The following is a 115,343-nucleotide window of genomic DNA, read 5'->3' on the forward strand; positions in this document are numbered from 1 at the left end:
TTTGCGCGCCCGCGCCATATCCATGCTACTTGTGTGACTATCATCACCAAACTGTTACCTCTATCACGCCTAAATGTTTTTGTTTGGTTAAGTCTTGGCTTGCTTGTTGGTTTTTGATTACAATCATGAGCGAAAACGAACATGAAAGAGCTATTTCGAACATCTGGAGGAAGATGACGTGGAAACCAAAGACTTGATCGTTATCGGTGGCGGCATCAACGGTGCCGGCATCGCGGCGGATGCTGCCGGGCGCGGGCTGTCGGTACTGCTACTGGAAGCGCAAGACTTGGCCTGTGCTACGTCTTCCGCCAGTTCCAAACTGATCCACGGTGGCCTGCGCTACCTGGAACACTACGAATTCCGGCTGGTGAGCGAAGCGCTGGCCGAACGTGAAGTGCTGCTGAAACTGGCGCCGCACATCGCGTTCCCGATGCGTTTCCGCCTGCCGCACCAGCCGCATCTGCGTCCGGCCTGGATGATCCGTATCGGCCTGTTCCTGTACGATCACCTGGGCAAACGCACCAGCCTGCCGGGCAGCAAGGGGTTGCGCTTTGGACCAGAATCGGTGCTGAAACCTGAACTGAAGCGCGGTTTCGAATATTCCGACTGCTGGGTCGACGATGCTCGCCTGGTAGTGCTGAACGCGCAGGAAGTGGAAAAACGCGGCGGCGAAGTGCGCACCCGCACCAAAGTGACCCGCGCATGGCGCGAAAACGGCCTGTGGATGGTGGAAGCGGTCGATATCGACAGCGGCAAAACCTTCACCTGGCGCGCCAAAGGCCTGGTGAACGCCACCGGCCCATGGGTGAAAAACTTCTTCGACGACGGCCTGAAGCTGAAATCGCCTTACGGCATCCGTCTGATCAAAGGCAGCCACATCGTGGTGCCGCGCGTGCACGATCAGCCGCAGTCTTACATTCTGCAGAACGAAGACCACCGCATCGTGTTCGTGATCCCGTGGAATGACGAGTTCTCCATCATCGGCACCACCGACGTGGAGTACAAAGGCGATCCGAAAGACGTGAAGATCGACGAGAGTGAAATCGCTTATCTGCTGAAAGTGTACAACGATCACTTCAAGAAGCAGTTGGGCCGCGACGACATCGTCTGGACTTACTCCGGCGTGCGTCCGCTGTGCGACGACGAATCCGATTCACCGCAGGCGATCACCCGCGATTACACGCTGGACGTGCACGACGAGCAAGGCAAAGCGCCGCTGCTGTCGGTCTTCGGTGGCAAGCTGACCACCTATCGCAAGCTGGCCGAACATGCGATGGAAAAACTGGCCCACTACTACCCAGGCTGCGGCCCGGCGTGGACCAAAAACGCCACGCTGCCGGGCGGTGACATCGACGGCGACCGCGACGGTTACGCGGCCAAACTGCGCCGTGCGCACGGCTGGCTGCCGGAAGCCCTGGCGCGCCGCTATGCCCGCACCTACGGCAGCCAGAGCGAGCTGATCCTGGCCGGCGCCAACGGCCTCGCCGATCTGGGCGAAGATTTCGGCCACGGTCTGTATGAAGCCGAACTGCGCTACCTGACCGAGAAAGAGTGGGTCGTGGAGCTGGACGACGCTATCTGGCGCCGCACCAAGCTGGGCATGTGGCTGGACGAAGCGCAGCAGGCGCGCGTGAAAGCCTGGCTGGCGGAACACGCGAAAACGAAAGCGCTGTCGCTGGCTTCCTGAGCCGCAGCGTAACGAAAAAGGGCCGGTTATCCGGCCCTTTGCTTTTTTCCTGTCCCGCTTTACAGCTTCACCGGCTTAATGTGCCAAATTTCATCCGCATATTCCTGAATAGTGCGATCGGATGAGAAGTAACCCATATTGGCGATATTCAGCACCGCGCGCCGCGTCCACTCGTCCTGATTGAGATACACCTCGTCCACCTTGTCCTGCGTGTCCACATAGCTGCGGTAATCCGCCAACAGCTGATAGTGGTCGCCGAGGTTCACCAGCGAGTCGAACAAATTGCCATAGCGCTTCGGCTCCTCAGGGCTGAACATGCCGGTGGCGATCTGCGTCAGCGCCTGATGCAGTTCTGGGTCTTGCTCGTAGTACTGGCGCGGGTTGTAACCGTTGCGGCGCAGTTCCTCGACCTGCTCGGCGGTATTGCCGAAAATAAAGATGTTCTCCTCCCCCACGTGCTCGCGCATCTCGACGTTGGCGCCGTCCAGCGTGCCGATGGTCAGCGCGCCGTTCAGCGCGAACTTCATATTACTGGTACCCGAGGCTTCGGTGCCCGCCAGCGAGATCTGTTCCGACAGATCCGCCGCCGGGATGATGATCTGCGCCAGGCTGACGCCGTAGTTCGGAATGAACACCACCTTCAACTGGGTATGCACGCGCGGATCGTTGTTGATCACTTTGGCCACGTCGTTGATCAGGCGGATGATCTGCTTGGCGGCATAGTAGGCCGAGGCCGCCTTGCCGGCGAAGATCACCACCCGCGGCACGCGCTCGATATCAGGGTCGGCCAGTAAACGGTTATACAGCGTGATGACGTGCAACACGTTGAGCAACTGCCGTTTGTACTCGTGGATGCGTTTGATCTGCACGTCGAACAGCGCATCCGGGTTAACCACCACGTTGAGCGTTTTGGCGATGTACAGCGCCAGCCGCTCCTTGTTCTGCCGCTTGGCGCGCTGCACCGCCTGCAGGAAGCTCGGGTAATCGATGTTGGCCTTGATCTCGCTCAGCTGGCTGAGATCGGTGCGCCAGGTTTGGCCGATGCAGTCGTCCAGCACCGCCGCCAACGGCGGGTTGGCCAGCGCCAGCCAACGACGCGGCGTCACCCCGTTGGTTTTGTTGCAGAAACGAGTCGGGAACAGCCGGGCGAAGTCGGCGAACAGCGACTGCACCATCAGTTCGGAATGCAGGGCGGAAACGCCGTTGACCTTGTGGCTGGCCACCACCGCCAGCCACGCCATGCGCACCCGACGGCCGTTGGTTTCGTCGATGATCGAGACCCGCGCCAGCAGATCGTTGTCGCCCGGCGCCACCTCCTGCACCATTTTGAGGAAGTGATCGTTGATCTCGAAAATCAGCTGCAGATGGCGCGGCAAGATGCGGCCAAGCATGTCCACCGGCCAGGTCTCCAGCGCCTCACTCATCAGCGTGTGGTTAGTGTAGGAGAATACCTGCTCCACCACTTCCCAGGCGTCGAGCCACTTGAACTTGTGCTCGTCGATCAGCCGGTGCATCAGCTCCGGAATCGACAACACCGGGTGAGTGTCGTTGAGGTGAATGGCGATCTTGTCCGCCAGGTTGTCGAAGGTTTTGTGCATCAGCCAATGGCGATTGAGAATATCCTGCACCGTGGCCGACACCAGGAAATACTCTTGTCGCAAGCGCAATTCACGCCCGGAGGAGGTCGAATCGTCCGGATAGAGCACGCGCGACACGTTCTCCGAATGGTTTTTATCTTCCACCGCCGCGAAGTAATCGCCCTGATTGAACTTGCCGAGGTTGATCTCGTTACTGGCCTGCGCGCCCCACAACCGCAGCGTGTTGGTGGCGTCGGTGTCGAAACCGGGGATCACCTGATCGTAGGCGATGGCCACGATTTCTTCGGTCTCCAGCCAGCGGGCCTTGGCCCCCTCCTGCTGCACGCGGCCGCCGAAGCGCACCTTGTAGCGGGTGTTATGGCGCGGAAACTCCCACGGATTGCCGTACTCCAGCCAGTAGTCCGGCGATTCCATCTGTTGGCCGTTGACGATGTTCTGCTTGAACATGCCGTACTCATAGCGAATGCCGTAGCCGCGCCCCGGCAGCGCCAGCGTCGCCAGCGAGTCGAGGAAGCAGGCCGCCAGCCGGCCCAGACCGCCGTTGCCGAGCCCGGGGTCGTTCTCTTCCTCCAGCAGCTCCGCCAGGTTCAGCCCCATCTCGTTCAACGCGTTGTTGATGTCCTGATAAATGCCCATCGACAGCAGCGCGTTCGACAACGTGCGGCCGATCAGAAACTCCATCGACAGGTAATACACCTGCCGCACGTCTTGAGACAGCTGGGCGCGGTTGGAGCGCAGCCAGCGCTCCACCATGCGATCGCGCACCGCGAACAGGACGGCGTTGAGCCAGTCGTGGCGGTTGGCGATCGCCGGATCCTTGCCGACGATAAACATCAGCTTATAGGCAATGGAATGTTTCAGCGCTTCCACACTGACCGTAGGTGAGGTGTAACTAAACGGTGAAGTCATGGCTTTTAATCCCTAATGGGGAGCCCAGCCATCCGCCGCGGAATAGCTGGCCCCGCTGAACATGGGCGCGGTACGCTGCGCCCCGACAATCTACCCTTACGGTTGCCCGCCGCGCGTCAACCCGCGACGCGAATCGCGGGCTACAAGCGTTGATAAAGCGATAAATACTCTTTCGCCGCCACCGGCCAGCCGAAGTCCACGCTCATGGCGTGGCGCTGAACGTGGCGCCAGTGTTTCGGCCGGCTCCACAGCACCATGGCGCGGCGGATGGCGTTGCCCAGCGCGACGGCGTCGCAATCGTCGAACACGAATCCGCTGGCGGTGCCGTCGGCCAGGTTCTCCAGCGCGCAGTCCACGACCGTGTCCGCCAGTCCGCCGGTGCGGCGCACCAGCGGCAGAGTGCCGTATTTCAGGCCGTAGAGCTGCGTCAGGCCGCAGGGCTCGAAGCGGCTCGGCACCAGAATGACGTCGGCGCCGCCGATGATGCGGTGGGAGAAGGATTCGTGATAACCGATCTGCACGCCGACCTGCTCAGGGTAGTCGGCGGCGGCGGCCAGAAACGCCTGCTGCAGCACCGCGTCGCCGGCGCCCAGCAGCGCCAACTGCCCGCCCTGCGCCAGCAATTCGGGCAGCGCCTGCAGCACCAGATCGAGGCCTTTCTGGCTAGTCAATCGGCTCACCACCGCGAACACCGGCAGCGATTCGTCCACCTTCAGCCCCATGGCCTTTTGCAGATGCAGCTTGTTTTTGACCTTGCTTTTCAGATCGTCGGCGTCGTAGCGGGCGCTCAGCCGCGGGTCGTGGGCCGGATCCCAAATCTTGTCGTCCACGCCGTTGAGGATGCCGCTCAACCTGCCTTGCCGCTGCCGCTCCTGCAGCAGCCCCTCCATGCCGTAGCCAAACTCCGGCCGGGTGATCTCGCGCGCATAGGTCGGGCTGACGGCGGTTACGTGGTCGGCATAAAACAGCCCGGCCTTGAGGAACGACATCTGGCCGTAGAACTCCAGGCCATAGACATCGTAAAACGACGCCGGCAGCCACAGCTCGGTCACATGATGGGCGGAGAACAGGCCCTGATAGGCCAGGTTGTGCACGGTGAACACCGAACGCGCCGGGTGGCCGTTGGCGGCCAGATAGGCGCAGCTCAGGCCGGCATGCCAGTCGTGGGCGTGCACCAGCTGCGGACGCCAGTAGCGATCCAGCCCCTTGGCCAGCTCGCAGGCCATCCAGCCCAGCAGCGCAAAGCGCCGGTGGTTGTCGGGGTAGGCGTACATGGACTGATCGTGGTATGGGCTGCCCGGCCGGTCATACAGCCAGGGCGCATCGATCAGGTAAATGCCCACGCCATGGTAGGTGCCGTAACGCAGGCCGACACGGCCGGCGAACGAGTCTATCTCCGCCACCAGCACGGTGTCGGGTATGCCGTTGCGTACGTCAGGGAAAGCGGGCAATAGCACCCGAACATCGGCGCCTTCGGCGATTTGCGCCGCCGGCAGCGCGCCAACCACGTCTGCGAGTCCGCCCGTTTTCAGCAGGGGGAACATTTCAGAACATACGTGTAAGACCTGCATTATCACTCCTGAAAGTCGGCCGAAGGCCTCTGGATAAGAAATAAAGCAGGCTTGCCGCTGTTATGTGTGCCGCGTTGCGCAAGCCATCGAACCGTTCATCGGGCGGCAGGCTATCGTTCTGCCCCCCACGTTAACTCACAATTTTGACAACATTTCGCGCGTCACCAGCACGATGCCGCCTTCCGAGCGATAGAAACGCTTGCTGTCCTCATCGGCGTTTTCCCCGATCACCATGCCCTCCGGAATATGGCAGGCGCGGTCGATGATGCAGCGCCGCAAGCGGCAGGAACGGCCGACGTTCACGTCCGGCAACAATACGGTAGAGTCGATGGTGCAAAACGAGTTCACTCGCACGCGCGGGAACAGCACCGAATGCACCACCACCGAGCCCGAGACGATGCAACCGCCGGACACCAGCGAATTCATGGTCATGCCATGGCTACCGGAGCGATCCTGCACGAACTTGGCCGGCGGCAGCGGTTCCATGTGGGTGCGGATCGGCCAGGCGCGGTCGTACATGTCCAGCTCCGGCGTCACCGACGCCAGATCGAGATTGGCGCGCCAGTAAGCGTCCAGCGTGCCCACGTCGCGCCAGTAAGGCGGCAAGTCGGGGTTGGACGTCACGCAGGACAAGGTAAACGGATGCGCCCACGCCGCCTGCTGCGCGGTGATTTTCGGGATCAGATCCTTGCCGAAATCGTGGCTGGAGCCGGGGGTCGACATATCCTCTTCCAGCAGTTGGAACAGGTAGGCGGCATTAAAAATATAGATGCCCATGCTGGCCAGCGACATATCCGGGTTGCCCGGCATCGCCGGCGGATCGGCGGGCTTTTCCAGAAACTCGATGATGCGGTCGCTTTCATCCACCTTCATCACGCCGAATTCGCCGGCTTCGCTGCGCGGCACCGGCAGGCAAGCCACAGTGCACTGAGCGCCCTTCTCGACGTGGTCGATCAGCATGCGCGAATAATCCATCTTGTAGATGTGATCGCCCGCCAGGATCACCACGTATTCGGCCTCGTAGCGACGGATGATATCCAGGTTCTGGTACACCGCGTCGGCGGTGCCCTTGTACCAATGCTCGGTGCTGAGGCGCTGCTGGGCCGGCAGCAGATCGACGAACTCATTCATCTCCTCGTTGAGGAACGACCAGCCGCGCTGAATGTGCTGCACCAGCGTGTGCGACTGGTATTGGGTGATCACGCCGATGCGGCGGATGCCGGAGTTCAGGCAGTTCGACAAGGCGAAGTCGATGATGCGGAATTTGCCGCCAAAGTGGACAGCGGGCTTGGCGCGGGTGGAGGTCAAATCTTTCAGACGTGAACCGCGGCCGCCGGCCAGGATCAGCGCTACGGATTTAATCGGCAGCTGGCGCGCCAACATCAGGGGGTCTTTATTTTCAAACCTAACCATAGCGGACTCCTTTTATTATTTCCGTACCAGTACGCAAAGCGAGCGCGCGGCCTGGTGCCAGGCGGGCAATACCGCCCGTGAGTCTTCCTGAGTGAACGGGGCGACAACCTGCCAATCGCCTTCCGGCAACCTCATCTCCGTCGTTTGCGGCGTGGCGTTGATCAGCAGCAGCCAGCGCTGCGACAGCAGGATCTGCATGAGCGGCTCGCCCTGCTCCCACTGCTGCGCGTCGAGCGCCTGCCCTTGCGCGTTCAGCCACTGCACGCTGCCGTCGTCCTGCTGCCACCAGCGGTCCTGCTGCAGCGCGGGGATCTGGCGGCGCAGCGCGATCAGCGCCGCGACGTAATCGGTCAGCGCGTCGTCCGCCGTGGCCCAATCGAGCCAGGTGGTGGCGTTGTCCTGACAATAGGCATTGTTGTTCCCCTGCTGGCTGTGTTCCTGTTCATCGCCGGCCAGCAGCATCGGCGTTCCCTGGGACAGCAACAGCGTGGCGAGCATCGCCCGCTGGCTGGCCCTGCGGCGTTGCACAATGGCGTAGTCGGCGACCAGGCCTTCGACGCCGTGGTTGTTGCTGAAATTGCGATCGCTGCCGTCGCGGTTGCCCTCGCCGTTGGGCTGATTGTGTTTCTCATTGAAGCTGACCACGTCCTGCAGGGTAAAACCGTCATGGGCGGTCAGCATATTGACGGTGGCGTAAGGCGCTCGCCCGCGCTGGTTATACAGATCGCTGGAAGCGGCAAAACGCCGGGCGAACTGGCCGAGCGATACGCCGCTCTGCAGCCAGAAACGACGCATGTCATCGCGGTAATGATCGTTCCATTCGGCGAAGCGGCCGGGAAACGCCCCTACCTGATAGCCGCCAGGGCCAATGTCCCAGGGTTCGGCGATCAGCTTGCAGCGCGACAGCACATCGTCCGCCAGCATCGCCTGGAACAGCGGAGCATCGCGATCGAACCCCGGCGTGCGGCCGAGCACGCTGCCCAGATCGAAACGGAAGCCGTCGACGTGGCACTCCCGCACCCAAAAACGCAGGCAATCCATCACCCAGGCCACGCCCTGCGGCTGATCCAACCGCAGCGTGTTGCCGCAGCCGGTGTCGTTGACATAGTCCCCTTCGGGCGTCAGCCAGTAGTAGCTCAGGTTATCGATGCCGCTCAGCGACAGCATCGGCCCGTCCATATCCAGCTCGGCGCTGTGGTTGAACACCACGTCGAGGATCACCTCGATGCCGGCTTTGTGCAGCGCCTTGACCGCATCGCGGAATTCGTTCAGCGGCGTGGCACCGGTGCTCAGGCTGGCGTAGCGGTTGTCCGGCGCATAGGGCGCCAGCACGTTATAGCCCCAATAGTTGATCAGCCCCAGCCGCTGCAGGCGCGGTTCGGAGGTATGTTGCTGCACCGGCAGCAGTTCCAGCGCGGTGATGCCGAGGCGTTTGAAGTGGGCGATCATCGCCGGGTGCCCCAATGCGGCGAAGCTGCCGCGCAGCGCCGGCGGGATCTGCGGGTGCAGCAGCGTCAGGCCGCGCACGTGCGCTTCGTAAATCACCGTCTGTCCCCAGGGCGTGGCAGGCGGGCGATCGTCCTGCCAGTCATACTGTTCGTCCACCACCACGCACTTCGGCATCAGCTCCGCGCTGTCGTGCGGGTCCGGCTGCTCGTAACCGCCGTGCAGGTGCGGGTGATCCGCCACCGGCCCTTCCACCGCGCGCGCGGCCGGATCGAGCGCCAGTTTGTTGGGGTTAAAACGCTGTCCGTTCGCCGGGTCAAACGGGCCGTAGACCCGGTAACCGTAACGTTGCCCCGGCCTGCCGCCCGGTAAGTAGCCATGCCAGATATCGCCGCTGCGCGCCGGCAACGGCAGGCGCACTTCGCGCTGCTGGCCGTCGAACAGGCACAGCTCCACCCGCTCGGCGTGCGCCGAGTACAGGGTAAAGTTGATGCCTTCGCCGTCGTAATGCGCGCCCAGCGGCGCGGCGAGGCCGGCCGTCAGCTCCGTCATGGCGCCTCCCGCAGCAGATAAATGGTCGCCAGCGGCGGCAGCGTTACGCAGATGGAGAAGTCGCGGCCGTGGCTGCCGACCGCTTCGGAAGAGACCCGCCCCTGATTGCCGGCGTTGCTGCCGTGATAGTGGTGCGAATCGGTATTGAGGATCTCGCGGTAGTCACCCGCGCGAGAGAGGCCGATGCGGTAGCGGTAGCGCGGCACCGGGGTAAAGTTGCTGATGGCGATCAGCTCATTGCCCTGCGAATCGTAGCGCGCGAACGCGAACACCGAGTTGTCGTGATCGTCGACCACCAGCCACTCGAAGCCGTCCGGCCGGTAGTCACGCTCGTACAGCGGCGCCTGCTGCCGGTAGCAGTGGTTCAGATCGCGCACCAGCCGCTGCACGCCGTTGTGCCAGTTATCCAACCCTTCCAATAAATGCCAATCGAGGCTGGTATCGAAATTCCACTCGCGCCCCTGCGCAAACTCGCAGCCCATAAACAGCAGCTTTTTACCCGGATGCGCCCACATAAAGCCGTAGTAGGCGCGCAGGTTGGCGAATTTCTGCCAGGCGTCGCCCGGCATACGGTCGAGGACCGATTTTTTGCCGTGCACCACTTCATCGTGCGAGATAGGTAACACGAAGTTCTCGGTATAGGCGTACAGCATGCCGAAGGTCATCTGGTTGTGGTGATACTTGCGGTGCACCGGATCGCACTTCATGTAATTGAGCGTGTCGTGCATCCAGCCGAGGTTCCATTTGTAGTGGAACCCAAGGCCGTTGGCATCCGGCGGCAGGGTGACGCCGGGATAGTCGGTGGATTCCTCCGCCAGCGTCACCGCGCCCGGCTGCGCCTGGCCGATAGTCTGGTTGGTATAACGCAGGAAGGCGATGGCCTCCAGATTCTCGTTGCCGCCGTAGTAATTCGGCACCCACTCGCCGTCGGCGCGGCTGTAGTCGCGATAGATCATCGACGCCACCGCATCCACCCGCAGCGCGTCGATGCCGAAGCGCTCCAGCCAATACAGCGCGTTGCCCGCCAGGTAGTTGCGCACCTCGTGGCGACCGTAGTTGTAAATCAGCGTATTCCAGTCCTGATGGTAGCCCTCGCGCGGATCGGCGTATTCGTACAGCGCAGTGCCATCGAAATTCGCCAGGCCGTAGGCGTCGCTGGGGAAGTGCCCCGGCACCCAGTCGAGGATCACGTTGATGCCCGCCTCATGCGCCGCCGCCACAAACGCCCTGAAGTCGGCCGGCGTGCCGAAGCGCCGGGTCGGCGCATACAGCCCCAGCGGCTGGTAGCCCCAGCTGCCGTCGAACGGGTGCTCGTTGACCGGCAGCAGCTCGATATGGGTGAATCCCATGTCCTTCACATAGTCGATCAGCTGCACCGCCAGTTCACCGTAGCTGAGCCAAAAGTGGTTATCGGTGTGGCGGCGCCATGAGCCGAGATGCACCTCGTAAATGGCGATCGGCTGGTCAAAATCGTTGGCGCGGCGGCGCGCCGGCGTCGGCGGCACCACCTCCGGCAGCGGCGCCACCAGCGAGGCGGTATCCGGGCGCATCTGCGCCTCAAAGGCGTAAGGATCGGCTTTCAGTTGGGTATTGCCATAGCAATCGACGATTTCATATTTGTACAGCTGCCCGGCCCGCACGCCGGGCAAGAACAGCTCCCAGATGCCGTTCTCACGCCGCAGACGCATCGGGTGGCGGCGGCCGTCCCAGAAGTTGAATTCCCCCACCACCGAGACGCGCTGCGCGTTGGGCGCCCAGACCGCAAAGCTGACGCCGTCGACGCCATCCAGCGTGACGAGGTGAGCGCCCAGCCGTTCATAGGGGCGCAGGTGCGTACCTTCGGCCAATAACCAGCTGTCGATATCCTGCAGCAGCGGGCCGAACCGGTAGGGATCGTCGACGATCTGTTGATGATCGCGCCAGCTGACCTGCAGCTGATAGCGGAAAGGATTTTTTCGCCGCGGCACCACGGCGCTGAAGAAACCGCGCGGATCGTCGCAGTTCAGCTGCACCAGTCGCCGGCCGGTTTGCTGTTCCACCAGCCAGACTGCGCCGGCGTCCGGCAGCAGCGCGCGCACTTGCAGACCGTTATCGGTCGCATGCATGCCAAGCAGAGCAAAGGGATCGGCGTAATGGCCGGAGATGATCTGATCAATCACGTCACGATCGGGAAGTACAGGCATAGTCTTCTTCCTTAGATTAACAGCATGATCTAAGCACGGCTTGTTGGTTATTCCTTGGCCGTTTTGGTCATCATGCAATGCATTCGGACTCTAAAGCGTGATTGCGGTCGGTTATTGACCAATCTTTACTCTGCCGACCTGAATTTCGCTCTTTATGCTTATTTTTTGAAATATTTCAGTCATGGTGAAAAAGTGTTCACCCCTGCGTTAAGCATAGCCAATGTCTGTTAAAAACTGCTCGGCATTGGTGAGGAAAATTCTTCATTAAGAAAACTGCCAGCCTGACGGCATCTGCATGCGGCGGCCGACGAGAAGAGATGCGGGGTACAGCCCAATGAAACGAGACTTGCGATAACGCTGCCCGACGCGGCGCGCAGCGAACAAAAAAGCGGAAAATAAGGCGTTAGGGGGCTGAAAGCGCTCAGCCCCCAGGAAGTATGGGTTTACAGCAGGATGCGCAGCATGCGGCGCAGCGGCTCGGCCGCGCCCCACAGCAGTTGGTCGCCCACGGTGAACGCCGACAGGTACTCCGGCCCCATATTCAGCTTGCGCAGACGGCCGACCGGCGTATTCAGCGTGCCGGTCACCGCCGCTGGCGTCAGTTCGCGCATGGTCAGCTCGCGGTCGTTCGGGATCACGCGCACCCAGTCGTTGTGCGTCACCAGCATCTGCTCGATTTCCGGCAGCGACACGTCTTTTTTCAGCTTCAGGGTGAACGCCTGGCTGTGGCAGCGCAGCGCGCCGACGCGCACGCACAGGCCATCGACCGGGATCACGCTGCCGGTGTTGAGGATCTTGTTGGTCTCCGCCTGGCCTTTCCACTCTTCACGGCTCTGGCCGTTGTCGAGCTGCTTGTCGATCCACGGGATCAGGCTGCCGGCCAGCGGCACGCCGAAGTTGTCGGTCGGCAGTTTGCCGCTGCGGGTCGCCTCGGTCACCTTGCGTTCGATATCCAGAATGGCGGAGGCCGGATCCTGCAGCTCTTTCGCCACATCGGCGTGCAGCATGCCCATTTGGGTCAGCAGTTCGCGCATGTGGCGCGCGCCGCCGCCGGAGGCCGCCTGGTAGGTGGCAACCGACGCCCACTCCACCAGATCGTTGGCGAACAGGCCGCCGAGGGACATCAGCATCAGGCTGACGGTGCAGTTGCCGCCGACGAAGGTTTTGATGCCTTTGTCCAGGCCCTGCTGGATCACCGCGTGGTTGACCGGATCCAGAATGATGATGGCGTCATCCTGCATGCGCAGCGACGAGGCCGCGTCGATCCAGTAACCCTGCCAACCGCTGGCGCGCAGCTTAGGATAAACTTCGTTGGTATAATCGCCGCCCTGACAGGTAATAATGATATCGAGCGCGCTCAGGGCGTCGATGTCATAGGCATCCTGCAGCGTGCCCTGCTGGCCGCCGAAGGCCGGCGCGGCAGAACCGTGCTGCGAGGTGGAGAAAAAGACCGGGCGAATGGCGTCGAAATCGCGCTCTTCCGTCATGCGTTGCATGAGAACCGAGCCGACCATTCCGCGCCAACCGATGAAACCAACGTTTTTCATGATATCTGTGTCCCGCCCGGATAAGGGCTTATTAGGTGATAACGAGTTGTGTGCAATATCTCCTCACCTTACAAAATGTCGGCGCGGGCGCAAAGTGAATTTATTCGATGGCTGGGGATTTCTCAGCAATCCTTCTTATATAGCCGTCGTCTTTCAAACTGCAGCGTTGTTACCTGCACGTAGTTACGTGGCCCATCCGTGGGCCACGCCCCAAGGGGCCGCTGCGAGCAGCGTTCAAATCTGCTCCCGGCAGATTTGTCATACCCCAGTCACTTACTTGAGTAAGCTCCTGGGGATGCGATCGCTGGGCGCCTAGCTGCAATTTGAAATCCATAGGGTACAGGCAAGGACGCGGCCGAAAAGGCCGAGGCGTTTTCCCAATCACGAGGGCACCATGACAGAGATGATTTCCGCTACGGTATTGCTGTTTTTAATTATGGATCCGCTGGGCAACCTGCCGATTTTCATGTCGGTGCTCAAACACCTGGAACCGCGCCGCCGCCGCGTGGTGTTGATTCGCGAGCTGCTGATCGCCCTGCTGCTGATGCTGATCTTCCTGTTCGCCGGCGAGAAAATTCTGGCGTTCCTCAACCTGCGCACCGAAACCGTCTCCATTTCCGGCGGCATCATCCTGTTTCTGATCGCCATCAAGATGATTTTCCCCTCGCAGGAAGGAAACAGCTCCGGGCTGTCCGCCGGCGAGGAGCCGTTCCTGGTGCCGCTGGCGATCCCGCTGGTGGCCGGGCCGTCGATTCTGGCTGCATTGATGCTGCTGTCGCACCAGTATCCACATCAGCTGCCCCATCTGGTGGCGGCGCTGTTGATCGCCTGGGGCCTCTCTGCGGCCATTTTGCTGATGTCGAACCTGTTCCTGCGCCTGCTGGGCAGCAAAGGCGTCAGCGCGCTGGAGCGGTTGATGGGGCTGATTCTGGTGATGCTGTCGACCCAGATGTTCCTGGACGGCGTGCGGGCTTACATGAAGCTGTAGGCGCCTGGCGGCGCCGACAACGGCCCGCGCTCAGCGGGCGGTAACGCGGCGAATATAGGCGAGCGTATCGGCGACCACGCCGTCCAGCGGCTGGTTGATGTCGATCGCTTGCACATCCGGCTCCTGCTCGCCCGGCTCTTCCAACGTGGCGAACTGCGAAACCAGCATCTGCGGTTTGAAGAAATGACCTTTGCGCAGCTTCAGGCGCTCCTCGATCACCGCCTTGTCGCCTTTCAGGTAGAGGAAATGCAGGTTGCTATTCCCTTCGCGCAGGCGGTCGCGATAGCTTTTCTTCAGCGCCGAGCAGACCAGCAGCGACACGGGATTGGTGCGTTGCATGGCGAAGATGGCGTCGTTCAAGGCCGCCAGCCACGGGGCGCGATCGTTGTCGTCCAGCGCATGCCCGGCAGCCATCTTGTTGATGTTGGCGCGCGGATGCAGGTAATCGCCGTCCAGCATGGCGGCATCGGCCTCGCGGGCGACGGCGCTGGCTACGGCGGATTTGCCGCTGCCGGACACGCCCATCAGGATAAATACGTGATTCTGCGGATTGCTCATTGTGTCATGCCCTTATGGGAACTGGCGCGAGCGCCAAATGCGTCCCGACTGATAAAGATACTTTGGAACGCCGACGCCCCGCAGGGCGCCGGATAAAGATTATACGACCGTCGCCAGCAGCAGGCAGCCCACCAGGCCGCACACCGAGATGATGGTTTCCAGCACTGACCAGGATTTGATGGTTTCCATGATGCTCAGGTTAAAGTACTCCTTGAACAGCCAGAAACCCGGATCGTTGACGTGCGAGAAAATGACGCTGCCGGAACCGACCGCAATCACCATCAGCTCAGGGCTGACGCCGGTAGTGGCGATCAGCGGCGCCACGATGCCGCCGGCGGTGATTGCCGCCACGGTGGCGGAACCCAGCGCCAGACGCAGCGCGGCGGCGATCGACCAGGCCATCAGGATCGGCGAAACGTTGCTGCCTTCCATCAGACCGGCGATGTACTTCTCGACGCCGCTGTCCACCAGCACCTGCTTGAAGGCGCCGCCGCCGCCGATGATCAACAGCATCATGGCGATGATTTTAATCGAATCGGTGATGGTGCCCATCACTTCATCCATGGTGCGGCCGCGGTTCAGGCCGAAGGTGAAGATAGCGATCAGCACGGCGATCAGGGTCGCCATCACCGGGTCGCCGAAGAACTCGGCGAAGCGCAGCAGGCTGTGACCCTTCGGCAGCACCATTTCAGCGACCGCGCGCAGCGCCATCAGGATCACCGGCACCAGCGACGTGGCGACGCTGACGCCAAAGCTCGGCATCTCCGCGTCGGTAAAGGTTTTCGGGTTGTACAGGCCTTCCGGCACCGGCTTGTCGATGCCTTTCAGGAAGCGGGCATAGACCGGGCCGGCCAGGATCACCGTCGGGATCGCCAGCAGCGTGCCGTACAACAGGGTTTTACCCATGTCGGCATGGAAGATGGTGGCGATGGCGGTCGGGCCCGGGTGTGGCGGCAGGAAGCCGTGAGTCACCGACAGCGCGGCGGCCATCGGCACGCCGACGTACAGCAGCGGAATGCGCGCGGAGGCGGCGATGGTGAACACCAGCGGCAGCAACAGCACGAAGCCCACTTCGTAGAACAGCGCGAAGCCGACGGTGAAACCGGTCAGCACCACCGCCCATTGAATGTGTTTTCTGCCGAACTTGTCGATCAGCGTGGTGGCGATGCGCTGTGCGCCGCCGCAGTCCGCCAGCAGCTTGCCGAGCATGGCGCCGAAGCCCATGATCAGCGCCAGGCTGCCCAGCGTGCCGCCCACGCCGGCCTTGATGGAGCCGATGACCTTATCGACCGGCATCCCCTGTGCAATCCCGACCGCCAGAGCAACCAGAACCAGAGAGATAAAGCCGTTCAGCTTGAAGCGGATCATCAGCAGCAGCAGCAGCGCTACGCCGCCTGCAACAATCACTAATGGCATAGTTTTTCTCCAACCTTTTATCGCGACTCTCTTTACGATAGGCGTAAAGCGTGCGGTTGTTTTATTTTTAGGCTCTTTCCCGGTGTTTAAGAAGAGCTGTAGGTGTTGTTGATTCAGAGGTTCAGTCTTGCAGCAAGATGACCGCCCACTCGTTGTTACCGGTATCATGATACCGGTAACAACATAAGCCTCGGAACCGGGTAAGCGGCTAAAATTCGCGTTCTGGGACAGAGATCAAACTTATGTCGGCAACGAGCGGCGGGCTTACAGGCGGGATAACCAGCGCGCCTCAGGGCGCGCTGCAAAAAGAAAGGGTGTTAAAACAGAACGTTAAAATGGCTCAGATGCTGCCGCCGGGGATCACGGTGAAACCGACGTCCACCATGCGCGGGCACACCGTTTCGCCGCGCAGCCGGGCCAGCAGGCGCTCGGCGCCGATCTGCCCCATGCGCTCGCGCGGGGTCAGCACGCTGGCCAGCTTCGGCACCATCACCTGACCGATGTCATGGCCGTGGAAACCGGCGATCGCCATGTCCTGCGGGATCGACAGCCCCTGTCGCTGGCACTCGAAGGCCGCGCCGATCGCCAGGTCATCGTTGGTGCAGAAGATACTGTCGATCTGCGGATAATCGCGCTGCGCCTGGCGCAGCAGCTCGCCGCCGGCGGAATAGGAGGAAGAACGCGCGGTCATGATGCTGTACGGCTCCAGGCCGGATTCACGCATCGCCTGCTCATACCCCTGTTGTTTGATGATAGTTCGTTCATCCTGACGGGCGCCGAAGTAGACCACGTGACGGTGGCCGTGCGCGATGATTTGCTGCGTCATCTGGCGCGCCGCCTCGAAGTTGTTGAAGCCCACCGCCAGATCGATGCACGGCGAGACGCAGTCCATCAGCTCTACCACCGGAATGCCCGCCACCTCGATCATCTTCAGGGTGCGCGGCGTGTGGTGGCGCTCGGACAGGATCAAACCGTCGATATTGTAAGACAGCAGCGAGGTCAGACGCTCTTCTTCGCGCTCCGGCAGATAGCCGTAGTGCGCCAGCATGGTCTGGTAGTTGTGCGCGTCGGTCACGCTTTCGATGCCGCGCAGCACTTCGGCGAACACCTGGTTGGTCAGCGACGGCAACAGCACGCCAATCGCCCGGCTGGTGGCGTTGGAGAGAATGTCCGGCGCGCGGTTGGGGATGTAGCCCAGCTCATCCAGCGCGACGGCGATTTTTTGCTGCAGGGCGGCGGAAACCTGGTCGGGATTGCGCAGATAACGGCTCACCGTCATCTTGGTCACGCCCACCTTGTCCGCCACATCCTGGAGTACCGGCCGTTTTTTCTTCATTATCAATGAACTGACTAACCGTGAATGGGCAGTCATTTTAGCAAAAAAAACGGCGCGCCGATATTGTCGGTTATGCGACGGCCAACGCAAAAAGGGCTCACACCGTGAGCCCTTCATACGCAGACAAAGGGGGAAAAAGCGTGGTTTCTCCCCCTTTGTGACGAGCAGCCGAAAATCAATAAATTGATTTTTCTTGTTTTTATATGTTTTGCCGGCGTTAAGTCAGGCAACGTCGGCAGGCGAATCACTCACTTCAAGGGCTCACACCGTGAGCCCTTGATATTTACCGCTTAATCACACCGGCGGCAGATCGAACAGCAGGATTTCGCTCTCTTCGTCGGCCTGAATCGTCAGCGCCGATTCATCCCACACCGCAAACGCGTCGCTGATGCCGGCGGCCTGGCCATTGACCGAGACCTTGCCGCGCACCACCTGGATCCAAATGCGGCGTCCGGCGTCGATCGCGTATTCCGCCTGCTCACCTTTATTCAGCGCCCAACGCGACAGCGTCATGTCCTGGAACACCTTCAGCGAGCCGTCACGCGCATCCGGCGACAGCACCAGCTGACGGCCCTGCGGCGCGTCGAACATGCGCTGTTCGTAGCGCGGCTCCAGCCCGACCTGATCCGGGATGATCCAAATCTGGTACAGGTGCAACGGACGATCCTGATTGGCGTTGTACTCGGAGTGACGCACGCCGGTGCCCGCACTCATGATCTGGAATTCGCCGGCCTGGATCTGCTCCTTGTTGCCCATGCTGTCCTGGTGTTCCACCGTGCCGCTCAGCACGTAGGTCAGGATTTCCATGTCTTTATGCGGGTGGGTACCGAAACCCTGCCCTGCGTCGATCACATCTTCGTTGATCACCCGCAGCGCCGAGAACCCCATAAAGTTCGGATCGTAGTAATCGGCAAATGAGAAGGTGTGCCAGCTATCCAGCCAGCCATGATTGGCGTGGCCGCGGTCTTCCGCTTTACGTACATAAATCATATTCAACTCTCCTCAATGTTTTTTTACAGTCTAGTCCTGCCAGCAGAATAAGAAAGCGTAAAAAACTCATGCCTCTGTTCAAAAATTTCGATGAAATGAAACGGCGGATGGGCAGCGGATTTGTTGAAAGCGGGAACGACTGAAAAATGGCAAAAAAAAAAGCCAGCACCCGAGCTGGCTAAGTAAACACTGGAAGCAATGTGAGCAATGTCGTGCCTTCGCAGCGAGAGTATCAAGGGTTGATGCCCTCCCCGGAACGCATCGCAATAATAATCATTATCATTCGCACCTGTAAAGCGTTTTTTTTGACCCGTTTAAATAATATTGACTCAAGGCAGTAAACGGATAAATTCAGAGGTTATTCAACCGGTAAGCGACAGGAGCAGCGAGATGAGCGAGATCGTGATACGCCACGTGGAAACAACGGATGCGCAGGCCCTGCATCATCTTTATTCTCAGACGCCCGTCTACCGCGATACGCTGCAGCTCCCGCTACCGTCCGTCGAGTCCTGGCAGAAGCGCCTCGCCAATCCCGAACCGGGCACGCATAACCTGGCCGCCATCATCGACGGGCAGCTTGCCGGCCAGTTGGTTGTGATGCTGAATCAGCGCGTTCGCCGCCGCCACGTCGCCACCTTCGGCATCGGCGTCGATCCGCGCTACCACGGTAAAGGCGTCGGCAGCCGCCTGATGCAGGCGATGCTCGACCTGTGCGACAACTGGGCGGCCATCGAGCGCATCGAACTGACGGTGTTCACCGATAACCCGGCGGCCATCGCGCTGTACCGCAAATTCGGCTTTGAGATAGAGGGCACCAGCCGCGCCTATGCCATGCGCGACGGCGTGCTGGTCGATGCCTACCATATGGCGCGTCTGCGCTCCGGGCAGCCACGCGCAGATGCGTGATCTCATCCCCCCGCAGGGGCCGCTGCGCCGGCCCCTTAACATCAACCGCCGAACTTTTTTACAAGCGCTGGCCGGCCTGACCGCCGCCGCCGGCATGTTCTCTCCCCTCACCCCATTAGGTGCCGCTATGCCAACTTCCGCCACCGGGCGCCCTGGCGCCCGCAACCTGATTACCGATGTGCCGGCCTGAAGGTCGGCGTGGCGCAGGACAGCCGGGTGCGCACCGGCGCGACGGTGATCCTGCCGGACAGCCCGGCGATGGCCGCCGTGGACGTGCGCGGCGGCGGCCCCGCCACCCGGGAAACCGACGCCTTGGGCGAAGACAATCTGGTGCAAACCATCGATGCGCTGACGTTCAGCGGCGGTTCAGTTTACGGCCTGGCGGCGGCGGACGGCGTCGCGGCCTGGCTGGGGCAACAGGGCCGAGGCTACGCGCTGCGCCCAGCGCCCGGCGTGCCGGTCTCCCCGATCGTGCCCACCGCCTGCCTGTACGATCTGGCCAACGGCGGTGACAAAAACTGGCAGCTCACGCCGCCGTATCGCCAGTTGGGCATCGACGCGGTCGGCAAGGCTGGATTGGACTTTCCGCTGGGCACCGTCGGCGCCGGCTACGGCGCCATGACCGGCATGGGCAAGCTGAAAGGCGGCCTCGGTTCGGCGTCTATCGTCGCCGCCAACGGCGCTACCGTCGGCGCGCTGGTGGCGGTCAACAGCCTGGGTGCGGTGGTAGCGCCCGGCACCCGCGCCTTCTGGGCGACGCCCTATGAAATTGACGGTGAATTCGGCAACGGCGGCGCGGCGGCGCTGGCGCAACTGCACGCTCAGGGCGAAGACTGGATGGTGCAAGAGCCGCAGGGCGGCAGAAAGAACACCACCCTGGCCTGCATCGCCACCGATCTGGCGCTGACGCGCGTGGAGTTGAAACGGGTGGCCATCATGGCGCAAGACGGCATGGCGCGCGCTATTCGCCCGCTGCACAGCCCGTTTGACGGCGACGTGGTGTTCGCCCTGTCCACCGGGCGGCGCGAGGTACAGGGCAGCCGCGAACTGGCGGTGCTGCAGATCGGCGCGCTGGCGGCGGACACCCTGGCTCGGGCGATCGCCCGGGGCGTGTATGCCGCCACGCCGTGGCCGGGCAGCCAGGTTGCCACCTGGCGAACGCTCGGCGGCTAACGCGCCGCCATCAAAAAGGGGCGCTGGCGGCGCCCCTCGAGTTTTATTGCCCCTTACCGCTTAAATGCCGGCGGTTTCCCGAATATAGCGGCGCGCTTTCACCGCATACTCGAACGGGTTGGCCAGCGCCGGATCCTGCTCGGCCTCCACCACCATCCATCCCTTGTAACCGCGCTCGTCCAGCAGCTTGAACACCGGCCTGAAGTCGATCACGCCATCACCCGGCACGGTAAAGGTGCCCTTCTTCACGCCGTCGAGGAAGCTCAGCTTGTTGGCCTTCACTTCCGCCACCACCTCATCGCGCACGTCCTTCAGATGGACGTGGTTGATGCGCGGCAGATACTTCTCCAGGATCGCCATCATCGCCTGCTGGCTGCCTTCCGAATAGTAGGCGTGGCCGGTATCGAACAGCAGGTAGACGTCGTCGTTGACCATGCTCATGTAGCGATCGATTTCGGCGGTGGTCTGAATGCCGGTGCCCATGTGGTGGTGCAGACACACCTGCATGCCTTTGCCGGCGGCGATCTTCGCCAGCTCGTTGTAACCGTCGGCCACCCGCCGCCACTCTTCATCGCTGAAGTACGGCTTCTCTTCGAACACCCCTTTGGTGGTGCCCTGAATGCTCTTGCTCTGTTCGGAACAGCCGATCACCCTGGCGCCCATGGCATGCAGGAAATTCATGTGGTTGATAAATTCATCGATGGTTTTGTCTTTCTGACCATCGGCGAAAAAGGTGCTGAACCAGGCGTTGCAGATCTGGATGCCGCGAATATCCAGCATCGGCTTCAGCACCGCCGGATCGCGCGGATATTTGCTGCCCACTTCGCTGCCGGTGAAGCCGGCCAGCGCCATTTCGCTGACGCACTGCTGAAAGGTGTTTTCCTTGCCCAGATCGGGCATGTCGTCGTTGGTCCAGCCGATCGGCGCAATGGCCAATTTCACGTTGTCTTTATTCATGGTCTGCCTCGGTCCTTGGAGGGCCGCCGGTACAAACGCCGCCGGCGAGCCGAATAAGATTAGTTGCCCAACAGCTCTCTTTCGATGCGCTCTCTGGTCGCCACCGCCTGGCTCGGCATCTTTTCCGGATAGCCGAACAGCGAGGTGCAGATGATCGATTCGCCGCCGACCTTGAAGCTGCGGTTGGCGAATTCCATGTCGCGCAGCGTCTGGAACAGGGCATCGAAATTCACCTCGCCTTCGCCGATGCCGACATGCTGGTGCACCGCGGCGTCAACGCCCGGCGGGTTGACGATATAGCGGCAGTGCTTGGTGTGATTCATGGTGTCGGCGATCAGCACGTGGGAAAGATCGTCCCCGGCGTACTTCAGCATGCCGGCCACGTCGCCCTGACCCTTGTCGTAGTAGAAGGTGTGCGGCACGCTGTAGAGGTATTTGACGTGGTCGCTGCGCAGCGATTTCACCAGATCGGCGGTTTCGTTGCTCAGCTCACAGAAGTCCCACGGATGCGACTGGATCTCCATACGGATGCCCTCACGCTCGACGATCGGCAGCAGCTCCTCCATCGAGCGATACCACAGCTCCTCGCAGATCTCCGGCTCGTTGGGGTTACCGGCCAACTCGGTGTTGATCACCTGCACGCCCATCTCCACCGCGATTTCGATCATCCGTCGCCAGTTTTTGACCGCCGCCTGGCGGCGATCTTCCCCCGGCCCGGACCAGCGATACACCACGATAAATGAGGATATTTCCACGCCGGTCGCTTTCAGGGCGTTTTTATACTCCGCCATGATTTCGCGGCTGGCCTTCGGATGCTTGTAAAACGGGTTGATCTGCGGGTGCGGCGACTGCTCGATGTACTTATAGCCCCAGTCCGCCACCTGCTGAACCATTTTGGTCACGCCCAAATCCCGGATAACGTCGACATCAAAAGCGATCTTCATGGTCACTCCTCTGCAATCGTGGGTACGGGGTTCAAGCCGATGGCTTGTTGTAAAACGCCGGGCGCGCCGGCAGGGTCACCGGTACGATCTCGCCGCTGAGCTGGGCCGCCACGCAGGCGTCGGCGGTCACGGCGGCGGCGTAGCCGTCCCAGGCGGAAGGCCCGGTCAGTTGGCCCGCGGCCACGTCGTTGATGAACCCCTGCAGCTCGACGTCATAGGCGTCGATAAAGCGATCCTTCCAGTCGGTCAGGATTTCGGTCGACAGGCGGGCGCCGCTGCGCAGCTGCACCGAGGACGGCTCCGGCAGTTTGGCGATGCCGGTTTCCCCCACCACTTCACACTGAATGTCGTAGCCGTACTGGCAGTTGACGAAAATCTCGACGTCGATGCGGGTGCCTTTGGCGGTTTCGAACAGCACAATCTGCGGATCTTTCAGATGCGGGAACGCCTTCGGGCTCTTGCGCGGGAACACCACCTGTACCGACACATAGTCGTCGTCGAGCAGCCAGCGCAGCACGTCGATTTCGTGGATCAGGGTGTCGGTGATCGCCATATCGGTGGTGTAAGCCTCGCCGACCGTCGGGTTGCGGTGCGCGCAGTGCAACATCAGCGGTTCGCCGATCTGGCCGCTGGTCAGCACCTGTTTCAGCGCGCGATAGCCCTGGTCATAGGGGCGCATAAAGCCGACCTGCACCAGCCGCTTGCCGTGCTTCGCTTCGGCATCGACGATGTTTTTGCAGCCCTGCGCGGTCACCGCCAGCGGTTTCTCGCAGAACACCGGTTTGCCGGCGGCGATGGCCGCCAGCACGAATTCTTCGTGACTCGGCCCCCAGGAGGTGACCAGCACCGCCTGCACGTCGGCGGCTTTGATCAGATCGTGGCCGCTGTCATACACCCGCGCATCCAGCTGCAGATCGTTCACCGCCTTGGCGGCGTTGTCGCGATTGATGTCGTTCACCGCCACGACGCGGGCGCCCTGCAAAACTTTGCTGCAGCGACGGATATGATCGCGGCCGATGGCGCCGGTGCCGATAACCCCAATGTTCAAAGTCATTTTCGCTACCCTCTGGAAAGTGTGTTGTGTTCGAAAACGAATCAGTAATCGCGCGCCTTATCGATGTTTTCCTGCAGTTTGCGCGCCACTGCGACGATTTTCTCGCTGTCGGCCACCTGAGCGCCGCCCACGCGCCACCAACTGAGGTACTTGTGCACCATGGTCTTCGGCAGCACTTTGATGTCGAGCAGCGTGGACACGGTTTGCCTGCGGGCGTCGGCCAGCGCGTCGAGCAGCTGCTGCTCGGTGGTGACGCGATAGGTTTTGCAGCCGTAAGCCGCCGCCAGCATGGCGAAATCGACCGGCACCAGTTTGCCGTCGAGCTTGCCGCCCTCTGGATTGCGGAAGCGGAATTCGGTGGTGTAACTGTCCATGCCGTGTTCCATCTGCAGGTTGTTGATGCAGCCGTTGGTCATGTTGTCAAACAGCACCACGTTGATCTTGCAGCCTTCCTGAATCGAAGTGACCAGCTCGGAATGGAGCATCATGAAGGCGCCGTCGCCCACCATCGCGTACACCTCGCGCTGCGGCTCGGCCAGCTTGACCCCCAATGCGGCGTTCACCTCGTACCCCATGCAGGAGTAGCCGTATTCCACGTGGTAACCGTGCTCGCCATGGTTGTGCCACACCCGCTGCAGGTCGCCCGGCAGGCTGCCGGCGGCGGCCACGATCACGCTGTCCGGCGGCAGCTCGCGGTTCAGCACCCCCAGCACCCGGCTTTGCGTCATCGCCGAGTCGGTCTGCGCGATAAATTCGGCGAACACCCGTTCGCGATCGAGGTGATCGTCTATTTCCGGCACAAAGCCTGCGCCGCTGTATTCCACCGCGTAAACCCGCTCGGTCTCTTCACGCTGGGCGCCGCGCGCCGCGGCGATGGCGTCGCCCCAGCCGGCGCGATAATCAGCCTGCGCCAGCAGCGCGCTCAGTTCGCTCAGGCCCTCGCGGGCGTCCGCCAGCACCTGCACGCCGTCGAGCTTGCCGGCGTCAAAGGCGCTGACGTTGATATTGAGGAAGCTGACGTCCGGATGTTGAAACAGCCATTTGGACGAGGTGGTGAAATCGGTGTAACGGGTGCCGACGCCAATCACTAGATCGGCCTGTCGAGCCAGCGTGTTGGCCGCCAGGCAGCCGGTTTCGCCGATGCCGCCGAGGTTGAATTCATGATCGCTCGGCACCGCGCCTTTGCCGGCCTGGGTCTCGGCGAACGGAATGCCGAAGCGCTCGGCGAATTCGCGCAGCGCCCGCCCGGCCTGCGAGTACTTCACGCCGCCGCCGCACACCAGCAGCGGTTTGCGTTTGGCTGCCAGCAGCGCCAAGGCGTCCGCCAACATGCCATCGGTCGCCGGGCGGCGATCGAGCCGGTGCACGCGTTTTTGGAAGAAATAGTCGGGGTAGTCGTAGGCTTCCCCCTGCACGTCCTGCGGCAGACACAGCGTCACCGCGCCGGTTTCCGCCGGATCGGTCAGCACGCGCATCGCGTTGATGCAGGCGCTCATCAGCTGCTCCGGCCGCACGATGCGGTCCCAGTACTTGCTCACCGCGCGGAACGCGTCGTTGGTGCTGATGCTGAGATCGTAAGACTGTTCGATTTGCTGCAGCACCGGATCCGGCTGGCGGGAAGCGTAAACGTCGCCCGGCAGCAGCAATAAAAGGGATGCGGTTGGCGGTGGCGGTAGCCGCGGCGGTGATCATATTGGCGGCGCCGGGGCCGACCGAGGAGGTGCAGGCGTAAATCTGCCGGCGCAATTTCTGCTTGGCGAAGCCGATCGCCGCGTGGGCCATCCCCTGTTCGTTGCGGCCCTGGTGCACCCGCAGATCGCCACTATCCTGTTCCAGCGCTTGCCCCAGCCCCAGTACGTTGCCGTGGCCGAAAATCGCGAAAATGCCCGCAACGAATTTGGTTTCCACCCCGTCGGCCAGCAGATACTGGTTATCGAGAAATCTGACGAGCGCCTGCGCCATGGTTAGCCTGATCTTGCCCATTTACTCACCCTTTAGATTGAGGGCCGCCCCGGAAAGGGCTCGCGCCGAGCCGACAATCCCGTGTTTGTGTTACGCGGCGGCAGCTATTATCTTGAGCAGGCGATGCCCGCTGCTCACGAAGTCGACAACCTGAAACGTGAAGCGATTATAAACAAATATATTTTTCATAAAATCACATTACAGAAGAAACATTTCATTTTGCGATAAAGATCGCATATTAGATGAAAAGCCCGTTTCATCTCGTGGTTTGGCCTTTACCGGCTTAGCGCCGCGCACCGGCCGGGGAACCCCATCAGCACGCAGGGCGACCGTCTTTCATCCTGCCCCGGCGCCTCTTTGCCGCACGCCCTCCGCCACCCTCTCATGGCGACTTAATCCGCTTTTTCCGCTCCTCCGTCGATGTTTTAAACGCATCACATTTTTGGGGTGTAAATTTCATTCCATATTGAAATTGAAATTTTCATTCCCCATACTGTTCCCATGCTTCCTGCAAGGCGCCACGCTTGGGCCGCCGCCGGAGTTTTGCTTAAACAGAAGGAAACGGGTATGGCTACACAAGAAAAACAGCTTGATGTCATTTGTCTCGGGCGCATCGCCGTCGATTTCTATGCTCAGCAGATCGGCGCGCGTCTGGAAGACGCCGGCACATTCGCCAAATACCTCGGCGGCTCTTCCGGCAACGTGGCCTACGGCACCGCCATTCAGGGGTTGAAATCCGGCATGCTGGCCCGCGTCGGCGATGAACACATGGGCCGTTTTCTGCGTGAAGAGCTGCAGCGCGTCGGGGCCGATACCCGCTGTCTGATCACCGACAAACACCGGTTAACCGGCCTGGTGATCCTCGGCATCAAGGATCAGGAAACCTTCCCGCTAATCTTCTACCGCGAAAACTGCGCGGACATGGCGCTGACGCCGGACGACATCGACGAAACCTACATCGCCAGCGCGCGCGCGCTGGCCATCACCGGCACGCACCTGTCGCACCCGAACACCCGCGCCGCCGTGTTGAAGGCGCTGGAATACGCGCGCCGCCACGGTTTGCGCACCGCGCTCGACATCGATTATCGCCCGGTGCTGTGGGGGCTGACGTCGCTGGGCGACGGCGAAACCCGCTTTGTGGAATCGGCACAGGTGACCCGCGAGCTGCAGGAAGTGCTGCACCATTTCGATCTGATCGTCGGCACCGAAGAGGAATTTCATATCGCCGGCGGCAGCACCGATACGCTGACGGCGCTGAAAAACGTGCGCCGGACGACCGCGGCCACGCTGGTGTGCAAGCGCGGCGCGCAGGGCTGCTCGGTGTTCGAAGATGACATCGCCGACGACTGGGCGCAGGTGAAGCTGCACGCCGGCGTGCGGGTGGAGGTGCTGAACGTGCTGGGGGCCGGCGACGCCTTTATGTCCGGTCTGCTGCGCGGCTATCTGAACGATGAGGGTTGGGATCAGGCCTGCCGCTACGCCAACGCCTGCGGCGCATTGGTGGTCTCGCGCCACGGCTGCGCGCCGGCCATGCCGACCAAACGGGAGCTGGACGACTACCTGCAGCGTGAACAACAGGTCACGCGCCCGGACCGCGACGCGCGCCTGAACCACCTGCACCGGGTCACCACCCGCAAGCAACAGTGGCCGGAACTGTGCGTGTTCGCCTTCGATCACCGCAAGCAGCTGGCGGACATGGCGCGCGAAGCCGGCGTCGGCGAGGAACGCATCCCGCGTCTGAAGACCCTGCTGCTCACCGCGGCGCAACAAGCTGCCGCGCAGGCCGGGCTCAACGGCAACAGCGGCATTCTGGCCGACACCACCTACGGGCAGGCGGCGCTGAACGAAATCACCGGCCAGGGATGGTGGATCGGCCGGCCGGTGGAGCTGCCCAGCTCGCGCCCGCTGCGCCTGGAGCACGGCAATATCGGCTCGCAATTGATCGACTGGCCGCAGGAGCACGTGGTGAAGTGCCTGGTGTTTTATCACCCGCACGACGCGGCGGAACTGCGCCGCGAACAGGATGCGCTGATCGCCGACGTCTACCGCGGCTGCTGCAAATCCGGTCACGAACTGCTGCTGGAGGTGATCCTGCCGGACAGCAACGCCGACAAGGACGAGCGCTATTACCTGGAGATGATTGAACACTTCTACCAGTTGGGCATTCAGCCGGACTGGTGGAAACTGCCGCCGCTGAGCGCGGAAAACTGGCAGCGGGTCGGCGCGCTGATCGACGCCTGCGATCCCGACTGCCGCGGCGTGCTGATCCTGGGGCTCGACTCCCCGGAGGCGGTGCTGAAGGCGGGCTTTGCCGCCGCCGCAGATGCGCGCTGGGTGAAAGGTTTCGCCGTCGGCCGCACCATTTTCGGCCAACCTTCGCGCCGCTGGCTACAGGGGGAAATCGACGACGCGGCCCTGATCGAGCAGGTGAAACAAAAATACCTGACGCTGATCGGTTTCTGGCGCCAGTACCGTCCGCAGGCGGGCGGCGCGCACTGACAGCAACAGCAGGTTCACGTCCCCTTAAGGCCATTTCGCCGCTTTAAGGGGATTTTTTTGCCCATTTTCTGTGAAGTCGCGCAATGTGCGATCGAATAAATCGCTTTTTGAGGAAATGAAATTTCCGCTCCGTCTGTTAAAATACCCTGTCAATATTTCAGGCGTCAGGCCAATGCGCCTTCACCCCACTGCGAGCCGAATGGATGAACAACCCAACTCAACTTTCGCTGTTACAGGACGAGATCCGCCACCGTTATGAAACGCTGAGCAAGCGTTTGAAGCAGGTGGCGCGCTACATTTTGGATAACAGTAACAGCATCGCTTTCGATACCGTTGCCTCCATCGCCGCACAGGCCAGCGTGCCGCCCTCCACGCTGATCCGTTTCGCCAACGCCTTCGGCTTCAGCGGCTTCAACGAAATGAAGCAGGTGTTCCGTCAGCATCTGATGGAAGAGACGGTGAACTATACCGAGCGCGCGCGCCTGTTCCGCCAAACCTCCACCGACGACAACGTCGCGCCGGAGAAACCGGCGGAGATTCTCAACGTATTCACCATGGTCAACGCGCAGGCGCTGCAGCAGCTGGCGATGCAAATCGCCCCCGAGCAGCTGGATCGCGCCGTCGAGCTGCTCAACAACGCCGAAAACATCTACGTGATCGGCCTGCGCCGCTCGTTCAGCGTCGCTTCCTACCTCACCTATGCGCTGCGCCATCTGGAGCGCCGCGCGTTTCTGATCGACGGCCTGGGCGGGATGTTCACCGAACAGCTGAGCATGGTGAAACCGAAGGACGTGGTGATCGCCATCAGCTATTCGCCGTACGCCCGCGAGGCGGTGGAACTGGTGGAATTGGGCGCCAAGCGCGGCGCGCAGCAGATCGCCATCACCGACAGCCAGGTCAGCCCGCTGGCCGCCTTCAGCGACGTCTGTTTCGTGGTGCGCGAAGCGCAGGTGGACGGGTTCCGCTCGCAGGTGGCTTCGATGTGCCTGGCGCAGACGCTGGCGGTCTCGCTGGCGCTGAATAACGCCCGGGACGAGTAAAGCTGACAAAAAAGCCCGGCAAGCCGGGCCTCAAGCGCCTATTGCGCGGCGGGATAGCCGTCGCCGTTAATCCAGGCGTGGTCTTTTTCCCAGGTGAACTTCCACTGCCGCACCGGCCCGGCCATCACGTTGAGGTAATAGTTGTCGTAACCCGCCAGGGTCGCCACCGGGTGATAACCGCGCGGCACTTTCACCACGTCGCGATTGTAGACCGGCATGCACTCGTCGAGCGTGCGGTCGTCGGTATAGACGCGCTGCATGCAGAACCCTTGCTCCGGCTGAATGCGGTGATAGTACGTCTCTTCCAGATAGGTTTCGTCCGGCGAGTCTTCTTGATCGTGCTTGTGGCTCGGGTAGGAGCTGGTGTTGCCCTCGTCGGTGTAAACCTCCACCACCAGCAGACTGTCGGCCGGCTCGCTGTCCGGCAGAATGTTGTGCACCAGCCGCTGGTTGCGCCCCTTGCCGCGCCGCTCCACGCCGATTTCCGCCGGCGTGATCAGCCGTGAAGGCAGGTGGCCGCTGCCGGGCGCGCTGCACACCGCCAACTCCAGATCGGTTTCTGCCCGCACGTCGATGCGATCGTGGTGCGGCACGTACACCGCGTAAGGCGGCGTGCGCTCGAACGGGCTCATGCGTTTGCCGATATGCGGGTATTCGGCGCGCAGCGTGGCGACGGAGGCGATACCGGCCACCAGCACCAGACACAGTTCCCTGCCACCGCATTCCAACTGCAGCGACTGCCCGGCGGCCAGGCGGTAAACGTCAAAGCCGACATAGCCCCAACCGGCATTTTCCGGCGTCACGTGCTGGATACGCCCCTCGGCGTTCGGCGCCTGACATTTGGCAAGCAGTGAAGACATTTCGATTCTCCTGTTAACTCCCCGTGCAAAGGCCGCTGCCCCAAAGGAGCAACGGTCCGCTCATACTCTGCGATCGCTTAGCCCAGCGTCGGCATGCTGAATTCGGACACCGTCTGCTGCCCGGCCGGCCAGCGTGCGGTGGCGGTCTTCATGCGCGTGTAGAAGCGCACGCCGTCGGTGCCGTGCACGTTCAACGCGCCGAACACCGAGCGCTTCCAGCCGCCGAAGCTGTGGAACGCCATCGGCACCGGCACCGGCACGTTGACGCCGACCATTCCGGCCTGCACGTCTTGCACGAACTGGCGCGCATAGTGGCCGCTGCCGGTGAAGATGGCGCTGCCGTTGCCGAATTCGTGGCCGTTCACCGTGTCTATGGCGGTGCGGTAGTCCGGCACCCGTACGATGCCCAGCACCGGCCCGAAAATCTCTTCGCGGTAGATGCGCATGTTCGGCGTCACATGGTCGAACAGCGTGCCGCCGACGTAGTAGCCTTCAGGATAGCCCGGCACCTGATAGTTGCGGCCGTCGGCCACCAGGGTGGCGCCTTCTTCCACGCCCAAATCGATGTAGCCCAGCACCTTTTTCTGGTGGGCGGACGACACCAGCGGCCCCATTTCATTCTCTTCGCCGCCCTGCTGCAAGCCCGGCCCGACGCGCAGCTGCGCGATCAGCGGCTTCAGTTTGGCGATCAGTTTATCGGCAGTGTCGTCACCGACCACCACGGCGATCGGCAACGCCATGCAGCGCTCGCCGGCAGAGCCGAACGCGCCGCCCATCAGCGCGTTGACCGTGGAGTCCAGATCGGCGTCCGGCATGACGATCGCCTGGTTCTTCGCCGCGCCGAAGGCCTGCACCCGCTTGCCGTGCGCGCTGGCGGTGGTATAGATATGTTCCGCCACGGTGGAGGAGCCGACGAAGCTCACCGCCTGAATGCGCGGATCGGTACACAGCTGCGCCGCATCTTCATTGGCGCAGTGCACCACGTTGAACACGCCGTCCGGCAAACCGGCTTCCTTCAACAGTTCCGCCAGGCGCACCGAGGCCGAAGGCACCAGCGCCGGCGGCTTGAGGACGAAGGTGTTGCCGCAGGCCAGCGCGATGGGGAACATCCACATCGGCACCATCGCCGGGAAGTTGAACGGAGTAATGCCCGCCACCACGCCCAGCGGCTGCATCAGCGAGAAGCTGTCGACGCCGCTGCCGACGTCCGGCGAGTACTCGCCTTTGATCAGATGCGGGATGCCGCAGGCGAATTCGACCACTTCCATGCCGCGCGTCAGTTCGCCCAGCGCATCCGAATACACTTTGCCGTGCTCGCTGACGATAAGCTCGGCCAACTCGTCGCGGTGCTGTTCCAGCAGCGCCTTGAAATTGAACATGATGCGCGCGCGGCGCAGCGGCGTGGTGCGCGACCAGTCGGCGAACGCCCGATGGGCCACGTCGATGGCCTGTTTGACTTCGGCAGCAGTGCTCTGCGTGACGCGCCGCTCAACCTGCCCGCTGGCCGGGTTGTGCACGTCGACGGTTTGATTGCTGCTGCTCAGGCACACCTGCCCGTCAATAAAGTTACCCACGGTTTTCATGTCACGCCCTCTTTTCAAGTCCGCTGTCGCCTGGCCACACGCAGGCGGCGCGGCGTTAATCGTCCCGCTCGCCAAACCCCGTCGGCAAGCCGGCTACATCCTGACCGGATGCAGCAAACTCTATTTCATTGAAAAAAAAGTTTCAAATAAATTGTTTTGAAAAATTTATTTTTAGTGCGTGAGGTCGCAATTTTGCGGTGTCGATCGGGTTGGCGCTTTCATTACCGCGCCAATCAAGGCGCGGTTTCGCAGGAGAGTCCATCGCTAATGCATACTGACTTTGCTACAGAAAATCCGCACTGCGCCTGACCTGCGGCCGTTACCGCCTCCCTCCGAGCGCCCAAGGCGCCCGGATCGCTCGCGACGGTTTTTTTTGAACTGGATCTAAAAATCAATATTCCATTATTCACTAATTATGAAATAAATGTTCTTGTTTGTTCCAGCATTTATCAACGACATCGCCTTGATGACAGGCACGGTTCACACCCTTCCGCTCGCCCTCTTCCCGATACCCCAACCGTGCGGACGGAAGCCAGGATAAAAATCGGAGCAACACATGTCATATCAGCGTAAGCACAATACCGGTTACATATTGCGAATTTGCGGCATCGCCGCCCTGGGCGGCATTCTGTTCGGCTACGACACCGCCGTGATCTCCGGCGCGATCGAAGCGTTGAAAACCTATTTCAATCTCAGCCCGGCCGAAACCGGCTGGGCCGTCTCCAACGTGGTGATCGGCTGCGTGATCGGCGCCTTCGCCGCCGGGCCGCTGGCGGCGCGCTGGGGCCGTAAAAAGGCGCTGATGCTGGCGGCGCTGCTGTTCACCGTGTCCGCCGTCGGCGCCGCATTGGCCCCGACCTTCACCTGGTTCGTCATTTACCGCATCATCGGCGGGCTGGCGGTCGGCATCGCCGCCACCGTGTCGCCGATGTACATGTCGGAAGTGTCGCCGAAAGACATGCGCGGGCGGGCGCTCAGCATGCAGCAGTTCGCCATCGTCTTCGGTCAGATCGTGATTTTCTACGTCAACTTCAAAATCGCCAGCCTCGCCAGCGAAGCCTGGCTGGTGGAAATGGGCTGGCGCTGGATGTTCGCCTCGGGCGTGATCCCCTGCATTCTGTTCTGCATCCTGGTGTTCGTCATTCCTGAATCGCCGCGCTGGAACGTGATGATGGGCCGCGACGATCAGGCGCTGGCGATGTTGACCAAAGTCTCCAACGCCGCCCACGCGCAGAATCTGCTGAAAGAAATCAAAGACTCGCTGCAGCAGGATCAACAGCAGCAGCACCGGAAGCTGAACTACGGCGATGTGCGGGTGCGTTTCATCCTGTTCGTCGGCTGTATGATCGCCATGCTGCAGCAGGTCACCGGCGTCAACGTGATGATGTACTACGCGCCGGTGGTGCTGAAAACCGTCACCGAAAACGCGCAGGAAGCGCTGTTCCAGACCATCTGGATCGGCGTGCTGCAGCTGGTCGGTTCGGTCATCGGCGCCATGCTGATGGATCGCATGGGCCGCATTCCGTTGATGCGTTACGGCACGCTGGGCGCCATCGCCGGCCTGCTGCTCACCTCGTACGCGCTCTACACCCAGGCCACCGGCTATTTCGCGCTGTTCGGCATGCTGTTCTTCATGGTGTTTTATGCGCTCTCCTGGGGCGTCGGCGCCTGGGTGCTGGTGTCGGAAATCTTCCCGAACCGCATGCGCGCGCAGGGGATGAGCATCGCCGTCGGCTGCATGTGGGTCACCAACTTCGCGGTGTCGCAGTCGTTCCCGATGATCAACGATCACCCTTACCTGTTCTCGCATTTCCACGGCGCCTTCCCGATGTGGATCTTCGCCGCCTGCTGTCTGTTCAGCTACTGGTTCATCGGCCGCTATATTCCGGAAACCAAAGGCGTCTCGCTGGAAAAAATGGAGCAGGTGGTGTTGGCCAAACGCCACCGCCAATCCCAGACCGACGGCAAGCCGCTGCCGCTGGAAAACGGCAAATCCTGATCTCTCAACCCTGACCGCTGGAGTCATGCCCATGAACATTGCGCTGGACCGCTTCTGCATTAACCGCAAGATCGCACCGAATCTCGATCTGGACCGTTTTTTCCGCCTGGTGAAACGCTGCGGGCTCAGCAAAGTCGAGCTGCGCAACGACATGCCCGGCGGCAAGGTGACCGACGATCTGAGCGACGCGCAGCTCAACGCGCTCGCCGCGCAATACGGCATCGAGATCGTCACGATCAACGCCCTCGGCAGGTTCAATCTGATGGATGACACGGCGGCGCTGCAACAGCGCGCCGAAACGATGCTGGCGCAGGCGCAGGCCATCCGCAGCCGGGCGCTGGTGCTATGCCCGCACTGCAGCGCCGACGACACGCGCAGCGAGCAGCAAAAACGGGACGACACCCTCGCGGCGTTGCGGCTGCTGGCACCGTTGTTTGCCCGCTATGGCGTACAGGGATACGTCGAACCGCTGGGCTTCGGCATCAGCTCGCTGCGATCGTCGCTGCTGACCCAGGCGCTCATCCGCGACTCGGGCGCGCCGTACCGCATCGTGCTCGATACGTTCCACCACTATCTGAGCGGCGTGACGCAGGCCGACTTTGACGCGCAGATCCAGGTGGCGCAGATCGGCCTGGTGCATCTGTCCGGCGTGGAGGACGGGCGGGATAAAAGCGCGCTGAGCGACGAAGAGCGCATCATGCTGAGCGAGAGCGATCGGCTGGAGAGCCGCCGCCAGGTGCAGAACCTGGAACGCCTGGGCTACACCGGCGTCTATGCCTTCGAACCGTTCTCTTCACAGCTGGACCGCTGGAGCGAGGCGGATATCGAACGGGAAATCCGCCAGAGCATCGCCCTGCTGCAAGGGTAAACAAAACGGCCTCCGCGGAGGCCGTTTTTCATGGCGTTACTTCAGGTTGCCGACCACCAGCTGATGGCGCTCATTGTAAAACTTACGGTAGGCCAGATAGCAGGCGATGATGGTCGACAGGCTGGCGGTGGAAAGCAGCATGAAGGTCACCATAATCTGATATTTGATCGCTTTCACCGGATCGATGCCGGCGAAGATCAGCCCGGACATCATGCCCGGCAGGCTGACCAGCCCAACGGTTTTCGCCGAGTCGACGGTCGGGATCAGCGAAGCGCGGATGCTGTCGCGGATCAGCGCCGCCGACGCGAACTTGGGCGTCGCCCCCAGGCTGAGCATTTCCTGAATCTTCTGCTGCTCGCTTTTGAAACGCTGGCCGAGGTTGGTATAGCACAGCCCCACCGCCACCATGGCGTTACCGGCGATCATCCCGGAGATGGGGATCACCTGCATCGGCGTAAATTCGATGGAGCCGGTCAACACCAGTACCGCCAGCGTCAGCACCGCGCCGGTGGTGATGGCGATAAACGACGTCACGAACGCGTGTTCGACGTACTTGCTGCGTTTCTTGGCGTTGTAGGCCGCGTTAAAGCAGATGAACAGCACCATCAACACGGTGAGAACGGCGTTATCCAGGTCGAAAATATACTTCAGCACGTAGCCGACGATGATCAGCTGCACCACCGCGCGGCAGATGCTCCAGATGATGTCCTTTTCCAACGCCAGCTTTTCCCGGTGGCTGATCAGGATGGCGACCACCACCAGCACCATCGACAAGCCCAAGGATTCGTTGGTGATATTATGCTGATTCATGCTGTTGCTCCTGTTGCTCGGCGCCGTGCGCGCGCAGGGTGATCACCTCGTCCGCATGCGCTATCTCTTCGGTATCGTGCGTCACCCACAGCACCGCCAGCCGGTGTTCCGCCACCAGCTGATGCACGATTTCGTTGACGTTGCGCTTATTTTCCTCGTCCAACGCGCTGGTGATCTCATCGAGCAACAGCACCCGCGGCATAAACTGCAGGTTGCGGATCAGGGACACGCGCTGCTTCTCCCCGCCGGACAGTTCATTGATGCTTTTCGTCAGCATCGCCTCCGGCAGGCCGAAACGCGCCAGATCGGCCTTCATTTTTCGCTCGGCCGGCGGTTCCTGGCGGATCTGATACGGCAGCGCCAGATTGTCGTAAACCGTATTGCCGAACAGCGCCGGCGTCTGGAAGCAATAAGAGACCTGCTTGCGATACGCCTCCGGCGACATCTCGTCGATCGCCTGGCCGTCGAAATAGAGGCTTCCGCTGGTCGGATTCATTAAGGAAGAGATGATTTTCAGCAGCGTGCTTTTTCCGCAGCCGGAAGGCCCGGTGATCAGTTTGAACTCGCCCTCACCCAACGTGAAAGAGACGGAGTCCAGGATCACCTGGCGGTCTATTTGATAATGAATATCATCCAATCTCAGTATGTCTTTCTTTTCCTTCATTACGATGCCAGCTCCCTACACCTGTTCCCGTCTGAGCGATAAGTATATGGTCGCAAAAAACATCTTAGCAATGCCTGCGCGGAGGGCGGAAAGCGGAGAGGAGGATTGGCGGAGCGAAACGCCCCGCCAAATAATAAGATTAATTAATGTTTAGCTGTAAGATAGTCAAAAGCGACCGTCAGGGTCGAATCACTCTTTTTTTATCGCTGCCTGTTCGTCGCAGCTGTACCAGCGTAGAGAATTGTTGATGCTGCGGTGGGTGCAGCGGACCTTGCCCTCCTTTTCCAGCGCCAGCAGCAGGGTGCGGGTGGTATAAATGTTTTCACCGCATTTATCAGCCAGCTCGCGGGTCTTCGGCCACTGCTCCGGCGGGGGATGATGGCCGCCGGAGCCTTCCACACGATCCCTGCACAATCCTTGCAACACATTCAGCATCAGCGATTTTCTGCTTTCAAACGTTTTCGGCGCCTTGGCCATAGCATTCCTCCTGAGTGGTTACTGCTGAGCTCCCCGCTCACGACTGCACGTCAGCGATGCGCAGGGTATAAATCATGGTGGCGTCCGGAGGGATCGCCGGCGGGCTGCCCTGCTTGCCGTACGCCAGCGCCGGCGGCACCACCAGCGTGATCGAGCCGTGGCGCTGCAGCTTCTCGATAGCCGCGCGAAACAGCGGCGGATAGCGCGTCAATGGCTGCGAGATCACCGTTCCCGCCAGCTCCATGTCTTTGATCACCCGGCCGTCGGTCAGGCTTTCGCGCACCACGATATCCACCCGATCGTCGGCGCCGATCGCACCGCTGCCGGCATAGTCCACCCGGTAGTAGAAACCGAGCGCATCTTGCTTGACTCCCTCCTGGCGGGCGAAATCGGCCAGATAGGCCTTGCCGTCCGGAGGGGGAGCCTGTGTCTGTTGCGTCTGCTGCAAACGTTGCTGCGCCGTGCGCAGCGCGCTGTCGATGGCGGCCTCATCCAGCCGCAACCGCCCGGCCAGGGTATCGGCGATGCCCGCCAGCAAAAGCCGCCGATCCGCCTCCAGTCCCGCACGCCGGTTCTCCTGTTGCAGATGCAAAATATCGCGCCCCAGCGATACGCCGGCGGCATACGCCTGCTTGTCCGCCTCGCTGGCCAGCACCGGGGCCTCAGCCGCCTGCCGCCGCTCAGCCAGCAAGGTGTCTACCCGCTGTCGTTGCTGTGCCAACTGCGCCGTCAAGCTTGCGCTGCGCTGTTCGGCCCGCGTGAGCGAAGCGGCCAGCGCGGTGACCTCAGGCAACGGCGCAACGGCCTGCCGCAACGCCTTCAGGGCATCGGCTAGCGGCCGAATATCGACATCGGTCCGCTCGCTTTTCGGCGCCGCGGCGGCCTGAGCCGCCGCCAACTGGCGCTCCAGCTGACGGATTTTCTCCGCCTGCTGTTGTACAGAGTGCTTCAGAGAAGTTAAACGAGCGCCGTCTGCCCCCGCGACGGCGGCCGGTTTGGCGGCCGGTGCGGGCGCCGGTTTACGCGCGGTTTCCTCCTTGAGCGCGGCCGGCGGAGCCTGCCGCTGTTCGGCAAACTTCAACAGGGCGGGAATGCCGTCGTCAGCGGCGCAAACGGCACCGCTCAGCGCCAACAGCCAAAGCCCCATCGCCCATCTTTGCGCGCATCGCTTCATGGCTACAGATTCTCGACCCGGTTGGACAGATCGGACATCAGCTCATGTTCAACGTCGGCGCAGAATTTCTCGGTTTTATATTGATAAAGAGCATCAATCGCTTTACGGGTGCTTTCATCCACATTGCCGCGCACGCCGGCATATCCGGAAGCGTTGGAAAGCAGACCGTTAAAATAGGCAATGCGTTTTTGGTAACTCTGCGGATTAATATTTTTAATGAGTTAACCCGTTGCTGGCAAAGCGCGATACGTTGTTCATCGGATTTATCATTAGGATTGTTCTGTGAAAGTTTTTTCACGGAATTCAGGTTTGTCTTGCTACCGCCCACGCAGCCTGACAGCGACATGACAGACAGTAAAAATATAGCAGAAACTACCGTGCGGCGGCCGCCGCAAGCATTAATCATCGTTATCATTCCGTTTATAATCCTTTAATTGTCACTTAGGTCATCATTATGTGGCGAACGGCAACAGCACATGCCTTAATTTGATTAATCAAAATGGGTTAGGCAGTGAAAAATCCCTATACCGCAGTGCGATAGAATAATTCACTACCGATGACATTGTTATTTAATTGTTAATGAATTAGACCTAAACGCGGGCTAAACACGAATAAAAAAGCCAATCCCTTAGGGGAAGAAAACCACGAAACAACAATAAAAACAATAGATTATGTTTTATATTTTGTTTCTAAAGGGAAATTCATCATCTGCTGCCTCAGGACGATATTAGCAAAACAATATGGCGAATTGTAGGTATCAGCCTATTTCCCCCGATCTAATATCTCGCATATCGTTATTTATATAGTGATTTATACTGGATAATATTTGTATACGATCTATTGGTTTTAAAGCAAATATATTTCTTTTTCCTTTTGGTTTTATATTCTGAATTTGACTTAATTTAATAAAATCTATTTCCAAGCAATACTATTATTTGCAAGAATATTCCCAGCAACACGCCACACGTAAAACTCGTATTTTATTTACCAGAAAATCCATTGTCGATTTTCCCAATCTCGTTATTTCTCATAAATAACGGATGTTGGCGTATTGCCCAGAGCAAAAGGATCTGGCTCCAACCGTACGGCCGGCGACATGACGTTGCCACCGCTGCGGGGGATTTAGATGTGCTGTTCTTTTTATTTAAAAACTCTCTACAGGAACCTGAGAAATGAAACTGAATAAATTAATGCTGGCAACCGTGATTGCTTTCGCTTCTGCATCTGTTGCTCACGCCGCATCTAATCAGGGCAGCGGTAAAGTCACCTTTACCGGCGAAATTATCGATGCGCCATGCAGCGTCGCGCCGGAATCCGTTGACCAAACCGTACCAATGGGCCAAATCAGCAGCCGCATCCTGGCTAACCAGGGCAAATCCAGCATGCAACCTTTCAACATCGAACTGAAAGATTGCTCCATCTCCACCATGAAAAACGTCAAGGTGACCTTTACCGGCACGCCTGATCCGGTCAACAACAAACTGCTGGCCCTGAGCGGCACAGCAACCGGCGCCGGCATCGTGATCTACGACAACCTGCACTCCAAGGAAGTGGAACTGGGCACGGCAACCGACGGTCAGGGCCTGAACGACGGCGACAACTCGCTGAAATTCGCCGCTTACCTGCAGGGCAGCAGCGCCTCCGCCGCCGTGGTGCCGGGCGACTTCACCAGCGTGGCCAACTTCACCCTGGCTTACCTGTAATACCCCACAGGGGATGTCTCAGGGCATCCCCCGCTTGATTGCATGCCGACGAGAGCGGCAAGGGAACAGGGCAAGACAGGGAGACGCCAGCATGACTATCCGCCTTTGCGGCCTGTTGCTCATCGCGCTCAGCGTAGGCAGCGCGGCGGCGGCAGTGAAAAATCAGGGCCACGGCAAAGTCAGCCTGGGCGGCACCATCGTTGAAACGCCGTGCGGCATCGCCAGCGACAGCCTGGATCAAACCGTCGATTTCGGTCTGATCTCCATGACCGATGCCTCGCAGGACGGGCAATCGGTGCTGATCGGCAGCCGCCGTCATTTCACGATCAAACTGGTGAACTGCGAACTGGCCAGCCAGGTGAAGCCTGACTTCATCTATCGCGCGGCCAACGTCACCTTCGACGGCACCGCCGACAGCCGGGATCCTTCCCTGCTGGGCGTTTACGGCGAGGCGCAGGGCGTGGCTATCGAGCTGTTGACCGATGCCGGCACCCCGATCCCGCTCGGCAGCACGACGGCGGATTACCAGATCGTCGCCGGCGACAACACGCTGCGTTTTGGCGCGCAGTTGCGCCTGCATCCCGATAAGGCGCGGGCGGGCGGCTTCAGCTCTCTGGCCAAATTCACCCTGTCTTATCTCTAGCGCCGGCGGGCGCTGCACAGCATTACGTATTCAGGTCGCACGGATGACCTGCTATTGGGCGCGGACTTGCCATGAGTGATTATGCTATGACGTCATTACTGACACGGAAACACCTACCTCTTCTCGTCATTCTATCTTTCCTCTGGGTGCGTCCGGCATTTTCCGCCACGGAATTCAATACCGACGTCCTGGATATCGGCGAGCGCAGCAAAGTGGATCTTTCGCGTTTCTCCGATGCCGACTACGTCATGCCCGGCGCTTATTTGCTGGACATCAAGATCAACCAGAAAACGCTGCCCCAGCGCAGCATTCAGTATTTCCCGTCGCCGGATAACAAGAGCGGCAGCCAGGTGTGCCTGCCGCCTGATCTGGTGGAAAAAATGGCGCTGAAAGAAGAAGCGGCCAAAAAAGTCACCCTGTGGCACGACAACCAGTGCGCCGACATTCGCGGCATCAAAGGCGCGACCGTCTCCGATCGCATCGGCGGCGGCGTGCTGGCGATCACCATCCCGCAGGCGTGGATGAAATACTCCGATCCCGACTGGACGCCGCCCGAGCAGTGGGACGACGGCATTCCCGGCCTGCTGCTGGACTACAACCTGAGCGGCCAGTTAGGCAAGCAGAATCACAACAACAACACCGCCCAGAACCTGAGCAGCTACGGCACGCTGGGCGCCAACCTGGGCCCCTGGCGCCTGCGCGCGGACTACCAGGCCAATTACAATCAGCAGGCCGGCGATCGCAGCACCGGCTTCGACTGGAACCAGATCTACGCCTACCGCGCGCTGCCGATGCAGGCCGCCAAGCTGACGCTGGGTGAGATTTATCTCGACTCCGGGGTGTTCGACGCCTATCGCTTCACCGGCCTCAATCTGGCCAGCGACGAGCGCATGCTGCCGCCGAACCTGCAGGGCTACGCGCCGGAAGTACGCGGCATCGCCAAGAGCAACGCCAAGATCACCGTCTCGCAGGAAGGCCGCACGCTGTACGAAACCACCGTGCCCGCCGGGCCGTTCGCCATTCAGGATCTCAACAGCTCGGTGCGCGGCAAGCTGGACGTCAAGGTGGAAGAGCAGGACGGCACCGTCTCGACCTTCCAGGTGGATACCGCCACCATTCCGTACCTGACCCGCCCGGGCTACGTGCGCTACAACGTGGCGCTCGGCAAAACCTCGGCCTACGACCACCGCACCCAGGGCCCGCTGTTTTCCGCCAGCGACTTCTCCTGGGGGCTGAGCAACGCCTGGTCGCTGTATGGCGGGGCGCTGCTCGGCGGCGACTATAACGCCTGGGCGCTCGGCCTCGGCCGCGATCTGAACGTGTTCGGCGCCATGTCGTTGGACGTCACCCAGTCGATCGCCCGTCTGCCCGGCGAGCCGACCGCCAGCGGCATGTCGTTCAAGCTCAACTACGCCAAACGGTTCGATGAGCTGAACAGCCAGATCACCTTCGCCGGCTACCGCTTCTCGCAGCGCAAGTTCATGAACATGTCGCAGTACCTGCAGGAGCGTTACGGCGATTACGACAAGAATTACAACGGCCGCCAGAAAGAGCTGTACACCATCACCGCCAGCAAAACCTTTATGGCGGAAGACAGCGCCAAGGCGATCACCGCCTACCTGACCTACTCGCACCAGACCTATTGGGATGCGCGAACCCAGGACCGTTACGGGCTGTCGGCCAGCAAGCTGTTCAGCGTCGGCGATATCAGCAACATCACCGCCTCGCTGTCGGCTTACCGCACCTATTACCAGGGCCGCACCGACGACAGCGTGATGCTCAACTTCACCGTGCCGATCGGCGACCGTCGGCGCGTCGGTTATGCGCTGCAAACCAACAACGGCGATGTCACGCAGACCGCGTCGTACAACGACTACAGCGATCCGGACAATACCTGGCAGGTCAGCGGCGGCTTTAATCAGTCCGGCAAATCGCTGGCGCGCGGGTACTACACCCACAACGCCTCGTTTGGCTCGCTGAACGCCAGCGCCTCTTACCAGCAGGACAGCTACTCGTCGATCGGCGGCTCGTTCCGCGGCGGCCTCACCGCCACCCGGCACGGCATCGCGGCGCATCAGAACTCGAGCAACGGCGGCAGCCGCATGATGCTCGACACCGACGGCATCGCCGGCGTGCCGATCAACAACGGCCGCGCCTACAGCAACCGTTTCGGGCTGGCGGTGATTTCCGACATCACCAGCTACTACAACACCGACACCCGCATCGACGTCAACAAGCTGGCGGACGACGTCGAGGCCACTCGCGCCGTGGTGCAAGGCACGCTGACCGAAGGCGCCATCGGCTACCGCCACTTCGAGGTGGTGAAAGGCAGCAAGCTGTTGGCCACCATTCGCCTCGCGGACGGCAGCGAACCGCCGTTCGGCGCCGCGGTGCTGAGCGAGAAAGGCCGCGAGGTCGCGGTGGTCAACGACGGCGGCTCGGTTTACCTGACCGGCGTGCAGCCGGAGGAAAAATTGGACGTCGCCTGGGAAGGCCAACGCCGCTGCCGCATCGTGATCCCGGGCGCCGCCAAGCCGCTGGACCAGCTGCTGCTGCCGTGCGCCACCCTGTAATCCGTAACGCTGAGAAATAATGACATGAACAAACACCCGATAACGCTACTGACCGCCGCCGGCCTGGCCCTGAGCGCCGTACTGCCCACCGCCGACGCGGCGATATCGCTGGATCGCACGCGCGCCGTTTATGTGAGCGACGCCAAATCGATCAGCCTGAATATCGTCAACGAAAACAAAGAGCTGCCCTTCCTGGCGCAATCCTGGCTGGAGAACGAGCAGCACCAGAAAATCACCTCGCCGCTGGTGGTGCTGCCGCCGCTGCAGCGCGTGGAACCAAGCGAGCGCAGCGTGGTGCGCATCACCAAGACGCCGGAGGCGGATCGCCTGCCACAGGATCGCGAGTCGGTGTTCTACTTCAACCTGCGCGAAATTCCGCCGAAAAGCACCAAAACCAACGTGATGCAGCTGGCGCTGCAAACGCAGATCAAACTGTTCTATCGGCCGAAAGCCATCGTCGCGCCCAAGGGCCAGGTGTGGCAGGAACAGCTGGTGTTCCGTAAAAGCGGCGGCGCCATCACCGTCGACAACCCGACGCCGTTTTACATCACCCTGACCGGCATGACGCGGCAGACGCAAAAACAGGGCGGCGGCGCGATCGGCGGTTTTCAGCCGCTGATGCTGAAGCCGAAATCCAGCGAAAGCCTCAAGCTGCAAGAGACCGGCATGAACAGCTTCGTCATCACCTACATCAACGACTACGGCGGCCATCCGGAGCTGCGCTTCGTCTGCAATGGCGGCGTTTGCACCGCCGTGCCCGAGAAAAAATAAGGAGGTCCAGCATGGCTGAATTCACCGATCGACTGCGCCCGCTGCTGCTCGGCGCACTGCTGTGCGGCGGCGGCGCGATGGCGGCAACGCCGCTGGGCGTGATCGAAGGCACCACCGGCACCGTCAGCTTTCACGGCGGCCTGCTCAGCTCCCCCTGCAGCCTGACGCCGGACAGCCGGGATCAATCCGTCGATCTGGGCGACGTCAGCGCACGCGACTTCCGCAACGCCGGCGATCGCAGCGCGCCGGTGCGTTTTCGCCTCTCGTTCCGCAACTGCCTGCTGGGCGCGCGCGCGCTGGCGGATAACCCGGCCGGCCCGCGCAACGGCGACGCCGGCCGCCTCTACCTGCAGGGAGAGCAGGCCGCCACGCTGGTGTTTCTCGGCGAAAGCGATGTCGACAACCCATCGCTGCTGAAGCTGAACGGCGGCGTGCAGGGCATCGGTCTGCGGCTGCAAGACCAACAAGGCCAGGCGCTGGAGCTGAATCAACGCAGCCGCCCTTACATTCTGCAACCCGGTAGCAACACCCTGTGGTTCAGCGCCAGCGTGGAATCCACCCAGCGGGCGGTGATGGCGGCCGGGTTCGCCGCCGTGGCGCACATTCAGGTGATTTACCTGTGAGGCTCGAGAACGCGATGAAAACACAACTGACCAAACTCTGCCTGCCGCTGGCGATCGCGCTGGCGGCCCCCGCCGCCTGGGCCAACGGCTACGTCACGCCGGACGGCGGCCCCAAACAGTTCTATATCGATCTGAATCAAAGCAACATCACCAACCAGGTGGGGTTCACCAAACAGTTTCCCTATTCATTAGGCGGTACCTATACCGGCAAGGCCTACTGCGATACGCCGATCCCCCGAAGCCCGCACTTTTACAAGTCGGATTCGGCGCTGCCCCCCTCTGACTACGGCAACGGCTTCTTGCAGTTGAACGACTTCCTGGATTTAAAAGCCGAAGTGTGGATTGCAGGTAATAAGAAGGCCTATGTCACGGTGCCTTTTTACAACGAATCCAACGAGTATCCCAATCACAGTTGCTCACCGCCCTATGTGCAGGTCAACAACTATGAAAGCGGTTCAAAAGGCCGCATCACCTTCCGGGTGCGCAAAAAGATCATCAACGGCGTCGAGATTAACGATCGGCAGATCATCGAGATGTTCGGCCGCCTCGGCTCAACCGACGGCGGTTTCGGCCCCAATCCGATGGCGCAGGTGTTTATCCAGTCCGCGATCCTTTACGTGCCGGATAAATGCGTGGTGAACGAAGGCCAGCTGATCAACGTGGAGTTCGGCGAAATCGGCGGCAGCGATCTCAACGGTTCGAACTACCCGCAAAGCATTCCGGTGCGTTTCCAGTGCGAGGGCGGCAGCTTCGAGGACGGCACGCTGAACATCAAGCTGGCGGTCTCGGGCACGGCCGCTTCCTTCAGCAATGAGGTGTTCAAAACCGACAAGAACGATCTCGGCATCCGGCTAACGCACAACGGCCAGCTGGTCATTCCGAACGAGTTTTACCCGGTGCCGAACATCGGCAACGGCGGCTCCTGGAACCTGGTGGCGGCGCCGTTCGCCAACGGCGGCGCGGAGATCGGCGAAGGGGAATTCAACGCGTCGGCCACCATCGTGGCGGCATTCCAGTAACCGAGGGAGGAACGGAAAATGCGTCTACGCGCTTTAGCGCTGCTCAGCTGCGCGTCCTGGTGGTTTGCCGCCATGCCGGCGGCGGCGAACACCGAGCTTATCGGCGCGCCCGTGCAGTTCCACGGTACCGTGGTGAGCCGGCCGTGCAATATCGAACCGCAGTCCGCCGATCAGCTGGTGGAGATGGGCACGGTGATCGTCAAAACCCTGTACCGCTACGGCCATACCACGCCGGTGCCGTTCAGCATCAAGCTGACCGACTGCAAGACCACGGTGTTCAAATCCGTCAGCGTGACCTTCAGCGGCACCGAAGACGGAGAGATGCCGGGCAAGCTGGCGATCAACAACGGCGCGAACGGCGCCGCCATCGCCCTGTTCGATCATCAGGGCGCAGACATCGATTTGAATAAGGCCACCAGCGCCGTCGCGCTGCAAAACGGCCCCAACAGCCTGAACTTCACCGCCTATGTGCAAGGGCGGCCCAGCGCGATTCAAAACCAAAGCATTACCGAAGGCGAATTCACGTCCATCGCCAATTTTGTGCTGGCGTACCAATAAGCCCCGCACCGTCCCAGGGAAATCAGGAAAACGACCGGCGCGCGAACGCCGGCGATGGGCCGTCACCGTTTGCTCCGGCGCGGCGCCACGGCTTTTTAAGGAGTCACCCATGCCAGATATTCGCTTCACGCTGTTCGACAGCGATAACTTCTACCAGCAGGGGCTGCGTCTGCTGCTGCAGGACTATCTGCACTCCCTGAACGAATGCCACCGCCGGTACCCGCAGTTCTCGCCGCTGGCGCTGCAGGCGTTGGATAACATCGAAATCGTGTTCCGCACGCCGGAAGAGCGCTGGGGCTGCGCCTGTTGTTATCAAAGCCCTCACGGCGTTCCGCGCCAGCGGCAGCTGACCCTGCTGATCCTCGACGACGCGACCCAGCAACAGGTGAAAAACCTGCCGCCGCTGTTCAGCATCCATCGGCGCGATTCGGCCTACGCCATTCGCCTCAAGCTGCAGATGGCGTTGGAAAAGTTCATCCTGCATCCGTGGGTGGCGCTGCACGCCGCCGGCCAGTGGAAATGCCAGGCTTGCCGCATCGCCGCGCTCAGCCACTGCGAGAAAAAGGTGCTGGGTTTGATGAGCAGCGGCATGTCCGCCTGCAGCATCGCCGGCCTGCTGCAGCGCAGCCAGAAAACCATCAGCGCCCATAAGCGTTCGGCGATGCGCAAGCTCAACGTGCGTAAAAACAGCGAGCTGAATAAGGTGCTACTGAATCAGCGCGGGCTGAGTTGACCAGCCCGCCCACTCAATAATAATTGATGTTAAAGGTCACGGTCGCATCGGCGGCGCCCGGCGTGACGGTAGGCTCGGTTTGAATATAACGCGCCTGCAACGGGATGGTGAAAGACGTGGGCGTGGCGGGGGAAAGCGGCACCTTAATTTCCCGCGAGAACTGCACCGGCCGCGGCGATGACGCGCTATAGGCCAACTGGATGCCGACGCCGCTTGCGCTGCCGCTGCCGTCTTTAAGCCCCATAATGCCGTTGTCGCCATCGACCACCGCCGTATTGGGCGCTAACGACACCCCTAAACTGTTGGCGGTTGCGCTGACGATGCCGCTGTTGCCGCTATCGGAATAATGGGCTTCGGCCGTACCGTAAAATTTTGGGCAATCCATCAGGCGGATCGAGGCGTCTTTCCATTCGGTTACGCTGCCTTTTCCGGTGAAATCTCGTCCCATATCGTATTTCCCCATGGCGACGAAAACATCGGGCGTGGTGCAACTCTGCGCGACGATATTGATCGAGCCGGTAAAACACAGCCGCATAGCGGTAAACGGCGAGCTTGCCGGCCCAACCTGGGTCACCAAACAGGGCAAATCGGCGCCGGTGATGGTGCCGGGTTGAATATCGCCGGTCTTTATCAGCCGAATGCGGTATTTGAAAAGATTCGACGACCACCCGTACAGGGTATGACTCTCCGTGCTCCGCGACGTGTACGGCAGGGTGAAGGACAAAGCGTGGTTATCGATAAACACGCCAACGCCCGGCACGCCCGTCTGATAAACCTTGCCAAAACCGCCACTCCACTCCGACAGAGGATGCGGCGGCGGCTCATAACCCATGTCTATCGCGATGAACGGTTGCGCCGTCGAACATTCGACGTACACATTCCTGAAAGTGGGGTTAAAATTTTGCGTATACAGCGTAGCGCCCCGGGCCACTTCTGCCCCCACGGTGATATTGCTGGATACAATGGGCGCAGTGATATTCAGATCGTTTTTAACGTCCGACTTATCGCTGTAATAACAGTCGGCCCACACCGATTGGGCCAGCAACAGCGCCAACAAGGCAATGCCGCGCCAAATACCCTGGCGGTTTTTCTGTGTCATCTCATTCTCTCCCGTGCGCTGAAACGCCGTCGCTGCAGCCGTGCCCGACGGCGTTCCCGAGCAAAAAATAGGTCTCATCGTTCTGCGCCAACGCCGCTGCGACACGGCGCGCTAAAGCGCTGCAATACCGGCCGGCCGCCTTTCTGCTGCGGCATCAGCACGTAATTCAGGGCGCACTGCGCAGCGCGATCCGCCCCCCAGCGAACGCGCAACGCGCCCCTGTCCTGAGCGACGCGCGCATACACCAGCCCGCCCTGCCCCACGGCGCCAACCACGGCGCCGCCTTCGTCGATCACTTCGGCGCCGAACGGCGCCGGCGCGCCGGCGGCAGCGGTATCGATCAGAATCGGCGAGCCCTGGCGGGCGTTGTATTTCACTTTCACCACCGCACCGGAATAAGGCGCGACCTTCTGCGTGGTCTCATCCATTTCAAGATCAGGGGCGCTGCCCTTGGGATCCAGACTGATTTCATTCAGCTGATACGGCGTCAAATACGGCACCAGCGCATAGCCTTGCGCATCCACATACACCCCTGGATATGCGGAGACGCTGGCGCCTTCGGCCCCTTTCGCCTCCACCAACGCGAACGTTTCCGAGCCGTAAGAGCTGAACGAGACGCCGCCGGCATGCCCCACGACGGTGCCGCTTAACCCGGCGGAGGCGCTGCGGTAGCCTTTACCGGAACTGTAAGCGCCGCTGAGCAGCGCCGCCTGACTGCGATACTGACCGTTTACCGAGCCGCTGCCGCCATTGCGATTGGCGTTCACTGCGCTCATGCCGTAACTGAACCGACTGTCGGCCCCCAGGTTGCCGGAGAGGGTGGCCTGCTGGCTCGACAACCCGTCGCTGTCATGCGCCAATCCGAGCCGCAGCTGCGGCGTGCCGGCCTTGTCACGGCGCCCTAACGGCAGGCTGAAATTCAGCAGATAGCTGTTTTGCGCCCGGCCATTGCTCGCCTGGCTGCGCGTCATGCTCAACCCGTAGGTGACGGCTTTATAGCTGTTGCTGTACCCCAACTGATACTGCTTGTCGCTGCCCTGCCCGTTCCAGTAATCCTGCACAGAGCCGCTGACATACAGCTGTCCCCATCCAGACGCCAACCCCTGCGAAATGGAAAACGTCACCCGATTGCGAGCGCGCGCGATATCGCCCTCTCCGCCGCCTTGCCTCAGCCGGTCGCGCGTTTGCATGGCGGTCATGAAATCCATATAGCCGGAGGTAGAGAATCGGTAAGCGGCCAGCGACAGGCTGCTGCCGATGTCATTCACGGTCTTGCTGTAGCTGAGCCGGTAGCTCTGCCCGCTCTGACGCCGTTCGCGGCCCAAACGACCGTCGCTTTGCGTCACATCGAAGCCAAGTGCGCCCAGCGAGGAACCGACGGCCCCGCCCAACTGCACCGCCTGATAATCTCGGGCGGCCTGCAGGCCGCCGTAGGCGGTGAGCGCATTGGATAAACCACGCTGGTAGGTGGCCTGATACAGCCAGGGCTTTTCCCGCAGGCTGTCACTGTCGGCCTTGCCAACGACGACTTCGTACCGATCGGCACCAGGTCGCAGCAGTTGGGTGACCGCCGCATAAGCCACGGTAAAGACGCTTTGCGCGCCGTCAGCTTCACGCACCGTCACTTCCAGATCGCCGCCGTAACCGGTGGGATACAGATCGTCGATCAGAAATGCCCCCGGCGTTACCGTGGTCTGATAGATGACCTGCCCCCCTTGCCGCACGGTCACCTGCGCGTTGCTTCTGGCGATGCCGCGAATTTCCGGCGCATAGCCGCGCTGCGATTCCGGCAACATGCGCTCATCGCTGGCCAGCTGCACGCCGTTAAACGCCAGCGTATCGAACAGTTGGCCGGTGGTGTTCGCCTGGCCGATCACGCCTCTGCCCTTCAGCGGCGGAATATCGCGCTGCAGGAAGGTGTTAATGCTGTCGTATTGCGAAATGCCGTTTTGCGTCCAGCTATAGGCACCGTTATGGCGCAAATACCAGGCGCCGAAGTTGGCCCCGCCGGACAAACCGGCGTAGACGGAGTTATAGTCCGCTCCGCGTGACGTGCTGGAATACCCGTTCAGGTTGTAATTAAGAAACAACGTCGAGACGCCGCTGTCCCACTGCGCGGCGTCAACGCTGCCGCGCGCGGTCTTGCGCATATAAATCTGCGGCACCACGATATCCAGCCGCTGCTCGCCGCTGTCGAAGTTGACCTGCGCATCCGGAATCTGCCGCGGCAGATTAAAACAGGGTTCGCCCTGCGCCAATGGCGCCAGCGCCCCTGCCGGCAGCGCGGCGTCGTTAAAAGCGATGCTATTGACGATAGCCGGCGTCAGGCAGGGATACAGACTCTCATCGGCGCGGCTGCGAAAGTCGATCTCTTTATTGCCAAAGGCCTCGTCATTGATAAACAACGCCACCCGATGCGTGCCGGCCAGCCCGGCCGCCCCGCGCGCAAAGCGCGCCAGATCGACGCCGGCGCGATCGCTCAGGTTAAGAAACGACGGGTCGAATTCGACCTTTCCGGCGATGGCCTGCGGCACACGGTCGTCGGCCCACGCCTGAGCGCCGCTTAATGCGCCGAGCACGCACAGCGCCGCCGGCGTTAAGCGCGCAGAGGCCGTGCGAAGGCCATGCGCAACGCTAACATATTCGGTCATGAACTTTTTTCCGCAAGGTTCGGCTGCTGCCGATGAGGCATTAAATGGCGATGTGCTTCGCTTACTTCACCAGCGCATCGAATTTATTGACGGCGCCGTAGTCATTGACGAATTCAATGGCGATCTGGGTTCCTGCGGCGGCGCGAATGCCGTTAAACATCAGCGAGGAATACGGCGCGATCATTTGCCCTTCACGTTCCTTACCATTGACGGCCAGGCTCACCAACGAGACGAAATACGGCGTCGGGTTGAACGCCTTCACGCCGCCCGGCGCGGCGGACCACGTCACTTTCTGCGCCGCGTCATTGGCGTCGCCGTTCAAGCCCGCCGGACGGAAAAATAGCTTGATGCGCGAACGGAAAGCCATTTGCAGCAGGCTGGCATCATCTTTGAGCTGTTTTTTGGCCGGGATTTCCAGCACGTTCAACCAGAAAACGCTTTCTTTATCCATCGGCAGCGCCGCCCCGGTATAGCTCAGGCGCAAGGTTTGCCCTTTGCCCGGATCGACGCGATTAATCGGCGGCGTCAAAATAAAAGGCACGCGGATATTTTCCGGCTTCACCGTCATATCACCGTCATCGATCCAGCTTTGAATCAATACCGGCGCTTTACCGACATTGTTCAATTTAACGGTGACATCCTTCGCCTCCGAGGAATAAATAACGCGCGTACCGCTAATCACCACGCTGGCGAATGTCATCGCCGAAAAAAGAGAAATAACTGCAAGCAAGAAAGCCTGCGATAAAATACGAGCCTGTCTGCTCATAATAATCGCCCCAATAAATAGCTGAGAAACAGGGGGGAAAATCCCCCCTTGAAATACGGGTTATTTGTATTGCAGTGAATATACGACGTTGCTTACCACCGAGCCGGCGGTCGCGGCGCCCATGGCGTAATATTCAACCGTATACGGCAAGGTCGCCATGCCATTGGTGATGGTGTAATAGGTAGCGTTCGCTATCTGGTTTTGACTGCCTGCAACGATCGGATTGAACGCCCCAGAGCCTTCACGCAGCTGCAGCACGACGTTTTTCGCCGTGCCCGTGAGGTTGCGCAGGCGCCCGCTCGAATCCACGCCGGGGCCGGCTTCAAAGAACGCCGTCGTGGTTTTCAAGGCGCCCTGGCAATTATTCAACTTCAGCTCAAACGCCGTACGACCTGCAGTCCAGCTCATCACGCTCAGCTGACTCTCGCTTACAACCGGCAAAGCAACATTACCATCGGCTTCCTGCCCATTGACCCGTACATCACAGGTCATCGCAGATACAGTACCGCTAAAATTGATCGTCCCGGTGCTGGCGGCTTGCACCTGACCAACGCAGCCCAGCAAGGCCAATCCTATTACGGAGGTCTTTTTCATATATACTCCTGATGATTTTAATTATAACGCGTTCTATTTCCGTAGGTGATAGCCAGCGGGAACGAGCTCCTTAAGCAATACGTTATTTCTTGCAACGCACGTTCAATAAGCTCACTCGTAGAACAAAGGCGTAACGATAGGATTATTCAGGGTATAACCCGACCCCCTCACATTCACTATGAAGTCGTGCGGCAAACCGATGGCATCGAGCCTTATCCTCAGCTCTTTCATGGTTTGCCAGAGTTTTTGACTGGACGAAGAATAATGATTTTCATCCCAGACTTTTTTCAGTATTTCATTCTTCGAAAGCTGTCGGCCTTTACCATATTGGATCAGCAAAAAAACCAGCAGCCGCACCATGGCATCATTGAGCGTCACGGTACTAAACAACACCAGTTTTTCCGGCGATAAAGAATTAATGCGCACCAGCCGCTTATTAGCGATATCGAGCTGTATATCGTTATCGATGATAAAACCAAAAAGATTGCGTTCCATCATGTCAATTCCCTGGATAAAATAAAAAACAAATAACTCAGAATCATAATATCGCTATGACATTATAATTTCAGAACACTCTGAGACAATCCCTGCTAACTCATCAGCCATAATGACCATAAACGTCTTAAAACAGATTTAATATCCATTAAAAGCCGGCCTCACCTTATTTTTGACCAAGGCAAGAAAGTTATCAGAAAAAAAATATCAACTCCGTCATTCCTTTTGCGGTGAGTCTTTCACTCTGCATTTTCGGATAAACTAGCTGAAAACTTCAAAAACACAAAAAAGCGTTACTTTTTTTAGACTCAACCTCTCATCAGCATTCCGCATTACAACGCAGAGAACTCGTCCTCTGCGCACCAACAGCGCCTCTCGCCTCATTTGAATGACCTGGAGCAATGATACAGAAAAAAACATTTTTGCAGATGTATATATTGCTTTTTAATATTATTTAAAATAAAATAACATGGAATGACTAAAAATAGATTTTAATAAACAAAAAATAGATTTAATTAATAGTTTGCAGCATATCTGACTTATACCGTCGATAAATTTTAATATTTTAAATAGCATTAAATTTCATCCAAAACGCCAATTAACAAACATAAACACCAAAAAATTAACATTTACACCATTAATGAACCGCATTTAGGCTCTTACAGTGCAAAGGCCCCCCCTACGTTCACCAATCACCGTCACGCGCCCTATCCGGGAACAATCTCGCAAACTTATTCATTTGCCGCGCCCCTCCTCACATCGTTTATTATCGTGCGCTTTATTCAGCGCCGCTCCTGTTCACTCAGGCAAACCATATTCAACGCCGCTCGCAATATAAATGCTCTACGTCCGCGATGAAAACAGTCGCCACGCTGACAGGCACAAGCAATCAACAACATGCCCCCTCTATATTGATCGTCAGACGTCACTAAATTATGGCGAGGCAGACACAACCGCCATGCCGCGACACCGCGAATTCGGCAACGCATGCATGGCGAGATAAAGTGGTTTACTCTGCCTAAGCAATTTCTTTTTTTAATATGGACCGGAATGCATGCCCAGAACAGCCCAAGTCGTTGACGTCCCCGCCCTCGGCGAGATTGACCGCCAGGCGGGGCAGCTAAGCCACCAACTGGCGCAGGCACTGCGCCGGGCCATCCACAAAGGCGATCTGAAAGCGGGCGATCTGCTGCCTTCGACGCGCCGGCTGTCGGCGGCGCTGAATCTGGCGCGCGGCACGGTATTGGAGGCGTTTGCTCAGCTGACGGCGGAAGGCTTTCTTGAACCGCAGCCCGGCTCCGGCACCCGGGTCGCCCACTATCAGGCGCCGCGCCGCACGCCACACGCAACGGTGCAAACCGCTCCGGCCACAGCCGTGCCGCTTTCTTCACAGGCGCAGCATCTGGCGCGTTTTTGCCGCCCAGGCGCGGGCGCTGCCGTCGGTGCCGTTCACCGTGTCGGTCCCGATCGGCGATACCGCGCCCGACGATATCTGGCGGCGGCTCGGCAACCGCATCCGGGCGCGCGGCCCCGGCGCCCCGTCCGGCTATGGCGATCCGTTGGGCGCCCTGCCGCTGCACGAAGCCATCTGCGATTATGTGCGCCGTTCCCGCTCGGTAAACTGCACGCCGCAGCAAATCCTCATCACCGCCGGCACCCAGCAGGGACTGTATCTGGCCGCGCAGATCCTGTTGGACGCCGGCGACAGCGCCTGGGTCGAGGATCCCGCCTACGCCGGCATCACCGCCCTTTTTAACAGCCTGTTTCGCGATCGGCACATGATCAGGGTGCCCGTCGCCGACGACGGCATCGACGTTGCCGCCGGCGTGCGCCTGGCCGCCGACGCCCGAGCCGCTTTTGTCACGCCGTCGCATCAATATCCGCTGGGCATGCCGATGAGCATGGCGAAAAGAAGCGCCCTGCTGGCCTGGGCCAGAGAACGGCAGGCCTGGATCGTGGAAGACGATTACGACAGCGAGATGCGCTACGCCGGCCACCCGTTCCCTTCGCTGCAAGGGTTGGCGCCCGAGCGGACGCTCTATCTCGGCACCTTCAGCAAGGTGCTGTTCCCTTCGCTGCGGTTGGGTTACGCCATCGTGCCGCCGCCGCTGGTCGACGCCTTTTGCGGCGCCCGGATCCTGATGGATCGTCACCCGCCCAGCGCGGATCAACACGTACTGGCCGCCTTTATCGCCGAAGGGTATCTCGACCGGCATATCCGCAAAATGCGCGGTGTCTACGCCGAGAAACGCCGGGTGCTGATCGAGGCGATCAACGCGCGCATCCCGGCCGAATTGGGGAGGGTGCAGCCCTGCGATCAGGGCATGCACATGGTGCTGTGGCTGAGGAAAGATCTCGACGACGTGCAGGTCGCCCAGCAGGCCAACGAAGCCGGATTGGCGCTGCGGGCGGTATCGCCGATGTATGCGCCCGGCCACGGTGAGCCGGGTCTGGTGCTGGGGTTGGGCGGTTACGATGACCGCCAGGTGCAGCAGGCGGTGGAACGGCTCGGCGAGGTGATCCGCGCCTGCGCCCGCAACGGGGCCTAGCGAGAAAAGCGCTTGGCGCCGAACACGCAAACCACCACGCCGGCCATCACGACGATCATCATCGGCTGGACGGTTTCCTGCAGCAGCCAGCCCGCCAGCGCCAGGCCGAAGAACGGCTGCAGCAGCTGCAATTGCCCGACGGCGGCGATGCCGCCCTGCGCCAGGCCGCGATACCAGAAGATAAAGCCGATCCACATGCTGAACACCGAGACGTAAGCCAGCGACAGCCAGGCGGCGCCGCTGACGACGGGCCAAGCGGCCGGCGCCGCCCACCATGCGGCCGCCAGCGTCAACGGCAACGCCGCCACCAGCGCCCAGGAGATCACCTGCCAGCCGCCGATCCGGCGCGACAGCACCGCGCCTTCGGCATAACCCAAACCGCACAGCAGCACCGCGCCGACCATCAGCATATCTCCCTGCCAGGCGCCGCCGCTCCCCTGGCTCAGCGCGAACGCCCCCACCAGCGCGGCACCGATGCCCGAAAAAGCCCAAAAAGCGGGCTTGGGGCGCTCACCGCCGCGCAATACGCCAAAACCGGCGGTTGCCAGCGGCAGCAGGCCGATATACACCAGCGAATGCGCCGAGGTGGTGTGCTGCAGCGCCAGCGCCGTCAGCAGCGGAAAACCGATGACCACGCCGAGCGCCACAAACAGCAACGGCGGCAAATCGGCCCGCGTCGGCCGCGCCTGGCGAGTGATCCGCAGCGCGCACAGGGCCAGCAAAGCGGCGATCGCCGCCCTGATCGCCGTCAGAAACAGCGGATCGAGCTCCAGCACCGCCACCCGGGTGGCGGGCAACGAGCCGCTGAAGATAATCATGCCGAGGAAACCGTTCATCCAGCCCTGAGCCGAATGCCCGACGGCGGGATGAGCAGGGGTAACAACAAGCGTTTTTTCAGACTGACTGTCCATCATGCGAATGCTCCGCACGCCTGAGGCATACCGAAATCGGCAACCCGCGAGGCGAGGTCATAGTGAAAGAGAACATCGTTCCCCAGGCGTCGCTTGCCGGGGCTGCGTTCTATTTTTCAGATAAAGCGGTTCACAAACAGGTCCAGATAGCGAGATTTTCACTGTGCCGGTTGCCAAAGTGCGCCGCTAACGCCAAAGAAGGGCGTTTTTCGGGCTGTCCTTGGCCGTTTGGCGGCATCGCCGGCGGGGTACCATGGACTTTTATGCGTTTTTGCAGAACAGGACAAGGTGCGGCGCCGTGGTGAAACCCTTCTTACGCAGTGGCAGTTTGGATGATGTGCTGGCTTTAGGCGAAAACGGGCAACCGATCTACGCCTGCGCGCAGCAGCTGCGGGAAACCCTGCGTCTTCGCCGACAGCAGCAGGCCGCCGACTGTCTGGCGATCCCCCAGCCGAACGAAAGCGGCACGCGCATCGACTGGTATGCGCCCTTTCCGGGCAAGGTGACCTCCTGGCTGGCGGCAAGCGATGCCCAGCGCGCGCAGGCGGTGCGCCACCTGGAACACTGTCTGGCGACCTTCCGCAGCCTGACCGAACAGACCCGGGCGACCGATCACCCCAGCCACCGCCTGTTCGGCGCGCTGCTGGCCAAAGCGATGCACATTCCCGATCCCAACCACGTCTACCTGGTGGACGATCGGCCGGTGCTGACCTTTTGGGGCTTTATCAAACCGCAGGCGCAGAGCCCGGACGATCCGTTAGCCTGCCTGCGCCCGCTCGAATCGGAAGTGGAAAAACCGGCGCCGATCGCCGCCGCGCCGCGCAAACCGGCCGTTGTCGAACCGGTAAAACCGGCCCCGGCCGCCGAGCCTGAACCGGTGCCCGCCCCGACGGCGCCCGCCGAATCCCCCGCCGTTGTTCGCCCGCGTCGACGCCACGCGCTGTGGTTGTTGCCGGTACTGCTGCTAGGCAGCGCGGCGCTGGCCGCCTGGCTGCACCGCTCACCGCCGCCGCAACCGGCGATGCCGGCTGAGGTGCGCCATCCGGCACCGGCGGAAAAAACCGCCGCGCCGTTGCCTGAGCTGCGCTTGCCGCTGGCGCACGCCACGCTGATGCCGCCGCCCCCGGCGCCGGTCATCCCGCAGCCGGCGGACAAAAATGCGCTGGTGCTGCCGCCCGAGGCGGTGAAGGCCGGCTCCACCCGTTTCCTTAACGGCAAATGGCGCGTCACGGTGGCGCTGAAAGATCCGATCACCGGCAAGCGCCCCAGCCTGCAATACCGCCTGAACGCGGGCAAAGGCAGCGCCGTCATCGCCTACGGCGACGGCGTCACCTGCCGGGTGGCGGTCGAGGCCGGGCTGATGCAGTCCGGCAATCTGGTGATCAACAGCCGCACCAAAGCGCGCTGCAGCGACGGCAGCCGCTACCAGATCCCGGAAATCGTCTGCCGCCAGGGCGAGACCGGGGCCGCGGAATGCACCGGCCGCTACGATGCGGACACCACCTATCCCATGACGTTCAAGCGCGAGAGTAAATGATGCTGGCACCCCTTACGGACTACAAACACGGCATTACGCTGATTCAGGACAGCGGCATTCAGTTTATGGACTTTGCCCTGACCCCGCGGCTGGACGCCGAGTTTCCCGGCAAATTCGTGCGCAAGACCGCCAGCGGCCCGCTGCTGCGCCTGCAATGGGAGGCCGAGAGCGGCAAATATCAGCTGCCGGCCGAGGGCGGGCAAGCCCCCGAAGTGGTGCGGCCGGAGTTCAGCTACCCGCTGCAGCAGTCGCTGCGCCTGCTGGATAAGCTCTGGCTGCCGTTGCCGTTCTTGCGCTATACCGCCTCGGGGATATTTTTGTCAGGCCCGGATAACTGGGCTCGCCTGCAGGTGGTGCAACTGGATGAACCGGATCAGGACGGCAACCTGCTGCGGGTGGTGCTGGCCTTCGATACCCGCGCCGCCGTGCCCGGCCAGGAAGCGCTGGCGCCGGGCGAGAGCGATCTCGGCGCCGATCTGAGCTTCGCGCTGGCGCACCGCAACCACGAGCTGGGCGAGTTCCTCGATCTGACCTGGGTGGACGGCTGGCTGCGCGAGGCGTTCAGCCAGCGCGCCGCCGAGCGGGAACAGCGCGCCGAGGCGGAGATCAACGCCGGGCTGAAAACCTTCGAGTATCAGGCGCACTACCTCAACCTGTTGCACATGCTCGGCCATCAGCTGACGGTGCCGCAGATAAAAATGGCGGCGGCGACGCTGCAACAGCCGGCGATCGACGTCGATCTGGTGCTGGACGTCGGCAATTCTCACACCTGCGGCGTGCTGGTCGAAGACCATCCGGAAGAGAGCAACGGCCTGAAGCAAACCTATGAGCTGCAGCTGCGTTCGCTGTCCGAACCGCATCACGTCTACAACGAACTGTTCGAGAGCCGGGTGGAGTTTTCTCGGGCCGCGTTCGGCAAGCCACATCTGTCCTTCCAGAGCGGACGCGACGACGCCTTCCAATGGCCGTCCATCACCCGCGTCGGCCGTGAAGCCGCGCAATTGGCGCAGCGACGCGAAGGGCATGAAGGCACCACCGGCATCTCCAGCCCGCGCCGCTATCTGTGGGACGAAGAGCGCTATGCGCCCGGCTGGCGCTTCAACGAGCGGCACGAGCCGATGGCCGCCGCCGCGCCGTTGACCACCTTGATCAACGACGAGGGCGTGCCGCTGTCCGCCCTGCCGACGGCCGAACGGCTGCCGGTGTTCGCCGCCCATTACAGCCGCAGCGCGGTGATGAGCCTGATGCTGAGCGAGCTGTTGGCGCAGGCGCTGATGCAGATCAACAGCATCGCCCAGCGCAGCCGCATGCCGAACGCCGCCGCCCCGCGCCGTTTACGCGCCATCATCCTGACGCTGCCGTCGGCGATGCCGAAGCCGGAGCGGGAGATCTTCCGCCGCCGCATGCAGGAAGCGATCGGGCTGGTGTGGAAAGCCCTCGGCTGGCACCCGCAGGATGCGCCGTTCGACGGCGCGCACACTCGCTTCCCGGCGCCGCAGGTGCAGATCGAGTGGGACGAAGCCACCTGCGGCCAGATGGTCTATCTGTACAACGAAACCCAGGTGAACTTCGCCGGCCGCACCGACGCCTTCTTCGCCGCCATGGCTCGGCCCGATCGGCCGCTGGCGCCGGGTGAACAGCCCGGCAAGACGCTGCGCATCGCCTCCATCGACATCGGCGGCGGCACCACCGATCTGGCGATCACGCACTACTCGCTCGATGACGGCGTAGGCAACAACATCAAAATCAACCCGCGCCTGCTGTTCCGCGAGGGCTTTAAGGTCGCCGGCGACGATATCTTGCTGGACATCATCCAGCAGTTTGTCTTGCCCGCCGTGCAACAGGCGTTCGAGGCCGCCGGCGTGAGCGCCGCTGCGGCGCTGATGGACAAACTGTTCGGCAACGAAGGGCGCATGGACGGGCTTTCCACCCTGCGTCAACAGGCCGCGCTGCAGATCTTCATGCCCGCCGGACGCGCGCTGCTCGCCGCCTATGAGCAGTACGATCCGCTGGACAGCCGCGCGGAAATCGCCGCCGGCCTCGGCGATCTGCTGCCGCAGCGGCCGACGCCGCAGGTGCTGGCGTTTATCAACGGCGAAGTGCAGCGCGAAGCCGACAGCGACGCCTTCGATATCCTGCACACCCCGCTGGTGATCCGCCTGGCCGACCTGCACGCCGCTTTCTTGTCCGATCGCATCGGCATCGGCCGCTGTCTGCGCCTGCTGGCCGAAGTGGTGGCGCTGTACACCTGCGACGTGTTGCTGCTGACCGGCCGCCCGGCGAGCTTCCCCGGCGTGCAGGCGCTGCTGCGCCACCTGCAGCCGCTGCCCGCCAGCCGCATTCTGCCGCTCGAGGGGTATCACACCCGCAGCTGGTACCCGTTCAACAAACGCGGCCGCATCGACAACCCGAAATCCACCGCTGCCGTGGGCGCCATGCTGTGCCTGCTGGCGATCGATCTGCGGCTGGAGAGCTTTTACTTCAACGTCGGCGATTTCCAGCCCTACTCCACCATTCGCTATCTGGGCATGCTGGACGGCAACAACATGCTGGCGGACGATAACGTCTATTACCGCGACATCGATCTGGATCGCGCCGATTTCGCGCTCGATCCCGCCGGCAGCTTCCAGCTGCGCGGCCCGCTGCGTCTGGGCTTCCGCCAGCTGGACAACGAACGCTGGCCGGCCTCGCCGCTCTATACGCTGACCATCAATGACGCCCAGCTGGCGCGCAAGCTGGCCGGCGACGCGGTGATCGGCCTGCGGTTGGCCATCACCGCCAGCGCCGAGCAGGGCGCCGAGAGCGTCAAGATCGCCCAGGCGCTGCTGGCCGACGGCAGCCCCGTCCCGGCGCACCACCTGCAACTGAAACTCAATACCCTGGCTGCCAGCGCCTCCGGTGCGACCCACTACTGGATAGACAGCGGGAGCATTTACCCACGATGAACACGCAAACCCTCGCCCCAGCGGCTCCGAATAACGCGCTCAGCGCCGGCATTTTGCAGGCGATCGACTGGGTGGACGCCGCACGCCATCACTCCGCCCGCCTGGAGCGGGAAGCCGATCGGCTGATACAGCGTTTGCGGCGTTGCCATAACCGCGCCGCACTGTTGGAAAACACACGGTCTGCGCAGGTCGCCATCGGTTTATATGGCCACAACGCCGCCGCCAAAGCCCATCTGTTGGCGGCGCTGGCGCCCGGCGCGAAGCGCTTCGACGCGGACCTTTCGCTCGCGGTGCGCTACTGCACGGCGGCCGAGGCGGGGCCCGCCGATTATCCGATCGCCCTCGCCTTGCTCGATGAAGCGCAGTGGTTGGCCATGACGATTGACGCCGCCGCGATGAGCGGCTTCCGCCCGGACTGGGACGCCCGCGCCATCGCCGACCACCTGCAAGCGCTGACGCGCCACCGACAGGCGATCGCCATCGATGGCCTCGACGGCAATGCCGTACTGGCGCTGTGGGACAGCCTGCGCCGCCACGGCGACAAAGAGCAATCCACGCTCGACAGGCACTTCTGGCCGCAGGCGGTGACGCTGGCGCCGCAGTTGAGCATCGATGACCGCGCGCGCCTGTTTGCGCCGCTGTGGGGAGAGGAAGCGACGCTGACGGCGCGTTACCGCCAGCTGGCGCACGCGTTGCAGGCGCTCGACGGCAGCAGACGGGTTCATGCCCCGCGCCGTGCGTTGGCGCTGCTGACCGCAAGCGCCGCACTGGAAAACGCCACGATCGCCGTCATGACCGAAAACGGCGATCAACGGGAGATCGCACTGAGCGATCTGGCCTGGCTGACCGCAGAAGTGACCACCCTGCTGCCGCAGACGACGCAGGCAGGCTTGCCCGCCGACGTGGCGCTGATCGACCTGCCCGGCAGCCGCATCTGTCCGCAGGCGGAGCCGGCGCAGCGTCTGCAGCAGGCGAAGCGCGCCCATTTACTGGCCCGTTGCGCCGACGGCCTGCACGCCAGCCTGCTGCTGGTGACCGATGCCGCCGCCACGCCGCAGGACGCCGCGCGCGTCGGCCAGGCGCTCGCCGATTGGGTCAACCACACCCAGGGGGAAACCCCGGCGCTGCGCCAGCGCCGCAAGCCCGGTTTAATCTGGGCGATCACGCCGTTCGACCTGCGTCAGGAAGGCAAAGCGCGGCCCGACGATGCCGTCCAGCGTCAGGTCGGCGAGCCCGGCGACAGCTGGGCCACGCTGCTGGCGCTGGATGAACAGGACTGCCGCCGGATGGTGAACTACCTGGCTGCACAGGCGCGCCCGGCCCACAAACAAGCGCGCTTGCTCGAACAGCGTGAAGAGTTGCAGCGCGAACTGACGGAAAGCCTGCTCGGCAACTGGCTCTCCGTCGCCGATCCGCACGCGGCGCAGCAACGCGCCCAGCAGCTGTTGCGCGCGTTGCAGGCGCAGGCCGGCCGCCACGGCGAACTGCTGGAACGGTTGCTGCCCCAGCGCGATACGCTGCGCCAGCTTTATCAGCAACAGCAGCATACGACGCCGTCCCAGACGACGCCGCCTTCGCCGTTTGGGCTGGATATCGATCTGTTCGGTGCGCAAGACCCTGCGGCGCCCGGCGAGCAGCCCGCATCGCCTTTCGCCGCGCGGATCTTCGCCGACTGGGTCAACCATCTGCGCGCGCTGCCTGACAGCCGCCGGTTGCTGGATCTGCTCGGCGTCGACAGGCCGCACCTCGAACTGCTGGTCGATGCGCTGATCGGCGCCGCCTGCCGCCTGCGGCTCGACGACGAACTGGAGCGCGCGCTGTGCGCCGGGAGCTTGCCGGAACAGGGTGAAGATCGGCAGATCAGCCAGGCGCTGGCGCTACTGGGCGACTTCGTCGCCTGGCTCGGCTTCCAGCGGCGCGACGCGGCCACGCGCCCCGAGAGCCGCGTCAATCCCGGCCAACCGATCTTTACCCCGCCGCTGCAGCCGGCGGTGGACTGGAGCGGCCAGCAACGGCTGACCCGGCTGGCGCCGACGCCGACCAAGAATACCGCGTTTTATATTTATGACTGGCTGATCGGCCTGCAAACCCTGCTGGCGGAGAATGCCGCGATGGACAGCGCTCTTGGTGAGGCGCGGCGTGCTGAGCTGGAGGAGATCGTGGCCGCTTTGCGATAAGCGGCGGCGCTGACAGCAATAGGGGAGAAAAGAGGATAAATCGGGCGCGACCGCTTAAGCTAAAGAGTCACGTACCGCTCTTGGGAGAGAACCATGCCCCCTTTCAGCCTGAAGAATATCGATCATGTGGTTCTGCGCGTGCGCGATATGCAGAACAGCCTGCGTTTTTATACCCAGGTCATTGGTTGTGATATCGCCAAACAGCGGCCGGATTTGGGGCTGGTGCACCTGCGCGCCGGCGCCTCCATGATCGATCTGGTGGACGTCAACGGCATGCTCGGAAGAAAAGGCGGCATGCCGCCCGATGCCAGACAGCAGAACGTCGATCACTTTTGCCTGCGCATCGATCCGTTCAACGAAGACGCGTTGCTGACCTACCTGCGATCGCAGGGGATCGACGCTGATCCCGCCGAATCGCGCTACGGCGCGGAAGGCGACGGGCCGTCCATCTATTTCAGCGATCCGGACGGCAATCGCGTGGAATTGAAAGGGCCGGCAGGGTGCAATTAACAGGCAAGAGAAAATGGAACCTCGTCGGCTGAGAAAACCGATCGCCTCGGTGATTTTTGTCCTGGTATTCGCTGTCTTGCCGAACATCATTCCCTCTCGGCTGCTGCTGACACCGGACATGGCGTGGGAAATGGTTCACAAGTCTAATGAATGGGGTCTCGGCGATCCGGAGGCGCTTTCGACCGCCTACCTGCTGATGCTTTATGCAGCAGCAGCGGCGGTCGCTGGGTTGTGTCTGCGTTTTATGCCAAAAAAATCGGCCTAACCCGTCACTGCTGAACGTTAACGCCCCTGCGCCGCCAGCGCCTGGGCGCAGGCCCAGGCCGAGCTCCAGGCCCACTGGAAGTTGTAACCGCCCAGCCACCCGGTCACGTCCACCACTTCGCCGATAAAATAGAGCCCCGGCGCCTTGTGGGCTTCCATCGTCTTGGAAGAAAGTTCGTTGGTATCGACGCCGCCGAGCGTCACCTCCGCCGTGCGATAACCCTCGGTGCCGTTCGGCTGCACGCGCCAGTTCTGCAACAGATCCACCAGCGCCGCCTGCTGCGGCGCATTCAGCTGCTTCAGCGTCGCCTCCGGCAGTTGTCCCAGGGTCTGCAAGCATTCCACCAGCCGCTTCGGCAAGTGCAGCGCCAGGGTGTTTTTCAGGCTTTGGTTCGGGTGCTGCAGGCGCTGTTCATCAAGGAAGCCCGCCAGATCAAGCTCAGGAAGTAAGTGAATGCTCACATACTCACTCGGTTGCCAGTAGCTGGACAGCTGCAATACCGCCGGGCCGGACAGGCCGCGATGGGTGAACAGGATGCTTTCACGGAAGCTGACGCCGTTCTCGGCGGTGATCACCGCCGGCACCGACACGCCGGACAGCGTTTGCACATGCTCCAGCAGCGGCTTATGCAGGGTAAACGGCACCAGCCCGGCGCGCGTCGGCAGCACCCTGAGGCCGAACTGCTCCGCCAGCTTGTAACCGAACGGCGAGGCGCCCAGCCCCGGCATGGATAATCCGCCGCTGGCCACCACAAGTGAGCGAGCGCTCACTTTTTCACCATTCAGCGCCAGCGCGTAGCCATTCTCGGTTTTCTCTACGCCCAGCACTTCGCTGCGCAGGCGCATCGTCACCTGGCCCAGCTCGCACTCTTTGACCAGCAGATCCACCACCTGCTGCGCCGAATCGTCGCAGAACAGCTGCCCCAGCGTTTTTTCATGGTAGGCGATGCCGTAACGGTTGATCAGATCGATGAAATCCCACTGGGTGTAGCGCGCCAGCGCCGACTTGCAAAAATGCGGGTTGTTCGACAGATAGGCCGCCGGTTCGGCGTACATGTTGGTGAAGTTGCAGCGCCCGCCGCCGGACATCAGGATCTTGCGGCCCGGTTTTTTGCCGTTGTCGAGCAGCAACACGCGGCAACCGAGTTGCCCCGCCTGCGCGGCGCAAAACATGCCGGCGGCGCCCGCCCCAATCACTACGACATCAAACTGTTCCACCTGAGCCTCACTTATCAAAACCACAATCGCGACAAAAGAGCGCCATATTACGCTGTTTCGCCGCCGGTCACCGCCAAATTCACGGCGGCAGATTGTAAAGCCCCCGCGCCGCCAACGCCATAGTAAGAAAATATTACAGAGGTCAGAGCAGATTAACGCGTTGATATTCCATATTTTTGTTATAGACACGCCACCATTTCGTCATGTCCAAATCAAAAAAACGTCATATTTTCCTTTTCCCCGGCACCGGTTGTCACTGATAATGCGCGGCGTTCATGTCCACAAACTGGCGTAACGCTTATGCTGCATTTGTTCGCTGGCCTGGATTTCCATACCGGCCTGATGTTAATTCTCGCATTGTTGTTCGTGTTGTTTTATGAAGCCATCAACGGTTTTCATGATACGGCCAATGCGGTCGCTACAGTTATTTATACCCGCGCCATGCGCTCGCAACTTGCGGTCGTGATGGCAGGTTTGTTCAACTTTCTTGGCGTAATGCTCGGCGGTTTGAGTGTTGCTTACGCCATCGTCCACTTGTTGCCTACCGATCTGTTGTTGAACGTCAGTTCAGCACACGGATTAGCCATGGTCTTCTCCATGCTGTTGGCGGCAATCATCTGGAACCTCGGCACCTGGTATTTCGGTTTGCCGGCGTCCAGTTCCCATACGCTGATAGGCGCAATCATCGGTGTCGGTTTAACCAACGCCCTGATGACCCACACTTCGGTCGTGGATGCGCTTAACGTCCCGAAAATGATTGGCATTTTCCTTTCTCTGCTGTTCTCGCCGCTGGTCGGCATGATGGTGGCGGGAGTGATGGTGTTCGCCTTGCGCCGCTATTGGAGTGGCACCAAGAAACGCCAGCGTATCCACATGACCCCAGCGGAACGTGAAAAGGTCGACGGCAAACGCAAGCCGCCGTTCTGGACCCGTATCGCGCTGATCCTGTCGGCGATTGGCGTCAGCTTCTCGCACGGCGCCAACGACGGTCAGAAAGGCATCGGCCTTATCATGCTGGTGCTGATCGGCGTTGCCCCGGCCGGCTTCGTGGTCAATATGAATGCAACCGGTTATGACATCACCCGTACGCGTGACGCCGTGACCCACCTGCAGCAATATTACCAGCAGCACGGCGACGCGCTGTCGCATGCGGTGTCGTTGACGCCGCTGGTGCCAAGCCCGGATGACGAAGCCACGCCTGGCAAACCGGCCGAGTTCCACTGCGACAGTTCGCGCGCCATGCCGGCGATCGAGCTGGCTCAGGGCATGCTGACCAACCTGCAAAGCTACGATCAGTTGACGGTTGAGCAGCGCAGCCATTTGCGCCGCCTGCTGATGTGCGTGACCGACACGGCGGATAAAGTCGCCAAGCTGCCGGAAACCTCATCCGCCGATCAGCGCTTCCTGAAGAACCTGCGTCAGGATCTGCTGCAGACCGTCGAGTACGCGCCGATGTGGATCATCGTCGCCGTCGCGCTGGCGCTGTCGCTCGGCACCATGGTGGGCTGGAAACGCGTAGCCACCACCATCGGCGAGAAGATCGGCAAGAAAGGCATGACCTACGCCCAGGGCGTATCGGCCCAGATGACCGCGGCGCTGTCGATCGGCGTGGCGAGTTATACCGGCATGCCGGTCTCCACCACCCACGTTCTCTCTTCGGCGGTTGCCGGGACGATGATCGTGGACGGCGGCGGCGTGCAGAGCAAAACCGTGAAGAACATCCTGTTGGCCTGGGTGCTCACCCTGCCAATCTCGATTCTGCTTTCCGGTGCGCTGTATTGGGTCGCGTTGAAGCTGATCTAAGCGACAAGCATCATGAGGAAGGCGGCCGCATGGCCGCCTTTTTTTTGTCCTGCATCAAGGGAAACAGAAAGGCATTAATACCAAATCATCATCGCTATCAGGCAGATGACCACCAGGCCGCACAGGGCCGAAGTCAGCATAAACTGCCCGCGCACCCGCTCGCAGCGGCGAATAAACTCCGGATCGTGGTGCTCGACATAGCGCTGCGCGAAGATATAACGCACCAGCCTCAGCTGCTTGCTGGGTTGGCCGTGGGCGGTAAAGAAGCCGCCGCCGTCGACATATTGGTACAGCAGCGGGTCACAGCCGCGCAATACCACCAGCAGCGCGCGCAGAGAAGAGTAATACCGCACCATGTTAACCACACACACCACACACAAGGCCCAAAACAGCGCGACGGTACTGATCATGATTGCCCCCTCAAGGCGTTGTTATCCGCGGCCATCCGCCGGGTCCAACCGCCCTACCTCATTACCCGATACTCTGCTGGAGCTTACCGCTCTCATCCCCTTTTTTTGCCTGCACGGGCCACGCCCATAACCCACCGCCTCCGAAGACGTTGCCGCACCGCACGATGAGATTTGCACGGCATGGTTCTACTCAGAGGAGAAATGATGAGGCCCATATCCATCATTGTAGGTTAATGAAACGCAAACTGGCCTGAGCAGTGGATAAAATTTACCGCCCTGTGCCGAAAAGTCACCTGCCGGGGCGTTATAAGTGATAACCGCCCGTTTTCGATTAGGCTGTTTTTATGGATAGTCTATCCCGCGCCACGCCGCTGATCTTTCCCCCCACGCTGGCTAGACTCAGGTTTCCGTTACGCTTATCCAAGGAAACTGTTATGGCAAACCATTCAATCAAGGGAAAAACCGTCCTGATCGCCGGCGGCGCCAAGAACCTCGGCGGGCTGATCGCGCGCGATTTGGCTGAGCAAGGCGCCAAAGCGGTGGTGATCCACTACAACAGCGCCGCCTCCAAAACCGAGGCGGAGAAAACCGTCGCCGCCATTCAGGCCGCCGGGGCGCAAGGCGTCGCGCTGCAGGCCGATCTGACCACGGCGGGCGCGGTCGAGAAGCTGTTCGCCGATGCTGTCGCCGCCGTCGGCAAGCCGGATATCGCCATCAATACCGTCGGCAAGGTGCTGAAAAAGCCGCTGATCGACATCAGCGAAGCCGAGTACGACGAGATGACTGCGGTCAACGCCAAAACCGCGTTCTTCTTTCTGAAAGAAGCGGGTAAGCATCTTAACGACAACGGCAAAATCTGCACGCTGGTCACCTCGCTGCTCGGCGCCTTCACTCCGTTCTACGCCGCTTACGCCGGCACCAAAGCGCCGGTGGAGCACTTCACCCGCGCCGCCGCCAAGGAGTTCGGCGAGCGCGGCATCTCCGTGACGGCGGTCGGCCCCGGCCCGATGGATACCCCGTTCTTCTACCCGGCGGAAGGCGCGGACGCCGTGGCCTACCACAAGACGGCGGCGGCGCTGTCGCCATTCAGCCAAACCGGCCTGACCGATATCGAAGACGTGGTGCCGTTCATCCGTCATCTGGTCAGCGACGGCTGGTGGATAACCGGCCAAACCATCCTGATCAACGGCGGCTACACCACCAAATAAACCCGGCGGGGGCACCTATCGCCCCCGCACCTGCTCGCGCGCAACCGCGCCATGCGGCTACACTCTCTGTCAGAAACAGCGCCAAGGAACAGCAGGTCAACGAGATGGACAGATTCAATCAATACCGCGTATTCGTGCAGGTGGCGGAGATGGGCAGCTTTATCCGGGCGGCCCATGCGCTGGAGGTGCCGCGCGCCTCGGTGTCCGCCGCCGTTCAGCAACTGGAAACGCAGCTGGGCGTGCGCCTGCTGCACCGCACCACACGGCAAGTGCGGCTGACCGCCGACGGCGAACAGCTGCTCGAACGGCTGCGCCCGCTGCTGGCCGAGGTGGAGGATATCGATCAGTCGTTTCAGGCCAGCCAACGGCAGGCCTCCGGGCGGCTCAGCGTCGATGTGCCGAGCCGCATCGCCCGTCGGCTGATCGCGCCGGCGCTGCCCAGCCTGCTGCGGCGCCACCCTCATCTGCAGCTGGTGCTCGGCTCCGCCGATCGCGCCATCGATCTGGTGCAGGAAGGGGTCGACTGCGCGGTGCGCGTCGGCGATCTGCACGACAGCAGCCTGGTGATGCGCCCGCTCGGCCATATCGCGCTGATCAACTGCGCCAGCCCCGCCTACCTGAGCGAATTCGGCCATCCTCTTCATCCCGCCGATCTCGCCGAGGGGCACTGGAGCATCGGCTACGCCTCGCCCAAAACCGGCCGCGAATCCCCCTGGGAATACCTGACCGGCGACGGCCACACCCAGCGGCTCGACTTGCCCAGCCGGGTGGTGGTCAACAACGCCGAAAGCTATATCGCCTGCTGCCGCGCGGGGCTGGGGCTGATGCAAATCCCGCGCTACGACGTGCAACACCTGCTCGACGCCGGTGAACTGGTGGAAGTCCTGCCCGGTTACCGCGCCGCCTCCATGCCGATCGCCCTGATCTACCCCCATCGCCGCCAGCGTTCCCGCCGTTTGGCGGTGTTTCATGAGTGGTTTGAAAGCCTGCTACAACCGCATCTGGAGCGCTGATTGCACATTTAGCGCTATACTTTGTTTAATAACGCTTATAATTCAAGCGGTCAGACCGTTAAAACCCGTATAACCCTTAGGCTTTTTCGCCGCGCGGGTGTACAACGAAAGGTATCGTGCGCAGAGATTTTCGATGCGGCGCAGTGTGATCGCCCCAACATATCATTGCGTTATCCGAATGATACTATGGAACCAAAAGCGCCAGGCGGGTACACGGAACGCCTGCTAACCCTTTTTAATCGGCATGTTTATGGAAGGAGTATTCTTATGGCTTACAAACACATATTGATCGCGGTAGACCTATCCCCGGAAAGCAAGATCCTGGTAGAAAAAGCCGTCTCTATGGCGCGGCCGTATAACGCCAAAGTTTCTCTGATCCACGTCGATGTCAACTATTCCGATCTCTATACTGGCCTTATCGACGTCAATCTCGGCGACATGCAAAAGCGCATCTCTGAAGAAACCCACCAGGCGCTGACCGAGCTGTCGCAAAACGCCGGCTACCCGATCACCGAGACCCTGAGCGGCAGCGGCGATCTGGCGCAGGTGCTGGTGGACGCCATCAAGAAATACGACATGGACCTGGTGCTGTGCGGCCACCACCAGGACTTCTGGAGCAAGCTGATGTCTTCCGCTCGCCAGCTGATCAATACCGTGCACATCGATATGCTGATCGTGCCGCTGCGCGACGAAGAAGACGAATAAAGTAAGCGCTTGCCAACTTAACTGCCCAACGCCCGCGCCCTGCGGGCGTTTTTCATGCCGCCACGCCGATTAATCGCTTGATAATCAACCGCCCTCCGATGATATAGTCGCTAAAGACACAACATCCTCCCCCGGGCATCACCTATACCCAAATCTATAAGAAATAGCGGGGGAAAATTTAATGCTAAAAGGAGTTATCCATGGAATATGCCGTATCGGTAGAGTCTTTCCTGTCCTCGTTACAACGCCATAACCCCCACCAGCCGGAATATCTGCAGGCCGTGCGCGAAGTGTTCACCTCGCTGTGGCCATTTATCGAGCGCAACCCGCGCTATCGCGAACAGGCGCTGCTGGAGCGCCTGGTGGAGCCCGAGCGCATCATTCAGTTCCGCGTCAGCTGGGTGGACGATCGCGGCCAGGTGCAGGTCAATCGCGCCTTTCGCGTCCAGTTCAACTCGGCCATCGGCCCCTACAAGGGCGGCATGCGCTTCCACCCGTCGGTAAACCTGTCGATCCTGAAGTTCCTCGGCTTTGAGCAGACCTTCAAGAATGCGCTGACCACCCTGCCGATGGGCGGCGGCAAAGGCGGCTCCGATTTCGATCCGAAAGGCAAAAGCCAGGGCGAGATCATGCGTTTCTGCCAGGCGCTGATGACCGAGCTGTATCGCCACTTGGGCCCGGACACCGACGTGCCGGCCGGCGACATCGGCGTCGGTGGCCGTGAAGTCGGCTTTATGGCCGGCATGATGAAGAAACTGTCCAACAACACCGCCTGCGTGTTTACCGGCAAAGGGCTCTCCTTCGGCGGCAGCCTGATCCGCCCCGAGGCGACCGGCTACGGCCTGGTGTACTTTACCGACGCCATGCTGCAGCGCCACGGCTTGGGCTTTGAGGGCATGCGGGTGGCGGTGTCCGGCTCCGGCAACGTGGCGCAGTACACCATCGAGAAAGCGTTGGAGCTGGACGCGCGCGTGATCACCGTGTCGGATTCCGGCGGCACTCTGGTGGACGAAGACGGCTTCACCACCGAGAAGCTGGCGCACCTGGCGGAGATCAAAAACCAGCGCTACGGCCGGGTGGCGGACTACGCCCGCGAACGCGGCCTGACCTACCTGGCGGGCCAGCAGCCGTGGAACGTGCCGGTGGATATCGCCCTGCCGTGCGCCACCCAGAACGAACTGGATCTCGAGGCGGCGCAGACGCTGATCCGCAACGGGGTGAAAGCGGTGGCGGAAGGCGCCAACATGCCGACCACCATCCAGGCCACCGACGCCTTCCTCGACGCCGGGGTGCTGTTCGCGCCCGGCAAGGCGGCCAACGCCGGCGGCGTGGCCACCTCGGGGCTGGAGATGGCGCAAAACGCCGCGCGCATCGGCTGGCGGGCGGAAAAAGTGGATGTACGTTTACAACATATCATGGCGGATATTCACCATGCCTGCGTGGAATACGGCGGCGAGGGCAAGCAAACCCACTATGTACACGGCGCGAATATCGCCGGTTTCGTTAAGGTTGCGGAGGCGATGCTGGCCCAGGGCGTGCTGTAATCGGGCGCAAAGGTGATCTTGTTCACACATCGATTAAATGCTTCAATGCCGGCCTCTGCGCCGGCATTTTTTTCCGCGTCCAAGCCATCAAAATGATGCACAAACGTTAATTAAAAGTTAATAAAAAGTTATTTATGGCCGTTTAATTGGTAGTAAATTTACCACCGCCAAATCATTAAACATTTATTTAACACTAAATACGCCAGTATTTTACTTAAATGTGCACAGGTCACATTTCATTAACTTCGGCTACGCCCCCTCTTCCATTCCTTTGTAATCTGCAGCGGTGGAAAAACCGCCACCCCTACAGATAAAAAAAGGTACAGCTAATGAAATTTAACCTCGCATTATTAAATGCATGTGTGGTTTCTGCGTGCATGTTATCGACAACACCTGTGTTCGCCGCTGATAAATATGAGATTGCCGTGGTCGCCAAAGTGACCGGCATTCCGTGGTTCAACCGCATGGAAGTGGGCGTCAACGAAGCGGCGAAAAAACTCGACGTCAACGCTTACCAGACCGGCCCTTCTACGCCGGATCCGGCCGCGCAGGTCAAGGTGATTGAGGATCTGATCGCCAAGAACGTCAACGCCATCATCGTGGTGCCGAACGACGCCAAGGTGCTGGAGCCGGTGCTGAAAAAAGCGCGCGACAAAGGCATCGTGGTGCTGACCCATGAATCCCCGGATCAGCAGATCGGCCAGTGGGACATCGAGACCATCGACAGCGAGAAATACGCGCAGGCCAACGTCGATGAGCTGGCGAAAGACATGGGCGGCAAAGGCGGCTACGCGATCTACGTCGGCTCGCTGACTGTGCCGTTGCACAACGCCTGGGCCGATTCCGCCATCAAATACCAGAAAGAAAAATACCCGGACATGTTTGAAGTCACCTCGCGCTTGCCGGTGGCGGAAAGCATCGACAAATCCTACGCCACCACGCTGGATCTGATGAAAACCTATCCGCAGATGAAGGGCATCATCGGCTTCGGTTCGCTCGGCCCAATCGGCGCCGGCCAGGCGGTGGCCAAGAAACGCGCCAAGGACAAAATCGCGGTGGTGGGCATCGCCATGCCGGCGCAGGCCGCTCCTTACCTGATGCGCGGCGACATCAAGAAAGCGCTGCTGTGGGATCCGAAAGACGCCGGTTATGCGCTGGTGACGGTGGCCGACCAGCTGCTGCAGGGCAAAGAAGTGAATAAGGACCTGTCGATCGAGGGCCTCGGCAAAGCCGACGTCGATATGGAACACAAAGTGATTCGGTTTAATAAGATTTTGGAAGTGACCAAAGACAACGCCCAATCGCTCGGATTCTGATTTTTCGCGTAATTTCGCCACACCGGGAAAGTAGTTAAACCCTCGTAGGGGCGCAGCGTTGCTGCGCCCAGGGCTTCGGCCGCTACGCAAGCACAGGTTAACGTTATGACAGCCTCCCCCGCATTTATCACCCTGGAGAATATCAGCAAGCGATTCCCAGGCGTGCTGGCATTAGACCAGATCAACCTGACGCTGAATAAAGGCGAAGTGCACTGCCTGGCCGGACAAAACGGCTGCGGCAAAAGCACCATCATTAAAATCATCTCCGGCGTCTATCAGCCGGAAAAAGGCGCCAATATTTCGCTGGAAGGCAAACTCTTCCACGCCCTGACGCCGCAGCTGTCCGGTTATTACGGCATACAGGTGATCTACCAGGACCTGTCGCTGTTCCCTAACCTGACGGTAGCGGAAAACATCGCCATCCACCGTTACCTGCCCGGCGGCCACTTCTGGGTGCGCAAGCGGGTGATGCGCCAGACGGCGCTGGACGCCATGGCGCGGGTCGGCGTGCACATCGATCCCGATAAAAAAGTGGAAAAACTGTCGATCGCCGATCGGCAGCTGGTGGCGATTTGCCGCGCCATCGCCGCCGAAGCGCGCTTGGTTATCATGGACGAACCGACCGCCTCGCTGACCCGCCAGGAAGTCGACGGCCTGCTGCGGGTGGTCAACGAACTGAAGGCGGCCGGCATCTGCGTGGTGTTCGTCAGCCACAGATTGGACGAAGTGATGGAAGTCGCCGATCGCATCAGCGTGATGCGCGACGGCAAGCTGGTGGGCACCTGGCCGGCCAGCGAACTGGACAGCCATGAACTGGCGTTCCTGATGACCGGCCAACGCTTCCATTACAGCCCGCTGCCCCCGCTGCCGCCGGCCGAACAAGCGCCGCTGCTCGAAGTGCGCAACCTCAGCCGCGGCGAAAAATACCGCAACGTCAATCTGGCGCTGCGCGGCGGCGAGATCGTCTCGATCGTCGGCCTGCTCGGCGCCGGCCGCACTGAACTGTGCCTCAGCCTGTTCGGCATGACGCGGCCGGACAGCGGCGAGATCCGCATCGAGGGCCGGGCGGTGCAGCTGCACAACAACCGCGAAGCGGTGCGCCACGGCATCGGCTATGTGTCGGAGGATCGTCTGACGCAGGGATTGATCATGGAGCAATCGATCTACGACAACACCATCGTCACCGTCTTCGATCGGCTGCATACCTCGCTCGGGCTGCTGGATCACGCCAAGGCGACCGAGCTGGTTAACCGGCTGATCCGCGATTTGAACATCAAGGTGTCCGACAGCGCATTGCCGGTGAAAACCCTGTCCGGCGGCAACGCCCAGCGCATCGCCATCGCCAAATGGGTCGCGACCCAGCCGAAGATCCTGATCCTCGACTCGCCCACCGTCGGCGTCGACATCGCCAACAAAGAGGGGATCTATCAGATCGCCCGCGATCTGGCGCAGCTGGGCATGGCGGTGCTGATGATCTGCGACGAGATCCCGGAAGCCTATTACAACAGCCATCGGGTGATGGTGATGCGCAAAGGCGAGCTGATCGCCGAGTTCGCGCCGCACCAGAGTACCGAACAACAGATCGCCGAGGTGGTGAATGGATAAGTCATTATTGGCCCGCCTGGCCGGGCGGCACGAGTTTTATCTCGGCCTGCTGGTGTTGCTGCTGGCGATCGGCCTGAGCGCCGGCACCGATGAGTTTCTGACGCTCGGCAACCTGACCGACGTCGCCACCAGCTACGCCATTCTCGGCATCCTGGCCTGCGGGCTGTTCGTGGTGCTGATCGCCGGCGGCATAGACATTTCGTTCCCGGCGGTCACCGCCATCGCGCAGTATGTGATGGCCAGCTGGGTGATCCAGCACGGCGGCAGCTTCCCGCTGGCGTTCGCCCTGGCGATTGGCGTCGGCCTGCTGCTCGGGCTGGTGAACGGTTTCCTGGTGTACTGGCTGAAGGTGCCGGCGATCATCATCACCATCGCCACCCTTAACCTGTTCTACGGCCTGCTGGTATACGCCACCAACGGCACCTGGCTGTACGGCTTCCCGGACTGGTTCATGAACGGCATCAACTGGTTCTCGTTCCAGGGCGCCGACGGTTACGACTACGGCCTGACGCTGCCGCTGCTGTGCCTGCTGGCGACCATCGTCGTCACCGGCGTGCTGATGAACCGCACCCGGCTGGGGCGCCAGATCTACGCCATGGGCGGCAACCGCGACGCGGCGTCGCGCCTGGGGTTGAACCTGCTGCGGCTGCACTTCTGCGTCTACGGCTATATGGGCATTCTGGCCGGCGTCGCGGCGGTGGTGCAGGCGCAGATCACCCAGTCGGTGGCGCCCAACTCGCTGCTCGGCTTCGAGCTGACGGTATTGGCGGCGGTGGTGCTGGGCGGCACCAGCATGAGCGGCGGCCGCGGATCGTTGACCGGCACCCTGCTCGGCGTGGTGCTGCTGGCCTTCCTGCAAAACGGGCTGACGCTGCTCAGCGTCTCGGCCTATTGGCACCAGGTATTCAGCGGCGCGATCATTTTGATCAGCATCAGCACCACCGCCTGGAACGAAAAACGCAAGCTGCTCAAGGAGATCTGACATGACGCAGTTAACTCGGTTGATCCCAAACGATCGGATCATTCGCCTGCAGGGCGCGATCATCATCGCGGTGGCGCTGCTGTTCGCCGGGCTGCTCGGATCGCGCTTCTTTAGCCTCGGCAACTTCCAGTCGATCGCCTCGCAGCTGCCGATCCTCGGCCTGCTGGCGCTCGGCATGGGCATCACCATGCTGACCGGCGGCATCAACCTGTCGATCATCGCCGGCGCCAACGCCTGTTCGCTGGTGATGGCGGCGATCATCGTCAGCCATCCCGACCAGCCGCTGTTCCTGGCGCTGGCGCTGTTGGCCGGCCTGCTGGTGGCGGTGGCGATCGGCGCGCTCAACGGCGCGCTGGTAGCCTGGATAGGCGTCTCGCCCATCCTCGCCTCGCTCGGCACCATGACCCTGATCACCGGCCTGAATATTCTGCTGTCCAACGGCGCGGTGATCTCCGGCTTCCCGGCGGCGATTCAATTTCTCGGCAACGGCGCCGTGCTCGGCGTGCCGGTGGCGCTGATCCTGTTCCTGCTGGTGGCGGTGGGTCTGTGGCTGCTGCTGGAGCACACCACGCTGGGGCGCAGCCTGTACCTGATCGGCTCCAACGAGCAGGCCACCCGCTTCAGCGGCGTGAACACCGCGCGGGTGCAGATCGCGGTGTATATCCTGTCGGCGCTGCTCGGCTGGGGCGCCGCCCTGCTGATGATGGCCAAGTTCAACTCGGCCAAGGCCGGCTACGGCGAATCTTATCTGCTGGTGACCATTCTGGCCTCGGTGCTGGGCGGCATTAACCCGGACGGCGGCTTCGGCCGCATTCTGGGGCTGGTGCTGGCGCTGATCGTGCTGCAAATGTTGGAAAGCGGCCTCAATTTGCTGGGGGTCAGCAGCTACCTGACCATGGCCCTGTGGGGCGGCGTGCTGATCCTGTTTATCGCGTTACAGAATCGAAAAGCCTGAGGAGAAAATAATGGCGAGCTATTTTATTGGCGTAGATGTGGGCACCGGAAGCGCGCGCGCAGGCGTATTCGATCTCAATGGCCGCATGGTCGGCCAGGCCAGCCGGGCCATCGATCTGTACCGGCCGAAGGCGGATTTCGTCGAGCAGTCGTCGGATAACATCTGGCAGGCGGTGTGCAATGCGGTGCGCGACGCGGTCAACCAGGCCGACATCAACCCGATCCAGGTCAAAGGGCTGGGCTTCGACGCCACCTGTTCGCTGGTGGTGCTGGATAAAGAAGGCAAACCGCTGACCGTCAGCCCCTCCGGCCGCACCGAGCAGAACATCATCGTGTGGATGGATCACCGGGCGATCGCCCAGGCCGAGCGCATCAACGCCACCAAACACCGGGTGCTGGACTTCGTCGGCGGCATCATTTCGCCGGAGATGCAGACGCCGAAACTGCTGTGGCTGAAGCAACACATGCCCACCACCTGGGCCAACGCCGGTTACCTGTTCGATCTGCCGGACTTCCTCACCTGGCGCGCCACCCAGGACGCCACCCGCTCGCTGTGCTCGACGGTGTGCAAGTGGACCTATCTCGGCCACGAGCAGCGTTGGGACAAGAGCTACTTCCAGCAGATCGGGCTGGAAGACGTGCTGGAACACGACGCGGCCAAGATCGGCAGCGACGTTAAAATGATGGGCGAGCCGCTGGGCCACGGCCTGACTCAGCGCGCCGCCAGCGAGATGGGGCTGATCGCCGGCACGGCGGTGAGCGTGTCAATCATCGACGCCCACGCCGGCACCCTCGGCACGCTGGGCGCCACCGGCGTCTCCGGCGAGGTGGCCGACTTCAACCGCCGCGTCGCGCTGATCGGCGGCACCTCCACCGGCCATATGGCGATGTCACGCACCGCGCGCTTTATCGGCGGCGTCTGGGGACCGTATTATTCGGCGATCCTGCCGGAATACTGGTTGAACGAAGGCGGCCAGTCCGCCACCGGCGCACTGATCGACCACGTCATCCAGTCGCACCCGTGCTATCAGGATCTGCTGGCGCAGGCGAAAACTCAGGGCCAGACCATCTATGAGGTGCTGAACGCCATTCTGCGCCGCATGGCCGGCGAGCCGGAGAACATCGCCTTCCTGACGCAGGACATTCACATGCTGCCGTACTTCCACGGCAACCGCTCGCCGCGCGCCAACCCGACGCTGACCGGCATCCTGACCGGGCTGAAGCTGTCGCGCACGCCGGAGGACATGGCGCTGCACTACCTGGCCACCATTCAGGCCATCGCGCTCGGCACCCGCCACATCATCGAAACCATGAACCACAGCGGCTACAGCATCGACACCATCATGGCCAGCGGCGGCGGCACCAAGAACCCGATCTTCGTGCAGGAACACGCCAACGCCACCGGTTGCGCCATGCTGCTGCCGGAGGAGAGCGAAGCGATGCTGCTGGGCGGCGCGATGATGGGCACCGTGGCGGCCGGCGTGTTCGACACCTTGCCGGAGGCGATGAGCGCCATGAGCCGCATCGGCAAGACGGTGACGCCGCAGACCAACCAGATAAAAAGCTACTACGATCGCAAATACCGGGTGTTCCACGAGCTGTACAACGACCACATGAAATACCGCCGGTTGATGCAGGAGGAGGCGTGATGCAGCAAGAGTGGCGGCAGGCCGTGCAGGGCTGGCAAACCTACAGCCAGGAGCTGGCGCAGCTGGGCGAACGCCTCGATGCGCGCACCTGGCAACGGCTGCTGGCGCTGCTGGCCGACTGCCGCGGTAAAATCGCCGTCACCGGCGTCGGCACCTCGGGGATTGCGGCGCGCAAGATAGCCCATATGCTGGCCTGCGTGGAGCGGCCGGCGGTCTACCTCGACGCCACCGGCGCTGCGCACGGCGATCTGGGTTTTCTGCGCGCCGACGATCTGCTGATCCTGATCTCGCGCGGCGGCAATTCCGACGAGCTGACCCGCCTGCTGCCGACGCTGCAGGCCAAAGGGGTGACGCTGATCGCGGTGACGGAAAACCCGCATTCCGCCATCGCGCAGGCGGCGCAGCTGACGATCGCCACCGGGGTGCAAAAGGAGATAGATCCGCTGAACATGCTGGCCACCACCTCGATTGTGCTGGTGTTGGCGATCTTCGACGCCGCCTGCGCCTGCCTGATGACGCGCAGCGGTTACGATAAGGACACCTTGCTGGCGGTGCATCCGGGCGGCGGCGTGGGGAAAAGTTTGCGGGAGGAAAACTGAGGGCCCGACACCGCGGGCCCGGCAGACATTACAGCGGCATGTAGATGTCGAAACGGTGGCTTTTGGTCAGCGTGGCGGCGTGCGCCGGCACGTCGGCCAGCGGCGGCGCGTAGTCCGGGCGTTTCACCACCACGCGCTTGGTCGCCAAACGGCGCGCCGGTTCCAGCAGGCCGTCGGCGTCATCGTCGCTGCCCACCAGCGATTGGAACACCCGCATCTCTTTCTTCACCAGCGCGCTTTTCTGCTTGTGCGGGAACATCGGATCGAGATACACCACCTCCGGGCGCGGGCTGAGATCCGCCAGCGCCGTCAGGCTGGAGGCGTGCAGCAGCATCAGACGATCGCGCAGCCACGGGCCGATTTCCGCATCCTGATAGCCGCGCTGCAGGCCGTCGTCCAGCAACGCCGCCACCACCGGATTGCGCTCCAGCATCCGCACCCGGCAGCCCAGCGCCGCCAGCACGAAGGCGTCGCGCCCCAGCCCGGCGGTGGCGTCCACCACGTCCGGCAGGTAGCTGCCCTTGATGCCGACCGCCTTGGCCACCGCCTCGCCGCGGCCGCCGCCAAAGCGGCGCCGGTGCGCCATGGCGCCGGAGACGAAATCGACGTAGATCCCGCCAAGCTTCGGCTCGTCGCGCTTGCGCAGCTCCAGCCGCTGCGGGGTCAGTACCAGCGCCATCGGCGCGTCGTCGTCGGACGTCAGCCGCCAGCGCTGCGCCAAAACAGACAAGGCGCCGGGATCGGCGCCTGCTTCACACAATAAACACACGCTCACGTGTCGGGTTATCCTTTAATGCCGTAATGGCGCAGCATAGCATCCAGCTGCGGCTCGCGGCCACGGAAGCGTTTGAACAGCGCCATCGGCTCTTCCGAACCGCCGCGCGACAGGATGTTGTCGAGGAAAGATTTGCCGGTCTCGGCGTTGAAAATCCCCTCTTCTTCGAAGCGCGAGTAGGCGTCGGCCGACAGCACTTCCGCCCACAGGTAGCTGTAGTAACCCGCCGCGTAGCCGCCGGCGAAGATGTGGCTGAAGGCGTGCGGGAAGCGGCCCCAGCTCGGCGAAGGCACCACCGCCACCATTTTCTTCACTTCCGCCAGCGTCGGCAGGATCTGCGCCCCTTTCTCCGGGCTGTATTCGAAGTGCATGCGGAAATCGAACAGGCCGAACTCGAGCTGGCGCAGGATGAACAGCGCCGCCTGGTAATTCTTGGCCGCCAGCAGCTTGTCGAGCATGGCCTTCGGCAGCGGCTCGCCGCTCTGGTAGTGGCCGGAGATAAACGCCAGCGCTTCCGGCTCCCAGCACCAGTTTTCCATAAACTGGCTCGGCAGCTCGACCGCATCCCACGGCACCCCGTTGATGCCGGAGACGCCGGCGGTATCGATCTGCGTCAGCATGTGGTGCAGACCGTGGCCGAACTCGTGGAACAGCGTAGTCACTTCGTTATGGGTGAACAGCGCCGGCTGATCGCCCAGCGGGCGGTTGAAGTTGCAGGTCAGGTAAGCGACCGGTTTTTGCAGCGTGCCGTCGGCCTTGCGCAGGCTGCCGACGCAGTCGTCCATCCAGGCGCCGCCGCGTTTGTTTTCGCGGGCGTACAGATCGAGGTAGAAGCTGCCGCGCAGTTCTCCGTCGGCGTCGAACAGATCGAAGAAGCGCACGTCCGGATGCCAGGTATCCACGTCTTTACGCTCTTTGGCGGTGATGCCGTAAATGCGTTTCACCACTTCGAACAGCCCTTCCACCACACGCTGTTCCGGGAAGTACGGGCGCAGCTGCTCGTCGCTGATGGAGAACAGGTGCTGCTTCTGTTTTTCGCCGTAATAGGTGATGTCCCAGGCGTCGAGCTCGTCCACGCCATAGTGCTGTTTGGCGAAGGCGCGCAGCTGTGCCAGCTCCTGCTCGGCCTGCGGGCGGGCGCGTTTGGCCAGATCGCTCAGGAAGCCGATCACCTGCTCCGGGCTTTCCGCCATCTTGGTCGCCAGCGACTTGTCGGCGTAGGTGTCAAAGCCCAGCAGCTGAGCCAGCTCATGGCGCAGCGCCAGCGTTTCCGCCATCACTTCGCTGTTATCCCATTTGCCGGCGTTCGGCCCCTGATCGGAGGCGCGGGTGGCGAAGGCGCGGTACATCTCTTCGCGCAGCGCGCGGTTGTCGGCGTAGGTCAGCACCGGCAGGTAGCTCGGCATGTCCAGCGTCAGCAGCCAGCCGTCCTGCTCTTTGGCCTGCGCCATCGCCTGGGCCTGCGCCAGGGCGCTTTCCGGCAGGCCGCTCAGCTCGGCTTCGTCGGTAATCAGTTTGCTCCAGCCCATGGTGGCGTCGAGCACGTTGTTGCTGTAGGTAGAGCCCAGTTCGGACAGGCGCGCGACGATCTCGCCGTAGCGCTGCTGTTTGTCCGCCGACAGGCCGATGCCCGAGAGTTCGAAATCGCGCAGCGCGTTGTCCACCGCCTTGCGCTGCGGCACGCTCAGCGTCTCGAACGCCGCGCCCTCTTTCAGGCTGCGGTAGGCCTGGTACAGCCCTTCGTGCTGGCCGACCCAGGTGCCGTACTCGGACAGCAGCGGCAGCGCCTGCTCATAGGCGGCGCGCAGCTCCGGGCTGTTTTTCACCGAGTTCAGGTGCCCGATCGGCGACCAGATGCGCGACAGGCGATCGTCCGACTCCGCCAACGGCTGACACAAATTGTCCCAGGTGAACGGCCCCGGCTGCGCGACCACGCGCTCTACCGCGGCGCGGCAGTCCGCCAGCGCGGATTGCACCGCAGGCACGATATCTTCAGGGCGGATCGCCGAGAACGGCGGCAGGGAAAACGGAGTCAGCAACGGATTTGTCATAGGGCAGTCCTGATTAGCGTTGGGGCCCGCCGCGAGGGCGAGCCTTAAAATGCGTATGAATCTCTAACATGGAGCCGGGCAACAGGAAAATCAATGCCCGGCGTTGATCGTTCGTGCCTTAAACGGCGCATTGGCGAATGCGGGCGGCCAGCGCCGCCAGCTGTTCGTCGTCGGCGCGCGCGGCGTCGTGGGAGGAAATGTAGCCTTCGTAACGCGTGAAAAACTTCGGCGAGGTCGATTCGATCGGCCGCCACTGCTCCAGCGACGCAGTGCCGTGCAGCGGGATCAGTTTGGCGTGCACATGGTCGACGCCGTAGCCCTCGAACACCATGCCGCAGCGGCCGACGTCGTCGAACGCGCGATCCAGCTGCCGCGCCACCCTCTTGGTCGCCAGCATCAACGCACTCAGCACCTCGTCCGGCAGGTCAAACGCGTAGCTCGGGTGGTGCGCCTTGGGGATCACCACGCTGAAACCGTCGGTGTTGGGAAAGATGGACAGGAACGCCAGATGGTCGTCGTCTTCCCAGATTTTATGGCACGGCGCCTTGCCCGCCACGATGTCGCAAAAAATGCAGCTCATCCTTTCTCCTTGTGATTCACAGCGTTTCAACCCGTTCGAATTCTTCGAATACCAGCCACATGTCCGGCGCAAAGCTCCCCTCGCGGGTAAAGAATGCCTGATGCCCCTCGCGCCAAAATGCCAGGCTTTTGTCGCCTTCGCCCTCTTTGGCCGCCATCTCGGCGGTCACCTGGTCGTAGCGCACCAGGCGCAGCGCCAGAGTTCTGATCACGCAGGCCGGTTCGCCGCGGCCATCAAGAACGATGCTGTAATCGCCGATCCTCGGGGTTTGTTCCCGACGATAGCTCGCATAGGAACTGCAGGTGGCGGTTTTATCCCCGCTCAGCACCAACCCCAGCAGTTCGTCGGCTAACGCAGGGCCGTCGCCGAACGCCCAGCGCGCCGCGTCGGGGTAATTCGCCAAAATCGCCTGTTTGCTCATCGTCCTGTCCCTTTCTGTTAACGTCTGCGGCAACGGAGTCCGGTTTTTCCCGGCCAGACAGTTTATACTGTGCAGATTATAAGCCTTATTGCATTGAATGCTCCGTCTGCGGAGCACAAGGAACCGCCACCCGTCATGTTAAGTTATCGCCACAGTTTCCACGCCGGCAACCACGCCGACGTGCTCAAACACACCGTTCAGAGCCTGATCATCGAGTCGCTGAAGGAAAAAGAGAAGCCTTTCCTGTATCTGGATACCCACTCGGGCGCGGGCCGTTATCAGCTCAGCGGCGAACACGCCGAGCGCACCGGCGAATACCTGGAAGGCATCGGCTTGCTGTGGCAACGCGACGATCTGCCCGAGGAGCTGGCGGCCTACATGAGCGTGGTGCACAACTTCAACCGTTCCGGCACGCTGCGCTACTACCCCGGTTCGCCGCTGATCGCCCGCCAGCTGCTGCGCCCTCAGGATAAAATTCACCTGACCGAGCTGCACCCGAGCGATTACCCGCTGCTGCGCAGCGAGTTCCAGAAAGACGAGCGCGCCAAAGTGCAGCGCGCCGACGGCTATCAGCAGCTGAAATCCCAGCTGCCGCCACCGTCGCGCCGCGGCCTGATCCTGATGGACCCGCCGTATGAAATGAAGACCGATTACCAGGACGTGGTCAAAGGCATTCAGGAAGGCTACAAGCGTTTCGCCACCGGCACCTACGCGCTGTGGTACCCGGTGGTGATGCGCCAGCAGATCAAACGCATGCTGCGCGATCTGGAAGCCACCGGCATTCGCCGCATCCTGCAGATCGAGCTGGCGGTGAAACCCGACAGCGATCAGCGCGGCATGACCGCCTCCGGCATGATCGTCATCAACCCGCCGTGGAAGCTGGAACAGCAGATGAAAAACGTGCTGCCGTGGCTGCACAAGGTGCTGGTGCCGTCGGGCATCGGCCACCATCTGGTCAACTGGGTGGTACCGGAATAATCCCCGGCAGGGCGCGGTTTACCGCGCCCTGCGTCCGCCTATCGCAGCCATCGACGCAATCTTTGCGACAAACCCCGGTCAGGCGTTAAACTCTTACCCTCTTCAAATTCACAACTCATGGAAATCCCAGATGACGAAACATTACGATTATCTAGCAATTGGCGGCGGCAGCGGCGGTATCGCATCGATCAACCGGGCAGCCATGTACGGCCAAAAGTGTGCGCTGATTGAAGCCAAAGAGCTGGGCGGCACCTGTGTAAACGTGGGTTGTGTACCGAAAAAAGTCATGTGGCACGCGGCGCAGATCGCCGAGGCCATCCATCAGTACGGCCCGGACTACGGCTTCGACACCACCGTCAACGCCTTCGACTGGAAAAAGCTGGTCGCCAACCGCACCGCCTATATCGACCGCATCCACAATTCCTACGATAACGTGCTGGGCAAGAACAAGGTTGACGTGATCAAAGGGTTCGCGCGCTTCGTGGATGCGCACACCGTGGAAGTGAACGGCGAAACCATCACCGCCGATCACATCCTGATCGCCACCGGCGGCCGCCCGAGCCATCCGGCTATTCCGGGCGCGGAATACGGCATCGACTCCGACGGCTTCTTTGAGCTGGACGCCATGCCGAAACGCGTCGCCGTGGTGGGCGCCGGCTATATCGCCGTGGAGATCGCCGGCGTGCTGAACGCGCTGGGCGCGGAAACGCACCTGTTCGTGCGCAAGCACGCGCCGCTGCGCACCTTCGATCCGATGATCGTCGACACCCTGGTGGAAGTGATGAACACCGAGGGGCCGAACCTGCATACCGAATCGGTGCCGAAAGCAATCGTCAAGAACGCCGACGGCAGCCTGACGCTGCAGCTGGAAAACGGCAAGGCATTCACCGTCGACTGCCTGATTTGGGCCATCGGCCGCGAACCGGCGACCGACAACCTGAACCTCGGCGTGACCGGGGTGAAAACCAATGAGAAAGGCTACATCGACGTCGATAAGTTCCAGAACACCAACGTCAAAGGCATCTACGCGGTGGGCGACAACACCGGCGCGGTAGAGCTGACCCCGGTCGCCGTGGCCGCCGGCCGCCGCCTGTCCGAGCGCCTGTTCAACAACAAGCCGGACGAGCACCTGGATTACAGCAACATCGCCACCGTGGTGTTCAGCCACCCGCCGATCGGCACCGTCGGCCTGACCGAGCAGGAAGCCATCGAGAAGTTCGGCGCGGACAACGTGAAGGTGTACAAGTCCTCCTTCACCGCCATGTACAGCGCCGTGACGCAGCACCGCCAGCCGTGCCGTATGAAGCTGGTGTGCGTGGGTAAAGAAGAGAAGATCGTCGGCCTGCACGGCATCGGCTTCGGCATGGACGAAATCCTGCAGGGCTTCGCGGTGGCGGTGAAGATGGGCGCCACCAAGAAGGACTTCGACAACACCGTGGCTATCCACCCGACCGCGGCGGAAGAGTTCGTCACCATGCGCTAAGCGCTACGTTTATCCCACTCTCAGGCCGGGGTAAATACCGGCCTGTTCTTTTTGTGCGGTTTACTATTCCCTTCGCACCCGCCTGCTTTTTCTGCCATTATTCTGCCTGATAAATTAGCGGGACTGATACAAACCTCCCCGCGCCTCTGGAGAACGCCGATGCTGTTCAAACTATGCAAAACCCTTGCGATGGCCTGCGTGGCCCTGATTATCGCCCAGAGCAGCGCGCTCAGCTTTACCCTGGAAGTAGCGGGCAAGATCGACAACGTGACCGATCCGGTCAAAAAAAGCTATCTGTTCACCGATAAACAGCTGTTGGCGATGCCGGTGCACAGCATCACGACCTCCACCTCCTGGACGCCGCAGAGGAAGTTTGAAGGGATTTCGGTGGCCGACATCCTGGAGCGCGTCGGCGCCAAGGGCGAGACGCTGACCTTCTACGCGCTGAACGATTATTACATCGACGTGCCGTTGTCCGACGTCAAGAAGTACAACATGATCCTGGCCTACAAGATGGACGGGGAGATGCTGAAGCTCAGAAACTTCGGCCCGCTGTTCCTGGTTTACCCGCGTGACGCCGCCGGGCCTGAGCTGAACTCGCCGTTGTACAACTCGCGCTTTATCTGGCAAGTCGACAGGATCGTGATCAAATGAAGCTGACGACCTTTAAGAACGGCAGCAGGCTGGCGATACCGGCCATCTTCGCCGCGCTGTTTCTGGTGGCTTCGACCGTCACGCTCTATTACTACAGCGCCACCCTATCGAAGAAAGGGCTGTATGCCATCGCCGGCACGCAGGAGAACTACTCCTGGTCGATCGCCAAGTTCTCCATCAAGCTGGCGGAATTCGACACGTTCGTCGAGCAGCAGAGCCACGCGCCGCAGGTGGACAACGACAACCTGCGGCTGCGATTCGAAATCCTCTATTCGCGCTTTTACGTGCTGGAAACCGTCTCCGAATCCACGCAACCGCTGTACGCCGAGCCGGGCTACCCGGAAGTGGTCAAGCAGATGCGCCTGCAGATGGATCGCATCGATAAACTGCTGGATAACCCGAAAATCGACTTCAATCAGGTTTTCGCGGCCATGAAGGCCATTAAGCCTTACGCCATCGAAATGGCCAACCTGACCGACCACGCCGAGGTGAAGCAGCGCACCGCCGCCTATGAGGACTACATCGAGAAACGGCACATCATTTTCTATGGGCTGGTGATTGTCATGTTCTCGGTGATCGCGCTGATCGCCATCACCCTGATCGTGTTCCGTCAGCAGCGGCTGACCATTCGCCAGCAGGCCAAGGCGATCGAGGCGGAGAAAGCGACCCGCACCAAAAACGCCTTCCTCGGCGCCATCGGCCACGAACTGCGCACCTCATTGCAGAGCGTGATGTCGGCCATCGACGTGCTGGTGAATACCCGGGTATCGGCGGAGCATGCGGACACCTTCCAGCGGCTGGAGACCGCCGCGCAGCAGATCGAAAGCCAAATGAAAGATCTGACCGACTACGCGCACCTCGACAGCGGCATGATGGAGCTGCGCATCGTGCCGTTCGACGCGCAGAAGCTGATCGCGGAGACCGCCAACGAAATCGCTACTTTGACCCGCAAAGAGCAAGTCAAGCTGAGCTGCGAGGTGGAGTGCAGCCACCTGTTGGTGCATTCCGACCCGCTGCGCATCCGGCAGATTATCGTCAACCTGCTGACCAACGCCTACAAATACACCGAAAGCGGCAGCATTACGCTGCACAGCTGTCTGCGCCGTCAACCCGGCGGCAGTTCGCTGATTATCGAAGTGACCGACACCGGCATCGGTATCGAAAAAGACCAGCTCGATCAGATCTTCAAACCCTTTACCCAGTTGGATCAGTCGCATACCAAGCAATATGCCGGCGTGGGGATGGGATTGGCGATCGTGCACGGCCTGGTGACGCTGCTCGACGGCACCATCACGGTGTACAGCGAAATCAAGAAGGGCAGCACCTTTATCGTCAGCATTCCGGTGCAGATCAGTGAAGAAGAACGCGCCGACGAGCCCGCCGCCGCCAATACCTCTCTGCAGCAGAAGCCGCAGCAGGTGCTGGTGGTGGATGACAACAAGTCGGTGGGTGACGCCTTTGCGGCGTTGCTGGATAAGCTGGGTTACCAGCACGAACTGTGTGACTCGCCGGAACGCGCGTTGCAGAAACTGCTCAGACGCCCTTACGACGCGCTGTTGCTGGATCTGCAGATGCCGGGCATCGACGGCGCCGCCCTGGCCAGGCAGCTGCGCAATCGTCGCGGCCCCAACCGCCATGTGCCGATCATCGGCATCAGCGCCTACACGCCGGAGCAACTCACGGCGGATCAGCGCGCGCTGTTCGACAACTACCTGATGAAGCCGGTTCGGCTGGATGCGCTGTCGAACGCGCTGGCCGAGGTGTTCCCCGCTAAAGATTAAAACAGCGTTGCAGTGCGGCTTCGATCACATGGAGCCGCACCGGTTTTTCATAAGGGCCGAGTACATCGTACTCGCGCATCGCCTGAGCGATTTCCGATTCGCGTCGATCGGTGCCCAGCTCACCGGTCAGCACCAGTACCGGCGCGTCCGGGTTGTCGGAGGCGCGGATGGTGGCGATACAGCGATCCGCCGTTTCTTCACCGATCAGCCAGTCCACCACGTAACCGTCGAACAGGCTTTGCTGCAACGCCTGACAGAAGCTGTCGACGTCGTAAAACGCCACCGCGTTGAAACCGCAGCCGCCAAGATACTTGGCCAACTCATCGGCCGCCTGATGCGAATCGTCCAATACCGCAATGCTCAGACGCTCATCGTCGCCATAGCCGGGCCGGATTTCGATCAGTTCGACGCCATAACGCGGCCCTGCCGGCGCCTCATCGGCGCGATAGATATGCCATTGCCCCTCGATGCGCAGCGCCACAAATTCCGCCGGCCGCCCGGCGGGAAGCTCGTCGCCGATGTGCCCGACGCAAGGCATCGCGACCCCTGCCACAAAAAAGATGGCATCGCGCGCCATGTTCGGTTCGGCCGCCTCGTGTTCGGCGCTCAAATCGGCGATCGCCGCCGGCGTTTCTCCGAGCGCGGCCGCGACGCTGTTGATCTGTTCCAGCGTCCAGGGGCTTTGCCCTTTCAATTTGCGGTGCGCATGTGAAAAACTCAGATCCAAGATGCGGCTGAGCTCTCGGGCATGCTGACGTTTTCCAATCCCGTAATGTAAAAACAGCTCTCTGACCCGATTGGCAATCGACTGTGAATCGAATTTTTGGTGATTGTTATCCATTTGTTCCTTCGTATTTTTTTTACTGATTTATCAGTCGTTTTGATTATTTCTGCTGAAAAAGCCACATCTAAAACTAGCATCCCATGCAATTATGCGTTAAAAACGTTGCTTGACATACCATGTTGCATCGTCAAACATGGTATCAAAAGAGACATACAGCAATACACTATAAAAAACAACACCAGCACGTTTTTTAATAATAACCATAGTAACACCAGGGAAAATTTGTTCCGTTGCCGCTACTGAGACGATGTCCACATCGCTCGGACTGCATAAGCAAAACGGGGCTTGAGCCTTTAGCGCTAATCTGTTTTACCCACTTTTGAGCCGGGATCCGTCAGGGTCCCGGTTTTTTATTGTCCTGACGCCGCGCCATCATACGTTCTCCCCCCACCGCCGCAAATAAAAACGGAGCCGGCATGCCGGCTCCGTTGTCGTTGTAATGACCGCTGAACGTCAGAAGCGCCAGGTGAAGCCGGCGTTGACGCTGTTATCCTGATGGTGCTGCGACAGCAGCCCGCCGTAGCCCAGCGACAGCGAGGCGTTTTCGTTCACCGCCACTTCCGCCCCCGCCTTCAGCACCATGCCGTCGCGCGACACCGGCACGCTGTCCACCACGAACGGCGCGTTGCCGCCGTTGAACCGCAGCCCGGTGCCGCGCGCCAGCCCGCCGTACTGGTGTTGCCATCCCAGCTCGCTGCGCAGCGCCACCGTCGTGCCCGGGGTCACCTGCCACGCGGTGTCCGCGCGCAGCCCCAGCGTCGACACCGTCGCATCCGTGTGCTGCTTGTCGCCGCGCAGCGCCGCTGCGCCGCCGCTTTCCGCGATGCCGTTGTTTTCGAAGTTCACGTACGCCAGGTTGACGAACGGCTCCAGGTTCAGCCACTCGCCCGGCACRCTGTAGCCCGCTTCCGCGAACAGCTGTTCGGTGCGCGCGCTGTACTTCGCCGTGTCACGGTCCGACTGCATCCCGTAGTTCACCGACCGTTTGGTGTCGATGCGGTGCCAGGTGTAGCCCGCCCCGCCACGCAGCGCCAGCGCCCCGAACTGCTTGTCGCCGTACGCCGCCAGGTGGTAGTTGTCGCTGTCCGCCTTCGACCCGTAGCCGCCGTGCAGCGAGGTGCGGGTGTAGCCGGTCGCTACCCCCAGCCGCCAGTCGGCCGCCGCCGCCGAGTCCAGCCCCACCAGTACCCCGTAGGTCGAGGCCTGATAGCCGGTGGCGTTGGCGTCGCCCGACGCGTGGTCCCACGCCCCCAGCAGCTGCGCCCAGGCGCCGTCCTCGTCCGCCTTGATGGCCGACGAGCTCGCCAGCCCTTCCGCCTGACGCAGACGCCCGTTCAGCGCCTCACGCAGGTAGCGGCTGTCGTTCACCAGCGCCGACGCGATATCCGCATGGATTTGCCCCGAAAGCTGACGGAACGCCTGCCGCGCCTCGCCCGCCGTGCCGCTGTTAAGAACGCTTTCGTACACCGGGTTGCCCGCCGCCAGCGCATCCGCCGCCGCCGCCACCGCCCGCTCGTTCGGCGTCTGCGCCACGCTGGCGAAGCTCGTGCCGTTGCGCCCGACGCTCAGCGTCACCCCGGCCGGCTGGTAGCTCAGCCCGGTGCCGAGGAACAGGTAGTTCGGCGCCACCGCGTCAAACTGCCCGCTCACCCCCTGCTGCGCGCTCAGGATGGTGTACTGCTGGCCCAGCAGGCTGCGCACCTCGCTTTGCGTCAGCAGGTTGGCGCTGTTCTCCAGCGTCACCGCCACCTCGCCGCCGCCGATCGTCGCCGATCCGCTGCTCTGGATCCGATCGCTCTGGCCGTTCGGCCCCACTTCCACCGCGTAGCGCGAACCCGGCTCGAAGCTGACGTTGCCCGCCACGTTCAAGGTGCCGATCGAGTTGCCCGGCGCCACGGTGCCGCCGCGGCGGGCGGTCAGCGAACCGACCGTGCCGCTGCCGCCGACGATGCCGCCGCTCTGCACGCTGACGTCCGAGGTGACCGAGCCGTTGATCGCCAGCCGCCCCTGATTGACCAGCGTCGGGCCGGAATAAGTGTTGTTACCGGTCAGCACCAGGGTGCCGATACCCTGCTTGGTCAGGCCGCCGTGGCCGGAGATATCGTTGCTCCAGACGTCCAGCCCGCACAGCACATCGCTGCAGACGCGCTCGGTCGGTTTGCCCTTGTCCAGCACCGCGCCGACGCCCGGCAGATCCACCACGAATTGGGTCGGGCCGTAAGCCACGCCCGTCGGATCCGGAATACGGAACTCCGCCGGAATATCCTCGGCGGTCACCAACATGCCCGGACCGTTGATGGCCTTGCCCAGGTTGATCATCCCCCAGCCGTAGAGCGCGTCGATGCCCGGCGCGCCCATGTCGGTGGCGGTGGTTTTCAGCAAGTCGGCAATCTGCGCCGAGTTCATGTACGGGAAACGCTGCAGCAACACCGCCACTGCGCCGGTGACGTGCGGGGTCGCCATCGAGGTGCCGTTTTTATTGCCGTAGTCCGACACCAGATTGGCCGGATCGGAACCGTTGGCCACGGTGCTGTAGATTTTGCTGCCCGGCGACGAGACGCAGAAGCTGGCGGTATAGCCGCAGCGGGACGAGAAGCTGCTGATGGTGTAAGGCACGCTGTTGGCGGATGCCGCATCCTGCGCCACGCTGGCGACCGACAGCCAGTTCGGCGCGATGTCCGGCACGAAGTAGGCCAGCCCGCTGATCACATCCGGTTGGTTGTAATTGCCGTCGTTACCGGCGGCGAACAGCACCAGAATATTTTTGCGCGCCGCGTCGATGGCGCCCTGATAACCTGCGCCGGCCAGGCTACCGAGCAGCGGCTTGACCTGATCGAATTGCTCCTGCGCATCCTTCAGCTCGAAGTGCAGCGCGTTAGGATCGCGGCCGCCGTCGGACAGGAAATCGGGAATGCTGACGCCCCAGCTGTTGTTGATCACCCGCACGCCGCTCTTGATCATCGCCTGCCAGCCGGCATTGGTGACGGCGCCGTCCAGGCCGAGGAATTCGCCGTACGCCGGGCCGTCGTTGTCATTATCGACGCTGATCACCTGCGAATCGAAGGCCACGCCGTGCATGCCGACGCCGTCGCGATTCGCCGCGCTGATCCCCGCGACGTGCACCCCGTGATTGCTCAACATGCCCTGCGAACCGCTGTAGAAGTGGAAGGTGCCGTCGAAGTAAAAGCGATCGCCGGCGTTAATTCCCGGCCGGTGCGGATCGGTATAGGCGCGGTAGCCTTCGGTGACGACGTTGATCAGTTTGCCGTCGCCGGCGAATTCGGGATGGCGGTTAACCGGAGTGTCGAAAATGCCCACCTTTTGCCCTTTGCCGGTGTAGCCGGCGGCGTAGGCCTCATCGGCGTGGATCGCCCCCAACCCCCAGTTGGCGTTGAATTCGGCGCTGCGCCAGCTGGCCGGATCGCCGGGTTGGCCATTCACCTCGTGCGGCGCCGCCTGCGCATACCCTGCCAGCGCCATGCAGCAGACCAGCGCGTTCAGCCGCCACGGCGAGCGACGAACGTTTCCTTTGCTATCAAAACCCATTGTTGTTGTCATTTCCTTACCTTTTGCTTGTTATTGGCCGACGCCCCAGGTGCGCCGGGTTCTCATTAGCAGGATGTGAAAAAGGAACCGCCCGCAGGCGGTTCCCGTACAAGGATTGAGTCGATGTTGCTTAGAAGCGCCAGGTGAAGCCGGCGTTGACGCTGTTGTCCTGATGGTGCTGCGACAGCAGCCCGCCGTAGCCCAGCGACAGCGAGGCGTTTTCGTTCACCGCCACTTCCGCCCCCGCCTTCAGCACCATGCCGTCACGCGACACCGGCACGCTGTCCACCACGAACGGCGCGTTGCCGCCGTTGAACCGCAGCCCGGTGCCGCGCGCCAGCCCGCCGTACTGGTGTTGCCATCCCAGCTCGCTACGCAGCGCCACCGTCGTGCCCGGGGTCACCTGCCACGCGGTGTCCGCACGCAGCCCCAGCGTCGACACCGTCGCATCCGTGTGCTGCTTGTCGCCGCGCAGCGCCGCCGCGCCGCCGCTTTCCGCGATGCCGTTGTTTTCGAAGTTCACGTACGCCAGGTTGACGAACGGCTCCAGGTTCAGCCACTCGCCCTGCACACTGTAGCCCGCTTCCGCGAACAGCTGTTCGGTGCGCGCGCTGTACTTCGCCGTGTCACGGTCCGACTGCATCCCGTAGTTCACCGACCGTTTGGTGTCGATGCGGTGCCAGGTGTAGCCCGCCCCGCCACGCAGCGCCAGCGCCCCGAACTGCTTGTCGCCGTACGCCGCCAGGTGGTAGTTGTCGCTGTCCGCCTTCGACCCGTAGCCGCCGTGCAGCGAGGTGCGGGTGTAGCCGGTCGCTACCCCCAGCCGCCAGTCGGCCGCCGCCGCCGAGTCCAGCCCCACCAGTACCCCGTAGGTCGAGGCCTGATAGCCGGTGGCGTTGGCGTCGCCCGACGCGTGGTCCCACGCCCCCAGCAGCTGCGCCCAGGCGCCGTCCTCGTCCGCCTTGATGGCCGACGAGCTCGCCAGCCCTTCCGCCTGACGCAGACGCCCGTTCAGCGCCTCACGCAGGTAGCGGCTGTCGTTCACCAGCGCCGACGCGATATCCGCATGGATTTGCCCCGAAAGCTGACGGAACGCCTGCCGCGCCTCGCCCGCCGTGCCGCTGTTAAGAACGCTTTCGTACACCGGGTTGCCCGCCGCCAGCGCATCCGCCGCCGCCGCCACCGCCCGCTCGTTCGGCGTCTGCGCCACGCTGGCGAAGCTCGTGCCGTTGCGCCCGACGCTCAGCGTCACCCCGGCCGGCTGGTAGCTCAGCCCGGTGCCGAGGAACAGGTAGTTCGGCGCCACCGCGTCAAACTGCCCGCTCACCCCCTGCTGCGCGCTCAGGATGGTGTACTGCTGGCCCAGCAGGCTGCGCACCTCGCTTTGCGTCAGCAGGTTGGCGCTGTTCTCCAGCGTCACCGCCACCTCGCCGCCGCCGATCGTCGCCGATCCGCTGCTCTGGATCCGATCGCTCTGGCCGTTCGGCCCCACTTCCACCGCGTAGCGCGAACCCGGCTCGAAGCTGACGTTGCCCGCCACGTTCAAGGTGCCGATCGAGTTGCCCGGCGCCACGGTGCCGCCGCGGCGGGCGGTCAGCGAACCGACCGTGCCGCTGCCGCCGACGATGCCGCCGCTCTGCACGCTGACGTCCGAGGTGACCGAGCCGTTGATCGCCAGCCGCCCCTGATTGACCAGCGTCGGGCCGGAATAAGTGTTGTTACCGGTCAGCACCAGGGTGCCGATACCCTGCTTGGTCAGGCCGCCGTGGCCGGAGATATCGTTGCTCCAGACGTCCAGCCCGCACAGCACATCGCTGCAGACGCGCTCGGTCGGTTTGCCCTTGTCCAGCACCGCGCCGACGCCCGGCAGATCCACCACGAATTGGGTCGGGCCGTAAGCCACGCCCGTCGGATCCGGAATACGGAACTCCGCCGGAATATCCTCGGCGGTCACCAACATGCCCGGACCGTTGATGGCCTTGCCCAGGTTGATCATCCCCCAGCCGTAGAGCGCGTCGATGCCCGGCGCGCCCATGTCGGTGGCGGTGGTTTTCAGCACTTCCGCCACCTGTGCGCCGCTCAGATACGGGAAACGCTCCATCAGCACCGCAACGCTGCCGGCCACGTGCGGCGCCGCCATCGAGGTGCCGCTGTATTTGGCGTAGCCGGTCGTCAGATTCTCCACGCTGGTGCCTTCAATCACCGAGCTGTATACCCGGGTGCCCGGCGCCGAAACGCAGAAGCTGGCGGTGTAGCCGCAGCGGGAAGAGAAGGTGCTGATGCTGTAGTCGCCGGTATTGGTGGGATCCTGCAAGCTGGCGACCGACAGCCAGTTCGGTGCAATCTCCGGCACGAAATAGGCCAGGCCGGCCATGGCATCGGGGTTATTCAGATTGCCGTCGTTACCGGCGGCGAAGATGGTGACCACGCCGCTGCGCGCCGCGTCGATCGCGCCCTGATAGGCGCCGCCGGGCTTGGTGCCGAGGATCTGTTTGATCTGATCGAACTGCTTTTGCGCATCGTTTACTGTGAAATGCGGATAAGCCGGGTCATAACCCCCCTCATCAAACTTTTCGGTAATGCCGATGCCCCAACTGTTATTGATGATGCGCGCGCCGCTGGCCACCAGCGCATCCCAACCGGCCTGGTACACTGCGCCGTCGTTGCCGAGGATGATGCCGTCCTCCGGGCCGGGATCGCCGTTTTCGGCGCTGATGATCTGCGCATTGAACGCCACGCCGTGCATGGCGCCGCCGTCGCGGCTGCCGGCGGCGATGCCGCCCACGTGGGTACCGTGCGAACCGAGCGTGCCATCGGAGTCCACGCTCGGCGTACCGTCATAGCGGAAAGTGTCGCCTTTTTTCACCGGAATATAGGGATCGGTGTATTCGCGGATGCCTTCGGTAACCAGATTGATCACCTTATTCTCACCGGCAAACTCCGGGTGCTTGGCGTAGACCGGCTGATCGAAAATGCCAAGTTTGATGCCTTTTCCGGTATAACCGGCGGCGTAGGCCTGGTCGGCGTGGAGTGCCCCCAGCCCCCATTCCGCGTTGAACTCACTGCTGCGCCAGCTGGCCGGATCGCCCGCTTTGCCGTTCTCTATATAGCTGGAGGCCTGCGCGCCGCCGATCGCCGTCAGGCAGATCAGCATCGCGCTCCATTGTGCGCGATGAACTCCGATTTCAGGCCAGCCGAAGGCCGCCCGAGCGGATTTAACTCCTCTAAGTTTCTTCTCCATCCCAGATACCATCCGTTGTTGTTTGCAAATGTTTTATAAGATTTTTTGTGTAACAGTTTGGTAACACCAAATAAATAAAGCACAACAATCTCAAGTGCGCTTAATGTGTCACTCGGCAGTTCGGTGGGCGGAGAGAACGTTTCAGGGATGAATCAGACGGGGGACGATAAGAAAGAGAATGATCTCGCTCAGCGCTGAGGCGGCATTTATTCGCGGGGGATAATTAAATTAATACAATGATAAATAATGATATTTAATTAAAAGACAACCAAAGAAAGCGTCGCCTGAAAAGTGCTTAACAGGCACTTTTTATCACTTTTAATTATAACTTTTTCCAATATTTACTCAGTGAATTATGCTGGTTTTTCACTCAGGCAGCGGCAAAAATTGGATTATCCTGCTGATGTTTTTTTGCTGTTCATCGCATCCTCTTCCGCCTGACGCAGGATGGCTTTGGCCATCCATTGCGTGACATCCTGGATACCCTCAAGCTCCAGCCCCCAGATATCTTTCAGCACCAGGAACACCTCAGAACCGTAAATCAGCGAGAAAGCATGAATCACTCTCTGTAAAGAATTTGGCGGCAGTTTACCCTGCAACGGCTCTACCGCCAGCGCCAGCAGCCGCTTGCGGTTGCCGCGCACGAACTTTTCGCCCGGCGTGGCGTGCGCCCACTGCTGCAAAGAGAGCTGCAATGCGGCGCGCAGCGCCCCTTCGTGTCGCTCCATCTGAGGATAGGCCAACGTCAGCAACTGCTGGATGCGCTTCAGGGCATCGTCGTCCTGCGGGCGCCACGCCAGAATAGGCCCCAGACTTTCCGCCACCACCGCAGTAATTAATGCGCTTTGGGTCGGGAAGTAGCGGTAGGCGGTCGCGCGCGATACCTGCGCATGCGCCGCCAGATCGGTGATCGATGGAAACGCGCCCTCGCCATACAGCGTCATTGCGCTGGCCAGCAACAAACGATGTGTTTTCGCCCGGGCGGAGGTCAGAGAAAGGTCGGACGGGGTGGGAAAAGCATTTATCGGCACTTAAACCTCATACATCTGTACACGCTTGCGCGACAGGCGAGACGCCACTGCCGACAGGTTGACGACAAAGGGTTGGCCGCGCAAAAAGCTCAAAAATGAGACAGGAGTCCCATTTTGCACTGAGCTGCCCTTGCAAAAATGATACTGCCGTCTCATTATATAAATACATTAATCAATTTAATTTAAATGCCAACACCAGGGCACCTAAAAAATATAATACATTAATTTTTAAATAAAAATTAGAAACACCCCGGAAAAATCCATGAAAGATACTTCAAATTTTGTCTATATTGCTACCACAGCAGATACGAAAGGACAAGAGTTGGAGTATGTGCGGCGGCTGATTGCCAGCCTGAATTTACCCACGCGAACCGTCGATCTCTCCACCCGAAGCTTGCCGTTTGACTCCCCGGCCGATATCGGCCCAGAAGAGGTCGCTCGCCACCATCCGGCGGGCGCAGGCGCGGTCTTTCTAGCCAGCCGCGGCCAGGCAATCGCCGCCATGGCGACCGCTTTCGAACGTTTTATCCTGACGCGCCGCGATATCGCCGGCCTGCTTGGCCTGGGCGGCTCCGGTGGCACCGCCATCATCACGCCGGCAATGCAGCAGTTGCCGATTGGCCTGCCGAAATTGATGGTCTCGAGCATGGCGGCGGGAGACGTTTCCGCCTATGTCGGCGCCAGTGATATCAGCATGTTGTATTCGGTCACCGATCTCGCCGGCCTGAACCGTATCTCGCGCCGGGTGCTGGGCAATGCGGCGCGCCAGATAGCCGGCGCAGTCCGCTTCGCCGCCGTCGATCATCACGACGACAAGCCCGCAATCGGCCTGACGATGTTTGGCGTCACCACCCCCTGCATTCAGGCGCTGGTTGCCGATCTTGAGCCGCAATGGGACTGCCTGACGTTTCACGCGACCGGCAGCGGTGGCAGAGCGCTGGAAAAACTGATCGATAGCCGGCAACTGCACGGCGCCATCGATTTGACCACCACCGAAGTGACCGATTACCTGTTTGGCGGTGTGCTGCCCTGCAATGCAGATCGTTTCGGTGCTATCGCGCGTACCGGCATCCCGTGCGTACTCTCCTGCGGCGCGATCGACATGATCAACTTCGGCGCGCTGAATACGGTGCCGGCTCGCTACGCGAACCGCCTGCGCCATCATCACAATCCGCAAGTGACGCTGGTGCGCACCAGCCCACGGGAAAATGCGCTAATCGGTCATTGGATTGGCGAGAAAATCAACGCCTGCGCGGGCGAAGTGCGCTTCGTGATACCGGCGGGCGGCGTGTCGGCGCTGGATGCCCCTGGGCAACCGTTCTGGGATCCCGCAGCGCTGGCCGCCTTTACGCAAACGCTGGAGGAGACGGTGCACGCCACCCATAAGCGCCGGTTAATAAAAACGCCTTACCATATTAACGATCCGCGCTTTGCGCAGGCCGTTGCCGAACAGTTCCGACATATTGCCGCTGGGGAATGATAATCACTCGCTGCCGGGCCTGCCGGAGATAACGCCGAAAAAAAAGGCCAGACAAATAGTCTGGCCCTTTTTTATTTACCGCGAGCGTATATTACTGACCGGAGGACATCTGCTCCTTCATTTTATTCATATGGTCCATCATCTTTTGCTCACGTTTCTGATAATTCTCATTGTATTGTTTTTTCTGCTCAGGGGTCAGCAGGTTATACATTTTATTTTCCGCCTTGGCGCGTTCCAGCATGCGTTCGGATTGCGCTTTGCCGATCGCGTCAATTTGCGCCTTCGCCTTCGCTTCATCGAAGCTGTCGGAAGCGACCAGATTATGCAGCGCCTGGCGTTCCTCTTTCATGCCCGGACCGCGTTTCGAGTGCGACTCTTTCATGATATCGCGCATTTGCTGGCGCTGCTGCTCGGTCAGGTTCAGCCCGGCGAACGGGCCGCCTTTACCTTCACCCTTGTGATGCATCATTTTCATCGGCGCCGCATCCGCAGCCGGGGCCGCCGTCGTATCAGCGGCGAACGCCGCAGAAGCAGAACCCAGAGCCAGCGTGGAAGCAATAAATAAAGCCGTCAATTTACGCATAATCATTTCCTTAAAAATTTTTCTTCATCAGGAGCGCTGTACGTTAACAGGCTCATTCGTTCGTCGAAGATAATAATAGGCTGATAAAATTCAAGTAATGCGAGGGTGTGTAAACTTTTTAAAACCCGTCACGGGTTTATTCACCAATTATGAGAAAACTATGAAGAAGGCGTTTATTTGATGGAAATTTTAATTTCCCGGCAAAAATCTCCCCGACAGGGTTATTTTTCAGCCGCCCTCTCACCGCTATAATTTACTCGCCCACAAGGCAACCTTGCATCAACCGTTTTTCGTTAGCGGGGAAGCCGGTACAAACTTCGCACGACCCGATGTTCTCCTCCTACACTTTAAGGCAACCGGTCGCCGGGTGGCGCGTACACCGCAAAACTAATCATTGCTTATAGAATAGTTTCCATTACCCGCCCCGCCTGTGAAAACCTGTTATATGATGCACAGACGCGCACGGCGACCACTTTCGGGCCCACAGGCCGCCAGCGGTTCTTCGTGCTGACCGGCCGCCCGTGCTCTTTTGAGGAATCATCATGTCCGCAGACCAAGGCCCTGAGCTTCTTAACGCCCACTTCGGCACCCAGAGCCCCCACTGGCGGCTGGCGTTTGACAGCAATGCCCTGGAGCTGTCCGCCGTTAAGGGCAAAGCCCACGTCGCGGTGGCGCTGAGCGCCATGGACGCGGCGAAAATTCGCCGTTTGACCGGCGTGACCGCCAGCCTTGAACTCACCATCACGCTGGCCGGCGAACCGCTGCATCTGCATCTGGTCGGGCGCCGCGTCAATAACCTCGAATGGGCGGGCACCGCGTCCGCGTTCAGCGATACCCAATCCGTGGCGCGCGATCTGGTGCATGGGCTCTCCTTCGCCGAGCAGGTGGTGTCCGAAGCCAACTCGGTGATCGTGATCGTCGACCAGCACGGCCGCATCCAGCGCTTCAATCGGCTGAGCGAGGAGTACACCGGGCTGCACGAACACGAGGTGATCGGCAAGAACGTTTTCCAGCTGTTTATGAGCCCGGAAGAAGCCGCCGCCTCGCGGCGCAACATCGCCGGCTTCTTCCGCAACGGCTCTTCGTATGAGGTGGAACGCTGGGTAAAGACGGTCAAGGGCGAGCGGCTGTTCCTGTTTCGCAATAAGTTCGTGCACAGCGGCAGCGGCAAGAACGAGGTGTTTCTGATCTGCTCCGGAACCGACATCACCGAAGAGCGTCGCGCTCAGGAACGGCTGCGGGTGCTGGCCAACACCGATATTATCACCGGCCTGCCGAACCGTAACGCCATCCAGGACAAGATTAACCACGCCATCGCCACGCGCGGCGAAGAGAGTTTCGGCCTGGTGTACCTCGATCTCGACAACTTCAAAAAGGTCAACGACGCCTACGGCCATATGTTCGGCGATCGGCTGCTGGTTGAGGTCTCGCTGGCGATCCTCGGCTGCCTGAGCCCGGATCAGGTGCTCGCCCGCCTCGGCGGCGACGAATTTTTGGTGCTGGCGCCTCAGACCGATCGCGAACGTTTGCAAACGCTGGCGCAGCGCATCATCGATCGGCTGAAGACCCCTTTCCGCATCGGCCTGATCGAAGTGTATACCGGCTGTTCGATCGGCATCGCGCTGTGCCCGGAGCACGGCAACGATCTCGACAGCCTGATCCGCAGCGCCGATACCGCCATGTACGTCGCCAAGGAGCACGGCAAACGCACCTATACCGTCTTCTCACCGGAGATGAACAAGCGCGTCGCCGAATACATGTGGCTGGACACCAACCTGCGTAAAGGGCTGGAGCAAAATCAGCTGGTATTGTATTACCAGCCTAAAATCGACGCGCGCAGCGGTGAAGTGCACAGCGTGGAAGCGCTGGTGCGCTGGGATTCGCCGGAGCGCGGCCTGATCCCGCCGCTGCAGTTCATCTCCTACGCCGAGGAGTCCGGCCTGATCGGCCCGCTGGGCCAATGGGTGCTGCAGACCGCCGCCTGCCAGGCGGCGCAGTGGCGAGAGCGGGGATTGAATCTGCGGGTGGCGGTCAACCTCTCCGCCCGGCAGCTGGCCGATGACGGCATCGTCAACGATCTGCTCGGGGTGCTGCGCCGTCACCGCATGGCCCCTTGTCTGCTGGACTTCGAGTTGACTGAAAGCAGCCTGATTGAAGACGAAAACCGCGCGCGCGTGCTGATCACCCGGCTACGCGAGCTGGGTGCGCAGGTGCATCTCGACGATTTCGGCACCGGCTATTCGTCGCTGGCGCAGCTGGCGCGTATTCCGCTGGACGCCATCAAGCTGGATAAAAGCTTCGTGCGCGGGGTGAATTTCAACCCGGTTTCGCAATCGCTGGTGCGCGCGATCGTCGCGGCGGCGGAGGCGCTGGCCTTCCGCGTGATCGCCGAAGGGGTGGAGACCGAGAGCGAAAATCAGTTCCTCGACGAGGTCGGCGTGGACGAAAAGCAGGGCTTTCTGTTTGCGCGGCCAATGCTCCCGGAACAGTTGGAGCATTGGCTGCAGTCCTATCGCCCGCGCTCACCTTCCGCGTGAGGCGGGCGCGTTAACGTTAGCCGGCACGACGCAGGTTCAGGGTGTGGCGATCCTGCAACATCACCAGCCGCTCGATGTAGGCGCGATCTTTTTCCTCAATGGTGAAGGCCGAGTGCACCCAATCCTCGGTAATGTCCATCAGCTCGGAACGCGTCAGTTGCAGCACGCGCTGACGCGCCCGCAACATGGCGCGCATGCCGTTGAGCTTCGGCCGGATGGTATCGATGAAAGTGCGCGTCGCCATGTAGGCGTCGCCGGGCTGGAACAGCTGATCCACCAGCCCACGGCTCTCGAACCACTCTGCGGTGTGCGACTCGCCGCCCCAAATCAGTTCTTCGGCCAAGCGCATGCCCGCCTTGCGCGCCACCAGCGAGTAACCGCCCATGCCGGGAAACAGGTTGAACGCAATCTCCGGGAACCCCATGCGCGCATTGTTCTGCGCCAACACGAAATGGTGCGCCAGCGCCGCTTCAAAGCCGCCGCCCAGCGCGCTGCCTTCGACCATCGCAATGCTGACCGCGCCGGTATCGAAACCGCGCGCTGCCGCATGCACGCAGTCGATGCAGGCACGCGCGTAGGCCATCATCGCCTCGCGTTTGCGGTTCTTGATGGCTTCGGCGAAGAACTGCAGATCGCCGCCGACGTTAAACATGTTCGGCACCAGCGAGCCGGTGACCCAAAAATCGAACCGCAGCGAAGACTCTTTCGCCGCCTGCGCCAGCGTCATGATGTCTTCAATCAGCGCCTGATTAAAGCAAGGACGCGGCGCAGCGCGCAGCAGCATCCACATGATATGCCTCTCCTCTTCATAGTAGGCGGAAAGCTGCGACAGATTGCCCGCTTCGGTAAACGGACGGCAGGTGGGGTGATTAAGCAATTTCATAAGACCTTCCAGTTTTTCTGTTGATGACGGGTGAGACCGTTCCAGCCCCTACGGCTGCAGCGGAGCGGCGCTCGGCAACGCGTGGCGCCACATCATGAGTAAACGCTTTCTCGCCGACGAAACAGATAAAAATTGGAGGTAGGGAAGTGAAAAAACCGAGGCGCGGCGGGGTTTTCATAGGAATTTTACCTATCGGCCGCCTCCTGGCATTTCATGCCGGGCGCTAACGCGTTAAGCTCGGAAAATGACCGTTTGCCGCCCCGGCGCTCAAAACGCCGCGGGGCTTTGGCTATAATCAACGCGGATACATGCCGTTTAACGTTAAGGAAATCGTGAAGTAATGCCTACAGGACCAGACCAGGAACGCCGCCAGCCCGCACAAGACACGCCGCCGAAGCCGCTTATCGCCATCAAGACCGGCCATGAAACGCTCGACCGCCGCATCAGCGGTTTTTCACGTCTGATTGAACGCATCAAAGCCTGGCCGAGCGTTGCGCACCTGCTGCGCGCCGCCGAACGCTTTAACGATCGGCTGGGCAGCCAGTTCGGCGCCGCCATCACCTATTTTTCATTCCTCTCGCTGATCCCGATCCTGATGGTGTCGTTCGCCGCCGCCGGTTTCGTGCTGGCTTCCAACCCGGATCTGCTGGCCCGTTTGATCAACCGGATCGTCGGCAGCATCAGCGATCCGACGCTGGCCAGCACGCTGAAGAACACCGTCAACACCGCCATTCAGCAGCGCACCACCGTGGGATTGACCGGCCTGGCGCTGGCGCTCTATTCCGGCATCAGTTGGATGGGCAACCTGCGCGAAGCGATCCGCGCGCAATCGCGTGACGTCTGGGAGCGCAATCCGCAGGATCAGGAGAAAATCTATTTCAAGTACACCCGCGACTTCATCTCGCTGACCGGCCTGGTGGTCGCACTGATTATCACGCTGTCGCTGACCTCGGTCGCCGGCTCGGCGCAGGCGGCGATCGTCAACGCGCTGGGGCTGGACGGCATCGAATGGCTGCGGCCGGCGCTGACGACGATCGCGCTGTCGATCTCGATTTTCGCCAACTATCTGCTGTTCCTGTGGATTTTCTGGATGCTGCCGCGCCACAAACCGAAGAAAAAAGCGCTGCTGCGCGGCACCTTGCTTGCGGCTATCGGCTTTGAGGTGATCAAGTTCGTGATGACGATGACGCTGCCGCAGGTGGCGAAATCGCCTTCCGGCGCGGCCTTCGGCTCGGTGATCGGGCTGATGGCGTTCTTCTACTTCTTCGCCCGCCTGACGCTGTTTTGCGCCGCCTGGATCGCAACGGCCGACTACAAAGGCGACAAAGCCTTGCCGGAACGCGAGCCGCCGGCGCGCTGAAGCCATGCAATCGTGCCGGTGTTATCGCACGCGCCGGCACTTTCCTCTGGTTAATGAGCAAAAAACCAGTCAATCCCTCTAAATCATGCGGCATGGCATTCGAAAAACCAGCATAACAAACTACCCAGTCACTTTTCTTTCCCGTTTTTACAGCCATTCACACTGTATGAACCCCATTTCTCAACGTTTAACGCTACAGAAAAGAAGTCAGGTAAAACATTAGTCTTTTTAACCGGTTAGCGGCGGAGCAGCCCAGAGTTCCAGCGTTGAAAAGGCGGAATGCTGTCACTAAGATGGATTTTTACCCCCTCCAACAATAAGAAATTGATATGCAAGCCACCATCGCACCCCCACTCGACGCCGACGACGCGTCTACACCGGTGAATTCCCGCGGGAAAGTCATCGTCGCCTCGCTGGTCGGCACCGCCATCGAGTTCTTCGACTTTTACATCTACGCCACCGCCGCGGTGATCGTGTTCCCGCACATCTTCTTCCCGCAGGGCGACCCGACCACCGCGACGCTGCAGTCGCTGGCCACCTTCGCCGTCGCCTTTGTCGCGCGCCCTATCGGCTCTGCGCTGTTCGGCCACTTCGGCGATCGCGTGGGGCGCAAGGTGACGCTGGTCGCCTCGCTGCTGACCATGGGGATTTCCACCGTGCTGATCGGCCTGCTGCCGAGCTATGAAACCATCGGCATCTTCGCCCCTATCCTGCTGGCGCTGGCGCGCTTTGGCCAGGGGCTGGGGCTGGGTGGCGAATGGGGCGGCGCCGCCTTGCTGGCGACGGAGAACGCGCCGGCCAAAAAACGTGCGCTGTACGGCTCCTTCCCCCAGTTGGGCGCCCCGATCGGCTTCTTCTTCGCCAACGGCACCTTCCTGCTGCTCTCGTGGCTGCTGAGCGACCAGCAATTTATGGAATGGGGCTGGCGCGTGCCGTTCATCCTCTCCGCCGCATTGGTGCTGATTGGCCTGTACGTCCGGGTGTCATTGCATGAAACGCCGGTGTTCGCCAAAGCGGCCAAGGCCGGCAAACAGGTGAAAGTGCCGCTCGGCACGCTGCTGAGCAAGCATCTGAAAGCCACCATCCTCGGCACCTTCATCATGCTGGCGACCTACACGCTGTTTTATCTGATGACGGTCTATTCGATGACCTACGGCACTGCGCCGCAGCCGCTGGGGCTCGGTTACTCCCGCAACAGCTTCCTGTGGATGCTGATGGTGGCGGTGATCGGTTTCGGCGTGATGGTGCCCATCGCCGGCCTGCTGGCGGACGCGTTCGGCCGTCGCAAGACCATGATCGCCATTACCCTGCTGATGATCGGCTTCGCGTTCCTGTTCCCGACCCTGCTGGGTTCCGGCAACCAGGCGCTGGTGATGGGCTTCCTGCTGTGCGGCCTGAGCATCATGGGGCTGACCTTTGGCCCGATGGGCGCGCTGCTGCCGGAGCTGTTCCCCACCGAAGTGCGCTATACCGGCGCATCGTTCTCCTACAACGTCGCGTCGATTCTCGGCGCGTCCGTGGCGCCTTACATCGCCACCTGGCTGGCGGCCCACTACGGGCTGTTTTACGTCGGCATGTACCTGGCGGCGATGGCCGGGCTGACGCTGCTGGCCCTCCTGCTGATGAAAGAAACCCGCCACCAGTCGCTGTGATTCTCTGCGGCCCCCTCACTGCGGGGGCCGCACGCGTTGTTCGTTTCCTGTCATAAAACCGGGCTATGCTGGACGTTTCTCTCGGTAACAGGATCGGCCGATGTCTCTGCGTCGTGGGGTATTTGTCTGCGTGGCGCTGCTGGCGGCTCTCGCCATCGCGCTCTATTACGGGTTGAAACCCGACCATCCCGATGCGCTGTGGCGCATCGTCAGCCAGCAATGTCTGCCCAATCAGCAGGCGCATGACAACCCGGCGCCCTGCGCGCAGGTGGATGTGCAGGCCGGTTTCGTGGTGTTTAAAGATCGCAACGGGCCGCTGCAATACCTGCTGATGCCCAGCGCCAAAATCACCGGTATCGAAAGCCCGGCGGTGCTGGACGCCGCCACGCCGAATTTCTTCGCCCAGGCCTGGCGCGCGCGCCACGTGATGGCGGAACGCTATGGCAAACCGATCGACGACGGCGATATTTCACTGGCGATCAATTCGGAATATGGCCGCACGCAAAACCAGCTGCACATTCATATCTCCTGCCTGCTGCCGGCGGTAAAACAGCGGCTGGCGCAGGTCGGCCCCCATTTCATCGAGCAATGGCAACCGCTGCCCGGCGGCCTGTTGGGGCATGACTATCTGGGGCGGCGGGTGACCCCCGCCGAACTGGAACAACAGGGCGCCTTCCGCCTGCTGGCCTCCGGCCTGCCGCGCGCCGACGGGCGCATGGGCAGCTTCGGCCTGGCGATGACCGCGCTGCCGGACGGGGATTTCCTGCTGCTGGCAACCGAGCGCAGCCTGCTGCCGTTCACCCTGGCCTCGGCGGAAGAGATCCAGGATCACGACTGCCGGCTGCTCACGCCGCCGCCGCGCGCCTGACTTATTTTTTGCCTTTCATCTCCCGCAGGATCTGCCCGCACTGGTTCTCCTCGCCGCCTTGGCGTCAGCACCGCCCCCAACGCCACCGCCGCCGCGCCGCGCGCGATCAGCGGCCCGGCTTTGACCCCGGCGTCCGGATGCTTGAAGGTGCCTTTCACGTACAGCGGCGATCGCAGGGTCAGCACGCGCATGCCCTTGCTTTCCGGATCGATGGACAAATCCAGCCGTTCGGTGGCGAGGTTGGTGTTGCCGGTGATGTTGATCACCGCGTTTTCGGTGTCGAACACGAACAGTCGCGGCGCGGCGACGCCGCTGCGGATGCCGACGTCCGCCGCCGCGCAGTTGATGCCCACCACGTCGTCACCGAACAGCTGCGCCACCAGATAGTTACCGACGTTCAGACCGAGGATCTCCATCAGGCTACGGCTGATCACCCCGTTATTGATCAGCAGGCGCAGATCGCCGTTGCTGGTCGCCAGCAGCTCGGCCACCGAATTGCCGCTGCCCGTCAGCCTGGCGTCGCCGTTCATCTGCCCGAGGCTGCGCTTCATCGCCTCCACGTTCGGCAACAGCTGTTTAAGCTGAAGTTTGCGTGCATGCATATCCACCTGCCCGCGCATCGGCTTTTTGCCGCCGTCGAGGCGCACGACGGCGTTCAGGCTGCCGCCCGCCATGCCGAAGCGCAGCGGATCCAGGCGCAGTTCGCCATTGTTCAGCTTCAGGTGCGTGGCCAGATCGCTCAGCGGCAAATCGCTGCCGCGTTCAATGCGCGCGGCGGCAAACTTCACGTCCGCATCCATCTTGCTCCAGCTTTGCGTATCGAACTGTTCGACCGGCAGCACCTTATCCGCAGGCTGACGGCTTTTCTCGCCGCGCCCGGCTTTGGCGGCGTTGGAGTCGGCGCCGATCAGCGGCGCCAGATCCGCCAACCTCAGCTGCCGGGCGTTCACCGCGCCGCTCAGCGTGGGCCGCGGTTTACCGGCAACGTACTTCAAGCTGCCGTGAATGTCGCTGTCGCCGATTTTTCCGTCGAATTTCTGGTACTCAAACACCGCGCCGCCCGGCTGATGCAGACGGGCGGTCAGATGGCCATCGGTCGCATACGGCGGGGTATTCGGCAACAACACGCCGGTCAGGCCATAGAGGTTGCTCAGGCTTTCACCGGAAAATTTCAGCTGTACATCCAGGCCGCCGAGGTTCAGCGGATCGGACAAGGTGCCCGCGACCACCACCCGGGTGCTGCCGGAGCGCACATCGGCCTGCAGCGGGAACGGCAAATCGGCGCTCTGCAGCGACAGCATGCCGCCAATCTTGCCGCTGCCGCTCAACGGTTCACCGTTATATTTGCCCTTCACCTGCCAGCCGAAAACGTAATCGGGGGTCGCGGCCTTGTCGCCGCCCTGTTTGCCGGTCACTTCACTGAACGGCAACGGCTTGCCGAGCGGATCGATGACGGCGCGGAAATCCGCCTTCAGCGTGGCGTCTTTAAAGGCGATCTGCCCCTTGTCGAATACGATGTCGTGAACGGTGAACGACCAGTCGGAAGGCGGCTGTTTGGGATCCTGGCCGGCGGCCAGGTCAAACGTCCAGTTGTTGTCGCCGTTGGCCAGACGTTGCAACGAAGCATTCGGCTGCTTCAGCCAGATGCGCGGGATCAGCAGCTCTTTACCCAGCAGCGCCAGCGGCGCAATGCTGGCGTCGACGCGCTGCAGCGTCACCATGCTGTCGCCGGGCATGTTTTTCGGGTTACCCAGCCACACGTCTTCGGCGTGAATATGCGGCCAGGGCACCCAGGCGCGCCAGCCGCCCTCATCCGGATTGCGCGACCAGTCGACGCCCAGATCGCCGCGAATGGCGAACGGTCGCCGCAGTTCGGCCGACACTTTGTCGTTGATGGTGGGCTTGAGTCGATTCCAGTCGAAGGTAGCAATGAAGATCGCCAGCGCGACGATCAGCAGCAGCACAATGCCGCCCAGCCAGCTGAAAACCTTTCCTGTTCTTGTCATAGCGGCTCCCTCAGCGCATAAATCGGGCTGCCGAATGAAAGGAAAAGGAGTTAGCAGCCCCGTTTAAGCCTAGCTGAGGATAGGCCGGAGTTCACGCCGGCGCGCCGGGCGCGGCGAACAGCGTCGGCACGCTGTGCAGAGTTTCAAAGCACGCCGGGCGGGAAAGGTAGTAGCCCTGAGCGGCCAACGCGCCGGAACGCTGCACCAGCCGCCACTCTTGTTCGGTTTCCACGCCCTCGACGATCACCCCGTCGCTGTGCTGGTTCATCATCTTGATCAGGGTGCCGAGCAGCTGGACGCCCTCTTCCGACTGTTTGAGCAAGGTAAACAATTCGCGCGCCACCTTGATGTATTGATAACGCCAGGCGCCGACGGCGGAGAAGTTGGCTAGCCCGCTGCCGAAATCGTCCAGCCACAGCCGCTCGCCGCCGACGATCTGCTGCAGCGGGCGGTTTGACGCCGTTTCGGCGTGCTCCACCAGCTCGAAGCGCAGATAGGGCATCTCGGCGATCTGCCGTTGCAACGCGCTATGGCGCTGCAACGCTTGCAGCGCGATGCCGTCGATATTGACCGACACCATCACCGCGTGACGAATGAACAATGCCTGCCAGCGCTGCAACAGCGCCAGCTGTTCCTGGATCACCTGCAAACGCTGGGCGACGCCGAGCGAGGAAAAATAATGCTCCGGGGATTGCCGCTTGTCCGGCTCATTCGGGTGATACACCGCCGTCAGCAGTTCCACCGCCAGCAGCGCGCCGCTGGTGCGATAAATCGGCTGGAAGGTATACAAGCGCCGGCATTGCCGCCAGTAGCGCCGCGATTTGGCGCAGGCATAGAGGGCAAAACAAGGCGCCAGCAGACCAGAGATCAGATTGGTTATCATCGGTACTATCGCCGTGGCGGGGAAATGAGAGCGCTGCCGCTGTTTCTTTACCCAGCTTATCGGCAACGCGGCGTAAAACTTTAAGCCGAATTGCCGCCCGTTTCTCCTCCGTCCTGCCCGCGTTCGCCGATCGCGATCATAAAAAATTAAAACGCCGTTTTAATTTATTGACTCTCTGACCGCCTTGCGTGGAGACTGGCGGCTATTGCTTCTTCTTTAGCCAGGGCTTATTGACGATGACTATCCGAAATCTCGCCGTGATCGGCGAATGCATGATCGAGCTGTCGCAGCAGGGCGCACAGCTGACGCGCGGCTTTGGCGGCGATACCCTCAACACCGCCGTCTACCTCGCCCGCCAAATGCCGGAACAGACGCTACGGGTGCATTATGTCACCGCACTCGGCACCGACAGTTTCAGCGGCGACATGCTGCAGGCCTGGCGGCAGGAGAAGATCGAGACCGGGTTGATTCAGCAATTCGACAACAAGCTGCCGGGCCTGTACCTCATCGAAACCGACGCCGCCGGCGAACGTACTTTCTACTACTGGCGCAATGACGCCGCCGCCCGGTATTGGCTTGCGGGACCGCAGGCCGACGCACTGTGCGAACGGCTGGCGCAGTTCGATTACTTGTACCTCAGCGGCATTAGCCTGGCGATCCTCGCGCCTGCCGATCGCATGAAACTGCTGGCGCTGCTGCGCCGCTGTCGCGCCAACGGCGGCAAGGTGATCTTCGACAACAATTACCGCCCGCGCCTGTGGCAAAGCCGTGAGGAAACGCAGCAGGCCTACCGCGAGGTGCTGGCCTGTACCGACATCGCTTTTCTGACGCTGGATGACGAAGAGTTGCTGTGGGGAGCGCAGCCTATCGAACAGGCGGTAGCTCGCACACAGGCGCTCGGCGTCGGCGAGATCGTCATCAAACGCGGCGCGCACGCCTGTCTGGTGTTCAGTATGGCAGGGGAGAAGCTTGAGGTGCCGGCGATCGCGCTGCCGCCAGAGCGTGTCGTCGACACCACCGCAGCGGGCGATTCTTTCAGCGCCGGTTACCTGGCGGCCCGCCTGAACGGCGGCAGCGCCCAACGGGCGGCGCAGCGCGGCCATCTGCTGGCCGCTACGGTGATCCAGCATCGCGGCGCCATCATTCCCGCCGCAATGATGCCGGAGGCATAAAAAAAGCCGGCATCGCTGCCGGCTCTTTCTCTTTGTGCTTTGCCTTGCGGAAAATCAGCCCGCGACGGCGATGCGTTTCATATCGGTCATGTAGCCGCGCAGTTTACGGCCGACGGTTTCGATAGGGTGGCTGCGCACCGCTTCGTTCACGTCGCGCAGCTGCGCATTGTCCACCGCCGTACCCGCCACAGCTTTGCCCAAATCGCCCGCCTGCAGGGTGGTCATAAAGTCCTTCAGCAGCGGCACCGCCGCGTTGGCGAACAGGTAGTTGCCGTACTCTGCGGTATCGGAGATGACCACGTTCATTTCATACAGACGCTTACGCGCAATGGTGTTGGCGATCAGCGGCAGCTCGTGCAGCGACTCGTAGTAAGCCGACTCTTCGATGATGCCGGCATCGACCATGGTTTCGAACGCCAGCTCTACGCCCGCTTTCACCATCGCCACCATCAGCACGCCGTGATCGAAGTACTCTTGCTCGCTGATTTTGCCTTCAAACTGCGGTGCATTCTCGAATGCGGTTTTGCCGGTCTCTTCGCGCCAGGTCAGCAGTTTCACGTCGTCTTCCGCCCAGTCGGCCATCATGCCGCTGGAGAACGCGCCGGAGATGATGTCGTCCATGTGCTTCTGGAACAGCGGCGCCATGATGGTTTTCAGCTGTTCGGACAGCGCATAGGCGCGCAGCTTGGCCGGGTTGGACAGGCGATCCATCATCAGGGTGATGCCGCCCTGCTTCAGCGCTTCGGTGATGGTTTCCCAGCCGAACTGAATCAGTTTCTCGGCGTAAGCCGGATCGGTGCCCTCAGCAACCAGCTTGTCGAAGCACAGCAGCGAACCCGCCTGCAGCATGCCGCACAGAATGGTCTGCTCGCCCATCAAATCGGATTTCACTTCGGCGACGAAGGAAGACTCCAGCACGCCGGCGCGGTGGCCGCCGGTCGCCGCCGCCCAAGCCTTGGCGATCGCCATGCCTTCGCCTTTCGGATCGTTTTCCGGGTGAACCGCAATCAGGGTCGGCACGCCGAAGCCGCGCTTGTACTCTTCACGCACTTCGGTGCCCGGGCATTTCGGCGCAACCATCACCACGGTGATGTCTTTACGCACCTGCTCACCCACCTCAACGATGTTGAAGCCGTGGGAGTAACCCAGCGCCGCGCCGTCTTTCATCAGCGGCTGCACCGCGCGCACCACGGAAGAGTGCTGCTTGTCCGGCGTCAGGTTGACTACCAGATCCGCCTGCGGGATCAGGTCTTCGTAGGTGCCGACCTTGAAGCCGTTTTCGGTCGCCTTGCGCCAGGAAGCGCGCTTCTCGTCGATCGCTTCTTTGCGCAGGGCATAGGCGACATCCAGACCGGAATCGCGCATGTTCAGACCCTGGTTCAGCCCCTGGGCGCCACAGCCGACAATCACCACTTTTTTACCTTTCAGGTAGCCGGCTTCGTCAGCAAATTCGTCGCGCGCCATAAAGCGGCATTTACCCAATTGCGCCAACTGCTGACGCAGGTTCAATGTGTTGAAATAGTTAGCCATGGTGGTACTCCGGTTTGATGTTGTCTTGCATTGTTATTTTCATTCCCCGCCCTGTCTGTGCGGAGATTCGTTAAACTCAATGTATAACAGGAAATGCGTTGCTTAAATTGATATATTGAGAACGTGACATTGCAATTTTTGCAACACTCTCACTGCGAGCGTATCGATATGGATTTACGTGATTTAAAGCTGTTCCTGCATCTGGCCGAAAGCCATCACTTCGGGCGTACCGCCAAGGCGATGCACGTCAGCCCGTCGACGCTCTCCCGCCAGATCCAGCGGCTGGAAGAGATCCTCGGGCAGCCGCTGTTCCTGCGCGATAACCGCACCGTGCAGCTCACCGACGCCGGCGAACAGCTGAAAGAATTCGCCCAGCAAACGCTGCTGCAATATCAGCAGCTCAAGCACTCGCTCGGCCAGCACGGCCCTTCGCTGAGCGGCGAACTGCGGCTGTTCTGCTCGGTGACCGCCGCGTACAGCCACCTGCCGCCGATCCTCGACCGCTTCCGCGCGCAGCACCCACTGGTAGAGATCAAGCTGACCACCGGCGACGCCGCCGACGCGGTCGACAAGGTGCAGTCTAACGAGGCCGATCTCGGCATCGCCGGCCGGCCGGAAACGCTGCCCGCCAGCGTGGCGTTCACCAAAATCGGCGAAATTCCGCTGGTGCTGATCGCGCCGGCGCTGCCCTGCGCGGTGCGCAGCCAGGCGTTCGCCGACAAGCCCGACTGGGCCGAGATCCCCTTCATCTTGCCGGAGCACGGCCCTTCGCGAAAACGCATCGAACTGTGGTTCCGCCGTCACCGCATCAGCAATCCGCTGATTTACGCCACCGTCGGCGGCCACGAAGCCATCGTGTCGATGGTGGCCCTGGGCTGCGGCATCGCGCTGATCCCGAGCGTGGTGGTGGACAACAGCCCGGAACCGGTGCGCAACCGCATCTCGCAGCTGGATAACATCTCGATGGTCGAACCGTTCGAGTTGGGGGTCTGCGTCCAGAAAAAACGCCTCAGCGATCCGCTGATCGACGCCTTTTGGCGATTGCTGCATCCCCGCTGACGCGGGGTTTTTACAGGTCGGCCGGATCGACCTGCTTCATCGCCTCCACCTGCATCAGCCAGTGATAGAGCGGCTCAAGCTGCAAAAATGCCCCGGCCAGCAGCGGCGCCAGATCGGCGTTGAACAGCTTTTCCACCGCGCTGTCGCTGACCATCACCGCGAACGATTTGCGGTTGTACCAGGTTGCGATCTCCGCCGCCTGCTCCTTGACCAGCGGACGCTTGTAGCTCTCGCCCACCAGCTCGAACGGCGGCCGGCAACAGGCGGCCACCTCCAGGAAAGGCTGCGGCCGCTGTTTCAGCGTATGGCGGAACAGATCCATGGTCGGCTTGTTGGCGCTGTAGTAACCGAGCCCATAGCGCAGCATGTCCGGCCCCAGTTCGAAAAAGTAGACCGGCGCATCTTTCCAGTCTTTGCTCGGGCGCTTGAACGTCAGCCACATGCGGCTGCGGTAGCGCGACTTGTCGTGAGAAAACCGTGTATCGCGATGAATGCGCGACAGCGTTTTGCCGATCGCCGGGCGAGTCTCGAACTGCGGATCGATCGCCAGCATGCTGGGAGCAAGCTGCTCCACCAGCGCGCGAAACGGCGCCAGCAGCTCGCGATCGTAGATGTCGCGGTTGCCGTCGAACCACGCCTTATCGTTCTCGATCCGCACCTGCTGCAGGAAATTCAGGCCCTGCTGGCTAAAGCCGGAGAAAGGTTGCGTCATAAGTTTTTCCGTTCTGACGGTTTATCGGGTATTGCGCAGATCTTCCCTCTGCCAACGGCGTTTGATAAACACGCGCCGACGCGTGCGGAAATAGGCGACATACAGGTAGAACGCCGCCCGGTTGCTGAACAGCGCCCCGCCAACCGCGCCCCCCAGCAGCAGGGCGCCGGTGGCGATGCCGGTCATGCCCGCCGCCCACGCCGCCGCGCCGCCGAGGCAACACAGACCGAGCATGCCAAGGTAATATTGCAGCAATACCACCCCACTGTTTTTACCCTGCACCAGTTGGAACAGGATCAGCGTCATCCACACCGCCACGATCGCGCCGCTGCCCATCAACACGGCGGCGGAGGTCTTGCCGCTCCAGGCGGCCGCCACATCCGTGACCAGACCCATCACGCCCGCCAGGCCCAGCATCAGGCACACCATCAGCAGCATGACGTTGCCGACGCCCGGTGGTGACAGCCGCTGGCCCGGCGTCAGGAAATGCTGCTCGAGCTGCGCATCCACGCCGGCGAAAAGCGCACGATCGCGCGCCGCGATTTGGCTTTCCATCTCCTGGCCTTCTGCCGCTAAACGGGACAACCGGTCGGATAAACCCACCGGACTCACCCCTGCAAAAAGAAGCGGAACGCCGGGTTGTCGGTTTCGTCGTGGCAATCGTAGCCCAGCGCCTGCAGGTGCCGCTCGAATTCCGGCTCGCTTTGCGCCAGCTCGAAGGCCGCCAGCACCCGGCCGAAGTCGGTGCCGTGGCTGCGATAGTGGAACAGCGAGATGTTCCAGTGCGTGCCCAGCGTCTGCAGGAACTTCAGCAGCGCGCCCGGCGACTCCGGAAACTCAAAGCTGTACAGCCGTTCGCGCAGCGGCTTCGACGGACGCCCGCCCACCATGTAGCGCACGTGCAGTTTAGCCATCTCGTCGTCCGACAGATCCACCACCTGATAACCGTCGGCGTTGAGTTCGTCGATGATCTCCCGCCGTTCGGCGTGGCCGCGCGTCAGCCGCACGCCGACGAAAATGCAGGCGCTGTCGGCATCGGCGTAGCGATAGTTGAATTCGGTCACCGAGCGCCCGCCCAGCAGTTGGCAGAACTTGAGGAAGCTGCCCTGCTGTTCCGGAATGGTCACCGCCAGCAGCGCTTCGCGCTGTTCGCCCAGTTCGCAACGCTCGGAAACATAGCGCAGCCCGTGGAAGTTGAGATTGGCGCCGGACAGCACGTGCGCCAGCCGCTCACCCTGAATGTTGTGCTGCTGGACGTACTTTTTCAGCCCCGCCAAAGCCAGCGCGCCGGAAGGTTCGGCAATGGCGCGCACGTCCTCGAACAGATCTTTGACCGCCGCGCAGATGGCGTCGCTGTCCACGGTGATCACGTCGTCCAGATACTCACGGCACAGGCGGAAGGTTTCGTCGCCGATGCGCTTCACCGCCACGCCTTCGGCGAACAGCCCGACGCGCGCCAGATCCACCGGATGGCCGGCATCCAGCGCCGCGCGCAGGCAGGCGGAGTCTTCCGCTTCGACGCCGATCACTTTGATCTGCGGCATCAGCTGTTTGATCAGCACCGCCACCCCGGCGGCCAGGCCGCCGCCGCCGACCGGCACGAAAACCCGATCCAGATGCGCGTCTTGCTGCAGCAGCTCCATCGCCAGCGTGCCCTGCCCGGCGATCACCGTCGGGTGATCGAACGGCGGCACAAAGGTCATGCCCTGCTGTTGGGAAAGCTCGATCGCCTTCGCTTTGGCCTCGTCGAAATTGGCGCCGTGCAGCAACACTTCACCGCCGAAGCCGCGCACCGCATCCACCTTGATGTCCGCGGTGGACACCGGCATCACGATCAGCGTTTTGATCCCCAGCCGTTTACCGGAGAAGGCGACGCCCTGCGCGTGGTTGCCGGCCGAAGCCGTCACGACGCCGCGCGCCTTCTGCTCTTCGTCCAGCCCGGCGATCATCGCATAGGCCCCGCGCAGCTTGAAGCTGTGCACCGGCTGGCGATCTTCGCGCTTCACCAAAATGGTGTTGCCGAGGCGCGAAGAGATTTTGCTCATGGCCTGCAACGGGGTGACTTGCGCCACCTCGTAAACCGGCGAGCGCAGTACCGCTCGCAGATATTCCGCGCCGCAGGGGGCGCTGGGTAGGGGTTGAGAGACCGCCATGCTGCTTATCCCCCCAGTTTGCTCTTGTCGCGCACCGCGCCTTTGTCGGCGCTGGTGGCCAACGAGGCGTAGGCGCGCAGCGCGAAGGACACCTGACGTTCACGATTTTTCGGCGTCCAGGCCGCGTCGCCGCGCGCCAGTTCCGCCTCATGCCGCGCCGCCAACTCCTGCTCGCTGACATCCAGCTGGATGCCGCGATGAGGAATGTCGATCGCGATCATGTCGCCGTCCTGCACCAGGGCGATCAGGCCGCCGTTAGCCGCTTCCGGCGAAGCGTGGCCGATGGACAACCCGGAGGTGCCGCCGGAGAAACGCCCGTCGGTGATCAGCGCGCACGCCTTGCCCAGCCCCATCGATTTCAGGTAGGTGGTTGGGTAAAGCATTTCCTGCATGCCCGGCCCGCCTTTCGGCCCTTCGTAGCGAATCACCACTACGTCGCCCGCTACCACTTTGCCGCCGAGGATCGCTTCTACCGCGTCGTCCTGGCTTTCATACACTTTGGCCGGGCCGCGGAAGGTGAGGATTTCCTTGTCGACGCCGGCGGTTTTGACGATGCAGCCGTTTTCCGCCAGGTTGCCGTACAGCACCGCCAACCCGCCGTCCTGACTGTAAGCGTGCTCACGGGTGCGGATGCAGCCTTCCTTGCGGTCGGTGTCCAGCGAATCCCAACGGCAATCCTGGGAGAATGCCTGCGTGGTGCGGATACCGGCCGGCCCGGCGGAGTACATTTTCTTGACGCTTTCGTCGCGGGTCAGCATCACGTCGTAGGCTTCCAGCGTCTGCGGCAGGGTCAGCCCCAATACGTTGTTCACCTCGCGGTTCAGCAAGCCGGCGCGATCCAACTCGCCGAGGATGCCGATCACGCCGCCGGCGCGGTGCACGTCTTCCATGTGATATTTCTGCGTGCTCGGCGCCACCTTGCACAGGTGCGGCACTTTGCGCGACAGGCGATCGATGTCTTCCATGGTGAAGTCCACCTCGCCTTCCTGCGCAGAAGCCAACAGGTGCAGCACGGTGTTGGTCGAACCGCCCATGGCGATATCCAGCGTCATGGCGTTTTCGAACGCCGCCTTGTTGGCGATATTGCGCGGCAGCGCGCTTTCGTCATCCTGCTCGTAATAACGTTTGGTCAGCTCGACGATGCGCTTGCCGGCGTTGAGGAACAGTTCCTTGCGATCGGCGTGGGTGGCCAGCAGCGAACCGTTGCCCGGCTGCGACAGGCCCAGCGCTTCGGTCAGGCAGTTCATCGAGTTGGCGGTGAACATGCCGGAGCAGGAACCGCAGGTCGGGCAGGCGGAACGCTCGATCTGCTCGCTGTCGGCGTCGCTGACGTTCGGGTTCGCGCCCTGGATCATCGCGTCCACCAGATCCAGCTTGATGATCTGGTTGGAGAGTTTGGTTTTGCCGGCTTCCATCGGGCCGCCGGAAACGAAAATCACCGGGATGTTCAGGCGCAACGCTGCCATCAGCATGCCCGGGGTGATTTTGTCGCAGTTGGAGATGCACACCATCGCGTCGGCGCAGTGGGCGTTCACCATGTATTCGACCGAGTCGGCGATCAGCTCGCGCGACGGCAGGGAATAGAGCATGCCGCCGTGGCCCATGGCGATGCCGTCATCCACCGCGATGGTGTTGAACTCTTTGGCCACGCCGCCTGAAGCTTCGATCTGTTCGGCGACCAGTTTGCCCAGATCGCGCAGATGCACGTGACCCGGCACGAACTGGGTAAAGGAGTTGACCACGGCGATGATCGGCTTGCCGAAATCGGCGTCGGTCATCCCGGTCGCGC

The 115,343-nt window shown here is 61.4% G+C and carries 87 protein-coding genes and 4 pseudogenes (1 of these 91 running past the window's edge); 44 read left to right on the forward strand and 47 right to left on the reverse strand.

Annotated features, from left to right (window positions below; all coding sequences use genetic code 11):
• Positions 1-178: 178 nt before the first annotated feature.
• Positions 179-1,687, forward strand: a complete 1,509-nt coding sequence (gene glpD, locus SERRSCBI_RS22230) for a glycerol-3-phosphate dehydrogenase (protein ID WP_042785513.1) — start codon at positions 179-181, stop codon at positions 1,685-1,687.
• Positions 1,688-1,746: 59 nt separating this feature from the next.
• On the opposite strand, the gene glgP is transcribed toward glpD, so the two are convergent.
• The 6 genes from glgP to asd form a co-directional block, all read right to left on the reverse strand.
• Positions 1,747-4,194, reverse strand: a complete 2,448-nt coding sequence (gene glgP / locus SERRSCBI_RS22235) for a glycogen phosphorylase (RefSeq protein ID WP_042785514.1) — start codon at positions 4,192-4,194, stop codon at positions 1,747-1,749.
• A gap of 140 nt (positions 4,195-4,334) precedes the next feature.
• Positions 4,335-5,765, reverse strand: coding sequence for a glycogen synthase GlgA (glgA, locus tag SERRSCBI_RS22240; protein WP_033645308.1), 1,431 nt, complete (start codon positions 5,763-5,765; stop codon positions 4,335-4,337).
• Positions 5,766-5,900: 135 nt separating this feature from the next.
• Positions 5,901-7,178 carry a glucose-1-phosphate adenylyltransferase gene (gene glgC / locus SERRSCBI_RS22245; protein ID WP_004930810.1) on the reverse strand — a complete coding sequence of 426 codons (1,278 nt, stop codon included), beginning with the start codon at positions 7,176-7,178 and terminating at the stop codon, positions 5,901-5,903.
• 15 nt (positions 7,179-7,193) lie between these two features.
• Positions 7,194-9,176, reverse strand: a complete 1,983-nt coding sequence (gene glgX / locus SERRSCBI_RS22250; protein WP_042785515.1) for a glycogen debranching protein GlgX — start codon at positions 9,174-9,176, stop codon at positions 7,194-7,196.
• Entirely contained in the window at positions 9,173-11,359 is a 2,187-nt protein-coding gene (gene glgB / locus SERRSCBI_RS22255; RefSeq protein WP_042785516.1) for a 1,4-alpha-glucan branching enzyme, read from the reverse strand. Before glgB ends, glgX begins: the two co-directional genes overlap by 4 nt.
• 443 nt (positions 11,360-11,802) lie before the next feature.
• Entirely contained in the window at positions 11,803-12,906 is a 1,104-nt protein-coding gene (gene asd, locus SERRSCBI_RS22260) for an aspartate-semialdehyde dehydrogenase (protein ID WP_042785517.1), read from the reverse strand.
• Positions 12,907-13,300: 394 nt separating this feature from the next.
• Here asd and SERRSCBI_RS22265 point away from each other — a divergent pair, with 394 nt between their 5' ends.
• On the forward strand, positions 13,301-13,894 hold the full coding sequence (locus SERRSCBI_RS22265; RefSeq protein ID WP_025159894.1) for a YhgN family NAAT transporter: 594 nt from the start codon (positions 13,301-13,303) through the stop codon (positions 13,892-13,894).
• A 30-nt stretch (positions 13,895-13,924) separates the two neighbouring features.
• Here the strand turns inward: SERRSCBI_RS22265 and gntK are convergent, their stop codons facing one another.
• The 4 genes from gntK to SERRSCBI_RS22285 form a co-directional block, all read right to left on the reverse strand.
• The gene (gene gntK, locus SERRSCBI_RS22270; RefSeq protein ID WP_042785518.1) at positions 13,925-14,452 is read right to left on the reverse strand and encodes a gluconokinase; all 528 of its coding nucleotides are present in this window, start codon (positions 14,450-14,452) and stop codon (positions 13,925-13,927) included.
• Between the two features lie 99 nt (positions 14,453-14,551).
• Complete coding sequence (gntT, locus tag SERRSCBI_RS22275; protein ID WP_004930830.1) at positions 14,552-15,868, reverse strand: gluconate transporter; 1,317 nt, start codon at positions 15,866-15,868, stop codon at positions 14,552-14,554.
• 340 nt (positions 15,869-16,208) lie between these two features.
• Positions 16,209-17,204 (reverse strand): gluconate operon transcriptional repressor GntR, encoded by a 996-nt coding sequence (gntR, locus tag SERRSCBI_RS22280; RefSeq protein ID WP_004930833.1) that lies wholly within the window; start codon positions 17,202-17,204, stop codon positions 16,209-16,211.
• A 294-nt stretch (positions 17,205-17,498) separates the two neighbouring features.
• Positions 17,499-18,194 (reverse strand): pirin family protein, encoded by a 696-nt coding sequence (locus SERRSCBI_RS22285; RefSeq protein ID WP_033651758.1) that lies wholly within the window; start codon positions 18,192-18,194, stop codon positions 17,499-17,501.
• A 390-nt stretch (positions 18,195-18,584) separates the two neighbouring features.
• On the opposite strand from SERRSCBI_RS22285, the gene SERRSCBI_RS22290 reads away from it, so the two are divergent.
• A complete protein-coding gene (locus SERRSCBI_RS22290) occupies positions 18,585-19,100 on the forward strand; it encodes a GNAT family N-acetyltransferase (protein ID WP_033651759.1) in 516 nt (171 codons plus the stop codon).
• Positions 19,093-20,273, forward strand: a pseudogene (locus tag SERRSCBI_RS22295) (P1 family peptidase). Before SERRSCBI_RS22290 ends, SERRSCBI_RS22295 begins: the two are co-directional and overlap by 8 nt.
• A gap of 60 nt (positions 20,274-20,333) precedes the next feature.
• Here SERRSCBI_RS22295 and iolE read toward each other — a convergent pair.
• From iolE to iolD, 4 genes and pseudogenes are all read right to left on the reverse strand, one after another.
• Positions 20,334-21,230, reverse strand: a complete 897-nt coding sequence (gene iolE, locus SERRSCBI_RS22300; RefSeq protein ID WP_033645315.1) for a myo-inosose-2 dehydratase — start codon at positions 21,228-21,230, stop codon at positions 20,334-20,336.
• A 59-nt stretch (positions 21,231-21,289) separates the two neighbouring features.
• Positions 21,290-22,174, reverse strand: coding sequence for a sugar phosphate isomerase/epimerase family protein (locus tag SERRSCBI_RS22305; RefSeq protein ID WP_033645316.1), 885 nt, complete (start codon positions 22,172-22,174; stop codon positions 21,290-21,292).
• Between the two features lie 31 nt (positions 22,175-22,205).
• Positions 22,206-23,228, reverse strand: a complete 1,023-nt coding sequence (locus tag SERRSCBI_RS22310; protein ID WP_042785519.1) for a Gfo/Idh/MocA family protein — start codon at positions 23,226-23,228, stop codon at positions 22,206-22,208.
• 41 nt (positions 23,229-23,269) lie between these two features.
• A pseudogene (gene iolD / locus SERRSCBI_RS22315) lies at positions 23,270-25,211 on the reverse strand (3D-(3,5/4)-trihydroxycyclohexane-1,2-dione acylhydrolase (decyclizing)).
• A 546-nt stretch (positions 25,212-25,757) separates the two neighbouring features.
• Between iolD and iolC the strand changes: the two are divergent.
• Entirely contained in the window at positions 25,758-27,689 is a 1,932-nt protein-coding gene (iolC, locus tag SERRSCBI_RS22320) for a 5-dehydro-2-deoxygluconokinase (RefSeq protein WP_042785520.1), read from the forward strand.
• Positions 27,690-27,892: 203 nt separating this feature from the next.
• Positions 27,893-28,729: a MurR/RpiR family transcriptional regulator gene (locus tag SERRSCBI_RS22325; protein WP_004930856.1), complete on the forward strand. Its 837-nt coding sequence runs from the start codon at positions 27,893-27,895 to the stop codon at positions 28,727-28,729.
• A gap of 38 nt (positions 28,730-28,767) precedes the next feature.
• On the opposite strand, the gene iolB is transcribed toward SERRSCBI_RS22325, so the two are convergent.
• Both iolB and SERRSCBI_RS22335 read right to left on the reverse strand, forming a co-directional pair.
• The gene (gene iolB / locus SERRSCBI_RS22330) at positions 28,768-29,589 is read right to left on the reverse strand and encodes a 5-deoxy-glucuronate isomerase (protein ID WP_033639188.1); all 822 of its coding nucleotides are present in this window, start codon (positions 29,587-29,589) and stop codon (positions 28,768-28,770) included.
• Between the two features lie 77 nt (positions 29,590-29,666).
• Positions 29,667-31,172, reverse strand: a complete 1,506-nt coding sequence (locus tag SERRSCBI_RS22335) for a CoA-acylating methylmalonate-semialdehyde dehydrogenase (RefSeq protein ID WP_042785521.1) — start codon at positions 31,170-31,172, stop codon at positions 29,667-29,669.
• Between the two features lie 556 nt (positions 31,173-31,728).
• Between SERRSCBI_RS22335 and SERRSCBI_RS22340 the strand changes: the two genes are divergently transcribed.
• Positions 31,729-33,171 carry a sugar porter family MFS transporter gene (locus SERRSCBI_RS22340; RefSeq protein ID WP_042785523.1) on the forward strand — a complete coding sequence of 481 codons (1,443 nt, stop codon included), beginning with the start codon at positions 31,729-31,731 and terminating at the stop codon, positions 33,169-33,171.
• Positions 33,172-33,202: 31 nt separating this feature from the next.
• Entirely contained in the window at positions 33,203-34,039 is an 837-nt protein-coding gene (locus SERRSCBI_RS22345) for a TIM barrel protein (RefSeq protein WP_042785524.1), read from the forward strand.
• Between the two features lie 36 nt (positions 34,040-34,075).
• Here the strand turns inward: SERRSCBI_RS22345 and fetB are convergent, their stop codons facing one another.
• The 5 genes from fetB to SERRSCBI_RS22370 all read right to left on the reverse strand — a co-directional run bounded on the left by fetB (position 34,076) and on the right by SERRSCBI_RS22370 (position 37,579).
• Entirely contained in the window at positions 34,076-34,849 is a 774-nt protein-coding gene (fetB, locus tag SERRSCBI_RS22350; protein ID WP_033645324.1) for an iron export ABC transporter permease subunit FetB, read from the reverse strand.
• Complete coding sequence (gene fetA, locus SERRSCBI_RS22355) at positions 34,836-35,513, reverse strand: iron ABC transporter ATP-binding protein FetA (RefSeq protein ID WP_042785526.1); 678 nt, start codon at positions 35,511-35,513, stop codon at positions 34,836-34,838. Before fetA ends, fetB begins: the two co-directional genes overlap by 14 nt.
• Positions 35,514-35,702: 189 nt before the next feature.
• The gene (locus SERRSCBI_RS22360; RefSeq protein WP_033645326.1) at positions 35,703-35,990 is read right to left on the reverse strand and encodes a FaeA/PapI family transcriptional regulator; all 288 of its coding nucleotides are present in this window, start codon (positions 35,988-35,990) and stop codon (positions 35,703-35,705) included.
• Between the two features lie 37 nt (positions 35,991-36,027).
• Positions 36,028-37,137, reverse strand: coding sequence for an FKBP-type peptidyl-prolyl cis-trans isomerase N-terminal domain-containing protein (locus SERRSCBI_RS22365; protein ID WP_226772922.1), 1,110 nt, complete (start codon positions 37,135-37,137; stop codon positions 36,028-36,030).
• A 64-nt stretch (positions 37,138-37,201) separates the two neighbouring features.
• The gene (locus SERRSCBI_RS22370) at positions 37,202-37,579 is read right to left on the reverse strand and encodes a hypothetical protein (RefSeq protein WP_232230730.1); all 378 of its coding nucleotides are present in this window, start codon (positions 37,577-37,579) and stop codon (positions 37,202-37,204) included.
• Positions 37,580-38,336: 757 nt separating this feature from the next.
• On the opposite strand from SERRSCBI_RS22370, the gene SERRSCBI_RS22375 reads away from it, so the two are divergent.
• The 8 genes from SERRSCBI_RS22375 to SERRSCBI_RS22410 all read left to right on the forward strand — a co-directional run bounded on the left by SERRSCBI_RS22375 (position 38,337) and on the right by SERRSCBI_RS22410 (position 45,787).
• On the forward strand, positions 38,337-38,867 hold the full coding sequence (locus tag SERRSCBI_RS22375) for a fimbrial protein (protein ID WP_019455211.1): 531 nt from the start codon (positions 38,337-38,339) through the stop codon (positions 38,865-38,867).
• 91 nt (positions 38,868-38,958) lie between these two features.
• A complete protein-coding gene (locus SERRSCBI_RS22380) occupies positions 38,959-39,510 on the forward strand; it encodes a fimbrial protein (protein ID WP_033645330.1) in 552 nt (183 codons plus the stop codon).
• Positions 39,511-39,581: 71 nt separating this feature from the next.
• The gene (locus SERRSCBI_RS22385) at positions 39,582-42,083 is read left to right on the forward strand and encodes a fimbria/pilus outer membrane usher protein (protein ID WP_033645331.1); all 2,502 of its coding nucleotides are present in this window, start codon (positions 39,582-39,584) and stop codon (positions 42,081-42,083) included.
• 24 nt (positions 42,084-42,107) lie between these two features.
• Complete coding sequence (locus SERRSCBI_RS22390) at positions 42,108-42,854, forward strand: molecular chaperone (RefSeq protein ID WP_042785527.1); 747 nt, start codon at positions 42,108-42,110, stop codon at positions 42,852-42,854.
• 11 nt (positions 42,855-42,865) lie between these two features.
• Entirely contained in the window at positions 42,866-43,477 is a 612-nt protein-coding gene (locus tag SERRSCBI_RS22395) for a fimbrial protein (RefSeq protein ID WP_033645333.1), read from the forward strand.
• Between the two features lie 14 nt (positions 43,478-43,491).
• Positions 43,492-44,496 carry a fimbrial protein gene (locus SERRSCBI_RS22400; RefSeq protein WP_033645334.1) on the forward strand — a complete coding sequence of 335 codons (1,005 nt, stop codon included), beginning with the start codon at positions 43,492-43,494 and terminating at the stop codon, positions 44,494-44,496.
• Between the two features lie 18 nt (positions 44,497-44,514).
• Positions 44,515-45,054 carry a fimbrial protein gene (locus SERRSCBI_RS22405; RefSeq protein ID WP_033645335.1) on the forward strand — a complete coding sequence of 180 codons (540 nt, stop codon included), beginning with the start codon at positions 44,515-44,517 and terminating at the stop codon, positions 45,052-45,054.
• 109 nt (positions 45,055-45,163) lie between these two features.
• Positions 45,164-45,787 (forward strand): LuxR C-terminal-related transcriptional regulator, encoded by a 624-nt coding sequence (locus SERRSCBI_RS22410; RefSeq protein ID WP_033645336.1) that lies wholly within the window; start codon positions 45,164-45,166, stop codon positions 45,785-45,787.
• Positions 45,788-45,800: 13 nt separating this feature from the next.
• Here the strand turns inward: SERRSCBI_RS22410 and SERRSCBI_RS22415 are convergent, their stop codons facing one another.
• The 5 genes from SERRSCBI_RS22415 to SERRSCBI_RS22435 form a co-directional block, all read right to left on the reverse strand.
• Positions 45,801-46,841 (reverse strand): fimbrial protein, encoded by a 1,041-nt coding sequence (locus SERRSCBI_RS22415; protein ID WP_198036331.1) that lies wholly within the window; start codon positions 46,839-46,841, stop codon positions 45,801-45,803.
• Between the two features lie 119 nt (positions 46,842-46,960).
• Positions 46,961-49,537 carry a fimbria/pilus outer membrane usher protein gene (locus SERRSCBI_RS22420; protein ID WP_042785529.1) on the reverse strand — a complete coding sequence of 859 codons (2,577 nt, stop codon included), beginning with the start codon at positions 49,535-49,537 and terminating at the stop codon, positions 46,961-46,963.
• 61 nt (positions 49,538-49,598) lie between these two features.
• Complete coding sequence (locus SERRSCBI_RS22425) at positions 49,599-50,303, reverse strand: fimbria/pilus periplasmic chaperone (protein WP_042785530.1); 705 nt, start codon at positions 50,301-50,303, stop codon at positions 49,599-49,601.
• A gap of 60 nt (positions 50,304-50,363) precedes the next feature.
• Positions 50,364-50,897 carry a fimbrial protein gene (locus SERRSCBI_RS22430; RefSeq protein ID WP_033651775.1) on the reverse strand — a complete coding sequence of 178 codons (534 nt, stop codon included), beginning with the start codon at positions 50,895-50,897 and terminating at the stop codon, positions 50,364-50,366.
• A gap of 111 nt (positions 50,898-51,008) precedes the next feature.
• The gene (locus tag SERRSCBI_RS22435; protein ID WP_049866713.1) at positions 51,009-51,395 is read right to left on the reverse strand and encodes a helix-turn-helix domain-containing protein; all 387 of its coding nucleotides are present in this window, start codon (positions 51,393-51,395) and stop codon (positions 51,009-51,011) included.
• Positions 51,396-52,446: 1,051 nt separating this feature from the next.
• On the opposite strand from SERRSCBI_RS22435, the pseudogene SERRSCBI_RS22440 reads away from it, so the two are divergent.
• Positions 52,447-53,941, forward strand: a pseudogene (locus SERRSCBI_RS22440) (PLP-dependent aminotransferase family protein).
• Here the strand turns inward: SERRSCBI_RS22440 and SERRSCBI_RS22445 are convergent.
• Positions 53,938-54,852 carry a DMT family transporter gene (locus tag SERRSCBI_RS22445; RefSeq protein ID WP_042785811.1) on the reverse strand — a complete coding sequence of 305 codons (915 nt, stop codon included), beginning with the start codon at positions 54,850-54,852 and terminating at the stop codon, positions 53,938-53,940. The pseudogene SERRSCBI_RS22440 and the gene SERRSCBI_RS22445 sit on opposite strands and share 4 nt — an antisense overlap.
• A 298-nt stretch (positions 54,853-55,150) precedes the next feature.
• Between SERRSCBI_RS22445 and SERRSCBI_RS22450 the strand changes: the two genes are divergently transcribed.
• From SERRSCBI_RS22450 to SERRSCBI_RS22470, 5 genes are all read left to right on the forward strand, one after another.
• A complete protein-coding gene (locus SERRSCBI_RS22450; RefSeq protein ID WP_042785812.1) occupies positions 55,151-56,389 on the forward strand; it encodes an SrfA family protein in 1,239 nt (412 codons plus the stop codon).
• Positions 56,389-59,334 carry a virulence factor SrfB gene (locus SERRSCBI_RS22455; RefSeq protein ID WP_042785813.1) on the forward strand — a complete coding sequence of 982 codons (2,946 nt, stop codon included), beginning with the start codon at positions 56,389-56,391 and terminating at the stop codon, positions 59,332-59,334. The genes SERRSCBI_RS22450 and SERRSCBI_RS22455 overlap by 1 nt, the downstream gene beginning before the upstream one ends.
• A complete protein-coding gene (locus SERRSCBI_RS22460) occupies positions 59,331-61,511 on the forward strand; it encodes a virulence factor SrfC family protein (protein ID WP_042785531.1) in 2,181 nt (726 codons plus the stop codon). The genes SERRSCBI_RS22455 and SERRSCBI_RS22460 overlap by 4 nt, the downstream gene beginning before the upstream one ends.
• Positions 61,512-61,604: 93 nt before the next feature.
• Positions 61,605-62,021, forward strand: coding sequence for a VOC family protein (locus tag SERRSCBI_RS22465; protein WP_042785532.1), 417 nt, complete (start codon positions 61,605-61,607; stop codon positions 62,019-62,021).
• A 13-nt stretch (positions 62,022-62,034) separates the two neighbouring features.
• Positions 62,035-62,286, forward strand: coding sequence for a hypothetical protein (locus SERRSCBI_RS22470; protein WP_042785534.1), 252 nt, complete (start codon positions 62,035-62,037; stop codon positions 62,284-62,286).
• Positions 62,287-62,303: 17 nt separating this feature from the next.
• On the opposite strand, the gene SERRSCBI_RS22475 is transcribed toward SERRSCBI_RS22470, so the two are convergent.
• On the reverse strand, positions 62,304-63,503 hold the full coding sequence (locus tag SERRSCBI_RS22475) for an NAD(P)/FAD-dependent oxidoreductase (protein WP_042785535.1): 1,200 nt from the start codon (positions 63,501-63,503) through the stop codon (positions 62,304-62,306).
• Between the two features lie 300 nt (positions 63,504-63,803).
• Between SERRSCBI_RS22475 and pitA the strand changes: the two genes are divergently transcribed.
• Positions 63,804-65,306, forward strand: coding sequence for an inorganic phosphate transporter PitA (pitA, locus tag SERRSCBI_RS22480; protein WP_033645348.1), 1,503 nt, complete (start codon positions 63,804-63,806; stop codon positions 65,304-65,306).
• A 74-nt stretch (positions 65,307-65,380) separates the two neighbouring features.
• On the opposite strand, the gene uspB is transcribed toward pitA, so the two are convergent.
• Complete coding sequence (gene uspB, locus SERRSCBI_RS22485; RefSeq protein ID WP_004930978.1) at positions 65,381-65,716, reverse strand: universal stress protein UspB; 336 nt, start codon at positions 65,714-65,716, stop codon at positions 65,381-65,383.
• Positions 65,717-66,150: 434 nt separating this feature from the next.
• Between uspB and SERRSCBI_RS22490 the strand changes: the two genes are divergently transcribed.
• The 10 genes from SERRSCBI_RS22490 to SERRSCBI_RS22535 all read left to right on the forward strand — a co-directional run bounded on the left by SERRSCBI_RS22490 (position 66,151) and on the right by SERRSCBI_RS22535 (position 77,291).
• Entirely contained in the window at positions 66,151-66,924 is a 774-nt protein-coding gene (locus SERRSCBI_RS22490; RefSeq protein ID WP_033645349.1) for an SDR family oxidoreductase, read from the forward strand.
• Positions 66,925-67,028: 104 nt separating this feature from the next.
• Positions 67,029-67,937: a LysR family transcriptional regulator gene (locus SERRSCBI_RS22495; protein ID WP_042785536.1), complete on the forward strand. Its 909-nt coding sequence runs from the start codon at positions 67,029-67,031 to the stop codon at positions 67,935-67,937.
• A 267-nt stretch (positions 67,938-68,204) separates the two neighbouring features.
• Positions 68,205-68,642 carry a universal stress protein UspA gene (gene uspA, locus SERRSCBI_RS22500; protein WP_004930988.1) on the forward strand — a complete coding sequence of 146 codons (438 nt, stop codon included), beginning with the start codon at positions 68,205-68,207 and terminating at the stop codon, positions 68,640-68,642.
• 200 nt (positions 68,643-68,842) lie between these two features.
• On the forward strand, positions 68,843-70,186 hold the full coding sequence (gdhA, locus tag SERRSCBI_RS22505) for an NADP-specific glutamate dehydrogenase (RefSeq protein WP_021505207.1): 1,344 nt from the start codon (positions 68,843-68,845) through the stop codon (positions 70,184-70,186).
• 329 nt (positions 70,187-70,515) lie between these two features.
• A complete protein-coding gene (locus SERRSCBI_RS22510) occupies positions 70,516-71,502 on the forward strand; it encodes an autoinducer 2 ABC transporter substrate-binding protein (RefSeq protein ID WP_033636379.1) in 987 nt (328 codons plus the stop codon).
• 105 nt (positions 71,503-71,607) lie between these two features.
• A complete protein-coding gene (locus SERRSCBI_RS22515; RefSeq protein ID WP_028128101.1) occupies positions 71,608-73,107 on the forward strand; it encodes a sugar ABC transporter ATP-binding protein in 1,500 nt (499 codons plus the stop codon).
• Positions 73,100-74,089 carry an ABC transporter permease gene (locus SERRSCBI_RS22520; protein ID WP_015379367.1) on the forward strand — a complete coding sequence of 330 codons (990 nt, stop codon included), beginning with the start codon at positions 73,100-73,102 and terminating at the stop codon, positions 74,087-74,089. The genes SERRSCBI_RS22515 and SERRSCBI_RS22520 overlap by 8 nt, the downstream gene beginning before the upstream one ends.
• A 1-nt stretch (position 74,090) precedes the next feature.
• Positions 74,091-75,044, forward strand: coding sequence for an ABC transporter permease (locus SERRSCBI_RS22525; RefSeq protein WP_016930441.1), 954 nt, complete (start codon positions 74,091-74,093; stop codon positions 75,042-75,044).
• A 10-nt stretch (positions 75,045-75,054) separates the two neighbouring features.
• The gene (locus SERRSCBI_RS22530) at positions 75,055-76,692 is read left to right on the forward strand and encodes an FGGY-family carbohydrate kinase (RefSeq protein WP_042785537.1); all 1,638 of its coding nucleotides are present in this window, start codon (positions 75,055-75,057) and stop codon (positions 76,690-76,692) included.
• Complete coding sequence (locus SERRSCBI_RS22535; protein ID WP_042785538.1) at positions 76,692-77,291, forward strand: SIS domain-containing protein; 600 nt, start codon at positions 76,692-76,694, stop codon at positions 77,289-77,291. The genes SERRSCBI_RS22530 and SERRSCBI_RS22535 overlap by 1 nt, the downstream gene beginning before the upstream one ends.
• A 28-nt stretch (positions 77,292-77,319) precedes the next feature.
• Here the strand turns inward: SERRSCBI_RS22535 and rsmJ are convergent, their stop codons facing one another.
• The 4 genes from rsmJ to SERRSCBI_RS22555 form a co-directional block, all read right to left on the reverse strand.
• Complete coding sequence (gene rsmJ, locus SERRSCBI_RS22540; protein ID WP_042785539.1) at positions 77,320-78,066, reverse strand: 16S rRNA (guanine(1516)-N(2))-methyltransferase RsmJ; 747 nt, start codon at positions 78,064-78,066, stop codon at positions 77,320-77,322.
• A gap of 8 nt (positions 78,067-78,074) precedes the next feature.
• Positions 78,075-80,117, reverse strand: a complete 2,043-nt coding sequence (gene prlC, locus SERRSCBI_RS22545; RefSeq protein ID WP_033645356.1) for an oligopeptidase A — start codon at positions 80,115-80,117, stop codon at positions 78,075-78,077.
• A 118-nt stretch (positions 80,118-80,235) separates the two neighbouring features.
• Positions 80,236-80,697: an HIT family protein gene (locus SERRSCBI_RS22550; RefSeq protein ID WP_042785540.1), complete on the reverse strand. Its 462-nt coding sequence runs from the start codon at positions 80,695-80,697 to the stop codon at positions 80,236-80,238.
• A 16-nt stretch (positions 80,698-80,713) separates the two neighbouring features.
• A complete protein-coding gene (locus SERRSCBI_RS22555; protein WP_025304616.1) occupies positions 80,714-81,118 on the reverse strand; it encodes an ASCH domain-containing protein in 405 nt (134 codons plus the stop codon).
• 135 nt (positions 81,119-81,253) lie between these two features.
• On the opposite strand from SERRSCBI_RS22555, the gene SERRSCBI_RS22560 reads away from it, so the two are divergent.
• The 4 genes from SERRSCBI_RS22560 (at position 81,254) to SERRSCBI_RS22575 (ending at position 86,014) form a co-directional block, all read left to right on the forward strand.
• The gene (locus tag SERRSCBI_RS22560) at positions 81,254-82,096 is read left to right on the forward strand and encodes a 23S rRNA (adenine(2030)-N(6))-methyltransferase RlmJ (protein ID WP_033636386.1); all 843 of its coding nucleotides are present in this window, start codon (positions 81,254-81,256) and stop codon (positions 82,094-82,096) included.
• Positions 82,097-82,226: 130 nt separating this feature from the next.
• Positions 82,227-83,579 carry a glutathione-disulfide reductase gene (gorA, locus tag SERRSCBI_RS22565; RefSeq protein ID WP_042785541.1) on the forward strand — a complete coding sequence of 451 codons (1,353 nt, stop codon included), beginning with the start codon at positions 82,227-82,229 and terminating at the stop codon, positions 83,577-83,579.
• 159 nt (positions 83,580-83,738) lie between these two features.
• Positions 83,739-84,233: a molybdopterin-dependent oxidoreductase gene (locus SERRSCBI_RS22570; protein WP_033645359.1), complete on the forward strand. Its 495-nt coding sequence runs from the start codon at positions 83,739-83,741 to the stop codon at positions 84,231-84,233.
• Positions 84,230-86,014 carry an ATP-binding protein gene (locus SERRSCBI_RS22575; protein WP_042785542.1) on the forward strand — a complete coding sequence of 595 codons (1,785 nt, stop codon included), beginning with the start codon at positions 84,230-84,232 and terminating at the stop codon, positions 86,012-86,014. Before SERRSCBI_RS22570 ends, SERRSCBI_RS22575 begins: the two co-directional genes overlap by 4 nt.
• Here SERRSCBI_RS22575 and SERRSCBI_RS22580 read toward each other — a convergent pair.
• The 5 genes from SERRSCBI_RS22580 to SERRSCBI_RS22595 all read right to left on the reverse strand — a co-directional run bounded on the left by SERRSCBI_RS22580 (position 86,004) and on the right by SERRSCBI_RS22595 (position 94,676).
• Positions 86,004-86,855 (reverse strand): helix-turn-helix domain-containing protein, encoded by an 852-nt coding sequence (locus SERRSCBI_RS22580; RefSeq protein ID WP_033645361.1) that lies wholly within the window; start codon positions 86,853-86,855, stop codon positions 86,004-86,006. The two genes, SERRSCBI_RS22575 and SERRSCBI_RS22580, sit on opposite strands and share 11 nt — an antisense overlap.
• Before the next feature lie 96 nt (positions 86,856-86,951).
• Positions 86,952-87,113, reverse strand: a complete 162-nt coding sequence (locus SERRSCBI_RS24840) for a hypothetical protein (RefSeq protein WP_156965117.1) — start codon at positions 87,111-87,113, stop codon at positions 86,952-86,954.
• 198 nt (positions 87,114-87,311) lie between these two features.
• Positions 87,312-90,416: an autotransporter outer membrane beta-barrel domain-containing protein gene (locus SERRSCBI_RS22585; RefSeq protein WP_369795882.1), complete on the reverse strand. Its 3,105-nt coding sequence runs from the start codon at positions 90,414-90,416 to the stop codon at positions 87,312-87,314.
• Between the two features lie 118 nt (positions 90,417-90,534).
• Positions 90,535-93,558, reverse strand: coding sequence for an autotransporter serine protease (locus tag SERRSCBI_RS22590; protein WP_042785543.1), 3,024 nt, complete (start codon positions 93,556-93,558; stop codon positions 90,535-90,537).
• A gap of 479 nt (positions 93,559-94,037) precedes the next feature.
• The gene (locus SERRSCBI_RS22595; protein WP_042785544.1) at positions 94,038-94,676 is read right to left on the reverse strand and encodes a TetR/AcrR family transcriptional regulator; all 639 of its coding nucleotides are present in this window, start codon (positions 94,674-94,676) and stop codon (positions 94,038-94,040) included.
• A 262-nt stretch (positions 94,677-94,938) separates the two neighbouring features.
• On the opposite strand from SERRSCBI_RS22595, the gene SERRSCBI_RS22600 reads away from it, so the two are divergent.
• Positions 94,939-96,156 carry a Tm-1-like ATP-binding domain-containing protein gene (locus SERRSCBI_RS22600; protein ID WP_042785546.1) on the forward strand — a complete coding sequence of 406 codons (1,218 nt, stop codon included), beginning with the start codon at positions 94,939-94,941 and terminating at the stop codon, positions 96,154-96,156.
• 91 nt (positions 96,157-96,247) lie between these two features.
• On the opposite strand, the gene spy is transcribed toward SERRSCBI_RS22600, so the two are convergent.
• Positions 96,248-96,739 carry an ATP-independent periplasmic protein-refolding chaperone Spy gene (gene spy / locus SERRSCBI_RS22605; protein WP_033645367.1) on the reverse strand — a complete coding sequence of 164 codons (492 nt, stop codon included), beginning with the start codon at positions 96,737-96,739 and terminating at the stop codon, positions 96,248-96,250.
• A 542-nt stretch (positions 96,740-97,281) separates the two neighbouring features.
• Between spy and pdeR the strand changes: the two genes are divergently transcribed.
• Positions 97,282-99,276: a cyclic di-GMP phosphodiesterase gene (pdeR, locus tag SERRSCBI_RS22610; RefSeq protein WP_033645368.1), complete on the forward strand. Its 1,995-nt coding sequence runs from the start codon at positions 97,282-97,284 to the stop codon at positions 99,274-99,276.
• A gap of 16 nt (positions 99,277-99,292) precedes the next feature.
• Here the strand turns inward: pdeR and SERRSCBI_RS22615 are convergent, their stop codons facing one another.
• Complete coding sequence (locus SERRSCBI_RS22615) at positions 99,293-100,159, reverse strand: crotonase/enoyl-CoA hydratase family protein (RefSeq protein ID WP_033652699.1); 867 nt, start codon at positions 100,157-100,159, stop codon at positions 99,293-99,295.
• A 340-nt stretch (positions 100,160-100,499) separates the two neighbouring features.
• Here SERRSCBI_RS22615 and yhjD point away from each other — a divergent pair, with 340 nt between their 5' ends.
• The 3 genes from yhjD (at position 100,500) to SERRSCBI_RS22630 (ending at position 104,039) form a co-directional block, all read left to right on the forward strand.
• Complete coding sequence (gene yhjD, locus SERRSCBI_RS22620; protein WP_021505224.1) at positions 100,500-101,519, forward strand: inner membrane protein YhjD; 1,020 nt, start codon at positions 100,500-100,502, stop codon at positions 101,517-101,519.
• Positions 101,520-101,848: 329 nt separating this feature from the next.
• The gene (locus SERRSCBI_RS22625) at positions 101,849-103,171 is read left to right on the forward strand and encodes an MFS transporter (protein WP_016930463.1); all 1,323 of its coding nucleotides are present in this window, start codon (positions 101,849-101,851) and stop codon (positions 103,169-103,171) included.
• A 100-nt stretch (positions 103,172-103,271) separates the two neighbouring features.
• Positions 103,272-104,039, forward strand: coding sequence for a CDP-diacylglycerol diphosphatase (locus SERRSCBI_RS22630; protein WP_042785548.1), 768 nt, complete (start codon positions 103,272-103,274; stop codon positions 104,037-104,039).
• Between the two features lies 1 nt (position 104,040).
• On the opposite strand, the pseudogene SERRSCBI_RS22635 reads toward SERRSCBI_RS22630, so the two are convergent.
• Both SERRSCBI_RS22635 and pdeH read right to left on the reverse strand, forming a co-directional pair.
• Positions 104,041-106,045: pseudogene (locus SERRSCBI_RS22635) on the reverse strand (AsmA family protein).
• Between the two features lie 91 nt (positions 106,046-106,136).
• Complete coding sequence (gene pdeH / locus SERRSCBI_RS22640; protein ID WP_042785549.1) at positions 106,137-106,928, reverse strand: cyclic-guanylate-specific phosphodiesterase; 792 nt, start codon at positions 106,926-106,928, stop codon at positions 106,137-106,139.
• A 236-nt stretch (positions 106,929-107,164) separates the two neighbouring features.
• Between pdeH and SERRSCBI_RS22645 the strand changes: the two genes are divergently transcribed.
• Positions 107,165-108,100, forward strand: coding sequence for a sugar kinase (locus tag SERRSCBI_RS22645; protein ID WP_033645373.1), 936 nt, complete (start codon positions 107,165-107,167; stop codon positions 108,098-108,100).
• A gap of 54 nt (positions 108,101-108,154) precedes the next feature.
• Here the strand turns inward: SERRSCBI_RS22645 and ilvC are convergent, their stop codons facing one another.
• Positions 108,155-109,630 carry a ketol-acid reductoisomerase gene (ilvC, locus tag SERRSCBI_RS22650; RefSeq protein WP_033636408.1) on the reverse strand — a complete coding sequence of 492 codons (1,476 nt, stop codon included), beginning with the start codon at positions 109,628-109,630 and terminating at the stop codon, positions 108,155-108,157.
• Between the two features lie 168 nt (positions 109,631-109,798).
• Between ilvC and ilvY the strand changes: the two genes are divergently transcribed.
• Complete coding sequence (gene ilvY, locus SERRSCBI_RS22655; RefSeq protein ID WP_004929971.1) at positions 109,799-110,689, forward strand: HTH-type transcriptional activator IlvY; 891 nt, start codon at positions 109,799-109,801, stop codon at positions 110,687-110,689.
• 10 nt (positions 110,690-110,699) lie between these two features.
• Here ilvY and SERRSCBI_RS22660 read toward each other — a convergent pair whose 3' ends face one another.
• The 4 genes in view from SERRSCBI_RS22660 to ilvD are tightly spaced (at most 53 nt apart) and all read right to left on the reverse strand, a layout consistent with a single transcriptional unit that may run on beyond the window.
• Positions 110,700-111,401, reverse strand: a complete 702-nt coding sequence (locus SERRSCBI_RS22660) for a DUF2461 domain-containing protein (protein WP_033652695.1) — start codon at positions 111,399-111,401, stop codon at positions 110,700-110,702.
• Positions 111,402-111,422: 21 nt separating this feature from the next.
• A complete protein-coding gene (locus tag SERRSCBI_RS22665; protein WP_046687959.1) occupies positions 111,423-111,956 on the reverse strand; it encodes a hypothetical protein in 534 nt (177 codons plus the stop codon).
• Between the two features lie 53 nt (positions 111,957-112,009).
• Positions 112,010-113,554 carry a threonine ammonia-lyase, biosynthetic gene (gene ilvA, locus SERRSCBI_RS22670; RefSeq protein WP_033652693.1) on the reverse strand — a complete coding sequence of 515 codons (1,545 nt, stop codon included), beginning with the start codon at positions 113,552-113,554 and terminating at the stop codon, positions 112,010-112,012.
• 5 nt (positions 113,555-113,559) lie between these two features.
• Positions 113,560-115,343, reverse strand: partial view of a dihydroxy-acid dehydratase gene (ilvD, locus tag SERRSCBI_RS22675; RefSeq protein ID WP_015379395.1) — the 3' portion only. It continues 67 nt past the right edge of the window; 1,784 of the gene's 1,851 nt are visible here — the last part of the coding sequence; its start codon lies off the right edge, out of view; its stop codon occupies positions 113,560-113,562.

This window comes from Serratia sp. SCBI (genome assembly GCF_000747565.1).
Lineage (GTDB): Bacteria > Pseudomonadota > Gammaproteobacteria > Enterobacterales > Enterobacteriaceae > Serratia > Serratia ureilytica.

What these genes read in the sequence shown, in the direction of transcription:
- glgP (WP_042785514.1), bottom strand. Translation starts at nt 4,194, where the DNA reads ATGACTTCACCGTTTAGTTACACCTCACCTACGGTCAGTGTGGAAGCG.
- glgA (WP_033645308.1), bottom strand. Translation starts at nt 5,765, where the DNA reads ATGCAGGTCTTACACGTATGTTCTGAAATGTTCCCCCTGCTGAAAACG.
- glgC (WP_004930810.1), bottom strand. Translation starts at nt 7,178, where the DNA reads ATGGTTAGGTTTGAAAATAAAGACCCCCTGATGTTGGCGCGCCAGCTG.
- glgX (WP_042785515.1), bottom strand. Translation starts at nt 9,176, where the DNA reads ATGACGGAGCTGACGGCCGGCCTCGCCGCGCCGCTGGGCGCGCATTAC.
- glgB (WP_042785516.1), bottom strand. Translation starts at nt 11,359, where the DNA reads ATGCCTGTACTTCCCGATCGTGACGTGATTGATCAGATCATCTCCGGC.
- asd (WP_042785517.1), bottom strand. Translation starts at nt 12,906, where the DNA reads ATGAAAAACGTTGGTTTCATCGGTTGGCGCGGAATGGTCGGCTCGGTT.
- SERRSCBI_RS22265 (WP_025159894.1), top strand. Translation starts at nt 13,301, where the DNA reads ATGACAGAGATGATTTCCGCTACGGTATTGCTGTTTTTAATTATGGAT.
- gntK (WP_042785518.1), bottom strand. Translation starts at nt 14,452, where the DNA reads ATGAGCAATCCGCAGAATCACGTATTTATCCTGATGGGCGTGTCCGGC.
- gntT (WP_004930830.1), bottom strand. Translation starts at nt 15,868, where the DNA reads ATGCCATTAGTGATTGTTGCAGGCGGCGTAGCGCTGCTGCTGCTGCTG.
- gntR (WP_004930833.1), bottom strand. Translation starts at nt 17,204, where the DNA reads ATGAAGAAAAAACGGCCGGTACTCCAGGATGTGGCGGACAAGGTGGGC.
- SERRSCBI_RS22285 (WP_033651758.1), bottom strand. Translation starts at nt 18,194, where the DNA reads ATGATTTATGTACGTAAAGCGGAAGACCGCGGCCACGCCAATCATGGC.
- SERRSCBI_RS22290 (WP_033651759.1), top strand. Translation starts at nt 18,585, where the DNA reads ATGAGCGAGATCGTGATACGCCACGTGGAAACAACGGATGCGCAGGCC.
- iolE (WP_033645315.1), bottom strand. Translation starts at nt 21,230, where the DNA reads ATGAATAAAGACAACGTGAAATTGGCCATTGCGCCGATCGGCTGGACC.
- SERRSCBI_RS22305 (WP_033645316.1), bottom strand. Translation starts at nt 22,174, where the DNA reads ATGAAGATCGCTTTTGATGTCGACGTTATCCGGGATTTGGGCGTGACC.
- SERRSCBI_RS22310 (WP_042785519.1), bottom strand. Translation starts at nt 23,228, where the DNA reads ATGACTTTGAACATTGGGGTTATCGGCACCGGCGCCATCGGCCGCGAT.
- iolC (WP_042785520.1), top strand. Translation starts at nt 25,758, where the DNA reads ATGGCTACACAAGAAAAACAGCTTGATGTCATTTGTCTCGGGCGCATC.
- SERRSCBI_RS22325 (WP_004930856.1), top strand. Translation starts at nt 27,893, where the DNA reads ATGAACAACCCAACTCAACTTTCGCTGTTACAGGACGAGATCCGCCAC.
- iolB (WP_033639188.1), bottom strand. Translation starts at nt 29,589, where the DNA reads ATGTCTTCACTGCTTGCCAAATGTCAGGCGCCGAACGCCGAGGGGCGT.
- SERRSCBI_RS22335 (WP_042785521.1), bottom strand. Translation starts at nt 31,172, where the DNA reads ATGAAAACCGTGGGTAACTTTATTGACGGGCAGGTGTGCCTGAGCAGC.
- SERRSCBI_RS22340 (WP_042785523.1), top strand. Translation starts at nt 31,729, where the DNA reads ATGTCATATCAGCGTAAGCACAATACCGGTTACATATTGCGAATTTGC.
- SERRSCBI_RS22345 (WP_042785524.1), top strand. Translation starts at nt 33,203, where the DNA reads ATGAACATTGCGCTGGACCGCTTCTGCATTAACCGCAAGATCGCACCG.
- fetB (WP_033645324.1), bottom strand. Translation starts at nt 34,849, where the DNA reads ATGAATCAGCATAATATCACCAACGAATCCTTGGGCTTGTCGATGGTG.
- fetA (WP_042785526.1), bottom strand. Translation starts at nt 35,513, where the DNA reads ATGAAGGAAAAGAAAGACATACTGAGATTGGATGATATTCATTATCAA.
- SERRSCBI_RS22360 (WP_033645326.1), bottom strand. Translation starts at nt 35,990, where the DNA reads ATGGCCAAGGCGCCGAAAACGTTTGAAAGCAGAAAATCGCTGATGCTG.
- SERRSCBI_RS22365 (WP_226772922.1), bottom strand. Translation starts at nt 37,137, where the DNA reads ATGGGGCTTTGGCTGTTGGCGCTGAGCGGTGCCGTTTGCGCCGCTGAC.
- SERRSCBI_RS22370 (WP_232230730.1), bottom strand. Translation starts at nt 37,579, where the DNA reads ATGATAACGATGATTAATGCTTGCGGCGGCCGCCGCACGGTAGTTTCT.
- SERRSCBI_RS22375 (WP_019455211.1), top strand. Translation starts at nt 38,337, where the DNA reads ATGAAACTGAATAAATTAATGCTGGCAACCGTGATTGCTTTCGCTTCT.
- SERRSCBI_RS22380 (WP_033645330.1), top strand. Translation starts at nt 38,959, where the DNA reads ATGACTATCCGCCTTTGCGGCCTGTTGCTCATCGCGCTCAGCGTAGGC.
- SERRSCBI_RS22385 (WP_033645331.1), top strand. Translation starts at nt 39,582, where the DNA reads ATGAGTGATTATGCTATGACGTCATTACTGACACGGAAACACCTACCT.
- SERRSCBI_RS22390 (WP_042785527.1), top strand. Translation starts at nt 42,108, where the DNA reads ATGAACAAACACCCGATAACGCTACTGACCGCCGCCGGCCTGGCCCTG.
- SERRSCBI_RS22395 (WP_033645333.1), top strand. Translation starts at nt 42,866, where the DNA reads ATGGCTGAATTCACCGATCGACTGCGCCCGCTGCTGCTCGGCGCACTG.
- SERRSCBI_RS22400 (WP_033645334.1), top strand. Translation starts at nt 43,492, where the DNA reads ATGAAAACACAACTGACCAAACTCTGCCTGCCGCTGGCGATCGCGCTG.
- SERRSCBI_RS22405 (WP_033645335.1), top strand. Translation starts at nt 44,515, where the DNA reads ATGCGTCTACGCGCTTTAGCGCTGCTCAGCTGCGCGTCCTGGTGGTTT.
- SERRSCBI_RS22410 (WP_033645336.1), top strand. Translation starts at nt 45,164, where the DNA reads ATGCCAGATATTCGCTTCACGCTGTTCGACAGCGATAACTTCTACCAG.
- SERRSCBI_RS22420 (WP_042785529.1), bottom strand. Translation starts at nt 49,537, where the DNA reads ATGACCGAATATGTTAGCGTTGCGCATGGCCTTCGCACGGCCTCTGCG.
- SERRSCBI_RS22425 (WP_042785530.1), bottom strand. Translation starts at nt 50,303, where the DNA reads ATGAGCAGACAGGCTCGTATTTTATCGCAGGCTTTCTTGCTTGCAGTT.
- SERRSCBI_RS22430 (WP_033651775.1), bottom strand. Translation starts at nt 50,897, where the DNA reads ATGAAAAAGACCTCCGTAATAGGATTGGCCTTGCTGGGCTGCGTTGGT.
- SERRSCBI_RS22435 (WP_049866713.1), bottom strand. Translation starts at nt 51,395, where the DNA reads ATGATGGAACGCAATCTTTTTGGTTTTATCATCGATAACGATATACAG.
- SERRSCBI_RS22445 (WP_042785811.1), bottom strand. Translation starts at nt 54,852, where the DNA reads ATGGACAGTCAGTCTGAAAAAACGCTTGTTGTTACCCCTGCTCATCCC.
- SERRSCBI_RS22455 (WP_042785813.1), top strand. Translation starts at nt 56,389, where the DNA reads ATGCTGGCACCCCTTACGGACTACAAACACGGCATTACGCTGATTCAG.
- SERRSCBI_RS22460 (WP_042785531.1), top strand. Translation starts at nt 59,331, where the DNA reads ATGAACACGCAAACCCTCGCCCCAGCGGCTCCGAATAACGCGCTCAGC.
- SERRSCBI_RS22465 (WP_042785532.1), top strand. Translation starts at nt 61,605, where the DNA reads ATGCCCCCTTTCAGCCTGAAGAATATCGATCATGTGGTTCTGCGCGTG.
- SERRSCBI_RS22470 (WP_042785534.1), top strand. Translation starts at nt 62,035, where the DNA reads ATGGAACCTCGTCGGCTGAGAAAACCGATCGCCTCGGTGATTTTTGTC.
- pitA (WP_033645348.1), top strand. Translation starts at nt 63,804, where the DNA reads ATGCTGCATTTGTTCGCTGGCCTGGATTTCCATACCGGCCTGATGTTA.
- uspB (WP_004930978.1), bottom strand. Translation starts at nt 65,716, where the DNA reads ATGATCAGTACCGTCGCGCTGTTTTGGGCCTTGTGTGTGGTGTGTGTG.
- SERRSCBI_RS22490 (WP_033645349.1), top strand. Translation starts at nt 66,151, where the DNA reads ATGGCAAACCATTCAATCAAGGGAAAAACCGTCCTGATCGCCGGCGGC.
- SERRSCBI_RS22495 (WP_042785536.1), top strand. Translation starts at nt 67,029, where the DNA reads ATGGACAGATTCAATCAATACCGCGTATTCGTGCAGGTGGCGGAGATG.
- uspA (WP_004930988.1), top strand. Translation starts at nt 68,205, where the DNA reads ATGGCTTACAAACACATATTGATCGCGGTAGACCTATCCCCGGAAAGC.
- gdhA (WP_021505207.1), top strand. Translation starts at nt 68,843, where the DNA reads ATGGAATATGCCGTATCGGTAGAGTCTTTCCTGTCCTCGTTACAACGC.
- SERRSCBI_RS22510 (WP_033636379.1), top strand. Translation starts at nt 70,516, where the DNA reads ATGAAATTTAACCTCGCATTATTAAATGCATGTGTGGTTTCTGCGTGC.
- SERRSCBI_RS22515 (WP_028128101.1), top strand. Translation starts at nt 71,608, where the DNA reads ATGACAGCCTCCCCCGCATTTATCACCCTGGAGAATATCAGCAAGCGA.
- SERRSCBI_RS22520 (WP_015379367.1), top strand. Translation starts at nt 73,100, where the DNA reads ATGGATAAGTCATTATTGGCCCGCCTGGCCGGGCGGCACGAGTTTTAT.
- SERRSCBI_RS22525 (WP_016930441.1), top strand. Translation starts at nt 74,091, where the DNA reads ATGACGCAGTTAACTCGGTTGATCCCAAACGATCGGATCATTCGCCTG.
- SERRSCBI_RS22530 (WP_042785537.1), top strand. Translation starts at nt 75,055, where the DNA reads ATGGCGAGCTATTTTATTGGCGTAGATGTGGGCACCGGAAGCGCGCGC.
- SERRSCBI_RS22535 (WP_042785538.1), top strand. Translation starts at nt 76,692, where the DNA reads ATGCAGCAAGAGTGGCGGCAGGCCGTGCAGGGCTGGCAAACCTACAGC.
- prlC (WP_033645356.1), bottom strand. Translation starts at nt 80,117, where the DNA reads ATGACAAATCCGTTGCTGACTCCGTTTTCCCTGCCGCCGTTCTCGGCG.
- SERRSCBI_RS22550 (WP_042785540.1), bottom strand. Translation starts at nt 80,697, where the DNA reads ATGAGCTGCATTTTTTGCGACATCGTGGCGGGCAAGGCGCCGTGCCAT.
- SERRSCBI_RS22555 (WP_025304616.1), bottom strand. Translation starts at nt 81,118, where the DNA reads ATGAGCAAACAGGCGATTTTGGCGAATTACCCCGACGCGGCGCGCTGG.
- SERRSCBI_RS22560 (WP_033636386.1), top strand. Translation starts at nt 81,254, where the DNA reads ATGTTAAGTTATCGCCACAGTTTCCACGCCGGCAACCACGCCGACGTG.
- gorA (WP_042785541.1), top strand. Translation starts at nt 82,227, where the DNA reads ATGACGAAACATTACGATTATCTAGCAATTGGCGGCGGCAGCGGCGGT.
- SERRSCBI_RS22570 (WP_033645359.1), top strand. Translation starts at nt 83,739, where the DNA reads ATGCTGTTCAAACTATGCAAAACCCTTGCGATGGCCTGCGTGGCCCTG.
- SERRSCBI_RS22575 (WP_042785542.1), top strand. Translation starts at nt 84,230, where the DNA reads ATGAAGCTGACGACCTTTAAGAACGGCAGCAGGCTGGCGATACCGGCC.
- SERRSCBI_RS22580 (WP_033645361.1), bottom strand. Translation starts at nt 86,855, where the DNA reads ATGGATAACAATCACCAAAAATTCGATTCACAGTCGATTGCCAATCGG.
- SERRSCBI_RS22590 (WP_042785543.1), bottom strand. Translation starts at nt 93,558, where the DNA reads ATGCTGATCTGCCTGACGGCGATCGGCGGCGCGCAGGCCTCCAGCTAT.
- SERRSCBI_RS22600 (WP_042785546.1), top strand. Translation starts at nt 94,939, where the DNA reads ATGAAAGATACTTCAAATTTTGTCTATATTGCTACCACAGCAGATACG.
- spy (WP_033645367.1), bottom strand. Translation starts at nt 96,739, where the DNA reads ATGCGTAAATTGACGGCTTTATTTATTGCTTCCACGCTGGCTCTGGGT.
- pdeR (WP_033645368.1), top strand. Translation starts at nt 97,282, where the DNA reads ATGTCCGCAGACCAAGGCCCTGAGCTTCTTAACGCCCACTTCGGCACC.
- SERRSCBI_RS22615 (WP_033652699.1), bottom strand. Translation starts at nt 100,159, where the DNA reads ATGAAATTGCTTAATCACCCCACCTGCCGTCCGTTTACCGAAGCGGGC.
- yhjD (WP_021505224.1), top strand. Translation starts at nt 100,500, where the DNA reads ATGCCTACAGGACCAGACCAGGAACGCCGCCAGCCCGCACAAGACACG.
- SERRSCBI_RS22625 (WP_016930463.1), top strand. Translation starts at nt 101,849, where the DNA reads ATGCAAGCCACCATCGCACCCCCACTCGACGCCGACGACGCGTCTACA.
- SERRSCBI_RS22630 (WP_042785548.1), top strand. Translation starts at nt 103,272, where the DNA reads ATGTCTCTGCGTCGTGGGGTATTTGTCTGCGTGGCGCTGCTGGCGGCT.
- pdeH (WP_042785549.1), bottom strand. Translation starts at nt 106,928, where the DNA reads ATGATAACCAATCTGATCTCTGGTCTGCTGGCGCCTTGTTTTGCCCTC.
- SERRSCBI_RS22645 (WP_033645373.1), top strand. Translation starts at nt 107,165, where the DNA reads ATGACTATCCGAAATCTCGCCGTGATCGGCGAATGCATGATCGAGCTG.
- ilvC (WP_033636408.1), bottom strand. Translation starts at nt 109,630, where the DNA reads ATGGCTAACTATTTCAACACATTGAACCTGCGTCAGCAGTTGGCGCAA.
- ilvY (WP_004929971.1), top strand. Translation starts at nt 109,799, where the DNA reads ATGGATTTACGTGATTTAAAGCTGTTCCTGCATCTGGCCGAAAGCCAT.
- SERRSCBI_RS22660 (WP_033652695.1), bottom strand. Translation starts at nt 111,401, where the DNA reads ATGACGCAACCTTTCTCCGGCTTTAGCCAGCAGGGCCTGAATTTCCTG.
- SERRSCBI_RS22665 (WP_046687959.1), bottom strand. Translation starts at nt 111,956, where the DNA reads ATGGAAAGCCAAATCGCGGCGCGCGATCGTGCGCTTTTCGCCGGCGTG.
- ilvA (WP_033652693.1), bottom strand. Translation starts at nt 113,554, where the DNA reads ATGGCGGTCTCTCAACCCCTACCCAGCGCCCCCTGCGGCGCGGAATAT.